We start from the raw sequence: 115,343 nt of genomic DNA on the forward strand, positions 1-115,343 counted from the left end.
AATTCGGTCTGTTTGCGTCGGGTAATATTTTGGCAGGTGCCGATAACCTGCTCCAGCCGCCCTCTCTCATCGTAACGACGCACGGCCGAGAGCCGCAACCAACGCTCCTCTCCGATGGGGGTGATAATTCGCGTCTCCGGTTCAAACAGACTCTCTTCACGCAAAAAGCGTTCAAATAGATCGGTTACCCACGGTAGATCATCAGGGTGGAGCCGCTCTAACCACTCATCCATCTCCCCCTTAAAACGCTGCTGCTCGATGCCGTAGTTATCGAGCGTGGTGGCGTCCCAGTGCATATAGCCGCTAATCACCTCCAGCTCCCAAATACCGATCCCAGCCGCTTCGGTAGCTAGCGCTTGGGAGAGCACCCGCTCACTGCTCTTTTGCGAGGTAATATCTTCGGTCAAAATAATCACGCCCCCCACCTCGGAGTCGGCATCAAACCAGGGCTGTACCGACCAGCGCAGCCACATTTGGGTACCGTCGTGACGGGTAAATAGCACCTCACTCGCCTCACTGCGCTGCCCCTGTAGCGCCAGCTTGTGTGCTTCCAACCAGTGGCTCTCCAGCTTTGGAAAGATATCGTAGTGCCGTTGTCCCACCAACCAACGCTTACCAAGATGGTAGTCATCGATCCAACGCTGACTGACCGCCAGATAGATCATGCGTCGGTCAAACATCGCCATCGCTACCGGTGCATGGTCGATAAAGCGTTTCATCTCCTCTAGTTGACGCCCTAGGCGGTGCAACATATCGCGACTCGCTTGCATATCGGAGATATCCCGCGCGACCAGAAAGATCCCCTCTAGCTGCCCGCCTGTCCCCATTAATGGCCCACCGGTGACCATCAATGAGCGGCGGCCAATGGCGGTCTCGAACTCCATCTCCAGCGTCACGACCTGATTGGCGTTAGCCACCTCTTCTGAGAAGGCATGGATACGGTGGGCCGATTTGAGCGGGAGTAGTAGATCAAAGTGTTCCCCTAACGCCTGCTGTTGCACCAAATTAAAATAGCGGCAGGCGTTATGGTTTAAAGTGACAAAGCGCCCCGCAGCATCGGTAGAGAAGATAACTAAGTCGGCCGCCTCAATGAGCGAATTGAGTCGCTCCAGCGCCACAGTACGCTCCATCTGCACCTGCATCTGCCGCAGGGTGACGGCAAACAGAATCGGCCACAACCCCATTAACAGGCCGATAGCCACCCTCTGCGACCACGGCAGCGCTGCCCAAGAGAGAGAGAAGAGAACCCAGAGCGCAACCAATAGATAGATCACCAGCAACAGCGGCAACCACCTATTTTGTGACCAGTGTCTCAGAAAAGAGTAAAAAAACATAGCTCATTGTAACAGAGCCACCCGAAAAAAAAACGCCCCACAAGAGGGGCGTTAAATTCAAAGTGAAGTATGATTCAATGGCGACAACAGTTAATTAGCAATGCTCTCTAACTGCTTCGCTTTAATGATTTGACCATCAAGCGCCGCGTCCTTGCCGCTGCGGCCGAAGGCGACCGACATGAGTGTCGAGTAGTAAACGACCGGTAGCTGAAATTTCGTGCCGTAGGTGGCATTAATCTGATCCTGATAGACCTCAACATTCATCTGACAGACCGGACAGGGGGTTACAATCATATCGGCACCACCATCATAGGCCGCTTCAATAATATCCCGCACTAGCGCCTGCGACTTCTCCGGCTCGGAGAACATTAACGCCCCCCCACAGCAAGAGACCTTCTTTTCGTAGTTCTCGACCGGTGAGGCACCGACCGTTTCGATAATTTTATCGAGATATTTCGGGTTCTCAAACGACTCGCCATCGATCCCAAACGGACGGTTGGTCTGGCAGCCGACATAACCGGCTATTTTAAGCCCATCAAGCGGCTTTTTGACCTTGCTCTTAATCTCGTCAAGACCGACATCTTCGAGCAGCACCTCGACCATGTGGCGCGACTTGGGCATTTCGCCCTCAATTTTGACCCCAATCTCGCCCAAGGCGCTCTCAATACCACTGCGAACGCGTTGACTCTCCTCAATTCGCTCCTTCGCCTCCCGCGTAGCTAGCCAACAGGCGGCACAGGTAGCGACAATATCTTGCGGCCCATGTGCCTGCTGCGAGAGGGCGATATTGCGTGCCGAGAGCGAAATGCGTGGCAGTTCGCCTCCGCCACCATAACCGATGGAGGCACCGCAGCAGTTCCAGTCGGGAATTTCATTAAGTTGAATATCGAGCTCTTGGCAGATCGTCTGAGTCGAGCGCAGATAGTTAATGGATGAGGCACCGCTTTGCGAGGAGCAGCCCGGGTAAAATGAGTATTCGTACTTTGCCATAGGTTATCTCCTGTTACTGGTGACCTTGCGCTTCAATCTCTTTTGCTTTGGCAATCATCTTTTTGATCCCGCTAGCATCTTTACATTTATGACCACCGAGGATCTCCATCGGGTTCATTCGCCCCGACTTTAGCATCCCGAGACCGACATCTTTCATCTTCATCGCCGTTTTGACCCCATCGCCAAAACCGTTCATAAAGTAGAGCGAGAGTCCTAGCTTTAGCTCGTTCACCCGTCCGGTCTGGGAGAGGTTATCCCAAAATAGCTGCGAAAACTTGGCGGTCGGCTGCTCTTTCGGCTCCAGACCGAGCCGTTTCGCGTAGCTAGCTAGTCCGTGCATAATGTGGGTAATCGGCAGCCCGCGCGGACAGCGGGCAATACAGTTGTAGCAGGAGGTACACATCCACATCGAACTGGAGCCTAACACCTCTTCACGCTTATTGGCGCGAATCATCATAAACAGCTCTTGCGGCGGGTGCTCCCAATGGTTCTGCATCGGGCAGGAGCCGGAGCAGACACCACACTGCATACACATCTTAACCCACTCGCCCTCCTCTACATTGGCTTCAACCTCTTTAAGAAAAGAGCTGCGATACTTTTCGATCATCGCCTGATTCATATTACTCATTTGCACATCTCCCGCTTAGAATTTGAACGGACTCATGCCGATTTCACCAATGGTCTTCTCCATATCGTTAATCAGCTGAGGGATTCGTTCAATATCGGTAATGGATACTTCAAAGGTCTGCACCCGCTCTTTCTCCAGATTGAGCTGGCTGAGAGTATCATCAATTTTGCTCATACGATAGTGGGCCATCTCGGAGCCTTTGACAAAGTGGCACTGATAGTTATCACCCTTTTGGCACCCCATGAGCATCACCCCATCATAACCGCTGTTGAGCGCATCGGTAATCCAGATCGTGTTCACCGAACCGAGACAGCGAATCGGAATGATACGGGCAAACGAGCTGTACTCTTGATGGGTCATACCGGCCATATCGAGCGCTGGATAGGCGTCGTTTTCGCACGCTAACACCAAAATCCGTGGCTTCTCCTCGAACTCATCGGGGATATCGACATTTTTAATCTGCTGACCGACGGTATCGACCGAGTAGTTCTCAAACGAGATCACTCGCACCGGACAGGCCCCCATACAGGTACCGCAGCGGCGGCAACGCGCCTCGTTATACTGCGGATACTTCTCCTCATCCTCATTAATCGCACCGAAGGGGCACTCAACAGTACAGCGCTTACACTGGGTACACCCCTCTCTACGGAAAGTAGGGAAGCTTAAATCGCCCGAACGGGGGTGAGCCGCTCGGCCTAGTGCCGCATTTTCACACGCCTGAATCGCTTTTAGCGTCGCGCCGGTAGCGTCCTCTATCGTCTGGGCAATATCCATCGGCCGTCGTAGTGGCCCTGAGGCATAGATCCCAGTACGGCGAGTCTCATACGGAAAGCAGATAAAGTGTGAGTCGTTAAAGCCGTGCTTAAGGTGGGGCAGATCGGAGCCTTGACGATAGTCTAAGTTCAAAATCGGTGCGGGCTGAATCGCGATCTCCGCTTCGAGCTGTTTGACTAGCGCCTCATCCTTCGCATCCTTAGCGTTACCGAGCTCCAGCTCCAGATAGGGGTTCGGGCCAGAGTTTGGCACCATGCCGGTGGCTAGCACCACAATATCGGCATGAATAGTGCTCTGTTCGTTAAGAATTTTATCGGTATAGTTGACCTCAAGCCCCTTACCCACCTTAACGCTACTCACTTCGCCTTTGGAGAAGGCCACTCCCGCCTCCTGACCTGAGCGGTAGAAATCTTCACCAGAGGCCCCTGGGGTACGCAGATCGTCAAAAATGACCGTCGCATCGCCACCTGCGGCTCTCACATAGTGCGCCTGTTTAATTGAGGTGGTGCAGCAGTGGCCGGAGCAGTAGGGGAGATGGCCCTCTTTATCGCTGCGCTGACCGGCACACTGGACAAAGACCACATTTGTCGCCTCAGAGCCGTCCGCCTTTTTGATAGCGCCATGATTGGCCTTCACCCTCTGCTCAAACTGTAGCTGATCTATCACATCAGCGTTATCGGGGCTAAACTCCGGCAGCAGGCTCATATCGTATGTTTTAAAACCGGTCGCCTGCACAATCGCACCGACGCTGAGGCTTTTCCCCCCCGCTAGCTCGACGCTAAAACGCCCCGGCGCACCCTCCGTTTTAGTAATCGCGCTACTGAGGTGGACGGTAATTTTATCACTCCCCTCAACAGCGGCGATCATCTCGCCAATGGTGTTATCGACCGGCCCTTGCAGACCGTTTTTAGCCGGCACCCGCTTATAGAGCTCGGCGGCAATACCACCGAGTCTGTCGCTCTTTTCGACCAGATCGACCTCATAGCCAGTTTTTGCCGCCTCCAGTGCAGAGGTGAGACCGGAGACACCGCCACCGACCACCATAATCCGCTTAGTCAGCTCCTGTTCGCCACTTGATGAAGGAACCTTCAGGAATTTAGCTTCAGCACAGGCCATGCGCACATAGTCGTCTGCCATCTCTTGAGTCGTCTCTTGCGCCTCATCGTTATTAGGACGAACCCAAATCACCCCTTCACGAATATTGGCCCGCGACAGGGTGACCCCCTCAAAACTAAACGCCTCAGTTTTAGCTCGGCGGGAGCAGCCGACGATCACAACTCGATTCACCCCGTCGTTATCGATGTCGTCTTGAATCATCTTCACGCCATCGGCGCTACAGAGAAATTCGTGATCTTTGCTAATGGCCGCTTTACCATCTCGTTTGGCGGTATTGACCAGTTGGTTGACATCAAGGCGCTCTTCAATGCCACACCCTTTACAGATATAGGCGCCAATTTTCTTTTCGTCTGCCATCGTTTATGCCTCCGCAGCTGAAACTTGATTGACGATCTGAATCGCACGCAGCGCGGCCGCCGTTGCATTTTGCGCCGCACGGTTAACATCCAGAGCGTCAGATGAGCAGCCCGCACCAAAGATAGCGCCGTTAGACTCATCTAAGTCGATAAAGTTGTGTTCGTTCACCACCGTCCCTTCGGGGAAGATGCCTGCCGGAACGGTTGACTCCATTCCTGTCGCCAGTACCACTAAATCGTGCTCGCTCGCATAGCGGTTATACCCCTCGGTATCGACCCCGTGGAGAATCACATTGCCGTTAGCGCCAGCGACGATGTTAGCGACCTTCGATTTCACAAAGCTAACATTCGGATCGGCCTTCACCTTTTGGTGAAAATCGTCGATACGGTCGATAGCACGAATATCGATGTAATAGACCGTTGATTGACACTCATCCCCAAGCTTTTCCGCCACATAGGTAGTCTGCTTTAGTGTCGCCATGCAGCAGATACGGGAGCAGTGCTTTAGATGGTTCTTATCCCGCGAACCGGCACACTGAATAAAGGCGATATTTTTAGGTGCCGCGCCATCAGAGGGGCGCTGAATCTTACCAGCGGTTGGGCCGAAAGGATCGAGCATACGCTCAAACTCAACATTGGTGATGACATTCTCGTAGCGATCATAGCCGTAGGGCTGAATTTTGGCCGCATCGTAGGGCTTCCAGCCGGTGGCCCAAATCACTGCGCCAACGCTAAGGGTTAGCGCCTGCTCGGCCATCTCAAGGTCGATCGCCTCAAATCGACACGCCTCTTTCGCCTTGGTCGCATCGTCGGTGCCAATTAGCGCCGGATCGAGAATGTAGCGCTGCGGATAGGCCATCGGCGAAGGGATATAGGCCCCTTTGCGCTTTTTCATCTGATAGTTAAACTCATCATCAAATTCGGCCTCAACCGCCTCACCACACGCGCCACAAGCGGTACAGTTTTCGTTGACATAGCGTGGAGAAACTTTGACATCGACACTGTAGTTGCCGCTCTCACCGCTAATGCCGGTCACTTCGGCCATCGTCATAAGGCGAATATTTTTATTCGCCTTCAAACGACGGTACTGAATCTCCAAGCCACACTGCGGATAGCAGAGTTTAGGAAAATATTTATAGAGTTGGCTAACTCGGCCACCGACAGACGGCGCCTTCTCCAGCAGCAGCACCTGCTTACCGCACTCTGCGGCTTCCAGTGCAGCGGTCAGGCCGCTAATGCCACCCCCAACAACCAGAATGGTTTCGTTGGTTGCGATTACCTCAGACATTGATTACCTCCAGTTAAGGTCAATCTAAAAAACAGGGTTGCGAACTTCGCCAATGACCACACTGTAGCCATGCACGGGTGGGGTCGGCGAAAGACGCCCTAACGCAAATCGGCTATTCTACCCCATATTCGCCGACTGCACGCGCCCAAACAGGCACAAAAGTCGCTGCGTTTTACGCTACTTGGCTCCAAAAAGCCAATACGCTCTGCTTATCGCGGTATAGATAAACCCTAATTGCCCCTCAAACGGCGCTACTGCTTGACACGCCTCCCCCTGCTGCCTACGATTCCCCCCGCTCTGTAACCGAAGGATCGAAACTTAAACCCGCCATGCAGATTGAAACCGTCTATCAACTCATTGCCACCGAACGCGAGGCAGTGGATGCCGAAATTAGCCGTCAACTCCACTCCGGCGTCGTGCTAGTCAACCAGATTGGCCGCTACATTATCAACAGCGGTGGCAAGCGATTGCGGCCGATGCTGATCCTTCTGGTCGCCAAGGCTTGGGACTATCAAGGGAGCGCCCACCACCGCCTAGGAGCGGTAATCGAGTTTATCCATACCGCCACTCTGCTGCATGACGATGTGGTTGATGGCTCCGATCTGCGCCGGGGTAACGATACCGCCAATCGGGTCTGGGGCAATGAGGCGGCGGTGTTGGTGGGCGATTTTCTCTACTCACGGGCGTTTCAGATGATGGTATCGCTGCAAAATATGCGGGTGATGGAGGTTTTGGCCGATACCACCAATACCATCGCTGAAGGGGAGGTACAGCAGCTACTCAATATCCACAATGCCGATATCGACGAAGAGAGCTATCTTAGGGTCATTCGCTCTAAAACGGCACAACTCTTTGCCGCCTCGGCGCAACTTGGGGCGATTATCTGCAACCGCAGTGCCGCTGAGGAGCAGGCGATGGCCCGTTTTGGAATGCATCTTGGCACCGCCTTTCAAATTGTCGATGATGCGCTCGACTATCGCGGCAACGCCGAGGAGCTAGGAAAAAATCTGGGCGATGATCTGGCTGAGGGCAAACCGACTCTGCCATTAATCCATATTCTACGCCACGGCACCCAGAGCGAAAAGCGGCTGGTCAGAGAGGTTATCGAACAAGGCGATCGCAACCGCATTGACGCCATCCTAGAGGCGATTGAGGCCAATCGTGCCATCGACTACACCCTAGAGGCCGCACGCAACGAGGCCGAATTAGCCCTACAACAGCTCACCCTCCTGCCCGACAACGATCTTAAAAGTGCACTCATCACCCTAACTCGCTACGCTGTGGATCGCACCTATTAGCTGATGACGCTCAAACTTCTCGCAACCGATCTTGATCGCACCCTACTCCCGAATGGCCGCTGGCCAGCCGATGAGGGGGCGATTGAGCAGTTTAACCAGCTCACCTGCCGCCACGATCTACGGCTCGTCTATGTGACCGGTCGCAATTTAGCACTGACGGAGAGCGCCATTGCTGAGTATGGCATTCGCTATCCCGATACCCTCTGCGGCGATGTCGGCACCACGATTTACCACTATCACGACGGCCACTGGCACGAAGATAGCCGCTGGCATAGCATCATCGAACAGCGCTCCCCCCGCTGGAGTGCGACCGACATCGCCGCCCAACTAAGCTCACTCAGCGAGTTAGAGCCCCAACCGAGTGAACAGTGCCACCGCTTTAAACAGAGCTACTATCTGCCCCCTACGGGGCGTGAGGCGCTAGTACAGCAGCTACGACAGAGGCTATCAGATCGTTTTGATGCCGTGTTAATCGACAGTTTTGATCCGGTTAACGACCTCGCCCTGCTCGATATTCAGCCCGCTAGCGCCACCAAAGAGAGTGCGCTACGCTTCGTCGCCACCCACTATGGCGTAGCCAACCAGCAGGTGGTCTATTGTGGCGATAGTGGTAACGATCTCCACCCTTTGAGCGCCGGCTTTTGCGGTGTCGTGGTCCGAAACGGCGATGCGCAGCTACGGCAGGCACTCAAACAGGTGCAACAGGAGCAACCTAAGTTGCAGCTCTACTTCGCCTGCGGTAACTATGGCGCGGGTAGTGGCTACTATACGAGCGGGGTGATTGAGGGGGCACGCCACTACCGACTCATCTAAATTCCCCACAAGATGTGACATCGGTCACACTTTTGCCCCCCCTTGGTGTTATACTGCCCGCTCTTTCCATTGACCCTGTAGGAGGCTACGAAACCATGGATAGCACATCAGGCATCTCAACTGCCTCATTAAAGATGAGCGCCGCCGACACTGCCCAACAGGTGCAGATGGCGATGTTAAGCAAAGGCAAGGATATGATTGAGCAAAATGGCCAGTCGGTCATGCAGCTCATTAACAGCGCATCCCAGCCCGCACCACAACCGGTAGGCAGTCTGGGCAACAACCTTAATGTTTACGCCTAGAACGCTCTAGCTCTAACCCGAGATCAAGGATGATCTCACCCTCAACTTAGCTCCCTAGCCCCTTCGCGCCACTCCTCTGTGCGCTCGTCCCAGATTCACTAAAAATAACTTCAGAAAGCACCCACAGCTGTCGATTAAAGGGGTAACCGCTACCCGTTAACCCAATCTTATCGCCATATAGCTGACTACAATCATGAGCCAAACTGACAATAACAGACTATCGTCCGTTCCCTCGACCGAGGGTGAGAGTGAGAGTGCTCTGCCTACCGAGATCGAATCGACCCCACTGCCCGACACAGCACCGGCCATCACCGCTCTACAAGAGGGACTAAGCCGCCACGATAAGGTGCTCTCGACCCTACAGCAACAGCTAGAGAACCAGATAACAGAGCGCGACTTTACCCCCTATATTAAGAGAGTCGAGCAGCTAGCGGCCCAAATTACCGCCCTCTCAGAGCTCTCCCCCCAACAGCTAGCGCCGCTACAGCAGCAGCTACAGCAGTTTGAAGCAGCGCTACAGCAGCAACAGCAGCAGACTCAGAGCGCCCTTAAAGCACGACAGCAAGATAGTGAACAGCAGCAGCAGGCCACCGAACAGAAGCTACAGCAGCAGCAGCAGGCGCTAGCGGCGTGTCAGCAGCAGCTACAGCAGATACAAGATCATCTGCAACAGCTAGAGAGCCAGCAGCAGCAGCTCGACCACCACCAAAAGCGGCTAGAGAGCGGCGAACAGCAACGCACGGCACAACAGCAGCAGCTCCAGACGCTACAGCAGCAGCTACAGCAGCTAACAGAGCAGCAGCAGCAGAACGATAACTCGCTAGCGCAGCTACAGCAGCAGCAACTAGAGTCGCTGCAACAGCTCATCTCGCCACTACAGCAGCAGCAGCAACAGCAGCAGCAGCAGTTAACGCTGCATGAAAACCGGCTCACCACCCTCAAACAGCAGCAGCAGCTACAGAGTGATGGGCTAGCAGACCAAATTCAGCAGCTATTAGATGAGAGCCAACAGCTACAACTGAACCAACAGAGTCAACGACAGCAGCTTGACGCCATCAATCGCCGTCTCGAACAGCAGCAGCAGCAGCTACAGCACCAGCATGAAGCGCTACTAGCGCATGAACAGCAAGAGGCGGTTACCCTAGCCCGTATCGATCAAAGTTTTACCCATCTAAATCAGAGTGTTACCGAGTTAGAGGGCTATCTAGGCGAGCTCACCGAGCAGCAGCAACAGCAGCACCACTCCCTAGAGCGCCTCGACCAGCAGCAGCTACGGCTGCAAAAAGCGTTGACTAGCTCCGATAACCGTGCCGATATCCGTCTCCACTACCAACAGAACAGTCTCGAAAAATTAGAACAGCGACAGCAGCACTCCAGCCTAGAGCAACACAGCTTTGAGAGAAAGACTCGCCACTGGCAAAAGAGCGCCGTGCTAAGCACACTCCTTATCGTAGTGGCGATTGTGATCGGGCTCGTTATCACCCACCAGCAGCAGCAGCGGGCACTACAGCAGGTAGATGAGCAGTATCAGCAGCAGATGGCGCTCTTAACCGCACTACAGCGCTCGGGGGAGCTATCGCGAGAGAACTTTAACGCTATCATCCGCCTACGCCAGCAGTTAACCGAGCAACAGGAGCCGACCGCCGATCCCCATATCAAACAGCAGCTAGCTCAGATAATCGCTAACATTGAGGCGCTACGGCTGAGTGATTACACGCTGCAAGAGCGCAACCAGAGGCTAACCGATGCCCTGTTAGGACTTGATCGCAAGCTGGTACGGGCACTGCCGCCACAAGCGCTGTACGATGAGTTATGGCTACAGCAGCAGCCTAGCAGCGGCTTCATGATTCAACTCCTTGCCGGTCAAGATCGCCAAAAAGTGGCGCAACAAGCGCAGACCATTAGCCGTATCAAGCCGTTGGCAATCTACCACCGCCCCGCCAAAGAGAGCGGTGCGAGTGGTTGGTATATCCTACTAGGGGGGCTCTACGATAGCTTCGCTCGCGCCGAGAGCGCGATTCTCGACCTACCCGCTGAGCTACAGCGCAACCAGCCTCTGGTGCGCTCTAACCGTTCGGTGTTAGCGGAGATGAATGGAGAGTAGCGGTTTGGGGCGAGGAGATCGCCTCAGGAGCCCCCCCCCACCCCGAATCGACCCCCCCCTCACTCTCGACCGGCGGTGTAAGTAGTAACGAATCGGCGCTAGCGAAGTCAGAGAGTGCCCCGTTGTAGCCGTCACTCGCAATGCCGCCACTAGAGAGCCTCTCTAACATTAGCTGACAGAGCGCCTCATCGGTTGTTATCGTCCCATCGGAGAGCAGCCGCTCCCCCAGTGCGAGCTCAAACAGCTCCTGCTCGCCAACGATCGGCTCCGGTGCGGGCCGCTCGGCCTGAATCTTCGCCATCGCCTCCAAAAACTGCTGTTCAAAGTCGCTATCTGAGAGTTCAAACGCCCTATTTTGCTCGGCCTGTTGCAGCGTTTGCTGCTGTGCCTGACGCATTTGCGTCACAAATTCGTCCGCTTCGGTCGCCGATAGTGGGCAGGTGCGGTAGGCAAAAGCGGCATCGGCGGCGGTAGTGGTCGAGCCATCGGCTAGCTGCACGACGCTCTGACCATGGACAGTCACCCCCTCGACAGGATGCGCTAACTCGCCATCGCTCACCAAGCCAATACGCGCTATCCCCCATTCGGCCAGCGATTTCACCTCCCCGGTTTCACTCACACCGTTGCTGTTACTATCTTGCCAAATGGCAAACTCACCCCACTGGCTATCCTGACTATCGAGCCAGCTATCTTGATTAGTATCAAAGGCGAGTTGCAGTGCCTCCATGTCGGTTTTGGTATCAGGGGCGTGGTCGGTGAAGACGAACTCTGAGCGATCGGTGATGGTTCTGTCAGCACCGATATCTAATACCAGCAGGCCATCTTCTGTGCCGACCCAAGCTGTGATCTCTTTGATACTATCGCCGTTATAGTCAAAACTACTCTCTGACTCACTCAGGCCAATGTAGTTAAATCCGTTGTTGTTGAGATCAATAACAACAGGAGCCGCACCATCATAATAAAACTCATACACAACGGCCGCACCAGGGTTACCTGCTTCGTCAACCTGACGAATATAAAAAGTGTTATCCCCGACACTAGCTGTGTAAGAGGAACTCCAATTAGCATTATCAGAGCTGTATTCTATAGTTGCTCCAGTCTCAGTTGCAGAGACTAAAACATTTCCACCTGAAACATCGATTGGAGATGTGAATCGAGCTACCAAATAATCACCATTATTATTACCAACCAATACAACATCACCATTATTATCAATAATAATTCCGGTCTTTTCTGTTCCAACTTCAGCGACATCAATTTTTCCTGTTCCGTCGCTAGAAAATGTAGTATCAATACTACCATCGCTATTCAAGCGAACAACATCAACCCCCGAAGTATTTCCTGTAAATACTATTTTACCACTACTATCAATTGCGATACCCCCTCCCCTATTCAAAACAGAGTTATTCATATAGACAGAAGCAATGCCATTTGTGCCAAAACTAGTATCAAGCACACCACTACTATCGAATTTTGCCACCCCCATATAAGATGAACCAGTAGACGACAAAAGATAAATATTGCCACTACTGTCTATAACTGAATCCTGATTATCATCCGTCCCACCACCATCCATATCGATATTAACAATACCATCCCCTCCTCCAAAGGTAGTATCAATTGAGCCATCAGCATTTAATCTAACAATATAGCTCTCTTGACTACCAGTTAAACCAAGTCCTGTATAAGTCCGGCCAATAACTATAATCTTATCATCACTTTGAATAGAAACATCAGAACTAAAATCGACATAACCAACGCCAGGACCATAAAGCTCACTTCCGACATCAATCACAGTCACACCTGAAGTTCCAAATGTCGTATCTAGTGTTCCATTTGTATTATACCTAGCAATAGCCATATTCTCATTTCGCGTACCACCATTCGTATCAACATCATCAGCATAAGCAATCATAATTATTTTACCATCGGATTGTATTCCAACGGCTTGAGCACTCTCGTTGTCATACGCTGTACCAAATTTATTCAAAACCACTCCATCTGTGTCAAAAGTCAGATCCAAAACACCTGAAGATGTTATTTTAGCTATTGATGCATCATAAAGATCAGCCCCTCCCCCATTCTGATTCGAAGGTAAATAGATATTATTAGCACTATCAATAGCCGCATCACCTCTCACGTAGTTTGTACCAAAGTCAACAACTATTTTTCCGGTGCCACCACCAAATGATGTATCAAGATTTCCTGACTGATCGAGTTTTATAGCTGACATACTGACATCCCAGGAACCATCATAAAATGAATTTCCACCTGATATAATATATCCACCTCCGGAGAGTGAAAATATAGATGCTTGAACTCCCTCTCCTGTTTTTGTCGTTGTATCTATTTCGACTACACCATTAGAACCAAAAGTAGTATCAAGTTGATAACTTATATCTACCACCGCAGGTGAAGTAGTATCAATCACCCATGCTGTAGTATTACTGCCAGCAGTAGAGATATTTCCAGAGCTATCAGTCTGTCTTACCTGTATCACTCCGATACCATAACTACCTTCACTTAACACAAAGGCAGAACCAGAACCACCAGACCAAGTTGAACCACTATCAGTGCTGTATTCCCAGGTCGCTCCGGCTTCAATTCCGGAAACATTGACGGTACCATCACGACTAATCCCATCACTACTACTGCTACCCAGATCATTGGCCAGAGCCAGTGTTGGCGTAACTGCCGAGTTATCAACAGTTACCACAAAAGCCTCCGTCATTGGAGCGATATACCCTTCTGCATTTGTTGCTTGGGCTCTAAAATTATAGGTAGTACCATCGCTTAAACCTGAAGTGGTATAACTCCAAGTTGTTCCTGTAACAACCGCATTGCCTAAAAATGTATAATTATCGTAAATAGATACCGTGGAACCGGCATCCACTGTTCCGGCAAGTTGCAATGTTGTATCATCACTCGTATCTCCGGATGTTAAGGCACCTGTTATTGTACCCGCATCATCGGTTATGGTATCCAGTGTAATCGCCGGAAGATCATTCGTTCCTACCACAGTAAAAACAGCATTAGCAGAAGCAGTCAAACTACCATCAGTTACCTGAATAGTAAAACTATCGGTCACCTCTTGCCCGTTCGTTAACGCTTGTGTATCTGGATCACTATCATCCAGAAGATAACTAACCGTATCGGTTGCAAGCGTTAAAGTTGCGGTACCATAAATACCCGGTTTGACATAAGTTAGCCCGCCATCAGCGCTGCTCCAACCATTACCCGTTAACCATGTGGTATCGTAACTAACGCTATCTCCTACATCTTCATCACTTTTGGTGAGTAGCACAGATGAGCTGTTAACCGCCTGAAAATTGGCATAGTTATCGTCAAAAGCAGTACCGTAGTTACCCCCCCATCCCTCAGCATCATCACCCTGTAATTCGATATAGATATAACGGAGATCTGCCCCATAATTAGCAAATTGTCGGTCAATATTTAGCCAGCTACTTGTAGTAGTGAGTAAGGTAGAATCATAACTATCGAGCACAGCACGGGAACTATTTTTTAATTCAATTATAACGCGGTAAGTGTCGCCACTATTATGATAGTCCTTCACCCAGGTACCGATGTCAATACTCGATTGACTATCCAAAAATCCGCTCGAGTACCCAGCAGCAAGCAGGTCTATCTCTTGACTTAATGTTCCAAGTTGATAAGAGGAGTTAAAGCTATAGGCTCCGGTATTAGAGTTTCCCCAGCGGCTTATCCAAGGGTCACCGCCTGTAACAGCTATCCAACCGCTTAAATCTCCTGTCTCCCCACCCGGGTTAGTAAGGAGAATTGATTCACCAGCTTCTACTAAGTAATTGGTAGGAACACTAGCTGTTAGCGTTGGGACATCATTGACATTGGTTACCGTTATATTAAACGACTGCTGAACCGGAGTAGTAATACCATCGCTCACCTGTAGCGTCACGGCATGATCGCCCACTTCGTTATTGGTCGGCGTGCCGGTTAAAGCGCCGGTACCGGCATCAAAACTTAACCATGCCGGCAGGGTCGGGGCGCTGTAGCTGAGCGTATCACCCGTATCAATATCAGTCGCAGCCAAGGTGTAGCTATAGGCACTATCTTCACTCACTACCACCGCATCGGTGCCGTTCCAACCGACTATCGGCACTGAAGTTATCGTTGGGGCGTCGTTGACATCACTCACCACAATTGCAGCACTCGCCTCTTGCGCTGAAAAAGCGGTAGTCCCTCCATTAGTAGTTACATCAGCGGTTCCTCCCGCCACACCACTGGTTTGATCCCAGCCTCTGAAGGTAAAGGCTGCCGTCTCGCCACTCACTCCATCGGGCTGATAACGCAGTTGGGCAGCCGAGTCGAGCAGCCGTGCCGAGGAGGCGGTCACAGCACCGACCGCGCTCCAGTTCGTACCATCAATGCTGTATTCCCAACTACCGTTACCTGTTGTCGCAGTGATCGCCATCCCTGACGCACCAACATCGGGATCGCTATAGCCCATATCGGTTAATATCGTGGCGACGGTAACAATCGAGGAGGGGGTATCTTCATCTGTCGTAGCAAAACTGTAGCCGTTGTTACCGGGCCAAGAGTAGGTCAAATTATCCACTACCCCTAAACGACTACCACTATTAGAGAACCATGGATAGAGCGTATCACCTTCATTAATATTGAGATTAGTTAATGTATTTGTTACGACATCTGCCGCCAAAGTGGTCACCGCGCCGCTACTGTCACTATTCCGTATTTCAAAGGAGACATTGTAGTTATTTGATTCAATTGGGGTAATTTGATAAATGAGTTTATACCAATTGCCTAGTATTAGCGCATCCCCCCCCCCCGTAGTCCAACTGAGCGAGGTTGACACCGTATCGTTATGATAATACCCCCCCCCACCATGAAACCCCATGCCTAAATTAAAACCATCTGGCCGACCAAAAGATGAGGCTGAATTAGCACTATTGACGGCAAAACCCATTCCACCATAGCCAGAGTTTCCAGAGATATAGGTATCCATTGAGAGGGTATAGGTCGTCCCACTCACCAAGGTTACCCCTGTATTTGAAGTCCAGACTTCAGAAGTACTGCCAGGAATCGAAATCCCCCCCGTGCCACTCACGCCTGCGGTACTACTCCAAGCCATATTGCCGGTGGTCGCGCCATTATTATTGAAGTTGTCGGTGAACTCAGCCTCTGTGTCAAAGCTATTAGCCACTGTCCCCCCTAGCCCCGTCAGCGCCGGTGCATCATTCACAGCCAACACCGTCGAAGCTAGCGTAACCCCCGCCGCTGAAACTTGGGATGTCGCATCATCAGTGGTGATATTAAAGAGCTGTCGAGTCGCCCCACTGGTGAAGGTCACTGCCGCCGAACTATCCACCGCATGAACCGTTAACCCCCCTGGTGAGCCGTTGTAATTGGCATTCGGTAAAAAGCGCAGCAGGGTACTGCCATCAAGCAACAACGCACTACTACCACTCACCGCGCTGCTACTCACCCCATACCAGTTAGCGCCACTATCGGTACTGTATTGCCAGAGCCCTTCGGTAGCGTCATTAGCGGCATCGGCGCTAATGGCAATACCGGCTAGGGTGTCGCCCTCAATATCGCTCATTAGACTACTAAATAGAGTAGCCACGCTGCTACCAGCAGGGGTCGCATCTTCATTCATCTCTATTACGCTCGGCGCACCGCTCCAAGTCGGGGCATCATTGAGCGCTGTTACGCCCATTGCATAGTGATAGCTACCCGATGAGTAGGCGCTACTCCCTCCCGTCGGCGTCGCTATCGTCGCAACGGTATGCGCTGTGCCGGCACTGCCATCCCAACCATAGAGGGTCATACTGCTACCGCTAGCGTTATTCGCTCCGGGCATAAAGCGGAGCCAGTCACTGCTATTGAGCAGATAGAGATCGCTGTCATTGACCAAACTAGCTAGCGCTAGCCAACTCCCATCACTCCCATTGGTTGAGTCGGTAGAGTATTGCCATTCACCCACTCCCGCACTGTCTTGGGTGTAGCTCGCAGCTAACCCGACACTGTCCCCATCAGGGTCGCTCAAGCCAAACTGGGTGACAAGAGCGCTAACCTGCACCCCCGTTGAGGCGTTATCTTCCGTCGTGGTACCACTTACCGTGGTGATACCATTCATTGACCAAGTTGCGCCATTCATAAGAGTCTGTGTCCGGCCAGCAGGCGTCGAATCAGCAGCGCTAGTGCCGCTCCCCTCGGTAAAGCCCCAGTGGGCAGCTAGATTCGTTTCATTGCCGGTTAAAGATTGTGACATTAGGGCACTCATGTCGCTCTCCGTCAGTAGCTGGCTCCATATCGACACCTCATCCATTTGACCGTTAAAAAACTCATCTTGGCTACTACCTATCAGTTTTTTGCCGCCCAATACCACGCTATCTAAATCATCGACAATACGCCCCCCTAGGGTGCCACTGCCGGCATGAACGCCGTTAATATAGAAGTTAACACTACTCCCTTGCATGGTATAGGCGACATGGCTCCAGCTATTTGCCGCCACAGAGGCGGTGGATGAGACACTCGTCCAGCCCAACGCTTGGGCATCAATCCCCACCTCTAAGGCACCACTACTATTGAGTCGGAATCCTAAATAGTCGGTTGAGCTATCAGTATTGGTCACACTCCCTCCAAAGGAGAGGATAGTGTAGGTGCCACTAATTAGTGCAGGATTGACCCATGCGGCGACCGTGTAGGCTGAGCCACTATCGATTTGGGCATAGGGGGAGGAGCCGCTAATGGCATAGTCATCGACACCATCGAGTTGCAGCGTATTGCCAGTGCCGGAGCTGAGTGGGGCGTCATTCACATTCGCCACGGCTGCGGTGGCAGCAGAGCTCACCGCTTCTGCTGTACCGTAGCTATCGATATAAGTTGCCGTGACCCGAATCAAGTTACCCACTTCAGCTTGAGTGAGAGTATAGCTGTTACCCGTTGCCAACACACTCCAAGAACCTCCCCCATTACTACTCATCTCCCAGTGATAGGTTCTGGCCGTTAAACCATCCTCGTCAGTAAGTGTGTCGGTAAAAGTTAGCGTCTCATCTTCGCTAGGAGCGCTATTACTAAGAGTGATAGCTCCCGTCGGTAGATCGTTAACATTGGTGACGGCGGTGGTTGCGCTTGAGGTTAGGCTCTCAAGACTACCTTGGCCATCAATGTAACTGACGGTGACGCTAATCGCTGCTCCAACTTCAGCTTGAGTCAATGTATAAGTTGACGCTGTTGCGCCAGTAATGACAGAGCCTCCAGCTAACCACTGGTAGCTGAATACACCTAAACCATCTTCATCGGCAAGAGCGCTGGTATCGGCGGTTAGCGTTTGATCTTCGGTGGCTGTGCCGGTAATGGCCACGGTGCCGGTGGGTAGATCATTCACATTCGCCACGGCTGCGGTAGCAAGCGAAGTGAGAGTTTCGGTGCTACCTTGGCCATCAATGTAACTGACGGTGACGCTAATCGCTGCGCCAACTTCAGCTTGAGTCAATGTGTAAGTTGAGGCTGTTGCACCAGTAATGGCAGTGCCTCCAGCTAACCACTGGTAGCTGAATACACCTAAACCATCTTCATCGGCAAGAGCGCTGGTATCAGCGATTAGCATTTGACCTTCGGTGGTTGTGCCGGTGATGGCCACGGTGCCGGTGGGTAGATCATTCACATTCGCCACGGCTGCGGTAGCAAGCGAAGTGAGAGTTTCGGTGCTACCTTGGCCATCAATGTAACTGACGGTGACGCTAATCGCTGCGCCAACTTCAGCTTGAGTCAATGTGTAAGTTGAGGCTGTTGCGCCAGTAATGGCAGTGCCTCCGGCTAACCACTGGTAACTGAATACACCTAAACCATCTTCATCGGCAAGAGCGCTGGTATCAACAGTTAGCGTTTGATCTTCGGTGGCTGTGCCGGTGATGGCCACGGTGCCGGTGGGTAGATCATTCACATTCGCCACGGCTGCGGTAGCAAGCGAAGTGAGAGTTTCGGTGCTACCTTGGCCATCAATGTAACTGACGGTGACGCTAATCGCTGCGCCAACTTCAGCTTGAGTCAATGTGTAAGTCGAGGCTGTTGCGCCAGTAATGGCAGTGCCTCCGGCTAACCACTGGTAGCTGAACTCGCCTAAACCATCTTCATCGGCAAGAGCGCTGGTATCAACAGTTAGCGTTTGATCTTCGGTGGCTGTGCCGGTGATGGCCACGGTGCCGGTGGGTAGATCATTCACATTCGCCACGGCTGCGGTAGCAAGCGAAGTGAGAGTTTCGGTGCTACCTTGGCCATCAATGTAACTGACGGTGACGCTAATCGCTGCGCCAACTTCAGCTTGAGTCAATGTGTAAGTTGAGGCTGTTGCACCAGTAATGGCAGTGCCTCCAGCTAACCACTGGTAGCTGAATACACCTAAACCATCTTCATCGGCAAGAGCGCTGGTATCAGCGATTAGCATTTGACCTTCGGTGGCTGTGCCGGTGATGGCCACGGTGCCGGTGGGTAGATCATTCACATTCGCCACGGCTGCGGTAGCAAGCGAAGTGAGAGTTTCGGTGCTACCTTGGCCATCAATGTAACTGACGGTGACGCTAATCGCTGCGCCAACTTCAGCTTGAGTCAATGTGTAAGTTGAGGCTGTTGCGCCAGTAATGGCAGTGCCTCCGGCTAACCACTGGTAGCTGAACTCGCCTAAACCATCTTCATCGGCAAGAGCGCTGGCATCGGCGGTTAGCGTTTGACCTTCGGTGGCGGTGCCGGTGATGGCCACGGTGCCGGTGGGTAGGTCATTCACATTCGCCACGGCTGCGGTAGCAAGCGAAGTGAGAGTTTCGGTGCTACCTTGGCCATCAATGTAACTGACGGTGACTCTAATCGCTGCTCCGACTTCGTTTTGGGTCAGTGTGTAAGTTGACGCTGTTGCGCCAGTAATGACAGAGCCTCCGGCTAACCACTGGTAGCTGAATACACCTAAACCATCTTCATCGGCAAGAGCGCTGGTATCAACAGTTAGCGTTTGATCTTCGGTGGCTGTGCCGGTGATGGCCACGGTGCCGGTGGGTAGATCATTCACATTCGCCACGGCTGCGGTAGCAAGCGAAGTGAGAGTTTCGGTGCTACCTTGGCCATCAATGTAACTGACGGTGACGCTAATCGCTGCGCCAACTTCAGCTTGAGTCAATGTGTAAGTTGAGGCTGTTGCGCCAGTAATGGCAGTGCCTCCGGCTAACCACTGGTAACTGAATACACCTAAACCATCTTCATCGGCAAGAGCGCTGGTATCAACAGTTAGCGTTTGATCTTCGGTGGCTGTGCCGGTGATGGCCACGGTGCCGGTGGGTAGATCATTCACATTCGCCACGGCTGCGGTAGCAAGCGAAGTGAGAGTTTCGGTGCTACCTTGGCCATCAATGTAACTGACGGTGACGCTAATCGCTGCGCCAACTTCAGCTTGAGTCAATGTGTAAGTCGAGGCTGTTGCGCCAGTAATGGCAGTGCCTCCGGCTAACCACTGGTAGCTGAACTCGCCTAAACCATCTTCATCGGCAAGAGCGCTGGTATCAACAGTTAGCGTTTGATCTTCGGTGGCTGTGCCGGTGATGGCCACGGTGCCGGTGGGTAGATCATTCACATTCGCCACGGCTGCGGTAGCAAGCGAAGTGAGAGTTTCGGTGCTACCTTGGCCATCAATGTAACTGACGGTGACGCTAATCGCTGCTCCAACTTCAGCTTGAGTCAATGTGTAAGTCGAGGCTGTTGCGCCAGTAATGGCAGTGCCTCCGGCTAACCACTGGTAACTGAATACACCTAAACCATCTTCATCGGCAAGAGCGCTGGTATCAACAGTTAGCGTTTGATCTTCGGTGGCTGTGCCGGTGATGGCCACGGTGCCGGTGGGTAGGTCATTCACATTCGCCACGGCTGCGGTAGCAAGCGAAGTGAGAGTTTCGGTGCTACCTTGGCCATCAATGTAACTGACGGTGACGCTAATCGCTGCGCCAACTTCAGCTTGGGTCAATGTGTAAGTTGACGCTGTTGCGCCAGTAATGACAGAGCCTCCAGCTAACCACTGGTAGCTGAATACACCTAAACCATCTTCATCGGCAAGAGCGCTGGTATCGGCGGTTAGCATTTGACCTTCGGTGACGGTGCCGGTGATGGCCACGGTGCCGGTGGGTAGGTCGTTAACATTGGTGACGGGGGCGGTGGCGGCACTGGTGAGGCTCTCAAGGGTGCCTTGGCCATCGGTATAGCTGACGGTGACGCTAATCGCTGCTCCAACTTCAGCTTGAGTCAATGTGTAAGTTGTTGCTGTTGCGCCAGCAATGGCAGTGCCTCCTGCTGACCACTGGTAGCTGAACTCGCCTAAACCATCTTCATCGGCAAGAGCGCTGGTATCAACAGTTAGCGTTTGATCTTCGGTGGCTGTGCCGCTGATGGCCACGGTGCCGGTGGGTAGATCGTTGACATTGGTGACGGCTACGGTAGCGGCACTGGTAAGGGTTTCGATCGTGCCTTGGCCATCGGTATAACTGACGGTGACGCTGATAGCTGCTCCGACTTCAGCTTGGGTTAATGTGTAAGTTGACGCTGTTGCGCCGGCAATGGCGGTGCCTCCGGCTAACCATTGGTAGCTGAACTCACCTAAACCATCTTCATCGGCAAAAGCGCTGGTGTCTGCGGTTAGTGTTTGATCTTCGGTGGCTGTGCCGGTGATGATCACGGTGCCGGTGGGTAAATCATTAACATTGGCCACTGCTATGGTGGCGAGTGAAGTGAGAGTTTCTGCGGTGCCTTGGCCATCAATGTAACTGACGGTGACGCTAATCGGTTGACCGACTTCAGCTTGGGTTAGGGTGTAAGTTGACGCCGTTGCGCCAGCAATGGCGGTGCCTCCAGCTAACCACTGATAGCTGAACTCGCCTAAACCATCTTCATCGGCAAGAGCGCTGGTATCGGCGGTTAGCGTTTGACCTTCGGTGGCGGTGCCGGTGATGATCACGCTGCCGATCGGTAAGTCGTTGACATTGGTGACGGCTGTGGTGGCGGCACTGGTAAGGGTTTCGATCGTGCCTTGACCATCGGTATAACTGACGGTGACGCTGATAGCTGCTCCGACTTCAGCTTGGGTTAATGTGTAAGTTGACGCTGTTGCGCCGGCAATGGCGGTGCCTCCGGCTAACCATTGGTAGCTGAACTCGCCTAGAGCATCTTCGTCGGCAATAGTGCTGGTATCGGCGGTTAGCGTTTGATCTTCGGTGGCTGTGCCGGTGATGATCACGCTGCCAGTCGGTAGATCGTTGACATTGGTGACGGCTGCAGTGGCGATTGAGGTTAGGCTATCAACATTTCCTTGGCCATCAATGTAACTGACGGTGACACTAATCGGTTGACCGACTTCGTTTTGAGTCAGGGTGTAAGTTGGGGCTGTCGCGCCGGTAATGGCAGTGCCTCCGGCTAACCACTGGTAGCTGAACTCACCTAAACCATCTTCATCGGCAAGAGCGCTGGTATCGGCGGTTAGCGTTTGACCTTCGGTGGCGGTGCCGGTGATGATCACGCTGCCGATCGGTAAGTCGTTGACATTGGTGACGGCTGTGGTGGCGGCACTGGTAAGGGTTTCGATCGTGCCTTGGCCATCGGTATAACTGACGGTGACACTAATCGGTTGACCAACTTCAGCTTGAGTCAATGTGTAAGTTGAGGCTGTTGCGCCGGTAATGGCAGTGCCTCCAGCTAACCACTGATAGCTGAACTCGCCTAAACCATCTTTATCGGCAAGAGTGCTGGTATCGGCGGTTAGGATTTGATCTTCGGTGGCTGTGCCGGTGATGGCCACGCTGCCGGTCGGTAGATCGTTGACATTGGTGACGGCTACGGTAGCGGCACTGGTGAGGCTCTCAAGGGTGCCTTGGCCATCGGTATAGCTGACGGTGACGCTAATCGCTGCTCCAACTTCAGCTTGAGTCAATGTGTAAGTTGAGGCTGTTGCGCCAGCAATGGCAGAGCCTCCGGCTAACCATTGGTAGCTGAACTCACCTAAACCATCTTCATCGGCAATAGTGCTGGTGTCGGCGGTGAGAGTTTGGTCTTCGGTGGCTGTGCCGGTGATGATCACGCTGCCAGTCGGTAGATCGTTGACATTGGTGACGGCTGCGGTAGTGGCACTGGTGAGGCTCTCAAGGGTGCCTTGGCCATCGGTATAGCTGACGGTGACACTAATCGCTGCTCCAACTTCAGCTTGAGTCAATGTGTAAGTTGAGGCTGTTGCGCCAGCAATGGCAGAGCCTCCGGCTAACCATTGGTAGCTGAACTCACCTAAACCATCTTCATCGGCAATAGTGCTGGTGTCGGCGGTGAGAGTTTGGTCTTCGGTGGCTGTGCCGGTGATGATCACGCTGCCAGTCGGTAGATCGTTGACATTGGTGACGGCTGCGGTAGTGGTACTGGTGAGGCTCTCAAGGGTGCCTTGGCCATCGGTATAGCTGACGGTGACACTAATCGCTGCTCCAACTTCAGCTTGAGTCAATGTGTAAGTTGAGGCTGTTGCGCCAGCAATGGCAGAGCCTCCGGCTAACCATTGGTAGCTGAACTCACCTAAACCATCTTCATCGGCAATAGTGCTGGTGTCGGCGGTGAGAGTTTGGTCTTCGGTGGCTGTGCCGGTGATGATCACGCTGCCAGTCGGTAGATCGTTGACATTGGTGACGGCTGCGGTAGCGGCACTGGTGAGGCTCTCAAGGGTGCCTTGGCCATCGGTATAGCTGACGGTGACACTAATCGCTGCTCCAACTTCAGCTTGAGTCAATGTGTAAGTTGAGGCTGTTGCGCCGGCAATGGCGGTGCCTCCAGCTAACCACTGATAGCTGAACTCGCCTAAACCATCTTCATCGGCAAGAGTGCTGGTATCGGCGGTTAGGATTTGATCTTCGGTGGCTGTACCGGTGATGGTCACGCTGCCGATCGGTAAGTCGTTGACATTGGTGACGGCTGTGGTGGCGACACTGGTAAGGGTTTCGATCGTGCCTTGGCCATCGGTATAACTGACGGTGACACTAATCGGTTGACCAACTTCAGCTTGAGTCAATGTGTAAGTTGAGGCTGTTGCGCCGGTAATGGCAGTGCCTCCAGCTAACCACTGATAGCTGAACTCGCCTAAACCATCTTCATCGGCAAGAGTGCTGGTATCGGCGGTTAGCGTTTGACCTTCGGTGGCGGTGCCGGTGATGATCACGCTGCCGATCGGTAAGTCGTTGACATTGGTGACGGCTGTGGTGGCGGCACTGGTAAGGGTTTCGATCGTGCCTTGACCATCGGTATAACTGACGGTGACGCTGATAGCTGCTCCGACTTCAGCTTGGGTTAATGTGTAAGTTGACGCTGTTGCGCCGGCAATGGCGGTGCCTCCGGCTAACCATTGGTAGCTGAACTCGCCTAGAGCATCTTCGTCGGCAATAGTGCTGGTATCGGCGGTTAGGATTTGATCTTCGGTGGCTGTACCGGTGATGGTCACGCTGCCGATCGGTAAGTCGTTGACATTGGTGACGGCTGTGGTGGCGGCACTGGTAAGGGTTTCGATCGTGCCTTGGCCATCGGTATAACTGACGGTGACACTAATCGGTTGACCAACTTCAGCTTGAGTCAATGTGTAAGTTGAGGCTGTTGCGCCGGTAATGGCAGTGCCTCCAGCTAACCACTGATAGCTGAACTCGCCTAAACCATCTTCATCGGCAAGAGTGCTGGTATCGGCGGTTAGGATTTGATCTTCGGTGGCTGTGCCGGTGATGGCCACGCTGCCGGTCGGTAGATCGTTGACATTGGTGACGGCTACGGTAGCGGCACTGGTGAGGCTCTCAAGGGTGCCTTGGCCATCGGTATAGCTGACGGTGACGCTAATCGCTGCGCCGACTTCGGCTTGGGTCAAGGTGTAAGTGGAACCTGTCGCACCGTCAATGGCACTGCCATCAGCTAACCATTGGTAGCTAAACTCACCTAAACCATCTTCATCTACGATAGCGCTAGTGTCAGCAGTGAGGGTCTCCCCTTGACTGGCTGTGCCGGTAATAACCACCTCGCCCTCAATTGGGTCGTTGCTGTTGGTGACGGGGGCTGTGGCGGCACTGGTGAGGCTCTCAAGAGTGCCTTGGCCATCGGTATAGCTGACGCTGACGCTAATCGCTGCGCCGACTTCGGCTTGAGTCAGGGTGTAGGTGGAACCTGTCGCACCGTCAATGGCACTGCCATCAGCTAACCATTGGTAGCTAAACTCACCTAAACCATCTTCATCGGCGATAGCGCTGGTGTCGGCGGTGAGGGTCTCCCCTTGGCTGGCGGTGCCGATAATAACCACCTCGCCCTCAATTGGGTCGTTGCTGTTGGTGACGGGGGCTGTGGCGGCACTGGTGAGGCTCTCAAGGGTGCCTTGGCCATCGGTATAGCTGACGCTGACGCTAATCGCTGCGCCGACTTCGGCTTGGGTCAGGGTGTAGCTTTCGCCGTTTGCGCCACTAATAACGCTGCCATCAGCTAACCATTGGTAGCTAAACTCACCTAAACCATCTTCATCTACGATAGCGCTGGTGTCGGCGGTGAGGGTCTCCCCTTGGCTGGCGGTGCCGGTAATAACCACTTCGCCCTCAATTGGGTCGTTGCTGTTGGTGACGGGGGCTGTGGCGGCACTGGTGAGGCTCTCAAGAGTGCCTTGGCCATCGGTATAGCTGACGGTGACGCTAATCGCTGCGCCGACTTCGTTTTGAGTCAATGTGTAATTTGACGCCGTTGCGCCAGTAATAGCACTGCCATCAGCTAACCACTGGTAGCTGAACTCGCCTAAACCATCTTCATCTACGATAGCGCTGGTGTCAGCGGTGAGGGTCTCCCCTTGGCTGGCGGTGCCGGTAATAACCACTTCGCCCTCAATTGGGTCGTTGCTGTTGGTGACGGGGGCGGTAGCGGCACTGGTGAGGCTCTCAAGGGTGCCTTGGCCATCGGTATAGCTGACGGTGACGCTAATCGCTGCGCCGACTTCGGCTTGGGTCAGGGTGTAGCTTTCGCCGTTTGCGCCACTAATAACGCTGCCATCAGCTAACCATTGGTAGCTAAACTCACCTAAACCATCTTCATCTACGATAGCGCTGGTGTCGGCGGTGAGGGTCTCCCCTTGGCTGGCTGTGCCGGTAATAACCACCTCGCCCTCAATTGGGTCGTTGCTGTTGGTGACGGGGGCTGTGGCGGCACTGGTGAGGCTCTCAAGGGTGCCTTGGCCATCGGTATAGCTGACGCTGACGCTAATCGCTGCGCCGACTTCGGCTTGAGTCAGGGTGTAAGTGGAACCTGTCGCACCGTCAATGGCACTGCCATCAGCTAACCATTGGTAGCTAAACTCACCTAAACCATCTTCATCGGCGATAGCGCTGGTGTCGGCGGTGAGGGTCTCCCCTTGGCTGGCGGTGCCGGTAATAACCACTTCGCCCTCAATTGGGTCGTTGCTGTTGGTGACGGGGGCTGTGGCGGCACTGGTGAGGCTCTCAAGAGTGCCTTGGCCATCGGTATAGCTGACGCTGACGCTAATCGCTGCGCCGACTTCGGCTTGGGTCAGGGTGTAAGTGGAACCTGTCGCACCGTCAATGGCACTGCCATCAGCTAACCATTGGTAGCTAAACTCACCTAAACCATCTTCATCTACGATAGCGCTGGTGTCGGCGGTGAGGGTCTCCCCTTGGCTGGCGGTGCCGGTAATAACCACTTCGCCCTCAATTGGGTCGTTGCTGTTGGTGACGGGGGCTGTGGCGGCACTGGTGAGGCTCTCAAGAGTGCCTTGGCCATCGGTATAGCTGACGGTGACGCTAATCGCTGCGCCGACTTCGGCTTGGGTCAGGGTGTAGCTTTCGCCGTTTGCGCCACTAATAACGCTGCCATCAGCTAACCATTGGTAGCTAAACTCACCTAAACCATCTTCATCTACGATAGCGCTGGTGTCGGCGGTGAGGGTCTCCCCTTGGCTGGCTGTGCCGGTAATAACCACCTCGCCCTCAATTGGGTCGTTGCTGTTGGTGACGGGGGCTGTGGCGGCACTGGTGAGGCTCTCAAGGGTGCCTTGGCCATCGGTATAGCTGACGCTGACGCTAATCGCTGCGCCGACTTCGGCTTGAGTCAGGGTGTGAGTGGAATCTGTCGCACCATCAATGGCACTGCCATCAGCTAACCATTGGTAGCTAAACTCACCTAAACCATCTTCATCGGCGATAGCGCTGGTGTCGGCGGTGAGGGTCTCCCCTTGGCTGGCGGTGCCGATAATAACCACATCGCCCTCAATTGGGTCGTTGCTGTTGGTGACGGGGGCGGTAGCGGCACTGGTGAGGCTCTCAAGGGTGCCTTGGCCATCGGTATAGCTGACGGTGACGCTAATCGTTTGGCCGACTTCGTTTTGAGTCAATGTGTAATTTGACGCTGTTGCGCCGGTAATAGCACTGCCATCAGCTAACCACTGGTAGCTGAACTCACCTAAACCATCTTCATCTACGATAGCGCTAGTGTCAGCGGTGAGGGTCTCCCCTTGGCTGGCTGTGCCGGTAATAACCACCTCGCCCTCAATTGGGTCGTTGCTGTTGGTGACGGGGGCTGTGGCGGCACTGGTGAGGCTCTCAAGAGTGCCTTGGCCATCGGTATAGCTGACGCTGACGCTAATCGCTGCGCCGACTTCGGCTTGAGTCAGGGTGTAGGTGGAACCTGTCGCACCGTCAATGGCACTGCCATCAGCTAACCATTGGTAGCTAAACTCACCTAAACCATCTTCATCGGCGATAGCGCTGGTGTCAGCAGTGAGGGTCTCCCCTTGGCTGGCGGTGCCATTGAGCAATAGCGCTCCTGTTGGTAACGAATTAACAGGCTCGGGCTCGGGCTCGGGCTCGGGCTCGGGCTCGGGTTCCGGCTCGGGTTCCGGCTCGGGTTCCGGCTCGGGCTCAGGTTCCGGCTCAGGTTCCGGCTCAGGTTCCGGCTCAGGTTCCGGCTCAGGTTCCGGCTCGGGTTCCGGCTCGGGTTCCGGCTCGGGTTCTGGCTCAGGTTCTGGCTCAGGTTCCGGCTCAGGCTCAGGCTCAGGTTCTGGCTCGGGCTCGGGTTCTGGCGTAGGCACAAATGGGGTTGTCGGTGTTGGCGGGGTTACTGTTGTTGTCGGCGTTATAGGCGATATCACCGGTAGTTCAAAATTGTTGTTGCTCGCTGTCAAGTCACTGTTTGAGGGCGTGGGGCTACTGTTCGTTGCGGGTGTTGGTGTTGTGGTCTCTGCAACCGCCACTGTTTCATCGTTGGTAGCTGTTGTGGTCGTATCGTTTTGAGCGGAAGTTACCGGTTCTTCCGTAGGCTCTGAGGTGGCTGGTGGTTCCGGTGTTGTCTCTGCTGCGACCTCGCTCTCTGCTGGCGGTGGGGGTTCTGCGGCGGCAGTTGTCTCTTCTGGCGGCACTTCGGTTGCGGCTGTTTCTGGTTCGGGGTCGGTTTCAGTTTCGGGCTCTTCTGCGGCTACTTCGTTCTCTGCTGGGGCCTCTTCTGCAACCACTTCGGTCTCTGCTGGGGCCTCTTCTGCAGCTACTTCGCTCTCTGCTGGGGCCTCTTCTGCGACCACTTCGCTCTCTGCTGGGGCCTCTTCTGCGACCACTTCGGTCTCTGCTGGGGCCTCTTCTGCAGCTACTTCGGTCTCTGCTGGGGCCTCTTCTGCGACCACTTCGCTCTCTGCTGGGGCCTCTTCTGCGACCACTTCGGTCTCTGCTGGGGCCTCTTCTGCAGCTACTTCGGTCTCTGCTGGGGCCTCTTCTGCAACCACTTCGCTCTCTGCTGGGGCCTCTTCTGCGACCACTTCGGTCTCTGCTGGGGCCTCTTCTGCGACCACTTCGCTCTCTGCTGGGGCCTCTTCTGCGACCACTTCGCTCTCTGCTGGGGCCTCTTCTGCGGCTACTTCGGTCTCTGCTGGGGGCTCTTCTGTTGCAATGGCTTCTTCTGGTGCGGCTTCGGTCGCTGCTGGCTCTTCTGTGGGAGGTGCGGTGGTTGTTGCTGTTTCAATCGGGGCCGATGGGGGCGCGTCTGTTTCTGTTATGGCCGCGGCACTCTCGGCGGGCGGGGTTGTCGCTGGGCTTTCAGTTGTTGGGGTGTTGGTTGTCGCGACCACGGGGGCGACGGGGTTCTGGCTGGCGATGAGGTTCTCTAGTTGGGGGGAGGAGGCTTCTAGGGTGGTGACGCTTTCGTCACCGCTGGCTAGGGCGGTTATCATCTGCTGTTCTGGGGTCGCGACGCCACTTTCGACGCTGGCGCTCACCGCGGCGATGGTGTCGGCTTCGGTGGTGGCGTTGGTTACCGCCGCTTGTAAGTCGCTGCCACTGGCTAGGGCTTCGGTTAGGGCTTGTTGAAAGGTGCTGTTGTTTGGTGATGCGGGGCGACTCTCTCCTAGTACGGTCTCTATGTTCTCTCCACTCGCTAGGGCATTGGCTAGTTGGCTCTCGGCACTCGGTTGGTTGACCGCTGCGGTGGTGGTGGTCACCGCTTCGGCGACTGCCGCCGCTTCGTTTAGGGCGCTTGCCGGTTCGGCTCCGCTGGCGAGGGCTTCGCTTAGCGCTTGTTGAAAGGCTGCGCCGCCACTCTGTTCTAGCTCGTTGAGTGCCTCTTCGGCGCTCTCGCCACCGCTGGCTAGGGCGGTTAGGAGTGGGTCGCCGTCGGTGAGGGTGCTCTGTTCGGCTGTCGTGGCTGCTGTTTCGGCCGCGATGGCCTGCGCCATTGCTTGTTGAAAGCTGTTACCCTCTTCTAATGCGGCAACTAGGGTATCGGTCAGGGCGCTCTCTTCTGGCAGGGCGCTGCTGTCTCCGCTGGCGAGGGCTTGTAGTTGTGGGTCGGCTTCGCCGCTATCACTGGCCATTTCGGCTTGCTGCTGCTGTTCTATGTTTGTCTCTGCGCTGTTAATCGCCTCGTCTATGCCGATGTCGCTCTCTGCCGAGAGCGATTGGCTCAGTTCGGTCGCCATTTGGGTTATCTGGTCTGGACTGAGGTCGGGAAATTGGGTCTGTAGCTGCTGTTGGAGATTTTCACCCGATGCTAGGGCCATCAGTAGTGCGTCGCTCGCTGAGAGTGGTTGCGCCGACCCACTATCGGCTTGGTCCATCTCGGCGGCGGCAGCCTCTGCCTCGGCAAGGGCGGCATCGATGTCGGCCCCTGAGCTAATCGCCTGTTGTAGCTGTTCGGTAAAGGTGCTGCTATCGGTCTCACCTTGGGCTTGTTGAAGCTGCTGTTCGACATCTTCGCCGCTTGCAAGGGCATCGAGTAGGCTCCCCTCGCGGCTCTCGCTCTCCACTTCGGCAAGTAACTGCTGCGCTAGCTGCTGTTCAGCAACCGCCTGTTGTAGTGCCTCTCCCGGAAGCTCCCCTTGCGAGAGCTGTTCGGCGATGCGGTTGATTAAGCTATCGCTGTCCAGAGTGGCATCGATGATCCCTTGCTGCTGTAGCGCCTCTATCACCTCCTCTAGCGCTTCGCCATTGGCTAGGGCGGTGAGGAGTTGTTGATTCGGATCTTGTTCGGCCTCTTCACTTTCGCCACTCTCATTGGCCTTATTAGCCACTTCCATAGCTGAAGTGGTAGCGGATGCGGATAGCTCCTCTTCTGTGGACGGGGGTTGTGGCTCTGTCGGAGTGCTGTTTTGCAGCAATACGCCCGCGCCACTATCGAGCGCGACAAATTGGCTTGTTTCGCCACCGCTCTGCACTATTTGCAGGGTGGGGGCGATATCGGCCTTAAAGTAATCCTCTATTCTGTACCGTTCGCCATTAGACCCATCGATCACCAGATGATCTTCTTCCCGATAGGTTTGGGTGGCATTGGCGGTCCACGCGGGTAGTTCAATTATCTCATTCATGACAACACCTGCTGCTTTAGTTTAAGTTAATTCAAGAATAATAGGATTTAATGAGAAGGCTACATTAATACACTATTAGGCCTACTCTGGGCACACTGTCGGTGTGGGGGCTAATAATTCAGCACCATCGCCTCCTCTCCTTCGTTCTCAATTAGCTGCACAAACGGCAAGAGATCGGCACTAGCTATATCGAATGGAGCATCAGCACGGCCACCCTCACCCGCGCCATGAGAGAGCCTCTCTAGCATTAGCTGACAGAGCGCCTCATCGGTCGTTATCATCCCATCGGAGAGCAGCCGCTCCCCCGGTGCGAGCTCAAACAGCTCCTGCTCGCCAACGATCGGCTCCGGTGCGGGCCGCTCGGTCTGAATCTTCGCCATCGCCTCCAAAAACTGCTGTTCAAAGTCGCTATCTGAGAGTTCAAACGCCCTATTTTGCTCGGCCTGTTGCAGCGTTTGCTGCTGTGCCTGACGCATTTGCGCCACAAATTCGTCCGCTTCGGTCGCCGATAGTGGGCAGGTGCGGTAGGCAAAAGCGGCATCGGCGGCGGTAGTGGTCGAGCCATCGGCTAGCTGCACGACGCTCTGGCCATGGACAGTCACCCCCTCGACAGGATGCGCTAACTCGCCATCACTCACCAAGCCAATACGCGCTATACCCCATTCGGCCAGCGATTTCACCTCTCCCGCTTCACTGATACCGTTACTGTTACCATCCTGCCAAATGGCAAATTCACTCCACTGGCTATCCTGATTATCAAGCCAGCCATCTTGATTGCTATCAAAGACCGTTTGTAGCGCCTCCATGTCGGTTTTGGCATCAGGTGCATGGTCGGTAAAGACGAATTCTGAGCGATCGGTTATTTGGCTATCGCTGCCAAGATCGAGTACCAGTAGGCCATCGGTTGAGCCCATCCAGGCGGTGAGTTCGCCGTAACCATCACCGTTGTAGTCAAAGGTAGTGGTCGAGGCGGACAGAGCGATATAGTCGAGACCGTCTTGGTTGAGGTCGATGGTGACGGGAGAGACATAGACATAAATCGTAGTGTTATAAGTACTACTAGAAGAACCATCTGTAACGGTCAAGCCAAAAGGATAGCTACCCGATGTAGTTGGCGTACCTGATAGCGTGACATACCCGCTGGAGCCGCCCGTTGGCAAAGATGCGCTTAACCCGGGAGGGATAGAGCCAGATGATATAGAGGGTGTCACACTACTATTACTGTCTATATCGTAAAAATGGATCGAGGAGGAGTAGTAACTATTTACCGTTGCCGCAGTTGCTAGCGCGCCGGAAAAAAGTGGCGTATCATTCTCCCCGGTAATCGTAATCGTAATCTGTCCGATATCTAAGGCACCATTTCTATCACTCACCGTATAGTTAAAACTGTCGGTTACGGTCTGCCCAGAGGCAAGAGAATCATAATTTATAGAATAATCAACTGTACCATCCGAATAAAGTGTTAAAATACCCCAATTACCCCCTATACCAGTTCCGGGCAGAACCTCTGCGCCATAGCTGTTCCCAACCCTAGTAACTGAGATAATATCTCCACTATTACTATCACTATCGTTACCAAGCACAGAAGCTAACGAGCCAACATAGTTTTCAGGTACCGTATAACTATCCGCAGTAGCAACGGGGGCACTATTAGAGCCAATGTCATTATACCCATTTATCGTGATAGTTACCGTCTGAGCCGTTCCATCGACAGAGTAGAGGGTAAAATGGTCAGATAGCGTCTGCCCACTACCTAAAGCATCTACCATTCTATGACTATTATTGAGCGTATAACTCCAGCTCCCACCACTCTCTACCGAATAAGTCCCATAGCCATAGTAACTGCTGTAGTTAGTGATCGCTTGAAAAGAGTTATCGGGATTGTCGGCATCGGTCGCAGTCGCTGTACCGTTAGTAAGGAAGGATGTATCTTCTGTCACACTACCTGAGAGGGTGCCACCAATGACAGCAGCATCGTTAGTACCCACTATCGTCACGGTTAGAACAGCACTATCACTAGCAGCAAGGGGACTACCGTTATCGGTGAAGGTATAGTTGAAGTAGTCAGTAAGCGTCTGACCACTATTGAGTGCATTGATTGCTGCCGTGGCATTATCTATCACATAGCTATAACTGCCATCACTATTGAGCGTTAAGTTACCATAACTTCCCGCCAGAGGAGCACCTACCGTTCCAGCTGTACCACTATTTTCGCTACTTCCCACACGCACGGCGGTGATACTGCTACTATCACCCTCGATATCGCTGTAGGTGACACTACCATTTACCGTGGTGATTCCGCTATTGCTAGAGGTTTCATAGATCGTGTTACTTGCATCATGAGCCACAGGCGCATCGTTAACCGCAACCATATTTATCGTTCGATCCGCTGTAACTACCCCCCCCTCACTATCGGTTAGTTGGTAGCGAATCGTCCGGCTGTTGCCGAGAGTACTGACGGTATCGGCGAAAACATTAGCAAACTGTAGTGATTGTAGTACTGTTTGGTAGTTAGCTAGCGTATCAGAGCCAGTCAGTGTCAACACCCTAGTGGCTGAATCGTAGCTTGCATGGATCGCCGTCGCGCCTAGCGTTACCGATAGCTCATCCCCACTCAGCCCACCGGCGACAATGGAAATTGTCGCCGAGGCGACCATCGGCGCACTGTCGGTATCGGTCAAGCGGAGAGTCGGTGCTACCGTAACGGCGGCACCGTTTTCAATAAACTCAACCACAGGAGTGAGCTGATAGTTACTTCCAACTAGAGCCGTTATTTGAGTAGGATCGCTCACCTGATTGAGATTAATCTGATACACCGCAGAGGGTAACAGCGTAGCGTCTCCTAGTGCTTGGCTCTGACTAAGCTGGCTATCCCAAGCGCGATAGGAGTACAGCTCGCCACTAAAGAAGGTTCCGCCAAAACCGTCCTGATTACCATCCACCGACGCGCCTAGCCGTTGAGTATCATCATTGTAGGCACCTGATGAGGTGAGAGTACCCATCAGTACTAGTTGACCATCAACATAGATCTCGGTACCCCGACTCCCCATCGTAAAGAGCACGCGATGGAGGTTACCATCAGTTAGGGTTAACCCGTTGGTAGTTAACTCCTCAACACCACTAGTACCTCCCCACACTCTTGAATAGAGATTACCATCCTCTTTAACCACTAAGTGGCGATCATGCGCTCCGGGGGCGGTTCGGTGCGTCCCCTCCTGTACCGAGAACAGCCCACCGCCACTGGTAGTACGAAACACAATTTCACGACTCATCTCACTATCCGGTTCGCTGCGTGACCACATTAAATCGGTATCGACATTATCAGACGAGGGGCCGAGTGTCAGACCAGAGAACCAGATCTGGGTCGAATCATTCACATTAGCCACATCGATGGTAAACGATTGGTCAACATCGACCGTACCATCACTCACCCGCAAAGTCACCGCGTGACTGCCGACATGCTCCTGCATCGGTAGCCCGCTTAAAACGCCACTGGCGGCATCAAAGCTGAGCCAGCTCGGCAGAGTCACCGCGCTATAGGTAAGAGGGTCGCTATCGATATCGGTTGCAGCTAGAGTGTAGCTATAGGGGCTATCTTCGTTAACGCTAGTTACTGCGCTAGAGGTGATGAGTGGCGCATCGTTCACCATCGTCACCGAGGTGGTTAACGCCGTCCCACTCACCGAGACTACCGAAGCGACACCATCAATAGTCGTATCAAAAGTTTGCCGAACAGCACCGCTACTAAAGAGAGTCGGTGCCGAGTTATCCACCGCATGAACCATCAGACTCCCCGGGGTACCGTGATAGTCGGCAACCGGCACAAAGCGCAACAGCGCCACACTATCCAACAATAGAGCAGCGCCCGTGCTAACCGCCACCCCACTTACCGCATGCCAAGTTATACCACTATCGGTCGAGTATTGCCAGCTCCCCTCGTTAATCAGATTAGCTGCATCGCTCACAATGGCAACTCCCGCTAAACTATCGCCATCGGCATCGTTAAATAGAGCGGCAAAGAGATCACCCACCGAAGCCCCCGCAGGCGCCAAGCTATCTTCAGCCACCGCTGCCAGCATAGCACCACCACTGAATGTCGGCGCAGCGTTAACCGCTACCGTCACCGCTATCCCGCCAACCGCATTGTAGGCAAAGTTACGCACCGCGCCGTTATAGGCACCGCTGCCATCCCCGACTGCTGCATCCACCGCCCAAGAGGGATCAACACCTGAGCTAGAGGCACCATTACCCACATAGGCTATCTCACCACTCCCTAAAGTGCGAATCGTCCATGAAGAGTTAGCACTACCGGTCGTCAACACCGGCGTAGCGCCGCTAGTGACCACATAATCTTGATCTCCATACCCCCCTGTAGGCGTCAACCCCTGAAGATCAAATAGACCAGTACTGAGGCTATTAATACCAGTAATCGCCCCTAGCGCCGACCCATCGCCACTACTAGTAGATAGGCCATCAATGAACTGAATAAGCAGTGTGTCGGTCGGCGAGGCAATCGAATCATAACCGGTAATAAATAGCTTACCGCCCGCTGAAACATAGTTACTAAGATGAGTAAACAGCCCCGCATCGCTGTGCATATTTCCACTACCGTCCCCTGATGCAGACCAATAGACCGCATCATAACCAGAGAGATCACTTAACAGATAGGGGGTTGTCGTTGTAGTGACATCATAGTTGCCATCCACCACCGTAACGCTATGACCATCGCCCTGTAGCACCGTAACAATATTGCTATCGGCTCCCATATAGTCGGACACGAACAAAAGAGTACTCGTACCACTACCACCCTTTGCCACTAGAGGGCCACCACTCCCCTGCGCCCCACTATTGCCATCAGAAAAGCGCCACTGTAGCTGATAATCGGCAGAGTCAGCCAAAGAGCCACTGTAACTATACGCCAACGATTGCAGCGTCTCATCCACCTGGGGTTTGGTTACCCCTGCTGCAAAAGTGATCTGTAGCGTTCCACCAGAATGGGTAGTGACTGTACCAATCGGAGTTGAGTTGAGTGATAACGATGCACCTTCGCTTAATGCTGAGAGATTACCACTAGTAGAGAAGATATCGTTCACATTCGCCCCCCCTGGCGACTGATAGTGATCGAACTGCCACCATAATCGTTCAAGATATCCAATTCGATATCGTTCACCACCACATCGCTGAACATAATAAGCGGCCCTTCGCCCTCGCTGTAGTGAATCGTCCCCCCCGCCGCCGAAGTTAGCGTGGGGGCATCATTCACCCCCAAAACAGCCGATGTCGCCGCCGAAGTTAAACTTTCTAGCCTCGCCCCGCCGTCGGTATAACTGACGGTGACGCTGATTGTTTGACCGACTTCATTTTGAGTCGGGGTATAAGTTAACCCTGTCGCGCCGACAACTTCTGTACCTTCAACAAACCATTGGTAGCTGAACTCGCCTAAACCATCCTCATCAGCGATGGTGCTAGTATCGACGGTGAGAGTTTGGTCTTCGGTGGCTGTGCCGATGATGATTACGCTACCAGTGGGTAAATCGTTGACATTGGTCATGGCTGCAGTGGCGGCACTGGTAAGTGTTTCGATCGTGCCTTGGCCATCGGTATAACTGACGGTGACGCTGATCGTTTGGCCGACTTCGTTTTGAGTCAGGGTGTAAGTTGGGGCTGTTGCGCCGGTAATGGCAGAGCCTCCGGCTAACCACTGGTAGCTGAACTCACCTAAACCATCTTCATCGGCGATAGTGCTGGTGTCGGCGGTTAGGATTTGATCTTCGGTGGCGGTGCCGGTGATGACCACACTGCCGCTGGGTAGATCGTTGACATTGGTGACGGCTACGGTAGCGGCACTGGTGAGGCTCTCAAGGGTGCCTTGGCCATCGGTATAACTGACGGTGACACTAATCGGTTGACCAACTTCAGCTTGAGTCAATGTGTAAGTTGAGGCTGTTGCGCCGGTAATGGCGGTGCCTCCGGCTAACCATTGGTAGCTGAACTCGCCTAAACCATCTTCATCGGCGATAGTGCTGGTGTCGGCGGTTAGGATTTGATCTTCGGTGGCTGTACCGGTGATGATCACGCTGCCAGTCGGTAGATCGTTGACATTGGTGACGGCTGCGGTAGTGGCACTGGTGAGGCTCTCAAGGGTGCCTTGGCCATCGGTATAACTGACGGTAACGCTAATCGCTGCTCCGACTTCAGCTTGGGTTAATGTGTAAGTTGAGGCTGTCGCGCCGGTAATGGCAGTGCCTCCGGCTAACCATTGGTAGCTGAACTCGCCTAAACCATCTTCATCGGCAAGAGCGCTGGTATCGGAGGTTAGCGTTTGATCTTCGGTGGCGGTGCCGATGATGATTACGCTACCAGTGGGTAAATCGTTGACATTGGTCACGGCTACAGTGGCGGCACTGGTAAGGGTTTCGATCGTGCCTTGGCCATCGGTATAACTGACGGTGACGCTGATCGTTTGGCCGACTTCGTTTTGAGTCAGGGTGTAAGTTGGGGCTGTTGCGCCGGTAATGGCAGAGCCTCCGGCTAACCATTGGTAGCTGAACTCGCCTAGAGCATCTTCGTCGGCAATAGTGCTGGTATCGGCGGTTAGTGTTTGATCTTCGGTGGCTGTGCCGGTGATGGTCACGCTGCCAGTCGGTAGATCGTTGACATTGGTGACGGCTGCAGTGGCGATTGAGGTTAGGCTATCAACATTTCCTTGGCCATCAATGTAACTGACGGTGACACTAATCGGTTGACCGACTTCGTTTTGAGTCAGGGTGTAAGTTGGGGCTGTCGCGCCGGTAATGGCAGAGCCTCCGGCTAACCATTGGTAGCTGAACTCACCTAAACCATCTTCATCGGCGATAGTGCTGGTGTCGGCGGTGAGAGTTTGGTCTTCGGTGGCTGTGCCGGTGATGGTCACGCTGCCAGTCGGTAGATCGTTGACATTGGTGACGGCTGCAGTGGCGATTGAGGTTAGGCTATCAACATTTCCTTGGCCATCAATGTAACTGACGGTGACACTAATCGGTTGACCGACTTCGTTTTGAGTCAGGGTGTAAGTTGGGGCTGTTGCGCCGGTAATGGCAGAGCCTCCGGCTAACCACTGGTAGCTGAACTCACCTAAACCATCTTCATCGGCGATAGTGCTGGTGTCGGCGGTTAGGATTTGATCTTCGGTGGCGGTGCCGGTGATGACCACACTGCCGCTGGGTAGATCGTTGACATTGGTGACGGCTACGGTAGCGGCACTGGTGAGGCTCTCAAGGGTGCCTTGGCCATCGGTATAACTGACGGTGACACTAATCGGTTGACCAACTTCAGCTTGAGTCAATGTGTAAGTTGAGGCTGTTGCGCCGGTAATGGCGGTGCCTCCGGCTAACCATTGGTAGCTGAACTCGCCTAAACCATCTTCATCGGCGATAGTGCTGGTGTCGGCGGTTAGGATTTGATCTTCGGTGGCTGTACCGGTGATGATCACGCTGCCAGTCGGTAGATCGTTGACATTGGTGACGGCTGCGGTAGTGGCACTGGTGAGGCTCTCAAGGGTGCCTTGGCCATCGGTATAACTGACGGTAACGCTAATCGCTGCTCCGACTTCAGCTTGGGTTAATGTGTAAGTTGAGGCTGTCGCGCCGGTAATGGCAGTGCCTCCGGCTAACCATTGGTAGCTGAACTCACCTAAACCATCTTCATCGGCGATAGTGCTGGTGTCGGCGGTGAGAGTTTGGTCTTCGGTGGCTGTGCCGGTGATGGTCACGCTGCCGATCGGTAAGTCGTTGACATTGGTGACGGCTGTGGTGGCGGCACTGGTAAGGGTTTCGATGGTGCCTTGGCCATCGGTATAACTGACGGTGACACTAATCGGTTGACCAACTTCAGCTTGAGTCAATGTGTAAGTTGAGGCTGTTGCGCCGGTAATGGCAGTGCCTCCAGCTAACCATTGGTAGCTGAACTCGCCTAAACCATCTTCATCGGCGATAGTGCTGGTGTCGGCGGTTAGGATTTGATCTTCGGTGGCGGTGCCGGTGATGACCACACTGCCGGTGGGTAGATCGTTGACATTGGTGACGGCTGCGGTAGTGGCACTGGTGAGGCTCTCAAGGGTGCCTTGGCCATCGGTATAACTGACGGTGACACTAATCGGTTGACCAACTTCAGCTTGAGTCAATGTGTAAGTTGAGGCTGTTGCGCCGGTAATGGCGGTGCCTCCGGCTAACCATTGGTAGCTGAACTCACCTAAACCATCTTCATCGGCAAGAGCGCTGGTATCGGCGGTTAGCGTTTGACCTTCGGTGGCGGTGCCGGTGATGGCCACGCTGCCGGTCGGTAGATCGTTGACATTGGTGACGGCTGCAGTGGCGATTGAGGTTAGGCTATCAACATTTCCTTGGCCATCAATGTAACTGACGGTGACATTAATCGGTTGACCGACTTCGTTTTGAGTCAGGGTGTAAGTTGGGGCTGTCGCGCCGGTAATGGCAGTGCCTCCGGCTAACCATTGGTAGCTGAACTCACCTAAACCATCTTCATCGGCGATAGTGCTGGTGTCGGCGGTTAGGATTTGATCTTCGGTGGCGGTGCCGGTGATGACCACACTGCCGGTGGGTAGATCGTTGACATTGGTGACGGCTGCGGTAGTGGCACTGGTGAGGCTCTCAAGGGTGCCTTGGCCATCGGTATAGCTGACGGTGACGCTAATCGCTGCTCCAACTTCAGCTTGAGTCAATGTGTAAGTTGACGCTGTTGCGCTGGTAATGGCAGTGCCTCCGGCTAACCATTGGTAGCTAAACTCGCCTAAACCATCTTCATCTACGATAGCGCTGGTGTCGGCGGTGAGGGTCTCCCCTTGGCTGGCGGTGCCATTGAGCAATAGTGCTCCTGTTGGTGGCGAATTAACAGGCTCAGGCTCAGGCTCAGGCTCGGGTTCGGGTTCGGGTTCGGGCTCGGGCTCGGGCTCGGGTTCGGGCTCAGGCTCAGGCGTAGGCACAAATGGGGTTGTGGGTGTTGGCGGGGTTACTGTTGTTGTCGGCGTTATAGGCGATATCACCGGTAGTTCAAAATTGTTGTTGCTCGCTGTCAAGTCACTGTTTGAGGGCGTGGGGCTACTGTTCGTTGCGGGTGTTGGTGTTGTGGTCTCTGCAACCGCCACTGTTTCATCGGTGATAGCTGTTGTGGTCGTATCGTTTTGAGCGGAAGTTACCGGTTCTTCCGTAGGCTCTGAGGTGGCTGGTGGTTCCGCCGGTGTTGTCTCTGCTGCGACCTCGCTCTCTGCTGGCGGTGGGGGTTCTGCGGCGGCAGTTGTCTCTTCTGGCGGCACTTCGGTTGCGGCTGTTTCTGGTTCGGGGTCGGTTTCAGTTTCGGGCTCTTCTGCGGCCACTTCGCTCTCTGCTGGGGCCTCTTCTGCGACCACTTCGCTCTCTGCCGGGGCCTCTTCTGTAGCTACTTCGGTCTCTGCTGGGGGCTCTTCTGTTGCAATGGCTTCTTCTGGTGCGGCTTCGGTCGCTGCTGGCTCTTCTGTGGGAGGTGCGGTGGTTGTTGCTGTTTCAATCGGGGCCGATTGGGGCGCGTCTGTTTCTGTTATGGCCGCGGCACTCTCGGCGGGCGGGGTTGTCGCTGGGCTTTCAGTTGTTGGGGTATTGGTTGTCGCGACCACGGGGGCGACGGGGTTCTGGCTGGCGATGAGGTTCTCTAGTTGGGGGGAGGAGGCTTCTAGGGTGGTGACGCTTTCGTCACCGCTGGCTAGGGCGGTTATCATCTGCTGTTCTGGGGTCGCGACGCCACTTTCGACGCTGGCGCTCACCGCGGCGATGGTGTCGGCTTCGGTGGTGGCGTTGGTTACCGCCGCTTGTAAGTCGCTGCCACTGGCTAGGGCTTCGGTTAGGGCTTGTTGAAAGGTGCTGTTGTTTGGTGATGCGGGGCGACTCTCTCCTAGTACGGTCTCTATGTTCTCTCCACTCGCTAGGGCATTGGCTAGTTGGCTCTCGGCACTCGGTTGGTTGACCGCTGCGGTGGTGGTGGTCACCGCTTCGGCGACTGCCGCCGCTTCGTTTAGGGCGCTTGCCGGTTCGGCTCCGCTGGCGAGGGCTTCGCTTAGCGCTTGTTGAAAGGCTGCGCCGCCACTCTGTTCTAGCTCGTTGAGTGCCTCTTCGGCGCTCTCGCCACCGCTGGCTAGGGCGGTTAGGAGTGGGTCGCCGTCGGTGAGGGTGCTCTGTTCGGCTGTCGTGGCTGCTGTTTCGGCCGCGATGGCCTGCGCCATTGCTTGTTGAAAGCTGTTACCCTCTTCTAATGCGGCAACTAGGGTATCGGTCAGGGCGCTCTCTTCTGGCAGGGCGCTGCTGTCTCCGCTGGCGAGGGCTTGTAGTTGTGGGTCGGCTTCGCCGCTATCACTGGCCATTTCGGCTTGCTGCTGCTGTTCTATGTTTGTCTCTGCGCTGTTAATCGCCTCGTCTATGCCGATGTCGCTCTCTGCCGAGAGCGATTGGCTCAGTTCGGTCGCCATTTGGGTTATCTGGTCTGGACTGAGGTCGGGAAATTGGGTCTGTAGCTGCTGTTGGAGATTTTCACCCGATGCTAGGGCCATCAGTAGTGCGTCGCTCGCTGAGAGTGGTTGCGCCGACCCACTATCGGCTTGGTCCATCTCGGCGGCGGCAGCCTCTGCCTCGGCAAGGGCGGCATCGATGTCGGCCCCTGAGCTAATCGCCTGTTGTAGCTGTTCGGTAAAGGTGCTGCTATCGGTCTCACCTTGGGCTTGTTGAAGCTGCTGTTCGACATCTTCGCCGCTTGCAAGGGCATCGAGTAGGCTCCCCTCGCGGCTCTCGCTCTCCACTTCGGCAAGTAACTGCTGCGCTAGCTGCTGTTCAGCAACCGCCTGTTGTAGTGCCTCTCCCGGAAGCTCCCCTTGCGAGAGCTGTTCGGCGATGCGGTTGATTAAGCTATCGCTGTCCAGAGTGGCATCGATGATCCCTTGCTGCTGTAGCGCCTCTATCACCTCCTCTAGCGCTTCGCCATTGGCTAGGGCGGTGAGGAGTTGCAGTTCACTCTCCTGTTCAAGCACTTCTGCATCTATGTCTGTGATGGCGTTGGCCGACGGTGGGGGCTCGTCGGTGACCGCCGCTGTGGCTGGAGGGGTAACATTTTGCAGCAGTATGCCCGCGCCACTATCGAGCGCGACAAATTGGCTTGTTTCGCCACCGCTTTGCACTATTTGCAGGGTCGGGGCGATATCGGCGTTAAAGTAGTTCTCTACGCTGTACCGTTCGCCATTAGGCCCTTCAATCACCAGATGGCCCTCTTCCCGATAGGTTTGGGTGGCATTGGCGGTCCACGCGGGTAGTTCAACGATATTGCTCATCTACGGTATCCTGCTATTCAATAGCTCAACAGTTCGGCATCAGCTCGATTAAGATTGGGTGAAGGTATAGGAAAGTATAGTATAGATTGGCTTGTTCAAGATGAGATGGGGTTCAAAAAATTTGGCGTGTTCATTGGCACCATTAAAACGCACCAAAGTGGTGCGGCTGCACCAAAAGTACCCATTTTTATCAATCTCTACTTGCCTAAAGTGGCCAGCTTGGGCTATTTTGGTGCTGGCACAGTTTGTGCTGGTAGCTTATGACCGAAACTCAACGGCCCTAGAGGGCCGATTTAGCCAAACCCCAGTCTAACCTGCAATGGAGGACCTAAATGTCAGCAGATAGCGCAATGAAGTTAATTAAAGATAGCGGTGCCAAATTCATCGACTTTCGTTTTACCGATACTCATGGTAAAGAGCAACATGTTACCGTCCCCATCAGTCAGGTTGATGAGGATACCTTTGCTGACGGTAAGATGTTTGACGGCTCCTCTATTCAGGGGTGGAAAGGGATTAACGAATCGGACATGATTTTAATGCCCGATCCGACAACTGCAGTGGTCGATCCCTTTGCCGAAGAGACGATGGTGAATATTACCTGCGATATCGTCGAGCCCTCAACCATGGAGGGGTATGACCGCGATCCCCGCTCTGTCGCCCGCCGCGCTGAAGAGTATCTAAAATCGACCGGCATCGGTGATAGGGCTCTATTTGGCCCCGAGCCGGAGTTTTTTATTCTCGACGATGTTCGTTGGGGTGCCGATATGAGCGGCTGCTTCGTTAAAATCGACTCTGAAGAGGCCGAATGGAACTCCGAGCGGGTCTATAACGATGGCAACATGGGCCACCGTCCGGGGGTTAAGGGGGGCTATTTTCCGGTTCCTCCGGTCGATTCGCTACACGACATTCGCGCGGCGATGTGTCTGGCGATGGAGGATATGGGCCTTGAGGTCGAGGTTCATCACCACGAAGTCGCGACCGCAGGTCAGTGCGAAATCGGTACTGGCGCTAATACATTGGTGCGTAAAGCCGATGAGGTGCAGTTATTAAAATATTGTGTTCACAATGTCGCCCACAGTTTTGGCAAAACCGCCACCTTTATGCCTAAGCCGCTAGTCGGTGATAATGGCTCTGGAATGCATGTCCACATGTCTATCGCTAAAGGGGGCGACAATGTCTTCGCTGGTAACGAGTATGGTGGGATGAGCGAGACAGCCCTCTACTATATCGGCGGCATTATTAAGCATGCTCGGGCGCTAAACGCCTTCGCTAATGCGTCAACTAACTCCTACAAGCGACTGGTTCCCGGCTTTGAAGCACCGGTTATGCTCGCCTACTCGGCGCGTAACCGCTCTGCCTCCATCCGTATTCCTTGGGTTAATAGCCCGAAAGCGCGTCGTATTGAGGTTCGCTTCGGCGATCCAACCGCTAACCCCTATCTCTGCTTCGCAGCCTATCTAATGGCCGGTCTGGATGGTATTCAGAACAAAATTCACCCCGGTGAGGCGATGGATAAAGATCTCTACGATCTACCGGCAGAGGAGGCAAAAGCGATTCCGACCGTCTGCCATAGCTTTGACCAAGCCTTAGAGGCGCTCAATGGCGATCGCAGCTTTCTGACCGCCGGTGGGGTCTTTAGCGACGATATGATTGACGCCTATATTAATCTTAAAATGGATGAGGTCACTCGGATACGAATGACTACCCATCCGATTGAGTTCGATATGTACTACTCGGTTTAGCTATATGCGACTGTCGTAACTACCGACGCCTACTGTTACGACACTCTCCTTACAAGCGCCTCTCACGGGGCGCTTTTTTTAGGGAAGCTGTTATGACCGAAAAAGAGGTAAAAAATAGCTGCCGCCAGGTACTCGATATTCTCCAGTCGGCGGTTTTACTATTCGATAACCGGTTGATGTTGCGCTATCTGAACACCACCGGCGAGATGGTGCTCGGCGTCAGTATGCGTCGGGTATCAGCTATGTCGGCGTTAGAGCTGCTGCAAGATAGTGACTTAGTTGCGCTAATGGAGCAGGCGCTACAGGAGGGTAACCCGATTGCCCGTCGCGGTATCACTCTACGGCGACTCCATGGTGGCGATATTACCGTCGATTTAATGGCGATTCCCACCTATGAGGTGAGCGATGCCCAAGAGTTGATTGTCGAAATAACCCAAATTGATCGCCGCCTGCGCATTACTCGCGAAGAGGGGCTGATGGCGATGAATCAGGCCACTCGGGTCTTAGTACGCGGGCTCGCCCACGAAATTAAAAATCCCCTCGGTGGCGTGAGGGGTGCCGCGCAGCTATTAGAGCGCGAGCTGCATGACGAGGAGCTAAAAGAGTACACCCAAGTGATTATTCGTGAGGCGGATCGGCTTCAGGAGCTTATTGATCAGATGCTCGGCCCTAAATCGCCGCCGGTACGACGAATGATCAGTATCCACGAAGCGCTAGAGCGGGTCAGGCAGATCGTTAAGGCCGATTTTCCCACCACACTAGAGATCATTCGCGACTACGATCCCAGCATTCCGGAGTTAATGGCCGATCTAGATCAGCTCATTCAGGCGCTAATGAATCTAGCCCGTAACGCTGCCCAAGCGGTCAACGGCAACGGCAGAGTCACCCTGCGTACCCGAGCGGTACACCAGTTCACCATCGGCAACCAGATCCATAAACTGGTAGCGAAGATCGATATTATCGATAACGGCCCCGGTATCGACAAAGATATTAGTGAGAGTATCTTTTTACCGATGATCTCCAGTAAACGGGAGGGCACCGGACTCGGCCTGCCGATTGCCCAGTCACTCATTAATCTCCACAACGGCCTGATTGAGTGGCAAAGCCGCGCGGGACACACCCAATTTACGGTGCTGTTGCCGATTATTACCACGCCTATATCGAGCAAAACAGGAGAGAGAGATGGATGCACAACTGTGGATTGTCGATGATGATCGCTCCATTCGTTGGGTGCTAGAGAAGGCGCTCAAACAGGCTGGCCTACGGGTCAAGAGCTTTGAGAGCGGCGAAGAGACGCTAGCCCTCCTCTCCCGACAGCAGCCCGATGCTATTATTAGCGATATTCGGATGCCGGGAATGAACGGCTTTGATCTGTTAGAGCAGATTAACCGGCAGTGGCCCGAGATTCCGGTGATTATTATGACCGCTCACTCTGATCTCGATAGTGCGGTCTCCTCCTATCAGGGGGGGGCTTTTGAGTATCTCCCCAAACCGTTTGATGTCGATGTGGCGGTCGAGCTCGCCAACCGCGCCATAGAGTTTCGCAAAGAGCAGCAACATACCCCCCTACCAGAGAGCTTCACTAGCGCCGAAATTATCGGTGAAGCCCCCTCCATGCAGGAGGTGTTTCGCGCTATCGGCCGTCTCTCCGGCTCCCATATCACAGTGCTGATTAATGGCGAATCGGGTACCGGCAAGGAGCTAGTCGCCCACGCCCTACACCGCCACAGCCCCCGCTCTAAACAGCCCTTTATCGCTATTAATACCGCCGCTATCCCCAAAGATCTGCTCGAATCAGAGCTGTTTGGCCATGAACGGGGAGCCTTTACCGGTGCTAACTCCACCCGTGAAGGTCGCTTTGAGCAGGCAGATGGCGGGACGCTATTTCTAGATGAGATTGGCGATATGCCGGCTGAGCTACAGACGCGACTTTTGCGAGTTCTCTCCGATGGCCAGTTCTATCGAGTCGGTGGACGCCAACCGCTGCGGGTCGATGTGCGCGTTATTGCCGCGACCCACCAAAATCTGGAGCAGCGGGTGCTAGAGGGGCGGTTTCGGGAAGATCTGTTCCACCGCCTCAATGTCATTCGCATCCATATCCCCTCCCTGCGCGAGCGGCGGGAGGATATTCCACTGTTAATTAAATACTTTATGCAGCAGGCTGCCGAAGAGCTCAAGGTCGATGCCAAGCGAGTCAACTCCGAAGTGCTGCACTACCTCTCTCGCCTCGACTGGCCGGGTAATGTGCGCCAGCTACAAAATAGCTGTCGCTGGCTGACGGTGATGTCGCCGGGGCAGGAGGTGCGACTCGACGATCTACCGCCGGAGTTGCGACAACAGCGACAGACTCAAACTGCCGTAACCGAGAGCACCGCCCTGATGCCAGCGCCTCGCCTAGCTAGCAAAGATAGCGATAATAGCTGGCTCCCACCGCTTAGGCGATGGGCACAGCAGCAGCTAGAGCGGGGCCATCACGATCTCCTTAACCTAGCCCTCCCCCAGTTCGAACGAACCTTAATTGAGGTCACGCTACAGCAAGTTGGCGGCCGAAGGCAGGAGGCGGCGCGGCTGCTCGGTTGGGGGCGAAATACCCTAACTCGAAAGATCAAAGAGCTGGGAATGGATTGATCCGCTACGATGGGTCTATAATGGCGCTCCTTTAACGACCACAAGCTTTTAACGACCACAGCCGACACCATTGCCCTCGACCGCCACCACCGATTGCCCCCCGCTGCTCGCCGATGCCGTGCGTCCGGCCGTCGTCGAGCTAATGCGCCAAGGGGTCGTGCTCGCCGCCAAACGACCCTCACAGTTTGAGCAGCTACAGCGCCACCTACCGCAAGTGCGCCACTATCTCGCCACTCTGTGGCTAGAGGTGGTGCTAGATGAGAGCGCCGGCATTGCGCTATTACAACAGCAACTCAGTAGTGAAGCAAAGGAGAGCCACCCCGAACTGATCCCCCCTCGCCCCCTAACTCTCTACGATACGCTGCTACTGCTGGTGCTACGACGCCACTTTCAGCAACGAGAAACGGCGGGGGAGGAGCAGATCACTATCGATATTGAGCAGATAGAGAGCCAGTTACTCCCCTTTCTCCCACTCACTAACAGCGCCCGCCAAGATCGGCGCAAATTGAGCGGCGCGTTAGAACGGCTGCGGGAGAGGAAGATTATCCAGCCACTGCGCAGTGAGTCGGGTCGTTACGAAATTACCGCCGTTATTCGCTATGTCGTTGGCGCTGAATTTCTGCAACAGCTACTGCTTGAGTATGAGCAGCTACTCCCCGCCTCCTCCGCCCCCCCCTCGCGCCTCTGAACTCGCCATGCAGAGCGATCTCTTCAGTCGTGACCAGATCCGCCTCGCCGAGCTATCGCTCTGTAACTGGGGCTCGTTTCATGGACTGCACCAGATTCGCATCGATCCGCAGGGGACACTCATTACCGGTGATAACGGCTCCGGTAAATCGACCCTCATTGATGGCCTCATGGCGCTGCTGCTACCGGCCGGTCAGACCAGTTTTAATATCGCCGCAGCTCAAGGTGATCGCCACGATCGCTCGCTAGTGACCTATATTCGCGGCAGCTACGGCACCGCCCACGACGGCTCCCGCACTCAGACCCTCTATAAACGGCCAGGGGCGGTAGTCACCGGCGTGAGCGCCCTCTATCGTCGCGATAACGGCAGCGTTATTACCTTAACGGCACTCTTCTGGTTTACCCAATCGAGCCACGCTTTAAGCGATTTAAAACGGCTCTATCTGGTCGCCGTCGAACCTCTCTCGCTACAGACACTGCTACAGCACTTTGGCGAAGGGGAGAGTCGCCAATTGAAACAGAGACTGCGCAATAGCCCCAATAGGCAGCTATTTGATACCTTTAGTGACTATCAAGAGTGCTACTGCCGCTACCTATCGCTCCATAATCGTAACGCCCCAGCGCTGCTCTCGCGGGCACTAGGGTTAAAAAAGATCGACAATCTGACCCAACTCATTCGCGATCTGGTGCTAGAGCCGAGTGGCGTCAGCCACGATGCACGCCAAGTGGTGGCCGAATTTGACGATCTGGTGCTTATCCACCGCCAGCTCGAAGATGCCCGCAATCAGCGCGATACGCTGCAGGAGCTACCGGCGCTGCACCACCACATTAGCAGCGCCGAGGAGCAGCTACAGCAGCTACAGGCCGAACGCCGCGCACTGAGCGTCTATCTTAGCGAGCAGGCACAGCGGCTGTGGCAACAACGCATCGACGATATCACCCTACAGCAGCAACGGCAGCAGCAGCAGATCGAACAGCAACAGCAGCAGGAGTCCGATCTTGCCGACAGAGTTGAGCAGCTTCACGCCGCCTTTTTAAGCCGTGGCAGTGAGCAGTTACAGCAGTTGCGGCTCGAACTCGACCACGCTAGCGCCGAACAGCAGCGCATCGCCCGCCAAGCCAAACGCTATCAGCAGCTCGCCGTGCAGCTAGAGCTTAACCCCGAGCTCGAACCGACACTATTTCAGCGCCAGCAGCAGGCGGCATTAGCGTCGATAACGGCCCTTGAGCAGCAGCGCCAGAGTCTGCTACAACAGCTCCCCGACACTCGGTTAGCCCTACAGCAGCAGCAGCGTGAACTCAGTCAGCTTGAAGAGCAGATAGAGAGCCTCACCTCTCGTCCCGACTCGAATATCGCCCTGCCCTATCAGCAGTTTCGGCAGCAGTTAGCCTCTGAATTGGCGCTAGAGCCACCGCAGCTCCCCTATCTCGGTGAGCTCATCGCGGTCGCCGAGGATCAATCGCTATGGCAGGGGGCGATCGAACGGGCTCTTCAGCCACTGGCCACGCGACTACTTCTCGAAAAGAGCCGCTACGAAGAGGCGATTCGCTGGCTCAATCAGCACCACAGCGGACTCCATATCACCCTACAGCGTGTCGATATGGAGACTCTGCCCACTGCCCCGCCCACTTGGCGAGCCGACGGTATCCTCTGCCGTCTGCGTTGGCGAGAGCACCGCTATACCCGCTGGCTACAGCACTTTTTGGGCGCTGTTGACTACCACTGTGTTAATGGGCCGAGCGAACTAGCATCGCTCCCCTTTTCGATCACCCCCTCTGGCCTCATTCAGCACGAAGCGGGTCAGCTAGAGAAGCGCGATCACTCGCCTATCGACGATCAGCGCACTTGGCAGCTCGGCTTTGAGACCCACGATCGCCTGCCACTGCTACAGCAGGATCGACAGCAGTTACACCAGCAGATAGCCGCGCTACAGCAGCAGTGTCAGGCGGCGGATCGGCTCCTACAACAGCAGGATGAGCGCCTGCTGCAGTGGCAGCAGCTACTCACCATCGAGTGGGACGATATCGATCTGCCGCGAATTGAGAGACGCTATCAGCAGCAACAGCTAGATCTGGAAAAGTTAGCCGCTGCCGAAGAGGGTGCCACCACCGCACGGCAGCAGTGGCAGGAGGCGAAGCAGCAGCTCAAACAGCAGCGGGAGGCGATCCGCCGCCACATCGCTCGTAGCGGCCTACTACAAGGCTCACTCGATGAGGCGGGTAAACATCAGCAGCGAGCCGCCACCGCCGCCGCCACCACCGATCCCCTCGATGCGGCTAGTCGAGAGGCCCTTATTGAGCGCATAGGCGAACTGACGCTACCGCAGTTAGATCAGATCCGCGATATTGAACAGCAGCAGCGGCACGAGCTAGAGCAGCGCGAAAATCGCGCCCGCAACCGCCTCCAGAGCTATAGCCGCCGAGCGGTGGCAGTCATGGTCACCTATCGGAAACAGTGGCCAACCATTGCCGCTAGCTGGGGCAGCGATCCTGAGGCGATTACCGACTATCTGCAACAGCTACAGCGGCTAGAGCAGGAGGGGCTACCTAAGCTGGTAGAGCAGTTTCGGCGGCGGCTCACTCTCCACACCACCCAATCGCTAGCTAACATTCGCTCCCGTATTGAGGCTGAACGGGAAGATATCGCCGATCGCATTAACACCATCAATCGGGTACTAGCCCGTACCGAATTTCGTCCCGGCACCCATCTGCGACTCGGCAGTGAGATCGAGGAGTATGACTTCGTGCGCCGCTTTAACCGCCAGCTAGAGCAGCTTCTAGCCCCTACCGAACCGGAAGATCAGGAGGCGCACTACCATCAGCTACAGAAGGTGGTGAGTCAACTCGACAAAGCGACCGCCAACCAGCCACCGACGCTAGAGAGTCTGCGTCTGCTCGATCCGCGTTATCAGCTCAGCTTCTATGCCGAAGAGATCGACACCGATGGCGTAGTTAAAGATCGACTCACCTCCTCTAGCGGTAAGTCGGGCGGTGAGAAGGAGTCGTTCGCCGGCACCATCGTCGCCGCTAGCCTCGCCTATGTTCTCACCCCCGATGGCGGCGAACAGCCTATCTACTGCACCGTTTTTCTCGATGAGGCCTTCTCTAACAGCGCCGAGGCGGTCAGTCGCCGAGTGCTGCGAGTCTTTCGGGAGTTAAAGCTCCATGTCAATCTGATTACCCCGTTCAAAAATCTCAATTTAGCGCGAGAGTCGGCCCGCTCGCTCATTATTGTCGAACGCGATAGCGCAACCCATGAGAGCCGCAGCTGTGAGGTGACGTGGGAGGAGATTGAAAAGAAGCCATAGTCACGACAGTTCAAAGCCTATTACCGAGACATCATCACGGCGCGACTCCTCACCGCGATAACGGTTCATCTCCTCAAATAGATAGCCTCCCACCCGCTCTATCGGCAGTGAACGACTCTGTAGCAGCAGCTCTTTAAACCGTTTTTTGCCCATCATGCGCCGTTTTTTACCGCCGACCTGATCTAAAATGCCATCACTGCTCATCACAAAGCGGCGTCCAGGGCGCTGTTCGAGACTGCGATTATTAAACAGCACTCCCATTGAGACGCCACGATAGCCGATACCGCACTTATCCCCCTTAACCTCCACCACTTCGTCGTGGTCACTATCGAGATAGAAGAGGGAGAAGCGGGCGCCGGCAAAGATTAGCTCGCTACCTTGATCGGGGATAAATAGCACCCCTAACTCAATGCCGTCATCCGACTCCCCCTCGGGTAGATCCTGTCCGAGTGACTGCTGCATATAGCGGTGCATATAGCCGATGAGTGAGGCGGGCGAGCCGGGGGGGGCCATGTCGATCGCATTTTCAAACGCGCCGTTAGCAATGAGGGTCATAAAAGCGCCCGGCACTCCATGGCCGGTACAGTCCCCTAACACAATGTAGCGCCCCTTAAGCCACTGTCGCATCCAGTAGATATCCCCCCCGACGACATCGCGCGGCTCCCAGAGAATAAAGTGTTTAGGCAGCAGTTTGCGCCGCTGCGCTTCGCGCGGCAGCACTGAACGCTGAATGCGGCTGGCGTATTGAATAGAGCCGGTTAAGATCTCCATCACCGAGCGCATCTGCTGTTCGCTCTCGGCTAGCTCTGCCGTTCTTTCAGCAACTCGATGCTCTAAAGTGTGGTTAAATTGGCGCAGTGCCTCCTTTTGGCGCTCAATATCGGCCGTTTTGAGCGCGACTAGCCGGTTAAGGCGGTAGTTGTTGTAGAGGATTAACAAAATCACCACCAACACCCCGAGCCCTATCTTGAACACTAGCTGGTAGTCGAGCTCCTCCCCCACCTTCAACCCAACCCAGCGGTAGCGAATGGTATCCATTTCGCTCTCTGGAATCGCCGCAATCGCCTTATTAAGCACCGAGAGCGCCTCGGGGGGGAGCTGCTGCGACAGTGCGATATGGAGTTGACGCCTCTTATCGAGCCGCAGCGCCACTTTTAGGTTATAGATCCCCTGCTGGTTCATAATGTAGCTCATCACTTCAAGATTGCCGATAAAGGCATCGATCGTGTTATCGAGTAGCTGCTTAACGCCGTTATGCGTCCCTTTGATCGGCATAACGATTATCTCAGGGTGGTTTTGCCTGATTAGGTGGTGTACCGAAATGCCATCGGGTACGCCAACCCGCAGCCCCTTCAGATCCGATAACTCGCTAATGAACTCAGCATCGTGGTGCATTACCACCCCATCGTTTAGCTCAATCGTGGTGGAGCTAAAGTCGAGAAACTGCTCCCGCTCAGGGGTTCGACTCACCGCAGCGAGCATATCGACCTGACCGGTTCGTGCCAACTCTACCGACTCAGGCCACCTCTCAGTGGGCACTAATTCAAAGCGAATACTGGAGATTTCACCTATTTTTTGCAAAATATCGGCCATCATCCCCTCGTAGCGCGGCCCCTCGTCGGTCGCGGTAATCGCCTCTATCGGTAACCAGTTAGGATCGACGGCAAAGCGCAGCAGCGGCTTGTCGATTAACCACTCTCGCTCCCGATCAGTCAGCTCTAGTGTCGCCGTTCCCCGCTCGATGGTACTCATCCAGTTTTGTGAGATCTGTCGCCGATCTACCGGTGAGATCGCCTTAATCGCTAATGAGATGATCTCCGCTAGCTCAGGGTAGTCGCTGCGGGTCGCCATGTGTAGACGGATCGGAGAGCGCCCCGGCACTAAATTATTGATCACAATTCCAGAGAGAAAGTGCTGTTCCATCGTGTAGGTAGTCGAGGGGTTATCATTAATAAACGCCTCCACCTGCCCCGATTTGACCTGTCGCAGCCCCTCCAGAATCGTCTCACTCTGCAACAGCTCAATTTGGGGATGGTGCTGTTGTAACCAGTCAACAATCGCATACCCTTTCACAACCGCGACTCTCTGCCCATAGAGCGACTCTAATGAGTGGATAGGCTCTCTGTCGCTACGGGTAAAGAAGTAGTCCGATAGCGAGAGGTAGGAGTGGGTAAAGTTAAACTTTTTTGCCCGCTCGGGTGAGAAGTAGATCGCCGGCAACATATCGATCTCCCCCTGTTCGAGGGCTATGAGCAGCTCATTCCAGCTTCTACCGGTCTGAATATCAAACTTAAAGCCGATCAGCCCCTCAAGTCGCCGTAGGTAGTCGTTAGCCAATCCTTGGTGCTCACCGCTTTCATTGACAAAATCGAACGGCGCCCAGTCGAGTTCACCGCCCACCCGAATCGTGGGGTGGCTCTCTATCCAGCGCTGCTGTTCAGCGCTTAAACCCGCCAGCCGGCTCTGCTTCCCTAGCCAGCGCTGACGGATCTCTCCCATTTCCACCATCGTCGTCGCCTGTAGCGCTTTAGAGAGGATTGAGTGGAGTTCGGGGTTATTTTTGCTAACGGCCAGATAGAGCTCGGCTGAGCTATCATCAGCTTGAAACTTAGCACGCGGCTCAAGATCGGCCATCATCATCTGATTGATAGCGTAGTCGAGGACAATGCGTGAGCCGATAGTCGCTTCAGCTCGGCCATAGAGCACCGCCTCCAGCGCCTCTTGGACATTATTGACCACAAGCCGCTGCACAAGCGGGTAGTTATCGAGCAAAATACGATCAATCCAAAAACCATCGACAACAGCCACTTTTTTGCCATTTAGCGAGTCAATATCGCTGATATCCCCCCTATCTTTACGGGCATAGATAACGGTTGGATTCTCGGCATAGCTGCCAACATAGTCGAGATAGGCCTGGCGCTGTTCGGTTTTGGCGATATTGAGCATGACATCAATATCACCCAAAAAGGCTTGATTGAGCAGCTCGTTCCACTCCCCCGAGACAAACGCTAGCCGCAGCCCCGCCTTCTCAGCTAGATGGCGCATTAGATCGATAGAGAGACCGCGCGGCTGGCCATTGTCGTTAAAGTTAAACGGTGGCCAGTTATTTTCGTTATGGACTCTAACCGGCGCGTGGTTAGCAAGCCACGCCTGCTCTGCTGCGGTCAACAGCAGCTCCCCCTCTGCCGGCAGGTAGCAGAGCTCAACCCGACCAATCGTCTCGCCATCGTAGTCGATAGCGGCTAGCTGCCGCTGTAGCGGCGCGACACACCCCTCGGAGGGGGGCTCACCGTAGGGGTAGTGCCAAAAGAGTGTCTCATCGACCGCATCGATAATCGCCACACTGTGAATCTGCGGCTTATCGGATAGATAGGGGGGGATTACCTGCCCCGGGCCATCACGATTCAGTTCAAACAGATAGCCGGCGACCATACTGGCGAGCGCCTCAGCCTGCTGCTGTCCGGCAGCCGCGACACCGCTTAGCAGTGGTAATAGTAGTAGTAGCGCCAGTCGCTGACACAAACTAGTCATCTAAGTTCAGGCCGGCATTAAGTCGGTCGAGAAAGGCATCCTCCACCTGCTGGGAGCAGATAAGGTAGCGGCTATTGCCCTCCGGCATCCCCTCTAGCGGCTTAACGCTTAGCCGCTCTCGTTCGGGGTGCTGCTGTAGCAGCTCATCGCTCTTCTCTCGGCTAATAAACATATAGTCAGCGCGTCGTTTCGCTATCATCGACATCATGGTGATATTGTCGGTACCGGTCTGACGCACCTTAACTCCCGACTCAACTAGACGAGTATCGATAAACTGCCCATAGGAGTAGGAGGTTTTGATTAGGGGGAGTAACGCCGTGTCGGCAAAGAGATCATCGACCGAGTGGATGGTACTAAAGCGGCCATTGCTACGATGAATCAGTATCGCCATCGGCCTATCCCGATAGAGTGGCTGACTATATTTAGCATACTGCTCCCGTTCGCTGTTTTTAAACCAGCCGACGGCGCAGAGAGCCGCTTGATTAGCTTTAATCTCGTGCAGATGGCGTTTGGAGGGCTTTTCGGTGAGCTGATAGGCGAGCCCCCCCCGCTCTAGCGCTACCATGAGCGGTGTCGCTACCCTGCCGCTGAGGGAGTCGCCCTCTTTGATGACAAAGGGGGGACGCGCCTCATAGACAATCTCTACCGATAGCGGCTCTGCCTGACTCGCTCCTATGAACCATAAAAAAGCGAATAGTAGGTATCTCATCGTGACTCCCTCACAGGGTTGATATAAAAATCTTAGGCGGGTTTAGCCTCAGGTCGCTGTAACAGCTTGTCGATATCGACCCCATCGATCTGATCGGGGTGGAGAAAACGACGCGCATAGTCGAGATAGGCACCGCTGGTTAAAAAGAGCTCAAATAGATCCGCATCAATGTGTTGATCGTTACGCATAAAACTCATAATGCGCAGCGACTCAGAGAGGGGTTTGGCCTTTTTGTAGGGCCTATCTGAGGCGGTCAGCGCCTCAAAGATATCGGCAATCGCCATGATCCGCGCCTGTACCGACATATCGGCCTTGGTCAATTGGCGCGGGTAGCCGGTACCTATCATCGTCTCGTGGTGGTTACAGGCGATATGGGGCACCTGACTTAAATTACGCGGAAAGGGGAGTTGATCGAGCATAATCACCGTTTGAATCATGTGCTCATTAATTTTATAGCGCTCTTCGCTATTGAGCGTCCCTTTCGGAATCGAAAGGTTGTAGAGCTCCCCGGTGTTATTGAGATATTTAGGCGCTTGCATCTTAAAGCCATAAGCCTCCATGCGATATGGCAGCTCACCTTTAGGATAGGGAAACAGATGCTCCTTTTTGTCGCTAATCAGCTTTTCGGTAGCCGGTAGCCGTTTTTTAACGACGCCCTGCAACCGAAACTCCTCATCTTGTGACAGCCCGAGCCGATCATCAAAGTAGCGCGTCCACTCGATAGCGGCAATCGCCCTAAGCCGTTCGACTCGTTCGGGCACCATAAACTCCCCGCCGACATTACACTCAGCGACAAAGGCAAAATCGTCCTGTAGCTGCTGCAACCGCTCACCTAACTGCTGCTCAAGCGCCCGCTTATCCCCCCCCTCAAGCTGCGCTTGTAGCGCCTCTAGCTGATAGTCGCGATGTTTAATCTCAAACCGCTGCCGAACTTCGTGAATACGGTTATAGATGGTCTCTAGCTTGGTCGCCTTATCCATCACATAGTCAGGGGTAGTTACCTTACCGCAGTCGTGCAGCCAGGCGCCAATCTCAAACTCGCGCCACTGCTCCTCGCTCATATCGAACTCAGCAAAGAGACCCTCTTCAGTTTCACACGCCGCTTGTGCTAGCAGTTTGCCTATCTCCGGTACCCGTTCGCAGTGGCCGCCAGTGTAGGGCGATTTGGCGTCAATCGCCGAGGCGGTCAGTTTGATAATCGAGTCGAGCAGCCGCTCCTGTGAGGTAACTAGCTCCTGATTTTGGTGGGCAACAGCGGCTTGGGAGGCGAGCGCACCGACCATCTCCACCATCTCTTCGGTAAAGGGAACGGTGCGCCCCCCGCTACTTTTACGGGCGTTAATTAGCTGTAAGACCCCAATCGTCTCCCCTCCGCGCGGCTTTAGCGGTACCGCCATGAGCGATAGCGTGCGATAGCCGTTATCGATATCAAACTGATGCTGCGCCTGATGGTCAAAATCGACGCTCTCGTAGCTATTGCCAACCCGAACCGTCCTCTCGGTCAGTACCGCATGGGCGACCATATTGAAGTAGTTAGGCTGCATGGTCACAGGATCACGCAGCGTAACCACCGGTAGCTGTACCGGTAGTTCGCTGGTGCCGCCACGATGCATATCGAGCGTATCGTAGGAGACAATCTGCGGTTCAAGGCGATTATCGAGGGTACGAATATAGAGCGTTGCCCCATCGGCATGGGTTAACTCTTTAGCGCCGGCGAGAATCATCTCGCTAAAACGGACTGAATTCTGCTCTAGCGAGAGCGAAATCCCTAGGCTCACTAGCCGCTCTAGTTTCGCCTGACTTATCTCTAGCGCCCGCGTGCGCTCTCGCACCTTCTCTTCTAGTAGATCGGCGTGTTTCTCCAGTTTAGCGTGCGTCTGCTCTAGCTCGACCTGCTGCGCCTGAATTTTGGCATTCGCCTCCTTTAACCCCTCCTCACTACGATCACTCATGTGCACTAGACGATTAGAGGTCTTATAGAGTTTTTTATACTCCTTCAGTAGCGCAGCGTAGGCGGGACGAAACGCACTCTCATTAAGTTCACTCTTTAGCAGCTCGTCACTATCACTAATCACCTGCTGCTCATCGGCAAAGGGTTCAAAGGCCATCGCTATCTGCTCGCGCGTATCCCGCTACCCATCTTTAACCACTAGGTTAAAGGTAGCGTGCTCTAAATCTTCGCCAAACTCCTCCCCCATCTCCTCCATGTTGTCATCATCCTCCCGATAGTACCAGTTGAGGGTCACTTGGCGACTCTCTGCCGCCTCATCGAGCATATCAAATAGGGTCATAATGATTTTAGCGCTGCTGCTATTAAAGTAGATGAGTTCAAAGTTAAAGGTAATCTCCCGTTCAAGCTGCGACTCCAGATAGTCGCGCAGCTTACCCATCGCCTCCTCATAGGTTTCAGAGATATCCTCAGGGTAGGACTCCCCTTTGAGTGAGAAGGTACCCTCGCTAAAACAAAAATCGATTTCAGGCGATCTTTCGGTTGCCTCAATGTAAATATTGTCCATTACTTTACCTTAGAAATGACAGACTTAAACAAAAGCTTTAAGACTTAAATAGCTATAGTCGCTATCTATCGGCTCAATATCGTAGATAAATGACTTTGCCCTCCGGGCAATATCGATAAAACCGACCCCAGCTCCTTTACTCCCCTCAGGAGTCTCACCGCGCAGGGCCTCTCTATAGAGCTGCTTTAACTCCGCGCCGGAGAGGGAGAGGATATGCTCCAAATTACCACTTAACTTCGGCGCTTCATCACTGCGAATCATATTTGAGCAGGTGACAAAGTACTCTCCCTCTAGCTCACCTATCATCGCTAGGCCGTAACGGCTATCGAGCATTAAAGCCGTCTTCTCTGTCGGTTCAACGCTATAGCGAATCACATTTTGTACCTGCTCGACAAAGAGGTGAAAGACCGTTCTAGCAACCTTCTTATCGACCTCATCCTGCTCTAGCTTACCACGCAGCTGATTACCGATAGAGGCGAGCAGATCTTCAGAAATAAAACCGCAGTAGCAGAAGATAACCCCCTCCCGCTGTAGCTGTTCTCGAAACTCTATCATTCTTCGGGCTAATCTCTCTTCGCTCATAACGCTCCCCTAACTCTCTTATTTTCTGATACATTAAGTTAAAAAAATATATAAAACACATGGTTACACCCCATATAGCCACCTTTCTCCCTCTCAAGTGGCGGCTATTATCGCACTACATGCGCACCTGTGGCAACTATTTAAACCATTGCTAAATCGTGCCAGCTTAGGCAAGATCGCCCCTCTAGCCCCCGCCCCGTCCCCTTCGATAACCACAGCGACAGGAGCAGTTACACATGTCATTCGACCTCGGTATTATCATGGATCCCATTGAGTCGATTAAGGTGGCCAAAGATAGCTCGCTAGCGATGCTGCTCGCGGCGCAGCAGCGTGGTTGGCGTCTCTACTACATGACACTGGATCAGCTATGGCAGGAGGAGGGGGTGAGCTATGGCCGTATGCGCCAGCTAGCGGTGAAGGACGACCCTAAGCAGTGGTATCGCTGGGGGGATACCCTCTCGCAGCCGCTATCGCGACTCGATCTTATTCTGATGCGAAAAGACCCACCGTTCGATCTGGAGTATCTCTACGCCTGCCACTTTCTACAACAGGCCCAGAGCGAAGGGACGCTCATCGTCAACCGCCCTCAGAGCCTGGCGATGGCCAACGAAAAGCTCTTTATCGGCCACTTCCCCCACTGCTGTGCGCCGACACTGGTGAGCCGCTGTGCGACTCACATTCGCACTTTTTTAGAGCAGCAGCAGGCGATTGTGGTCAAACCACTCGATAGCATGGGGGGGGCCTCCGTCTTTAAGCTCACCCCAGAAGATAGCAATGTGAGTGTCATTTTAGAGACCCTCACCCATCATGGTCGTCGGCAAATTATGGCCCAGCGCTATCTACCCGAGATTAGTCAAGGCGATAAACGGATTCTGTTAATTGATGGTGAACCTATCCCCTACGCCCTAGCTCGCATTCCGGCACCCGGGGAGCTACGAGGTAATCTCGCCGCAGGAGGGCGCGGCGAAGGGGTGCCGTTGACCGAACGGGACGCCTGGATCTGCGCCCAGCTCGCACCAACACTTAAAGAGATGGGGCTGATCTTTGTCGGTATCGATGTGATTGGCGACTATCTGACCGAAATTAATGTCACCAGCCCCACCTGTATTCGGGAGTTAGATCGCCAATTTCAGCTCAATATCGGCGGACAACTCATGGATGCGCTAGCCGCCAAATTGACGAGATAATGATCTCCTCCCCCTTCGGAGTCGCCTTAGCGACTGCTGCAACGCTGCACCTAGCCGCGATTTTAGGCATTAGCTTTGAGTTTGAGCGACCGGACGATTCGCAACAGCCACTGCGTTCGATTGAAGTGACGCTAGTTCACAGCCGCAGCGAAGAGCGCCCCGACACAGCTGACTATCTTGCCCAGACCAACCAGCGAGGGGGCGGCGATGTGCGCGAACCGGTGCGCCCCTCCTCCCCCCTGCCGACCCCTAGACCCGATCCACAAAGCGGCCAATCGTCGCGCACCCTCCCGCCTCAGCAGCCACAATCGCAGCCCTCCCCCCCGTTACAGAGGCTACTTAGCCGCCAGAATCGAGAGATTGAATCGCCCCCTCCCCCCACCGTGACGGCGTTAGAGCTGACCCAACCTCAACCCGATGCCGAGCAGATAGTATTCCGCTCACGCGAAATTGCCCGCCTAAGCGCCGAGATTCGTCAACAGCAGCAGCAGTATGCCCAGCAGCCGCGGCAGAGATATATTACCGCCAACACCCGTGAATATCTGTTTGCCACCTATGAAGATAGCTGGCGGCGCAAAGTTGAGCGAATCGGTAACCTGAACTACCCGAAAGAGGCGCTACAGCGCAAATTGAGCGGTACGCTACTCCTAGATGCCGTGATTCAAGCCGATGGCACCCTCCATAGCATCAAGATATTACGCTCCTCGGGCTCTAAAATCCTCGATGAGGGGGCTATCCATATTCTGCGGCTCGCCGCCCCCTTCGAACCCTTTTCGCCCCAAATGCGCCAGCAGATCGATCTGCTCCATATCACTCGCGCTTGGCAATTTCAGGACGAAAGTTTACAAACCTATTAATTTGCGGTGACAGAGAGCGTGTTGCTATATAATCTCCGTCTCGACATACGATTAACTTTCTAAAATACAGACTTTATGGCCCTCGAAACGCGATTTTTACGACAATTTGTGCCGTTAAACGAGTTAACGGAGGAGAATCTGCGCGATCTAGCTCAAAAGAGCGCCATTCAGACTATTGAGGCCGATACCCCGCTGTTTAAACGCGGTCAAAGTGATCGCAAATCGATCTATATCCTCTCCGGCCAAGTGCTACTATTGGCGGAAGATGGCGGCAAAGAGATCGTTACCGGTGGCACTAGCCGTACCCGCCTACCGATTGATCAACACACCCCCCGCAAAACCACCGCAATAGCCAAAACTGAAGTGCGCTATCTGGCGATCGATAGCGACTATCTCGATCTACTACTCAGTTGGGAGCAGAGCCAATCTAGCTACCAGGTCGAAGATATCGACAGCAACCATGAGGAGGATGACGACGACTGGATGGCCAACCTGCTACAGTCGGAGATATTCCACCGCATCCCTGCGAGCAATATTCAGATGGTCTTTATGCGAATGGAGCCGATTAACTATAGTGCCGGAGAGGTTGTGATCAATCAGGGCGATGAGGGGGACTACTACTACTATATTAAACGCGGTAGCTGTGAGGTGACCATTCGCGGCAAGAGCGGCAAAAATATCAAAGTCGCCGAGCTACAGGCAGGGCGCGGCTTTGGTGAGGAGGCGCTCATCTCCAATAACAAGCGCAACGCCACCGTCTCCATGAAAACCGATGGCATACTAATGCGACTAGGGAAGGAGGATTTTGCCGAGCTACTCAAAGATCCGGTACTGCATAAAATGGACTTTAATAGTGCCCGCCAACTGCTACAGCAAGGCAGCGCACAGCTCGTTGATGTGCGGTTAGAGAGCGAATACAAACAGTTTAACCTCAAGGGCAGTCTCAATATCCCGCTCTATCTGCTACGCCTAAAGACTAGCGAGCTCGACAATGGCAAGCAGATTATTACCCTCTGCGATAACGGCAAACGCAGCTCCTCGGCCGCTTTTTTGCTCAACGAACGGGGCTTTAACGCCAGCTATATCGATGGCGGCCTGCTGCGAATTAAAGAGATCATTCAACAGAGCCGTGCTCAGAGCTGAGAGTTTCGTAGGGGCGGGTTTGAAACCCGCCCCTACACGCCGTGGATTACCGGAAGTAGAATGGGTCGTCTCAAAAGCGCGGTTTGAATCACGCTTGGCAGGAGGGGCCTAACGATGAACAAGGCCAACATTCGTTAGGCTTGCGATTTCTATTATGCCCCCTCCAACCTACTGTAGATAGACCCACACCCCCTGTCCGGCGGTGATGGTGTTGAGTGAGCCACTGCTGCCGGCCACATCGGCAAAGCTCCAGCTGTTATTGATAAATGCGAACAGGCGCTGCGGTTGTAGAGCTTGGCTGCTGAATTGGGCGACAAAGTCGGTGACTGTGATATCACTACTGCCACTGCCAATCAGATTCCAGCCGGAAGTGAGGGAGCTGATATCGAGGCTCTGACTGCTACCGGTTAGGGTTAGATTAGCACTGCTGCCGGCGGCCACTTTAACCCATATACCACGATTACGCAGCTGGCTTAGTGGTAGTTGGCCTAGAGAGCCGTTATTGCTGCTGCGGTCGTAGAACTGCCAGCCGTTGTTGATGAAGGCAAACAGTCGCTCAATGGCGCTGTCGGTGAAGTGGTCGGCAACGGTGGTGCTATCGTCGGGGGTGGTGTGGAGGGCGATGAGGTTCCAGCCTGCGGTGAGGTTGAGGGTTTGGCTGTTAGGGGTGTTGGTATCGTTGGCGGTATCGGTGTTGGTATCGGTGTTGGTATCGTTGGCGGTATCGGTCGCGGTATCGGTCGAGGTCGATGAGCCGGTGTCGGTGGCAGTCTCTGTCGCTGTCTCGGTTGAGGTGGCGCTATCGGTCGATGAGTCTGAGTCGGTATCGGTCGAGGTAGCGGTATTGTTGTCGGTAGCGCTACTTGTCGGGGTAACGCAGGCGTTGGTCGCGCTACCGGCTGCGGCCTCCTCTAAGGTTGGTAGGTTCAGGAAAAGCCGTTGTGTTCGTCCTGGTTGTAGGCGTGTTGGTTCGTTTAAGGTGGCATATCCTGCTGCGGCTAGGGTGAGGGTGGTTTCAATGGCTTCTGTCGTGCCCGCTTGGGGGGTGACTTGTAGCATAAAGCGGCCTCGGTCACTGGTTTGGGTTTCGATACCATTGGCAGAGATGGTGATATTGGCCAGTGGGCTGCTGCGATCGTATGAGAATACGATGCCATCGATAATCGCATCGCTGCCGTTGGTGTTGTCAACGCGGAAGTTTTGTACTGGGCTGTGGTTAACCGCGCCGTAGTAGTCGATGGCGCTTATTTGCCAGTAGTAGGTGGTTAGGTCGTCGAGTGGGTAGTTGTCATCGATGGCGACAAATGTCTCTGTTAGCTCTTCAAGGGTGTATTGTGGATTGAGTAGTCTGCCGCTGCTATCGGTCTGTTCGGTTTGACTCAGGCGCAGGGTGTAGCTTAGGGGGTGGTCTTCGGGGTCGTTCGTTTCGCTCCAGCGGGCAATGAGTTGGCTCTTTTGGGTCGAGTCGTTGGTCGGATAGGTTAGTTGTGGTGCTTCTGGTGGTAGGTTGGCGGCTAGTTGGCGATAGACTAGGCCTCGCCATGGCGGTGCGAGCCGACCGTCAATATCGTTGACATAGTAGTAGAGTTCGTAGAGCCCCGCTTCGTTAAAGTGGTCTGGGGTAAGGGTAACCTCCCAGCGGCCGTTGTCGCTGTGATAGATCATGGGGTGACGCGGTAGGTCGAGGGTGACTTGTTCGGTGCTAGCACGGGTGTCAAGGCTGGTCGCTGGGGTTTTAAGCTCTATCCAGGCGGCTAGCACTTCGTTGTCGTGGTTCGCTTGGCTCCAGAGGGTGAGGGAGGGGGTCTCATCGTGGAGGTGTTGAGTGGGGGCGATGGCGGTGAGTTCTGCGGGGTTGTCTGCGCTGTTGGTGTCGTAGTTGGCTCCTACGCCAAGGTAGAGTTGTGCGGCAAGCTCTCCTTCGTTGCAGGCAAGGCTGAAGTCGTTGGTGCCGTAGCTATCACCGTTATCGTCGAAGAGTGGGTGTTGGACGCTGCGGTCGAACCAGATGTCGGTGCCGCTGCGGTTAAGGCGGTTGTCGGTGGTGGTGCGTTCGGTCTGTGCGGTGGCGCTGTCAAAGGCGTCGCGGTAGCTCTCGCCCCGTTGTAGCGCGGTGAAGAGGTGTTCGATGAAGAGTTCGCCCACTCGTATGCCGTCGTTCTCCATGGGGCCTTTGTGGCTCAGTTCGTTGCCGGCGGATGAGGTGATAATGAGTCGGCCGCCGTTGGTGAGTTGGTGGTTGTCGTATTGGGGGGCTTGGCTCATTTCGTCGATAAAGCTGCCGGAGTAGCAGGCACCGTAGATGAGGGTGCGGGGGTGTTTGATGGCGGTGGTGGTGAGTTGTTGCTCTAGTTGGCTTAGGTAGTCGTTTAGTTCTGTGGCGGTTAGGGTTTCGTTACCGAGGTAGAAGAGGTTGGGGTCGCCGTGATCGACCATGACCAGAAGCAGTGGTGCCGGGGCGCTGTTCATCGCGTCAGCGAGGCTGTTTAGTGCTTGTTGTATGGCTGCTTTCGAGGGGAGGCCATCAATAAAGGGTTGGCCTCTCTCATCTGTTTGTTGGGGGTCGTAGTTGAGGTAGTGGATATTCTCTGCTTCAAAACCGCGTTCGATGAGGGTGGCATAGACGCGGTTGGTGGTTTTGTTGTGGGATTGGAGTCCCTCTTCGTTGCCTATTTTGCCTTGAACGATGAGGGCGTAGCCAGCGCCTTGGCCGACGACGATTTCGGTCGTGGCGCGGCTTGCGGCTAGGAGGGGGGTGGCGGTGGAGTTCGCTTCGATGCGGTAGCGTCCGGCAATGCTAAATAGGTCGGCGCTGCCATCGGGGGTGCGTTGTAGGGTGGTGCTATCGAGGCTAAAGTGGCCTAGGGTGTCGTAGGTGTCGAGGTCGTAGTGGTGTTGTGCTAGTTCGGGGGTGGTGACGGTTAGGGTAATTGGGCGGCCAGCCATTGAGGCGTCGGTCACTGGTAGGCGGGTCAGTTTACCGCTGATGGAGAGGGTGCCGTTTTGTAGGATGGTACTGGCGCTGGCGGTTAGGGTCAGTTCGGTGTGGGCTTGGTTGGCCGATTTGGCAAATAGTATTGAGTCGTAGCTTTGGTTGTTTCCTTCGTCGGTAGCGCGGCTGGTGATGGTGTAGGTGTTGCCATCGACTAGGGTGACGCTGCTGCCAGAGATCCCCCAGCTCTGGCTGGTTGCTGAGTAGGTTAGTGGCAGCCATGCCGGTGAGGTTTGCCAATCGTAGCCGCCAAATTCACTTGCTCCCCAGTAGAGGGTATTGGGGGTGGTGATGTCGCTAATCTGTACGGCCACTTCTGTCACGCGGCTCTCTGCGTCTGAGGCGGTGACGGTAATGGCGGGTAGTAGGGCGGCGGTTTGGCCATCTGTGGGTGAGATGAGGGCCGTGGCGGGCGGTTGATGGTCGGTGACGGTGGTGAGGGTGAGGGTGGTCGTCGCTTCGGCGGTGTTACCTGAGCTGTCGCTGGCGTTAAAGGTGAGGGGGGTGGTGCCGCTGGCGAAGGTGGCGGGTGCGTTGTGGCTCACGCTTAGGGTGCCATCGTGGTTGTCGTCGGCGGTGGCGCTGCTGAGGAAGGTGCTGATGCGGTTGTCTGTGGCACTCAGTTCGGTTTGGTTAATGAGGGTGAGTTGGAGCGGTTCAGGGGGGTTGATTGTTGGTGGTAGGGTGTCGATTACATGGATGTGGCGGGTGGTGCTATTGGCGTTGCCGGCTCTATCTTCGACGGTATAGGTTAGGGTGTAACTGCCGAGCGCTGCGCTGTTAACGCTACCGATGAGGGTGATTAGGTCGGTGAGGTCGCCGTCAATTGTATCGTTTGCGCTTGCGCCGGGGTCGGTATAGCTCTCGCCGTAGGGGTGGGTTAGGTCTGTTTCACCATTTAGGGTGAGTGTGGGGGGGGTGAGGTCGGCGATGATAATGACGGCTTGGGCGCTGCCAGTATTCCCTTGGCTATCGGTTGCGCTGAAGGTGACGGTGGTGCTCCCTAGTGGGAGTTGGTTCGGGGCGTTGTGGCTGATTTGGGTCAAGTCGCCATCGATGTTGTCGCTAGCGGTGGCGCTATTGAGGAAGCTGGTAATGGCGCTGTGTGTGGCGGGGGTGCCGGTGGCATCGATAGCGGCCACGGTAATGTTCGCTGGCGGGGTAACTACGGGGGCGCTGCCATCTTGTACGGTGATAGAGCGGGTGACGGTTTGGGCGGCGTTACCGGCTGCATCGCTGACATTGTAGTTGAGGGTGTAGAGCCCTACTCGGCTGGTATCGACGCTGCCGCTGAGGGTGATGCGGTTGCTAATATCGCCATCGACATTGTCGCTCGCTGTCGCGCCCTGTTCGGTGTAGCTTTGGCCGATATTGAGGGTGAGGGCGCTGTTACCGTTCAGGGTGAGGATGGGTTTGGTCTGGTCGGTAACGGTAATTGTGGCTTGGGCACTGCCTCGATTCCCTTGACTATCGGTCGCGCTAAAGGTGACGACTGTCACGCCTAGTGGGAGTTGGTTCGGGGCGTTGTGGCTGATTTGGGTCAAGTCGCCATCGATGTTGTCGCTAGCGGTGGCGCTATTGAGGAAGCTGGTAATGGCGCTGTGTGTGGCGGGGGTGCCGGTGGCATTGCTAGCGGCCACGGTAATGTTCGCTGGCGGGGTAACTACGGGGGCGCTGCCATCTTGTACGGTGATAGAGCGGGTGACGGTTTGGGCGGCGTTACCGGCTGCGTCGCTGACATTGTAACTGAGGGTGTAGAGCCCTACTCGGCTGGTATCGACGCTGCCGCTGAGGGTGATGCGGTTGCTAATATCGCCATCGACATTGTCGCTCGCTGTCGCGCCCTGTTCGGTGTAGCTTTGGCCGATATTGAGGGTGAGGGCGCTGCTACCTGTCAGTGTGATAACCGGCCTGCTCTGGTCTGCCACGGTGACAATGGCCTGCGCCCGACCGGTATTATTACTACTGTCGGTTGCACTAAAGGTCACGACCGTGGCCCCTAACGGGAAGGTGGTCGGGGCGTTATGGCCAATACTGGTCAGTAGCCCGTCAACGGCATCGCTAGCGGTGGCGCTATTGAGGAAGCTGGTAATGGCGCTGTGTGTGGCGGGGGTGCCGGTGGCATCGATAGCGGCCACGGTAATGTTCGCTGGCGGGGTAACTACGGGGGCGCTGCCATCTTGTACGGTGATAGAGCGGGTGACGGTTTGGGCGGCGTTACCGGCTGCATCGCTGACATTGTAGTTGAGGGTGTAGAGCCCTACTCGGCTGGTATCGACGCTGCCGCTGAGGGTGATGCGGTTGCTAATATCGCCATCGACATTGTCGCTCGCTGTCGCGCCCTGTTCGGTGTAGCTTTGGCCGATATTGAGGGTGAGGGCGCTGTTACCGTTCAGGGTGAGGATGGGGTTGGTCTGGTCGGTAACGGTAATTGTGGCTTGGGCACTGCCTCGATTCCCTTGACTATCGGTCGCGCTAAAGGTGACGACTGTCACGCCTAGTGGGAGTTGGTTCGGGGCGTTGTGGCTGATTTGGGTCAAGTCGCCATCGATGTTGTCGCTAGCGGTGGCGCTATTGAGGAAGCTGGTAATGGCGCTGTGTGTGGCGGGGGTGCCGGTGGCATTGCTAGCGGCCACGGTAATGTTCGCTGGCGGGGTAACTACGGGGGCGCTGCCATCTTGTACGGTGATAGAGCGGGTGACGGTTTGGGCGGCGTTACCGGCTGCATCGCTGACATTGTAACTGAGGGTGTAGAGCCCTACTCGGCTGGTATCGACGCTGCCGCTGAGGGTGATGCGGTTGCTAATATCGCCATCGACATTGTCGCTCGCTGTCGCGCCCTGTTCGGTGTAGCTTTGGCCGATATTGAGGGTGAGGGCGCTGTTACCGTTCAGGGTGAGGATGGGTTTGGTCTGGTCGGTAACGGTAATTGTGGCTTGGGCACTGCCTCGATTCCCTTGACTATCGGTCGCGCTAAAGGTGACGACTGTCACGCCTAGTGGGAGTTGGTTCGGGGCGTTGTGGCTGATTTGGGTCAAGTCGCCATCGATGTTGTCGCTAGCGGTGGCGCTATTGAGGAAGCTGGTAATGGCGCTGTGTGTGGCGGGGGTGCCGGTGGCATTGCTAGCGGCCACGGTAATGTTCGCTGGCGGGGTAACTACGGGGGCGCTGCCATCTTGTACGGTGATAGAGCGGGTGACGGTTTGGGCGGCGTTACCGGCTGCGTCGCTGACATTGTAACTGAGGGTGTAGAGCCCTACTCGGCTGGTATCGACGCTGCCGCTGAGGGTGATGCGGTTGCTAATATCGCCATCGACATTGTCGCTCGCTGTCGCGCCCTGTTCGGTGTAGCTTTGGCCGATATTGAGGGTGAGGGCGCTGCTACCTGTCAGTGTGATAACCGGCCTGCTCTGGTCTGCCACGGTGACAATGGCCTGCGCCCGACCGGTATTATTACTACTGTCGGTTGCACTAAAGGTCACGACCGTGGCCCCTAACGGGAAGGTGGTCGGGGCGTTATGGCCAATACTGGTCAGTAGCCCGTCAACGGCATCGCTAGCGGTGGCGCTATTGAGGAAGCTGGTAATGGCGCTGTGTGTGGCGGGGGTGCCGGTGGCATCGATAGCGGCCACGGTAATGTTCGCTGGCGGGGTAACTACGGGGGCGCTGCCATCTTGTACGGTGATAGAGCGGGTGACGGTTTGGGCGGCGTTACCGGCTGCATCGCTGACATTGTAGTTGAGGGTGTAGAGCCCTACTCGGCTGGTATCGACGCTGCCGCTGAGGGTGATGCGGTTGCTAATATCGCCATCGACATTGTCGCTCGCTGTCGCGCCCTGTTCGGTGTAGCTTTGGCCGATATTGAGGGTGAGGGCGCTGTTACCGTTCAGGGTGAGGATGGGTTTGGTCTGGTCGGTAACGGTAATTGTGGCTTGGGCACTGCCTCGATTCCCTTGACTATCGGTCGCGCTAAAGGTGACGACTGTCACGCCTAGTGGGAGTTGGTTCGGGGCGTTGTGGCTGATTTGGGTCAAGTCGCCATCGATGTTGTCGCTAGCGGTGGCGCTATTGAGGAAGCTGGTAATGGCGCTGTGTGTGGCGGGGGTGCCGGTGGCATTGCTAGCGGCCACGGTAATGTTCGCTGGCGGGGTAACTACGGGGGCGCTGCCATCTTGTACGGTGATAGAGCGGGTGACGGTTTGGGCGGCGTTACCGGCTGCGTCGCTGACATTGTAACTGAGGGTGTAGAGCCCTACTCGGCTGGTATCGACGCTGCCGCTGAGGGTGATGCGGTTGCTAATATCGCCATCGACATTGTCGCTCGCTGTCGCGCCCTGTTCGGTGTAGCTTTGGCCGATATTGAGGGTGAGACTGCTATTGCCGTTAAGGTTGATTACCGGTTTGATTAGGTCGGTAACGGTGATGTTTGCTGTGGTAGTGCTGACATTGCCGACTGAGTCGGTGGCGCGGGCGGTGAGGGTGTAGGCATGGGTGTCTATGAGCGTTACAGAGCTCCCTGACAAGCCCCACTGTTGCAGTGATTCGTCATAGGCAAGTGGCAGCCATGTCTCAGTCACTATCCAATCGTAAGCGCCAAAAGCGAGACCCCAGTAGTAGGGGGTTGTGTCGGTAACATCGGTAATTTGTACCTCTACGGTCACGCTATCACCGCTTTCGTCGCTGGCGGTGACGATAATCGTCGGCAGGCGGTCGTAGCTCTGGCCATCTTGCGGCGAATCGAGGGTGATGGTGGGGGCTGTGGTGTCGTTTATGGTCATTATCACGCTATCGCTGTTGGTGCTACCGCTGTTGTCGGTCACGCTGAGGGTAAAGGTGAGTTGCGTAGGCGTAGCCACTGACGGTGCGCTAAAGCTGGCGTTTAGTGTATTGGCACTGTTTATGGTAACCGTTGGGCTACCGGCTGTTTGGCTCCATGCGATAGAGACAATAGTGCCATCGGGGTCGCTGGCGGTGCCGCTGAGGGTCACTGTGGTGCCCTCATCTACTTGGCGGTCACTGCCGGCGCTCACGCTCGGCAGGTCGTTACAGGCGAGTATCTCTTGTTCGGGGTTGGCGATTTCGGGGCAGTTGTCGGAGTTATCCCCTACCCCATCGCTATCGCGGTCACTGGTCTCGTTCGGGTCGTTATCGAAGGCATCGGCGTTATTGCCTACACCATCGCCATCGCTATCGAGCCACTCATTGGGGTCGTCGGGAAAAGCATCACAGGCATCTCCGGCGCTATCGCCGTCGCGGTTGGCTTGATTGGAGTTGCTTACGGTACGGCAGTTATCCTCGGCATCGCTTACCCCATCTTCGTCGCTATCCAAATTGCCAAAGTACTGTCCGGCACGCACCAACCGCACGCGATAACTATTATCGCCAGCAATTCAGGGGCAGCTCCATAACCGACTAACTTCATAAACTTACATTGGCAAAAAAATTATTTTTTCCAGCAAAAATAGCCCATATATCTCCAATTTTGAGAGGTAACCGCATGTCAACTGCACGAAAATCAGCTTCGAACCAATCCGTCCGGTCTAAAAAAAGAATCGGAATAAACGTAAATTACAGCGCAAAGATGTCGTCTATCAACTCCACCTGACCATCACACACTTCTTTCCTGCTCTCTTTGAGCAGATGAGAGAGCTGGATGAGTGCCGGACATCTACTAATTATGATTTGGCGGCTCTTATTACGGCCTGCATTGCCATGTTTCTCTTTAAAGCCGGTTCTCGTAATGAAATGAATAATCTGCGCGAAGAGAAACGCTTTCGCAAAAACTACCAGCGGTTGTTCAAAATGCCGCTACCTCATATGGATACCGTCGATAATGTCATGCGACAACTCACGGAGGATCAACTGCAAAAACTGACTCAATCCATGGTTAGGGCGCTGTTGAAAAAGAAGATATTCCACAATCAACGGCTGTTTGGTGAATGGTTTGTCATTGCGGTGGATGCGAGCGGGATTCATAGTTTTACAGAGTGTCCCCATGAACAGGCGCTGCACAAAGACTACAGCAGCGGTAAAAGTAGCTGGCATAACATGGTTTTAGAGGCCAAACTGATTACCGCTAACGGCTTCGCCATCTCCATTGCCACAGAGTGGCTGGAAAACCCCGAAGAGGGCAACTATGACAAACAGGATTGTGAGCGTAAGGCATTCAAACGCCTAGCAAAAAAGTTGAAATCGGCGTTTCCGCGTCTACCCATCTGTCTGGTTGCCGATGGACTCTATCCTTATCAGGGATTCTTCGAAATTTGCTCAGAGTATGGTTGGGGCTGGATAGTCACCTTCAAGGATGGCAATCTGCCATCTGTTTGGGAAGAGGTTAAATCCTTGTGCCAGTTAACATCCGGCAATCAACGAAAAATCATTCTACGGCAACAGGATAATGTCATTGAGCAAAACTATACATGGATTAACGATATTGACTATCATGGCGTGAAACTACACTGGCTGGAATGCATAGAGACAACCACCGACAAAGAGGGGCAGATAATTGAAAATCGGTTCGTTCACATTAGCTCCTATCCCATCAACTGGAATACGGCACCGGAATTGAGCCGTACCGGACGCTTACGCTGGAAAATAGAGAACGAAGGCTTTAATACCCAAAAAAATCATGGATATGCATTAGAGCACAAATTTTCACGGGTGAGTTATCTGGCGACCAAGAATTACTACCAGTGCTTGCAAATAGCTCACATCATCAATCAGTTACTGGTATTTAGCAAGACATTTCAAAGTGTTATGCAGGGGAAGATGACCTTAAAGCGCATCTGGGGAAAGATGATTGCCGTTATGACTGAACGAAAACTGTCGGTAACGAAATTAGCCCAACTCACCGGGCGCCCCTGCCAGATTCGACTCATCAATTAAAAGACGATGGAGATCCCCGCTCCGAAATTCGGGATAACCCTCATTACACACTGGAGACAAGCTCACTCAACACCGCTGTACAATTTGAAATAGTTGACTTTTCAACAAGGAAATGTTGAGAAGAGGGGGGGTATTGTCGCCAAGAAAGCAAGGCTATGTAGTGATGCTGGTTTGGCGGTGACTCTGAATTGCTGATTATCGCGATTGTCGTTGACATCGTCGCCATAGCTGAAGTAGAGTTGCCACGCATTGAAAGAGTTGAAAGCGTACGGCGACGAACTCCAGTAAACGCTGGTGCCATTATTGGGAAACAGGGTTTCGTTAATCGCCGGGCTGACACACGCCTCCTCCACCAGTGATGCCAGTTCGGTAATATTGGGCAGACGCCAGTCACTATAACCGGCAAAGCCGCCACTGCTGTTAAGCGTTTGCGGCCTTTGTAGCGCAGCATCCCAGGTCATTGAGGCGGCGCTACCACTGCCACAGTCACTGCCACTGAGCCCCACGGCGCACTGTTGCCACATCAACCCCGTCTGCAGGTCGGTGACAGTGCCATCGCCATTGGCGCTGTAGCGGCTATCGGGAGCGGTCGGTGTGATATCGTCAATACAGCTTTGGGCGACACTGTTTTGGATGACAAGTAGTAACAGCAGCGGGGAGAGGATGCGAAACATGACTATAGGCTCCAAGGGGTTGAAACAGGGGGGAGTTGTTCAGTTAAAGGGATTCCCGGGTGAATCAGGCGGGTATAGCGGCGCTTTAGTCCGCAGCGCAAATAGCCCGCCTCCACCACCAGCCGATAGCCGATACCCGCCTGCTCTAACAGATAGCGTATCGGCATTAGCTTAGGGTGCTCCGGCTCTAACGGTTCGGGCAAGCGAGTTAGCAGCGTTAGCGTGGCATTAAAAGGGGGGCGCGTCTCACTATCGAGCGACCTATGTAACCTATTAGCCAGCAGGCGGGCGTGGCGGTTAAAGAGTTGCAGCGTGTTACCAACCTGCATTAGCACCAAAAAACGCGGTGTTTGGCGGGCAACAAAGTGCCACTGCTGCTTAAGGGAGAGCGCCTTGCTCGCCTGCCAGCGAGGATAGAGCTTTGCCCCACGCTCATCATAAGCAAGCAGATAGCGTAACCACGGAAACCGCTGCCAAATGCGCTGCTGTAAATGGTAGCTATTAGCGTGACGGCAATGGCCTAAGTAGCTAGCCATCACCGACCGCAATGATTCGAGCTGAGCCAAATTAAACTGTAGCGGCTGCCTCGCTTCGAGCTGTTGCAGTTTTTCGCGCCAGTTTCCCACTACCCGCCGCCGCACTAAACGATAATTAGGACGAACAATATAGCCCAAAAAATCGGCCCCATCTCTTAGCGGTTTTGCCGTCGCTCCGTGCTTGAGTGCCAACCCTAGTCGCTGATGAACAAACTGCTCAATAACGACCTGCCACTCCAGAAGCTGTTGCCGGTCAGGATGAAGCAGCACAAAATCATCAACAAACCGCAGGTAGTAGCGGCATTTGAGCTGATGTTTAATGTATTGGTCTAGCTCATTCAGATAAACATTGGCAAAAAACTGGCTTGTCAGATTACCAATAGGCAACCCCCGTTCCTCACCCGCCTCACTCAGGCGTTTATGCTTAGGGACTTGTGCATACGCCGCCAGAGCGCCACGATAGTGGGCGTGATAGGCGGGATTCCCGGTTAATAGAGTGCGAGTTAACCAAAGTAGCTGTTGCCGTAACACTGGCTCATCTACCCGTCGTTGTAGCTGCCGCTCAACAAGCGCGTAGAGTCGCCGCCGATGGATGGTATTAAAAAAGTTGGCAATATCGAGCTGCAGAAACCAACCGCCCCCTTGCGCTTGCAGCGAACGCATAAAGTGCTGCAATCGTTCAACGGCTTTGTGCGTCCCCTTCTCTTTACGATTGGAGTAGAGGTCATATATCCATATCGGCTCATACAACCGCTCTAGCTGGGGCACCAGCAGATGGTGCACAACCCGGTCGGCAAAGGCTGCGGCATGAATCTCTCGCGCCTTAGGTTTTTTGACCACAAAACAGTAAGAGGTGGAGGGGGTATATTGCCACTGCTGACACTGCTGCTGTGTCGCTAGCAGATTATCGAATAGCTGCATATCGTAACGCTGGGCATCGCGACTGCCTCGCTTGCGGCGGCGACAGTTTTCATACGCTTGCCAAAACGCTTGCAACGAGAAGAGCTCGCACTCTGCCGGCATCACCATCGATACGCTCCGGCACGCACCAACCGCACGCGATAACTATTATTGCGATTGTTGTTGTTATCGTTGCCATTGTTGAAGTTGAGTTGCCACGCATTGTTAGAGTTGTTAGCGTTCGGCGACGAACTCCAGCTTGCCCCACCACTTAAAGGCGACACCCCCATCCTAAAGGTAGGTGATGCCACACAGTCTATACCCCAAAGGGTGGATGAGGCGCACAGTATCTCGGCACACCCGCCGGGTTTAATAGACCCCGCAGTTCTGACCGTGACCGCCAACCGTGACAGACTCATCACTGTTGACGACCATTTTGGGCAGCGTGCAGATGACGCAACCACCCTCCACTCTGTTTACCCACGCTCACAGCTAATTCGACGCAGCGCTGAAACTGGGCAAAATTTTGAAATGCTTTTAACGATTTGGCTAGCTGAATCATGACCTTTAACTCATCCACTTCCAAGCTTAACTGCTCAATGTGTTGCGGCTGCTGAGGTCTCTGGTTAGCCGCTAACACAATTTGACGACAGAGCGCCATCGCCTGACGGCGCATATCGGTGCCGATAGCATATTTATGGTAACGAGGAAAGCGAGCCACCGCCTGCTCTATCTCCAAAAGTAGCTGGTTAGCATCACGCCATATTGGCAATTTTAAATGATGTGCCATTATTTCACCCCAATAACCATGATTCTAGTAAAACATACCGCCATAACCGCTAAATAGCCAAATTACTGTCCGGCACGCACCAACCGCACGCGATAACTATTATTGCGATTGAAGTTGTCATCGTTGCCATTGATGAAGTTGAGTAGCCACGCATAGCCAGAGCCGTTAGCGTACGGCGACGAACTCCAGTAAGCGCTACCAACCGCATTAGGAAAATAGGCACTATCGATAGCAGGATTGACACGACCATAGTTAACAATGGAACGCAGCTCCTCTTTGGAGGGGACGCGCCAGTCACTATAGCCGCAAAAACTGGCGTTATTAGCACCATCCACCAGTGCATCCCAGTCGTCATAACGGGGGCCAAAAGTGCTGCCATCGCTTAAGCGTGCCGTTTTGCCCCCCCAGCGATAGGTATTGTCTTTATCGTGGATGCCACCATCGTCGGTTTTGACCTCCCACATCAGACCGGTGACATTATCTTTAACACAACTCCACTCAGTCGCACTGGCGGATAGCTCTTCGCCGGTGGCGCTGATTTTGGTAAAACTAAATCCGGCGTGGCCATTGCTATCATCATTAGTTGCAGGGTCAGCATCGCGACCGTGGGAGCAGTCCTGCTCGGTGACCGTTTCACCGATGCAGGTGGCGTTGTTGCCGGATGAGTAGTTACCCCCCCAAGTGATACCGGTATCGTTAAGGGGTTGAGTGAACCACTCAGCGTGGAGTGTAAAGGGAATGAGCAGCAGATAGAGCACGACGGCAGGCATGGTGTAGGTCTCTTTGGGTAATTAACAGGAGAGCGGCCATTCTACCTGTCATAGGCTTAATAAAACAACCCCTATATCTGCATGCCTACGCCGGAGCATGGGAAGCAGAAAAGCGCCTACCGTAGGTCGGATTAGCACGGTGTAACCCGATAACCGTACCAACCCGCCCTTCAGACCGCGCCAAACTAGGGGGGATGTCGGGTTTCGTAGGGGCGGGTTTGAAACCCGCCCCTACACGCCGTGGATTACCGGAAGTAGCATGGGTCGTCTCAAAAGCACGATTTGAATCACGCTTGGCAGGAGGGGCTGCAACGGTTACGACAAAAATCGTAAGGAGAGTTATGGTTGGCAAGTGATTAGCTTTAAGACTACAATCTAGCCTGCTATCTACTCAGTGCCATCTGAGTGGCTGAGTGCTACAGCGACAGCCTTACGATAGCCGTTATCAGACTCGAAGTAACTCTGGATTATTATCTTTAACAAAGTCAAATGGTTATGAAAAAACATCTCTATCTTCATCTCTACCTCTATCTTGGCCTGTTATGGGTCATACTCTCACCTATCCATGTGTTAGCGCTAACCTGTATGCCTACGATTGAATCCGACACTAATGCCTCACCCCCGGTTGCCTATCTTACGACTACCACCCACGCCTCAGGCGCAACAGATGAAACCGCGATACTGCTTCGAGCCGGACGAGATAACCCATACTTTAGCATTTCGATAGAAACGAGACCTTATAGTTCAGAGAGTGATCTCATCGACTTAACCGCGTTAGAGACCCGCCTCAAACAGGACTATCGGACTGACCACTCCACACGGGTGAACTCGATAGATGAGCTTGAGAGTCAGCACAACTGGCAGTGGCAAATTCTAGCAGGAGCCCAAATTAGGATTATCGATAACACCCGTGAAGAACTAATTACCTACGACCGGCAGACGAGTGATAGCCTAGGTGCCTTTGCCACTATCGATCCCTATCAGGCACTACCCCTACAACAGAGCTTGGAGTACTACCTACAGCAACTGATTCACTATGGCTATCCCGGCAGCCCCTACCCGCTCGATATTGATCTCTATGTCAGAACCCCAACCGGCTGGCAACGCGGTTCGAATGGCGTGCGCTTTATTGCCGTAGGTAACAGCGTTAACAGCGAACCGGCGACAATTCCGGGACTGCATGATCGCCCCATCCCGATAGAGCGAGGCTATTACGGCCTCGATGCGCAAGAAGCCTATGCGTTGAACACTAAACTCAACCATAACTGCTACCTAATCACCAGCCTCGAACAGGGGAGTCTAATGCAGCAAAATGTGGGCGGGGGGCTCTACGACTACGCCTTTGTCATGAAGCGGATAGCTCCGCCTAGTGACTATCTCCCCCCTTCAACGACCCACAGAGAGCTCCCCCTAAACGACAGTGGAGTGACCTGGGGAGCCGATACAACAACGGGTAACGAAACCCAATGCGGCAGTCATCATCGTAACCAAGATTGTAGCCATGGCCGAGATGCTGAAGTAAACGATAGTCGTGATGGAGCAGCTGGGTTTAGCTTTACCAAAATAGCCACCGATGGTAGTGAACTCGCGGCTAGCGCTACCGAATGGGCCTGTGTGCGCGATAATCATACCGGTCTGCTATGGCAAGTGATGCCGCATCGCGATAACAGATACCGCTGGGGCGGTCTAACGGCCCTAATCAAACAAGAGGGGGAGCACGGCACACGCTATCACGACTGGAATGAGCTCATTGAGGGAGCCCGAGAACAACAGCTCTGCGGCCAACGAGAGTGGCGCCTACCGAGTCGGGAAGAGCTTCGCTCCATTATCGACTATGGCCGCTCCAACCCAGCTATTGATAGCGACTACTTTCCCGATACCGTCTCTGATCTCTACTGGAGCGCCAATGCCGTAGCCAACCTAGCCGGTTCAGCTTGGGCGCTCGATATGTGGCATGGCTATGATGTTACCCGAGCCGTTGAAGAGAGCCATTCGGTACGCTTGGTACACGATAGTCGCTGGGGATTTGACTTCGAACCGGAAGGTTCTGGCAGTAGCTGCTCCGATACGCTGATTGCCATGGCACCCGATATACGCTACCAACCGCTGGATAACCACTTAGTGCTAGATAAACAGAACGATTTGATCTGGCAAGCGTGTCTTTTGGGAACCAGTGGTAGCAGTTGCAGCGAGGGCACCGCACAAACGCTTACTTGGGGGGAGGCGTTACAAGCGGTGGACGACAGCAACAGTAGCGGCAGCGGCGGCTATGACGACTGGCGACTCCCCTCGATTAAAGAGCTAGCGTCACTCATTGAACCGGCCTGTGAGATGCCGGCGATTAACCTAACTCTATTTCCCGGCAGTGATTTCGATCTACTCTGGTCCTCTACTCCCGCAGATAACGCCCCCGACTATAGTTGGGTTGTCGATTTTAGATATGGCGAGGTAGGCTACTACTTAGGAGATCGAAGTGACCGCCAAAAGGTACGGTTGGTCAGAAGCGCGACTGCGACAGAGACAGCAACCGATTCAGGTAGTGGTAGTGCGACAGGGACAGAGACCGACACCTCAATAATAATCACCACCACTGACACCGATACTAGTACGGGAATTGATACGGGTACGGCAACGGACAGCGATAGCAATACAGATACAGACACAGATACAGACACAGATACGGACACAGATACAGACACAGATACGGACACAGATACGGACACAGATACAGACACAGACACAGCGGCCAATACCGACACGACCGCCCCCCTCGGTACTCAAACTCTCTCACTAGCCGAAGGATGGAATCTTATCGCGCTACACACTACCCCTGATGATCTCACCACCGTTGCCGACCACTTTACCGATCCGGCTATTGAGCGAATCTTTGCCTTTATCGATAACAGCTGGGCTTTCTATGATCTCACGAGTAGGAGTGGCGCATTGGGCACTAAAACCCTCACTGAGCTGCGTAATCGGGGATTATGGGTAAAAATAGCCGTTGCTAGCCGTACCGAGATGAGACTCAGTGGCAGCAGCAGTCAGAGTCTGGATATCGCCACACTCAGCGCCGGTTGGAATCTGGTTGGAGCGGGTCGTAGCGATATCACCCTTACCGATTTTGTAGATCAATTCAGCCATCAAACTCTGCAACCACAACGACTCTTCGCCTTTAGCGATAATAGCTGGAGCTTTAGAGATGTCGCCAGTGGTAGTGGTACACTCACCACCCTTGCCGCCGGTCAAGGGGTGTGGATCTATATGGCCGAGTAGGGGCGGGTTTCAAACCCGCCTCTACTGACGGAGAGATGAACAAGGCCTTAGATCGTTAGGGTGTCGTCAAATAGAGATCTTGTTCAGCTATATCTTCTGTAACGGCATCTGTTTCGGTATTAAAACCGAATTTAGGAACGGCTTGTAGGCCGGAGGGAGAGTAGTCAGGATGTGCTGCGATCACCTGAACATAGGAGCTATCGATAGTGCTATTGTCAGCCCCTCCATATTGGCCCCACACATGCTTAAACTGGTAGAAACCATTACTCCCGCTCTGCGTTGTTCGAAGAGGTAACTCGCTACTAGCAACAATGTCAATATCGTGAACTTTTAACAGAGTAGAGGGGTCAGTTGTTATCGGAATTTGCAAAGCTCCGCTTACCTGATAGACAAAGGGAACATCAAGATCTTGATACCCTGTTGTCATACTATTCAAATTAGCCTGATTCGTCTCCTCTTGATCTTCGTTGTAGCGATCTTCTCTAGCATAGACCACTGAGCGAATAGTTAGAGAGAGCCCACTCTCTAGGTAGCGCAATCCATCCTCACTGCGCTCTAGTAGGCGTGTTATCAAACTAGGATCGGAGAGGGCTCGTACAACGCTATTCCAACTTAAAACGTAACCGTTCACTCTCCCCGCTAAATTTTACCCCTCACCCCAACCCTCTCCCGCCGGGAGAGGGAGATTAAGGAGGGAGAGTGAACGGTTACCTTAAAACAGGTAAATCATCTTGAGCATCCGACAGAGCGATAGTCATATTATTGGCGTCACCCATATCATCCTGCCAGCTAAACTGCCATGCACTGTTAGGTTGACTCTCATCAATCTGGTTACCGACTAAGCGCTTTTGCACAGTGGCATCATCACTCTTCCAGCGTATATCGAGCTCCCAGTAGTGACGCGGGGCGAATATTTCAGCATTAGCCGCTCTTTGGCGTATATAGAAAAACCCTTTCTCAACTTGGCCTAACTGTTCGAATAGTGTGCATTGCCAGTAAGATAATGCGTGGTAATCCTCTGCCGTAGTACCGCTTGGAGGATTGACCGGATAGAAGAGTCGATTGACCCGATCACCACAAGGATTCTCTATCTCCAGTGAAAGGCTGGCAGTATTCAGGGCAATAGAGAGTTGCATACCGTCACTTGAGCGTTCTGTAAAATCGATTAGGTTATCGCCATTTAAATCGTGTCCGACCTGAAGCTGGAGCTGATACTCCCCTGTGGGTGAATTATCTACCATCCATTCGGAATTGATAATTGAGTCAATGATTTCACTCTCTGTTAACAGATAGCCCCCTTCACTACCTATCGACTGCTTAACGCTATACCATCCCTCCTCTCCATTATCGGGTAGCGGTTTAATTCGCCACTGATAAGTGGCATTCGGATAGTCGGGTTCGAGCGGTTCAGCTAATGGCTCGCGATCAGCGATGATACGCTTCTGTTGTGGTTGGTAGGTAAGGCTAGCGAGTGCGGCAGGCGCGTGTAACTCAACTGTTGCATCGGCTACGACACTGCCACTATCACTATAGACATACCCCTGTATTATTGATGAGTGTGATTTTGGTGTGAGCGCGAGTTGATACTCCATTTCGCTATCTATCGCGACGACATTTAAACTCATGCTATTGCGGCGATAATCGGCATGAATCGCCTCAATTTGCAGATCGGGATCGGTCAGTGACAGGACAACATTATAGAAAGTGACTCGACCGCTACTATCGGTGCTTAAACGGATACCATTTGGCAAACTAACTAAGGCATCGGTAATAGGGGTTCTCTCTTGCTCATCAATGACTTGAATAACGATATCTCGCTGTACCGAAGCCACTCGTTTTAAGACGAAAGCATAGTCATATAGCCCCCCCTCTTGGCTATCTTGTGACATCAGTGCCGCTCCGTGACGAGATGTCATAATTAATTGATCTGTAGGCAGTTGTTGAGCAACGGCCCTTCTCTCTTCAGGGGTGAAGGCAAACATACCATCTTCTAAATTATGAATGGGAGAGCGATTTTCTCCTGGTACTGGATTAGGTTGATAACTGTTATCGAGCGCGGGATTAATAAAACGAACCCCATCTGAAATGCGTTGCCAGCCATTAGTAGAACGGGCATAAATATCGATCTCGGTAATATAGAGATTATTGCTAACACTAGCACCAAAGTCACAAAGCAGCGCTAAATACTCCTCCATTGTTCCTGAGATAAGTTGCGACTGATAGGGATCGATAGTGGCATAGCTACCAAGAAAACTAGCAGATAGCTGCTCATCTTGTAAAACCTGCTCACTACTCGAGTCGATAACTTGGAGGCGGGAGCCTGCAATTACCTGCCAAGACCACTGTTCGATACTATCCTGAGCATTAGGGTGATCACTATTAAAGTCGCTCTCTACACTGCTTGCAAGTCCATCTATATCGACAACCGCATCAATACTGCGGTAGGGGGAGATGCGGATCTTAATACTTCGTGAAGGGTTAGTGCGCCCTGAAGCGTGTAATAACACGGCCCCGTAACTATGGTTACCATTGTTAGGAACAGAGGTCGCGATAGAGCTATGTAGTGGGCGTGCTAGAGAATCCTCCTCTAAAACACTATCAACATTTAATGGTGTAATCTCATCGGCCTCTTCCTGCATGACGGCATAGAGTAGCCGTGCATTTTCGGTTATCGTGAGTTGAGTCGGTAGGTAGCCCTGCTTGCGCAGCTCGAAATCTCCCTCTTGGTTAAGCATCTCCTCGGTGAGCACAAAACCGCTGGTAGCGTCGGTAATTGTGCCGATTAAAGTCGAATTCTGGTAGAGTTCAACCCCCTGAATGAGTGCAGGAAAACCGATGTCATTAGGGAGACCATAGACATAGAGTGTTTTAGCTGGAGAGGATGAGGGGGGAGAATCATCGTTATGTGGAAGAGTAATCTGGCCGAGATCAAAGCGATTACTCTCATCTATGTTGACTTGGCTATAGAGCGTCCCTTGTTGATCTCTTATCTGCACAAAATAGCCGCTGGCCTCGGCCACACTCAGGCGATACTCCTGATCATTAAGCGCAATGGTGACCTCTCTTGGAGGAGCTGACTCATCGACACCACCGGTGCTATAGAGAGAAGCGGCAAGGCCATTACCTAAGTCAAATTCGGACTCATCTGTTGTGCCTATAGTTAATGGCTGAATCATATAGATCCAAAGGCCGTTATTGCTGTCAAAAGTCGTTAAGGAACCACTTTGGGTACTCATATCACGAAATTGCCATGAACTATTATCAAACGCAAATAGTCGTAGTGGCTGTTGAGAGTATTGGGAAAAGTAGCTGGTTAATGAGGCTAAATCAGTTACATTAGGCCCCAAACCCACTAAATTCCAACCCGGTTGTAAAGTGGTGCCATCTAAAGTGTATCCCTCACCAATGAGAGTGAGGTTGACTCCCTCTCGGTTCGATTTAATCCATACCCCTCTGTTTCTTAGATAGGAGAGAGACATCTCACCGAGAGAGCCGCTATCACTTATCATATCGTAAAATTGCCAGCCGCCATTAATAAAGGCAAAAATACGCTCAATCCCCTCTTGAGCGATATCTTTTACAAGCGGGTTGGTATCATCTTCTAAACCGTCGGAATAGAATGAAACCAAATTCCAGCCATTATTCAGTGTAATAATCTGTTCCGCTACCACGGTACGCGATAGAGTAAACAGTGATAAAATAATCAAAAACAAGATATTTCTTTTCATCATAGCTACAATCGTCCCATAAAAAATTAGGCTGAGCTTATACTCGGCGCGACCAGCTGAATAAAGCTTACTTCATTCATTTAAGTTATTAACATAAAACAATTATCATGTTTTGAACGCTCAAAAGTCCACCGCGAAGACTATAGCCAACTCGGTTCTGTTCATCGCTTGGGTTTTGTGCACAGCTAACCGCTGTAGCTTAAGAAAACCAAACACAGGGGGGGGGGGAGCCCTACTCAAATTTAACTTCCCTAAATATAGCCGTTCAGCTAGCGCTTGTCTAGCTAAATTGACAGCCATTAGCTTCTCCGGCTGAGCCATTCTCTCCTTCTCTCGATCCCGCCATACTCCGTACCGCCAGCATTATGACATTTTTAACTTATAAGCTATTGATATAAAAAATAGTTATCAATCTTTATAAAGATCAAAAATGTACAGCATAAAGTATCATTCGTGGAATAAGCGGCTTAAAAGCTGCATAATATCTAGTACAGGCGCCGGGATTCCTTGAGTGTTCGCCGGTTTTTTTGATCCCTTAAGCCCCACCATAGTCGCTTGCCGTCCTTAATTTTTTGGCGAAGTTAGTGTTAAATAGAGAGGTGTTAAATGTTAGCTGAAGAAGATATCTCCTTTATTAAAATCCACCTAGGTGGATGGTTAGCTGAGCAGTCACTCGGAAAACCACCAGTTGTCTATGAAATTGAACTACGAGAACGAATGGTGCGGGTTGAGGAGGCGCTAAAAAATCAGGGAGATGAGCTGAAATCCCAGCGCGAGCTCATTCGTGACCTCATGCTCCATATTGACAAGCGCTTTGAGCAGGTCGATAAGCGCTTTGAACAGAACGATAGACGCTTTGAAGAGATATTGGCGCAAATGGATAAGCGCTTTGAGCAGGTTGATAAACGCTTTGAGCAGGTTGATAAACGCTTTGAGCAGGTTGATAAACGCTTTGAGCAGGTTGATAAGCACTTTGAGCAGGTTGATAAACGCTTTGAGCAGGTTGATAAGCGCTTTGAGCAGATCGATAGGCGCTTTGAGCAGGTTGATAAGCGTTTAGAGCAGATAGCAGAAGAGAATAGACGGCGTTTTGAGCAAATCGATAAACGGCTCGATCAACAACATAATGAAATTATAGCGATTCATCTGGAGATTAAGCAGCAGATACGCTGGTTTTTTGCAACGACTGTCGCGGTGGGTAGCTTAGTGGTAGCGGCACTGCGGCTCTGGCCTATGTCGTAGAATTACGGTTACCGCGCCCTCCCCCCCCCGCGAAGATAATGGGAAGAGATAAAAAAACCGGCACCAAGGTGCCGGTTTTTAAGTTATGAGCAGAACTCAGGCTTTAGCCCTACTGCGCCTTAGGCAGGTCGATAGAGCGGAAGAGACCGCTATTGCCTAAGGTAGTGCGTACCTCTTCAGGGAAGGCGTCACCTGCAGTCATCACCTCAGCACGAACGATTTGGTTATCTACAACCTGAATCAGTAGTGCGGGTTGTGGATCGTGCGCTTCACCATTGGTGAAGTTAAACGGTCCGAAGGTGAGACGGCCTGCATCCACAGTGCCACCGCCATTAGTTGTAGCCGTTGCTAGCCCCGGCCCTTCAACAGAGACCGAGACCCCCTGACCATCAATGCGGCTGTAGTCGTCGATAGAGACCAAGTACATCCCATCTGCCACAACTCGTTCGCCACCCCCTGCATTATGGGTCGCCCAAGTGTGGTGTTCTGGTGCGAAGCGACTGTTCTGCTCGCTACCGCTACAGATGCAATCCCAATCCTGCACTTGGGTTCCCAAGGCACGACGGTTTGCGTAGTAAACATGGTAGGAGGCTGAGTTAGTAGTCGCAGGCCATGCCGGATAGTAACGGCTATGGAGATCCATATCGTGCCCATGCGTCCACTGCAGGGTAATGGTCATCGCGCCACTTTGAGGCGGAACCGCTGGCTGTACGGTAATGTCAGTAAAGTCAACCACCTGCTCGTTATAGTTACCGCCGATAGTCGCTTCAGTGAAGGTGTTATCCCCATCAGCCAGTTCGACATAGTCAGTAAAGCGCACCCGATAACGCAGGTAGTTATCAGCGACCGGTGTCAATGTCGGTACTAGAACCGTATTGTCACTTAGCGTGGTCGCTACTGTTGCTGCATCGCCGGTGACGGGACTTCCCATCGTCTGTGGCAGGGTGCTGATCGGCAGGTTATCGACCCCGCGACCGGAGCTGCGCAGGTACTCTAGCGTTAGAGATAGATCGTTAGGCAGGCGTAAATTGGCCGGTATATCGATGACCAGTTCGCCATCTATACGCGCTAATGTCTGCCCTGATACCGGCGTAATATGGGTAAAGAGTTGCGCCCAGTCAGCATCCAGACCCGCTTGGGCCAGTTCGATAACTTCGCTATCGGCCGGTTGGTCCATCTCAAAACTACCAGTTGCGGTCAGGAAGTTGGTTGAGGTGACCTGATAGGTGTAGGGGCCGTAGATGAGATCGGAGACATCAACGGTAGTGGTTGAGCCTTCCAATACAACTTGACGCTCAAATACCGGACGACCACTGTAGTCGTACAGTGATAGCATCACGGTTTCACCATAAGCACCTGTTGCGTTAAGGGTTATACCCAAATCACCTACGCTAGCGGCTTCATTGGTAATGTAGAGTGGCTGTGATAGAGCCGACTCGCCATTCATGTTAGTCGCTTGTACCTGCAACTCATTGTCGTAGTGGGTTAGTTGGTAATCGACATCGAAGAACCAGAGGCGGTTACCGGTCTCATCAGTGACCTCATAGAGGGCACGCGCCTGACGGGTATCGTTACGGCTCACCGGAATATCGATAATGTCGCCATTGAGGATAAATTGTAGCCCATTCGGCGCCTCATTGCCTGGACGAATCGCATCGTAGTTACCGGCACGACCATCGAAGCTGATTAAACCGCTCTCTTGATCCATCGAGTAGTTATCGATATGGACAATCGGTGCACCTACTGCCGCTTCAGTCGTGGTGTAGAGGTAGATATTACCTAAGTCCTGACGAGTACCGGCCGGGGCGACAATCTCTAGCTGCTCGGTGGTGATAAAGTTATTCTCACCGGCATTGTAGGTCGCATTCAGGCCATACCACTGTCCAGCGGTTAGGCTTGGAATGTTAAATTCACCTGCGGAGTCGGTGACTACGGTGCGGCGATTGCCGGCTAGGTCGCTCAGGATGACGGTTGCCCCGGCTGCGAGTGTGACTTCGCCGTCACCGGTGATTTGGCTGTCATTGTCGTGGTCGTAGTAAACGACGCCGGTAATGGAGCCAAAGGAGGGGAAGTAGCTACGAATCGCGGTTTGAGTCTCACCGAGTCCGGCACCGTTACGCGCTTGGACTCGAATTGAGTTGGTCCCTTCACGCAGGTCGATGGTGGTACGGAAAGTCGAGTCGGGGTTAAGCGCCAGAGGCCGCACCTGCCCATTCAGCACGATAGAGGCGGCATCGCGCACTCGACTCTCGGCTGTTCCTGCACCGTCAGCGTCGCCATAAGGAACGGGCACTAAAGTACCATCTACATCCTTATATTCGGTAATAGAGCCTTCAACGACAACAACGCCGCCCTCTTGGACACTGCCGACACTCGCTTCAATGAGTGGTACGACTTGGGAGTCCCACGCGACGGATGGTAGGGCTATGGTGACTTGCTGCGGAGCAGCGCTATAGACTAGTTCGGTTATCGTCTCATTCACTGCGGTATCGACTTCGCGCATGACCGTTAATGAGTCGGCATAGAGGCCGTAGTCGTTGCTACCGGCCACAGGGGTGACGACTAGGTCATATACGCCAACGGGTATCGCGCTAATCGTGATACTGCCCGTCTCATCGGTAGTATAGGCTGTGCCGTTAAGCTCTACCGTAGCACCAATCGCCGGGTTACTGCCCGCAGTGACAGTCACAGTCACATCGCGAGTCGGAATGCGATCCATATCGATATTGACATCGACAATATCTTCCAGCTCATCGGTAGTGGCAATATCGCGCTGGAACTTAGGTACCGGCTCTAGGGTGACATAGCGGAAGCCTGCTTTATCAGCATTGACCCGCAGATAGGAGGTGGTCATCTCCTCTACACTAACGGCACCATAATCCATCCGTAGCTCGCTAAACTGGTAGTAGCCGCCACGGTTAGAGCGGGTTGTCCGCTCCGGTACTCCTTCGCCAGGAATGACTGCCGCATCTTGTACCATGAGTAGTGCTGAGGGCTGCTGGGTAAAGGGAACTCTAAGATTCCCTGAGGCTTCAAACACAAACGGTACGCGGCTATCGTCGGTATCGCCATCACCATTTAGGTCACCGGCGACAATGGTATTCCCATTTGTGTCAGTGTAGCTCTCTTCGGCATAGATCACGGCCCGAACTTTGACCTCGACCCCCTCTGAACCAATGTCATCGATGTAACGCGGGCCAGTGTCAGCCGGGTTGGCGTCAGGGCCAATTGGAGCCGGCTCTAGCAGCGCTTTCATCAGCTCTGGATCTGAGAGTTTGGCCACTAGGTGGTTCCAGTTCAGGATGGGGGTCTTAACATTCGGATTGGTTAGGGCGATTGTCATACTATTACTAGGATTATCGCTATCATCAACCCACTGATACCCACCATTGCCATCGGGAATCAGGCGCCGAGTCTCGTAGTTGCCGTTACTAAAGTCTGGATCTGTCCAGCGAATATCGAGCTCCCAATAGACTGAAGGGGAGACGCTCTCCGGATTAGGTGTGCTGCCTGATACAGTACGGTTATAGACATAGAAGAAGCCCTTCTCCTGACTACCGCGAATATCGAACATGCAATCGCGTAAAGCGATACTCCCTTCGCCACCCTCTAGTGTCTCACTCACCGGATAGAAGAGGCGTGCTACACTATCGGTGGCACAACTACTGCCGCTGATGGTCGTAAAGCTAAGATACTCTGGATTGACGGCTACTTTTAGCTGACCATCCCCCGAGACCTCTTGGTAGTCACGCGTGCCGTTTTGGTCAATATCGTAGTCGATTTCGAGTTTTAGATCGTAGTTACCGACTAGATAGTAGTCGGCAGCGGCATCTTGCCCCTCATCTAGGTAGGTGAGTTTACGCACAATTTCATCATGCGTCAGGCGGTGGCCATCTTCAGCGCCTAAGGCCTCTTTCACGGTGACCCAAAGCGGCGCACCATTCTCATCGACATCGGTGATTAAAATTCTAGCAGCACCGCCGCTATCGGCAACCACGGCACCATCAAGCGTCTCTTGGTTGTCATCCACATGGACTTTTAGCATCCAGCGATAGTTAGCTTGTGGGTCTTGGTAGGTGATGAACTGTTTGTTCTCTTCGTCGTGATCCAGATTAGCCAATGCAGCTGGGGCGACTAAGCGCACCAATGCCTCGTTAACCGGGGTGTTGTCATCACCCTCCTCAACATAACCCCGAATCGTTGCGGTACGCGGTACTTCGTTTAACTCAATAGTGTAAGTATCGTTACTACTAATATCACCGACTAACAAACTAATAGTGTTGCGATAGTGGTCTGTTCGCAGAGCGTCAATTTGGATCGTTGGATCGCTAAAGGGCAGCGAGACATTGGCAAAGGTCACTTCGCCATTGATGTCGGTTAGCTGATGGACACCACCGGCCAGAGTCACTAGGGTATAGGGGAGTGGGTTGCCACTCTCTGCATTCACTACTTTGACTGTAATATCACGAAGCATTGGGGTAATCTGTTTTAGCACAAAAGCGTAGTCGTGCAGACCACCGCTACCGTCCTTAACCATTAAACTCCCATCTTCCATTGAGGTCATCACCCAGCGATCTAAGGGTAGCTGCCCCTTAACCGCACGGCTCTCTTGGGCGTTATAACCGTAGAGCGCCTCGGATAGGCTCTCTAGCGGTGAAGTGTGAACCGCGCTGCCGGGGGCAACCGCTGGGGTTGTGCCGGCACCCAGTTGCGGGTCGATAAACTTTACGCCACGAGAGATACGCTCCCAACCACCCGGACGACGGGCATAGACATCGATTTCGGTACGATAGGGGGCGTCAACATTGGTGGTACCAAATTCGGCCAAGAGCGATAGATACTCATTCATTGTGCCGGAGATGAGTTGGCTCTGATAGGGGTCGATGGTGGCGTAGCCGCCTAGTAATCCATTAGCCGTAGCCTCTTCAAGTGTCAGTTCAGCTTCAGTGGTGCTGTCCATAACTTTTACGCGGCTACCACCAATCACTTTCCAAGCCCAGCCACCGGCACCCTCATCGTTAGTAGCTAACGCCTGTAGTGTCTCTACCGAAGAGGCAATGGTCGGGTTATCTGCGACAAAATCGGCTGCGACAGCTGCCTCCAGTCCGGTAAGATCATTGACCGCATCAAGGGTGGTATAGGGGGTGACATTGACATTAATGCTGACATTGGGATTCTCACGACCGGCTTGGTGGAAAATAACCGAGCCAAACTGATTTCTGCCTAAGGTTGGCATAGTGACCGGACCGGCAGCATTTAAGACCCGCGCGGTTACATCATTATCGGTAATCTCTTCATTCGTTAGTAGCCGACTTTGCTCTGGCGCTTCACCATTCATGATGGAGTAGATAACCGGAGCAGGATCGTTACTCACCACCACCTCTGTAGTGACAAAGCCTTCACGGCGTAGCTCTAGTTTTTGACCAAAGATAGAGACATTATCTAAACTAAGGCGAAATCCTTCAACCGGGTCAAGAATTGTGCCCATCGACTGCTCGGTGCCATCGCCATTAATTAAAAAGACTTCGACATCTTGCAGTAGTGTTGGCGCACCGACTCCTGAGGGAATGCCATAAACAAACAGTACCGGCTCGGAGGTTGCAATCGATAGATCGCTGACATCAAAGCTCCCTTCGCTAGCACGAACTGCTGCGTAATTATTACCAAAACTATCGGTAATTTGTAGGTTATAGTCATTGGCCTTAGGTACGGTTACCGTAACGCTATCTTGTCCGGGAATGATGATGGTTAGCTGTTCGGTTTCAGTTTCTGAGGCGGTTCCCGAGGTATAGATAGTGGCTTCAAAGTCACCGAATAGAGGGATGACTGTTGAAGCGGTGCCATTTATGGTCGCGAATAGGGGTTCTGTGGCGTAAATCCAGACGCCCTTATCAGAATCAAGTTCGGTAAGGTTACCTTGTTCGGTTACAAAGTCATATAATTGCCATCCTCCATCAACATAGGCAAAGATTCGCTGTGGCTTAACATAACCATCTAGCGCATTAACCATTGAAGTGATATCAGTAATACCTTGACCAAGTCCAACCAAGTTCCATCCCAGCTGTAACGAGTTTGCATTAACATTACTGGACGGACCATCTAATGTAATTGAAACATTATCAGAGGCATTAACCCATGCGCCTTTATTTAAAATACTAGTGACTTTCCACCCACCTAGTTCACCAGAACCACTACTGAAATCATAAAATTTCCAACCACTATCATAAACAAAAATCCGTTCAACACCGTTTACTGCAAATGCCTCAGAGACTAACAAATCATCTGTAGAACCCTTAGAGTGAATCGAAACCAAATTCCACCCTTCTGTCAACTCCAACTGTTGGGATGCTGATGCATTATTGAAGTTGAGCGCAGAAAGAACTGCCAAAGCAACTGTAGAATACCGAAATTTCATATTTTTAAACCCCTAACTATAAATCCAAAATTTACCCAGCTCATAAAACAAGCGCAACAAGTGCGCTTGCTTACGGAGTTACGCTTACTCTGCTGGCGTCATTTCTAACGAATCACTATCATCACTTGTACCAGAGGCATTCACACCTCCGAATCCAGTGACTGGATCTTGATCAGCCACAAAAGTCACATAATAGTATGTATCGTTGATAGTTAGCTTATACGTAATTTCCTTATTAGCATAAAAACCGTTTACAGAAATGGTAAAGTCTCTTTCACCATCAGCATTATAATCAAAATGTGCTAGACCTGGGGCTGACAAATTTGTTCCAGTTTCATCCGCACAAAGTTGCAAAGTTCCCCCTTCTGGGAAATCATTTGTTGTTAACGTATCAATTTCTTCTTGCTGCTTTCCATCACACGGATCAGGAACGGCATCATCTGGATGGTTAGTAATCGTAACCACATAGTCGATGGCAGCCCCTTGTTCAAACTCCCCAGCCACATTAGCTGACGGCGTTGCCGACACGGTGAACTGATAATCACTGTAGTCATCCGTCGCACCACGAACAGTCTGAATAGTCACTGTCGCCTCGGTAGCACCGGCAGCAAAATTGATGGTAGAGGATTCAGGTTGGGTATAGTGGGTACCCGCTTGCGCTGTATCACCCGCTGCACCAAAAGTTAACACCCCTTGCCATGCAATAGGAAGTGCCTCATCAACACTAAAGGTTAGTGTTATGGCATCGCCTTCTTGAACCGAAACGGCATCGACAGGAACAAAACCGACATACTCTTCTACAAAATCATCGGAACCGATAGGCTCATCACCCCAAACATACTCACCCCAGTCATACCCCTCATCATCACCGATAAAGTCGGGATCATTGGGATCAAACGCAGCAATATTGCCGCTCTCATTTGGATAGTAGCGGTCAATGTGGGTATCAAACGCCGTAAAGTATGTAAGACCGTCTAAATTCCCAATCGTAGCGAAGTCATCAACCCCTTCAAGTTCAGCAATCAACGCCTCTGCATTTAATTTAGCTGACTGAGGAAGACTGGCTGGTAAGCGGCTATTAATACGAGCAACAGTAGTGCGAATATCATCAATAAGTTCATCTCGTAACGCAGCATCAATAGTTAGCTCTGGATCATTCACCAAATCACTAAACAGCTCAAGCACTTGGCTCAGATATTCCATATCCATACTATACTGATCGGCAGTGGGAATAGCGTCAACCAGAGTACCTTCGGCGTTAACAATCTTACCTATCTGACCATTAGCCTGTAGGCCTAGACCCATCATGAAGAGAAAATCCTCTTCGGCCTCGTCACCCAACTCAGTTACACGACTACCAGCCCCCCTATCGATAACTTTTACCAAAAAGTCTGCCGCATGGAGCACACGACTGTAGTCTGCTAGGTTATCCAGATTGAGTTCTGCCGGATCGATACAGACTTCAACCCCATCGCTAACGGAACAGGTTAAACCACCACCAAAACCGGTAATGACCGCTTTTAGTGACTCTTGATAGAGAGTGTCAAAGGTCTCATCGAAGGTGATATTCTCAAGATCAGCCAAGGTCTTATTTTTATCTTTAATGATGCGTGCAGCCACCATCTCTGTTTGTGGCGTGGCATTGGCCTTAACCTCATCACCAGCGGTTCGTATAATAGAGCGCATCTGCTTCAGCTTCGGCGTAGATCCATCCGCTATTGTTCCACCTTCTGCCTTCACCGTTAACGGGAATTTCGCTTTAGGGATACCGGCAGGGATCGTATATTTACCGTCATCATCAGTGGTAGCGGTATAGGTATGACCCAATCTATCAGTAATAGTCACCGTTGCACCACGAACCGGCTCGTCGATAATCACCCCTGCGACGGTTGCGCTATCTTGAACGGTAATCACCACCCGATCAGTCGCTGTAGCGCCTTTATCATCGGTAACCGTTACACTAAAGGTAAGATCTTCGTTAGCAGCTAAATTCGGTACCGTAAAACTAGGGGTTGCGGTATCTGCACCGGTTAAGGTGACCGTTGTACCACCAGCCTGAGTCCAAACATAGCTCGCAATCGTACCATCGCTATCTGTAGCAGTTGCTTCAAGATTAACCGTTGCCCCTTCCGCAACCGAACTATCATTACCGGCATCGACAGTCGGGTCACTATTCGTTGATGCAGCCGGCTTAACGGTAACAACCACCTCATCTCTCTTCTCGACGCCTTGGTCATCCTTAGTCACTAAAGTAAAAACCAACTGCTGTTGCGAAGTGATAGACGCAGTTTTAAAGGTAGCGTTTGCCGTATCCGCGTTTTCCAGTGTGACCGGTAGGCCACCTGCTTGCACCCACTGATAGGAGACAATATTACGAGTAGTATCGTTAATATTGGCCGCTAGAGTTGCTGTAGCACCTGCGGTGACCACTTGATCTGCACCAGCATCACCCGCTGTTGTGGTATCGGTGGCTGTGGCCGTCGTCGTTGCCGTATCGGTAGTGGTGGCAGTGGTCGTCGCCGTGCCGGTAGCCGTTGCCGTGCCGGTAGCCGTTGCCGTGCCGGTAGCCGTTGTCGTGCCGGTAGCCGTTGTCGTGCTGGTAGCCGTTGTCGTGCCGGTAGCCGTATTAGTACTGGTCGCTGTCGCGGTATCTGTTGCTGTAGAGGTTGATGGCGAGCTATCCTCATCATCACTACAAGCCGATAGCGTCAGCACAGCACTAATAGCTAGCGCTAAAAACTTTTGACGGTGTGGAAAATTATGGTGATTACTATTATTCATGTAACAAAATACTCCTGATTGCATCTATTGACCTATAAACCAGTGGCTAGTGTAGCCAATTTTTAAGTGATTGCCAATGACATTGGCGTGATATTAGCCCATCTAAACAAAACAAAGTGTGACCCACCTCACAAGTCGGACTCTCTTGCAAAAAAAAGAGCCCTAACCCCAATATCCTAAGATATTAGAGACTAAAAAACCTACTCCAAGTAGAGCCATATCCCCTGCCCCGCCTCAATACTACGCTGGGATCCCACTTGCCGCTCAAAATCAAAGAAGCTCCAATTTTGATTAAATCGAAATAATCTCTTTGGAGTCAAGCCGGTCGCTTCAACTCTAGTCGCTAACTGCTCGGTATCAAACGGCTGATCCACCCCAATTAAATTCCACCCTCGGTAGAGAGTCTGCCATAGCTGCGTCTCTGAATCGGCAGCGGTGCCACTAACTATCAGATCAAACGAACTGCGAGCCTTAATCCATATCCCTCTATAGGGCGGCAGACGCTCACTAGAGGTTAATAGCGGCTCAATAAAGTGCCAAGCGGGTTGGCCTTCACTGTTTGGCTGATAGAGAAAAATGCGCTCAACCTCTGACTCATTGAAGAGCTCTGCCACCGTACGCGGCTCATCAAGGTGGAGACTAATCAAATTCCACCCCGCAGCTAGAGAGATTAGCTGTGTTAACTGCGGCGTGCCGTAGTGAACACTCGCCGTAGCAGCCGAGTCGCTAAATAGGCCGATCTCAGCCCCATAGCCACAGCTCAACTCGCCATCAGAGAGCGACTCACACCCAGGGGCCTGCGTATCCTGCCAAATATGCACCGCGTCGCTTGCGGTCGTTAGGGTTACATCGGCAAGAAAACGGCTATAGCGAATCCCATAATGGTTAATCGCAACCGCCCCCTCACCGCTGATCTCATCTTCAAAGCGTCGGCTGCTATCAAATAGATTTCCATCACTAAAGTAACCAGAAGGGTACTTCGCAGCGTGAATAAAGTCATGAAACAGTTCGGATAAAGAGGTTTGGTAGTCCTGCCGCAGTCGATTATCGATAATCGACTCCCAGCCATCCTCGGTTGCAAAGCTCTCCAAAATCTGTCGCATAATATCCAGACCAAAGCGCCCCTCTAGGTAGAGAGCAAAAATGGCGGCACCATACTCTTTAGAACCATTAAAAGTATCCATATCGAGGTGGCACTGGCCATACCAACTATCGACAAAGCGGATATAGTCATCGCCCTCCGGGTAGAGCTGCTCCTCCATCGCCGTGGCCGTGGCCTCTAGGAACCAGAGATCGCTATCTAAAAAGTCGCCGCTATCTTTATAGGCAAACTGCACTAAGTGGAACAGTTCGTGCGCTAGCGTAATCTTTAGTAGCTCCCCCTCTAGCACCGGATTAAAGACCATAAAGCCGGTACCTTCACTATATTGATCAGCAAAGGCGGCATAGTAGGGTTCAATTCTGACAGTCCGCCCCGTTTGGGGATTTCTAGCGCCACGATTACCGATGTAGATATCGATATAGTAGCTCTCCGCCCCCACAGGGGCTCTCAAACCGAGGGAGGTGACATAGAAGTCGTGCACTCGGGCTAACTCCTCACTCAAACTCTCTGCCATAGCGATGGTAGCACTGTCATTGGCGTAGGTTTTGCCATAGATGACTCGGTAGGGGGGGGTGTAGCGGTAGATATTGTAGTTATCCGATTCGATAGGTGCGACAGTTAATGCCAGTGGCGCAGGGGAGTTGGTACTATCAAGTGTCGCCATGAGCACTCTGGCGGTTACCACCTCGGCGGCACTCGGCGCACTCTCCCCTCGTCGTTCGGCGAAGGTTCCCCCCGCACGATGCTCTAATAGTAGCGAGTCACCCTCCGCTACCGTTGAAGCGTTCGAAGCGGTCGCAATCAACAACAGCGGCAGTAAAATTGCCACCATAGAGTTCACCACCTGACGGCTATTCAAGAGTCACTACAACCTCTTTACCATGGAAGGTGATAGTCGCCACCTCTCCTACCGCACCGAAGGGGATCACCCTGAGGGTATTGGCATCCAATATCTCAACCTCAATCGCCTCCATACTGTATTGATAGCCCACTTGGGAGTTGCTATCATCGCCATCTTCTGGCGGCATATAGATAATCAAACTCTCCCCGCTTTGGGCGCCTATCGACTCCCCAGTTTGAGTCACCGTATAGAGCGGCTCCCCAGGATCACGGGTGGTAAAGCTCCAACTCAACCCCTGCTCAACATCATCCTGACGATAATCGACCTCAACCGAATAGCGCTCACCCCAGTTGAGCCGCTCCAGAGGAAAGAGAGCAAACTCACGGGCGGAAAATTGACCATTAGGATCGTTCGCGGCAGTTAGCAGTCGCACATTAGAGACCAACTCCCCTAGGGCATTATATAGCTCAAAGCGGGTAACTTCAGGATCTCCCCCGATTTCGGGGTTAAACTGAATAGAGACAGGGTAGCCAGAGACGCTATAGTCGGGGAGCGGATCGGGAGACTCTTCGAAAAAGACCGGCGGAATATCAACTGCATCCTCAACTGGCCACAGAACGATAGCGGGATTAGCTAACGCTACATTCGCCGTAGCCCCCTCATAAAGGGAGGCCTCTATCTGCATCGCGGAATCGGCACAGACATTCGGATAGTAAGAGCCAAAACCGCTAAAACTGTCACCTAAACAGAGCTCGGCTAAGGTCTGGTTACCCATTTTATAGGTATAGCCATTTAGCCCTGTGGTACTATTCGCCGCCGCGCCGATACCTACCTCATTGTGGGTAAATGTCAGAAAGCCAAAGCGGTGGTAAATAGCGCTCATGAGACTCTCAATCGAGCTCTCAATAGAGGAGTTGGCATAGGTATCCGACGACACATTTTCACTCACTGAGCGGCTGGGATAACCGGCATAGAGCGCTCTGTCAATCGGTGCCCTACCGGTAAAGCCAGGTAACCCCTCCTGCTCATAGTGCCCCGAGATAGCATGGGTCACAAGATAGTTTGAGTGGTTCACTGCCGCCGCCTCTAGCGCTTGATTGGAGGCAAAGGGTACCATCCCCACATCGCTACGAACACGGTTTAACAGACCTAAACCATCATCGACCGCAATATCGGTAGCTGTTGAGGTCTCGGTAGCTGTTGATGTCTCGGTAGCTGTTGATGTCTCGGTAGCTGTTGATGTCTCGGTGGCTGTTGAGGTCTCGGTGGCACTATCAGCCGCTGTCGCCGCAATGGTAACAAACACCCCAATATCGTTAATTGAACCATCACTCACCAATCGGACGATAATCGTCTCACCCGGAACAGTCAGAGTCTCACTCATCGCACCACTATAGAGACCATACTGCTGACCGGCACCATCCTCAATATAGACATAGTCGAAGCCGGCCTCCGTCGCCCCGTTAACGGTCACCGCCAACGCTTCGGCTCCCTCAATCGAGAGCTGCTGTTCAAGCGTGTCGTTCTCGCTATAGGGGCCACTATTCCAAGAGGTAAGATCGGTCGTGCCGGTATCAGTCGCAGTGGAGGTATCTATCCCACCACTATAGGGCTCCACTCTCACCGTTACGCCACTGTCGTTGACTGAGCCATCACTCGTTAGGGTAGCGACAATTGAGGCCCCTTGAACGATCAACGACTCCTCAATGGTACCTGAGAACACGGCCACCTCAACCCCATAACCATCCGTAATCGTCAGCTGATCAAACCCCTCTTCGGTAGCACCACTGACCGAGACTAACAGAGCGTTCGCCCCGACAACACCGAGCTCTTGGGTAAGGGTTGCACTATTCGGATAGGGACCACTGCTCCATTCGGTTACCCTCTGATGACTATTATCGGCAATGGTCACCGTCACGCCTGATGCGGTAGTGCTACCATCACTGGTTAACTCAGCTCTAATAGATGACCCACTCACTTCAAGCTGTCGGTCAATCTCCCCGCTCAATTGGGCAATTAACTCATCATTAGCGTCATAGAGTGAGACGAGATCCCTCTCAGCCTCTGTCTGCCCGACCAGCGTCACCGAAAGCGAGGTCGCGCCAGTTATCGAGAGCTGCTGACTCAACTGGGCATTATTGTTATAGGCTCCGCTACTCCAGCTCAGGATATCGTCGCTGCTAGCAATCGTAACCAACACACCGCTATCGGTGACAATGTCATCACTCACCAAGTCAACCGAGATAGATGAGCCTTGAACCACAAAGCTAGTGCTAATCTCACCGCTTAGTTGACGAACAAGATTCCCTTCAGCATCAGTAATAGACACAACATCGAAGTCAGCCTCGGTACGGCCACTCACTGTCACTGTTAGGGCTGAGGCCTCAGGAATACTCAACTCAACCGGATCAACAGCATCGTTATTGTCGTAGGGACCGCTATACCATTCGGTCAAGCTGCCGCCGCTATTCGCAGTCGCGCTAGTAATCGTGATATCGACCCCCGCGGCGGAGACACTGCTATCACTCACTAGCTGCGCCGTGAGGCTATTACCGTTCAAAAATAGCCGCTCAGAAAGTACCCCGGTGAGTTCAGCAATGCGCTCACCATCGCTATTGATGATATAGAGATAGTCGTAATTTTGCTCCACCTCACCGGTGATCGTGACCTCCAACTGCTCAGCATCCGGAATCGTCAACACCTGCTCTATCGTGGCGTTATCGGGATAGGGGCCGCTGCGCCAGTTTGCGCTCTCGGTGTCACTAATCGCCCCCGCAATACCGATTAGGGTGACCGTGACCCCAGCGGCGTTCACAGAACTATCCGCCGTGAGGGTCGCCGTAATCGTACCACTGGTAATCGTATAGGTTTGATTCATAAAACCACTTAACTCCCCAATCAGCTCGCCCGAACTATCACGCAGCGGCTCGCCATCGGCGTCAAACACCCTGATAAAATCGTACCCCTCCTCAGTCTCACCGACGATAGAGAGCTGATACTCGCTATACTCCAACGGCAGCGAGAGCCGTTCGCTCCAGTTAGCATTTTCGATATAGGCACCAGTCGTCCAGCTAACTCGGTTGGCTGCCTGAGTCGAGCCGGTCAGATCAAGCAGATAGCGCTGATCTAAAGTCGATTGAGGCTCCATCCCGCCATAGAGATCGTACCAACTGTAGTTCCAACTCGCATCCTCAATATTGACGCTAATCTCCCACTGACCAGAGGGGATACCCAATGGAAACTGGAGTTGCGCCTCCCAAGTGCCCTCTGTTACCGAGCCATCGACCAAGGTCGCTTCAGCAACAATCGGCTCAAGCCCGCCGCCGATTGCAGCCATGCTCTGCTCCCACTGTCGCTGCTGACTCTCATCCGCCTCAGCCGGTAGGTGGGGCCAAGCGGTCACCCCCACCCAGCTTATCTCGGCGGCGTTATCGCTAAGCTGTAGCCGTAGCATGACCTGGTGGCCGCTACTATTTAAATCTATCGTGGTAATAGACTCACCTGTCACAACATCGGGATAACCTATGGAGAGTAGCTGCGGCGATTCGGCATCGGCAACCTCACCGATGAGTTGTGATAGGTCGATAGTAATCGTTGCATCCCCTTGGGCGTCCACCACAAACTGACCCGACTGCGGTGGATAGTGGTCGATAAACAGCTCATACGAGTAGCTCCCAGCCGTTAAACCGCTGAAAGGGCCAACAGCGCCGGCAACGGAACTCCACGGAGTGTCAGCGACTAGCTGCCCATTGGCATTATAGATAGAGAACCACCCCTCACTCACGCTCTCATCCTCTGGCAGAACCACAACGAGTGCTACCTCGCCCTCACTCTCCCCTAAACCGCCACCTAGCTGCGGGTCGAGTTCAAGATAGATCGGAAAGCGGTCACTCCCTAGGCCGTTGCGGTTAGTCGCGATGAGCATCACCTCGGGTGAGGGTAGCTGTGCTGCCGTCAGTGGATAGCTAGTATCAAAATGCCACTCCGTCTCGCTCGTCTGCGAAACCGTTACGGCAACGGTAGCGACTGGGCGGTTATCGACATAGAGTTGCAGCGGCTGCACCGCTTCACCCGCGCCACCATCATAATCGAAGACGATACCGCGCAGCTGAAGCTGATTATCGCTATCTAGGGTAGCGCTCTCGGTAATCACGACCGGAACTAGGTCGATGTCGATATCCCCTAGCGCATCTAAGCCGCTATCGGTTAGGGTGATTTGACCGACACCGGTTATGGCCGGATCGATTAAATACCCCTCAGGAAGAGTAAATAGTCGCCCCTCAAACTGATAGGCGGCATTTAAAAAGTAGATCTCGTTTGCACGCAGCCCCGATAGCTGAAACTGGCCCTCACTATCGGTCTCTATCACGGTGGTCTCGCCATAGATATTGGAGACTACCACCTCAGCACCCGCCGCTACCCCACGGCTGCTGTCAGAACTATAGAGAAGTTCACCTCTCACCGTACGCAGCTGCGGCTGGTAGTGGCGAATAGCGACCGAAGATTCGGTAAAACCGGCCTGATTAACCGCCCAGAGCAGGATCTGGTTCTCCCCCTCGTCAAGATTTTGGGTGATGGAGACATTTGAGTTGCTATTGAGTGGAACCGAGAAGCTCTCGCCGTTAATCTCTAGCGCCACCGCATCGCGAATCCGAGTATCCCCACTCATGCCATAGGGGTAGGTGCTAACCTCGCCATTGGACTCTATATACTCCACTACCCGCCCCGTGACCAAAACGGTACCATTCGCTTGGACGGGGGAGACAGAAAACTCTTCGATCATCGGCGGTAACCCGACTCCACTCGTTATCGGGGCTAGAGTCATCAATACTGGGAGCTCGGCGGCGGTGGCGCTGCGCTGTAGCTGTAGGGTCTCAATCGCCATATCGAACCCACTGTCACTCGGTGGAATGGCGACAATTTCGTAGTTTCCTAGCGGTAGATCGGCCAGAGTTCTGCGGCCACTCTCATCGCTCACCCCCTGAGAAGCTCCATTTAGCCAAATCTCGGCCCCTGCGAGCGGCTGATCCCCAGCCGTGATGCTCACCACGACCGTTCTGGTCGGTCTGTTCTCTAATACTAGCTGCGGATGGGTGACGCTAGCGCTCTCGGGTCTAAATTTTGCCACCGCTTCAGGGAGTGTGGTGCGGTATCCCGCTTTAGCCGCATAGAGTCTTAATAGCGAGTGGGTAAGAGTCTGATTGGTATATCCCCCTAGGTTAATATCGATATTATTAAAGTGGTAGTTACCCTCACTATCGGTAGTGGCGATGCGCTCCGGCAAGGTATCGGCAGGCACGGCAGTACCAGCTTGTAGCGCGACCAACTCCTCTATCGTCGCGCTAAATGTGAAGCGGCGCTCATAGCGCTGCGACGACTCATTAGCCACCGCCCGCAGGACGATACCGACACCCGCACCATCAATATAGCGTTGATCGCTCTGATTTTGCCCCACCTCAGCAAACTGTACGAGCTGATTCACCAGCTTATGGTTCGAGAGTGCGGCCACTAGCACGCCCCAGTTTAGTACTGGGGTATGGCTCTGCGACTCACTCAGTGCAAGAGTTGCCTCGGAGGTAGGCTCGGTTTGCCAGCTAAAATCGCCCGCCGCTGTCGGTCGCAGATAGCTAGTCTCGTCGCCCCCACCACTTTGCCAGCTAATATCGAGCTGCCAGTAGGTCTGATCGCTCTCCTCCTCTCCCTCTTGCGGCTCAAGATAGAAGAAGCCGATCTCTCGCCCCCCTTTGAGCTGGGGGTTGCTGTCAAGAGGCACCGGTACCAATTTAGCCGGATTGAGCTGCACTACCGCCTCTAGCTGTTGCGATATCTCATCGTAGTCGGGTCTCTCATCACCGTTAAGATCATAACTAATCGCGAGCTCCAGAATGAAGCGCCCAGTATAGTAGGCCTCATCATATTGTGCCGTTGCCACGCTACGACCGAGAATGGTTATCTCTTTAAGCAGCTCGTTCGCGGTCAATATATGCTTATCGTCGCTGCCGAGTTGGGTAAGGGTGTTCCATTGGCTGCCCCCGTTATCACCGACTAACAGACGCCCAGCTGTCGCTGAGACCGTCTCCGCCGGACGGATTCGCCATTGATAGCTTGCGGCTGGATCGTCATCGACCTCAAATTGATTTAACTCATCGTTGTAGCGCAGCGTTGACATAAGCGCCGGAGAGAGCAGATGGACTTCGGCCCCTGCCAGCGGGTGACCGTTGCTATCAACTAGCTGGCCGGTGATCGTGGCGGTTGTACTCAGTTGTGGCAGGATGAGATTAACATTAACGGCTGCAGCGCTAGCTTGTAATAGGGTATCGACGGCGAGGCTCTGGCTAACCCGCTGATAGTCGCCATGCAGGGCTGAGATCGTTAGCGTGCTACTGTCGGAGGGGGGAACAATATCATCAAAAACCGCCCTACCCTCGCTATCGGTAAGAGCCACATACTGCTCTGCAATAGAGACCCTTGCCCCCTCTATCGGTTGACCTGAACGAGCAGTCACAGTCACTTCAACTCTCCGTTTTAGTGAGGTCAACTGCTTTAGTACAAAGGCGTAGTCATAGAGTCCGCCCGCTGTCTCGCCCTGTCTCATTAACGCCCCATCTTCGGCGGTGGTTAAGAGCCACTTTTGCGGGGAGACCTCCCTAGCGAGGGCATAACTCTCTTCATTGCTGTAGCCGTAGTGGGTGCCCACGCTATCACTCACGCCCGCGCCGCTATTATTGCCGAGCGCTGGATTGATAAATTTAACGCCCTCGGCAACGCGCTGCCAGCCGTCAGCGCCTCGAAGGTAGAGATCGATATCGGCCCGATCCCCAAAGTTCGATAGTAGAGCGTAGTACTGCTCCATCTTGCCACTTAAGAGCTGACTCTGGTAAGGAACAACAGTCGCGTAACTGCCTAAGGCGGCGGCGGTAGTATCGGCGGCGGCGAGGGTCTCGCCACTGGTCATATCTTTCACTTCGACTCGGGAGCCGGCCACCACGCTCCAGCTCCAATCGGGCCGCGCTGTCAGCGTCTCGGCATCAAGCTGGTGATCGCGAGCAAAGTCGGCCGCAGCCTCTTGAGCTAACTGGTCTATATTCCGAATCGTATCGGCAGAGCGGTAAGGGGTGACGAGCAGACGGATATCGCGACTAGGGTTACTACGACCGGCCCTATGCAGCAGTACCGCTTTATGCTGCCCACGGCCACGAGTCGGCACTGCGAGGGGGGCCGCTGCGTTAAATCGATAGAGGGGGCGATTGCTCTCTGACTCCTCCTGCTGCGGTAGCACTCCACGACTCAACAGCTCTCCCCCCTGCTGCACGGCAGGCTGCATCACCGCATAGAGAGAGGGGCTATTTGGAACGGGAACTTCAATGGTCACATAGCCCGGTTTACGCAGCTCGACACTCTCTCCTGGCACGGCGCTAATCGTTAATCCCGTCGCAGGGTCGGTAATGGTACCGATTAGACTACCGTCATAGTAAACATCAACCCCTTGAAGCAGTTGTGGCACACTAATGTTGCTATCTTCGGGCAGGCCATAACTGCGGACAACAACAGTCCGCGCCTCACCCGGCTGTTGCGGGATCGGCTCATCTAAGAGGAAAGTCGTGGTCTCGGTGATCGTGCTTGGCGCGTAGTCACCCCCGCTCGCATCGCTTAACTGTAGGGTGTAGCCGGTGGCATCGGCCACTGTTACGCGAGTCGTGGTGCCGTTAAAGATAATCTCTAGCGTTTTAGTGGCGCTTGTTGAGACGGCCCCCTCGCTATAGAGGGTCGCAGAGACGCCGTTTGAGAGCGGAATCTCAGTCACTACAGTGCTACCGCCCTCCAGTTGTACCGCTAGCGGGGTGGCCAGATAGATCCAGTGCCCCGCCCCCGGAGTGAGTAGGGCCAGCGTGCCATTTTGACTTAGTAGATCGTAAAAAGACCATGAGCCACCCCCAAAGGCAAACAGTCGTTGCGGATAGAGACCGGCACGCCGTAGCTCGGTAGCGAAGCTCTCTGTGGCCAAGGCCTCTGAACCGGTACCAATTAGATTCCAGCCCGATACCAGCGTATCGACCTGAAACGGTTGAGCCGCACCTGAGAGGGTCAGGGTAGCCGTCGCCTCTGAATCGATCTTCACCCAAACCCCTCTATTGACTAGGGAGTTAACCGGCTCATCTTTGAGTGCCCCTTGCCCAGTTACCGCATCGTAGAAGCTCCAGCTACCGTTGCCAAAGGCAAATATTCGGCTAATGCCATCCTGTTGCCGAAAAAAGTCGCTAACCTTGGTTGAACCATCGCTATCGGCCTGAGAGTGAAGCGTCACCAAATTCCATCCTGGATTGAGCGTTAGCGTCTGCGCTGCAGAGAGGGTGGATGAGGCAACAACCAGCCATAGAGCAAAGATAAAACGAAGAGAGTTGACCATAACCTTAGACTTCCGAGGGTGATAGATAGGGGTTGAGATTGCTGCTAAGGATAGACCATTTTTGGCGGTATGGCAAATAGGGTGAAAAACAGACCACCATTAAAAAACGCAATATAATCAATAGACTATGTAAGCAGCGCACAATTCAACCTAAGATTGTTTGCAAAAAATTATCCGCTTACCTTAACTCTCACAGGCGGCAGCGTCGCTCGGGGTAGCGCCACGACACTCGATAACTTCGCGGTGGTGCTGGCGAATGGTGGCAACTGCCACCCGCTCCCCCCAAGCTCTCGGCCAGTTCAGTGCGGTAGTCATGCACTCACAAGCAGCGCTACGGCGTGGGTGGCTATCCCCTCTTCGCGGCCGATAAAGCCCATCTTTTCGGTGGTGGTCGCCTTCACGCTCACCTGTGCTAGCTTTATATCGAGATCAGCGGCAACGGTTCGGCGCATAGCGTCGATATAGGGGGCTAGTTTAGGCTGCTGCGCGATGATAGTGATATCGCAATTGGCCACCCGCCACGACTGTTGCTGAAGTAGTGTCGCCACACGACGCAGCAGAATGCGGCTATCGATGTGGCGATATGCGGCGGCGCTGTCGGGAAAGTGTTGGCCAATATCGCCCAGTGCTGCCGCGCCTAACAGGGCATCCGCTAGCGCATGTAGCACCACATCGCCATCGGAGTGGGCCTCTAGCCCCTTCGGATAGTCGATAGCCACACCGCCTAATTTTAACGGTTTATCGGCCTCAAAGCGGTGGGCATCGTAGCCGTGCCCGATACGAAAGGGGGGGGGCTTCGCCGCTAGTCGCTGTTGTCGTTGCAAAATCGCTTCGGCACGGGGTAGATCTTGCGGCCAGGTGATTTTAAGATTCTCTTCGCTGCCGACGACCAGTTGCGGTTGCCCCCCTAGCCGCTCTATCGCTGAGGCCTCATCGGTCATCGCTAGCTTTTCGGCCTTAACCTGCTCTAACGCCTGCCGAAGTAGCCCATAGCGGAACATCTGCGGTGTTAGGGCACGCCAAATCTTATCGCGCGAGATCGTCTCGATCACACGCTGTTCACCCTCGATCCGTTTGAGAGTATCGGCAACGGCGACCCCTAGTAGCCCGCCGACCGGGTGGTGTTGCAACGTTTGCAGCAGCGTATTCAGATCGTCCGCACTCAAGCAGGGACGCGCTGCATCGTGAACTAGCACCCAATCCTCTAGTTCGGCTATCGACTGTAGCCGCGCTAGGCCATTGAGTACCGACTCACTCCGCTCGCTCCCCCCTTGAGCCTGCATCAATTTAGGGTCGGTCAGCGCCAAGTTAGGCCAGTGGTTATCGGCTGCCGACAGCACCACCACAATCCCGCTTATTAGCGGGTGATCTAAAAAGCGCTGTAGCGTCATCTCCAGCACCGTGCGACCGCACAGCGGCAGATACTGTTTCGGGGTCTCCCCCCCCATCCGTCTGCCGATACCGGCCGCCGGAATAATTGCCCAATAGCGCACTGACTGACTCATGGTGCTGTGTTTGATTCAATAATGTAGAGGTAGGCTTCACCCGGCTTGACCATGCCCAGTTCGGAGCGGGCTCGCTCCTCAATGGCATCTAGGCCGGTTTTTAGATCGATCACCTCGGCGGCAAGCGTCTCGTTGCGTAGCTGTAGCTCGCTATTTTGCTGTAGCTGGTGGCCAATGGCCGCCTCCAGCTCCCACAGACGCAATACCCCTCCGGGAGTGAACCAGAGGCGATATTGCATCCAAACCAGCGCTAGCAGCAGCAACAGCGGCAATAGCAGCCGTGGCAAGAGGGCGTTGCCGTTCGGTAGGAGGAGAAATTAGCGCTGAATATTATAGAACGCCTTCATGCCCGGATAGCTAGCTCGCTCCTGGAGTGAGTCGGCGATACGCAGTAGGCGGTTATATTTGGCGATTCGGTCTGAACGGGACATGGAGCCAGTTTTAATCTGACCGGCACCGGTGGCGACCGCTAGATCGGCAATGGTGGTATCTTCGGTCTCACCAGAGCGGTGCGAGACAACGGCGTTATAGTTGGCATCTTTGGCCATCTGAATCGCGGCTAAAGTCTCGGTTAGGGTGCCTATTTGGTTCACTTTAATCAGAATCGAGTTGGCAATCCCCTCATCGATACCGCGCTGCAAAATTCGGGTATTGGTGACAAAGAGATCATCGCCGACTAGCTGCACTTTGTTGGCCAGCTTTTCGGTCAGTTGTTTCCACCCCTCCCAGTCGCTCTCATCCATGCCATCTTCAATGGAGATAATCGGGTATTTATCGGCCCAACCGGAGAGGAGATCGGCAAACTCTTCGGCGCTTAAGCTGCGCTTTTCGGAGGCCAGCTCATACTTGCCGTTATGGTAAAATTCGCTACTTGCGACATCCATCGCCAGCATCACTTGGCTGCCGGCTTGGTAACCGGCCTGCTCAATCGCCTCTAAAATGACCTCAATCGCCGCTTCGTTAGAGGGGAGATCGGGGGCAAATCCGCCCTCATCGCCCACCGCAGTACTCATGCCCCGCCCCTGCAGCACCTTTTTCAGTGCATGAAAGATCTCCGCTCCACAGCGAATCGCCTCGGCAAAGGTGGCTATGCCGACCGGCATAATCATAAACTCCTGAAAATCGACACTATTATCGGCGTGCGCTCCGCCATTAATGATGTTCATCATCGGCACCGGCAGTGAAAACTCTTTCTGTCCCATCGCTAGATAGCGGTAGAGCGGCATCTCGTAGGCACTTGCGACCGCTTTAGCTGTCGCTAGTGAGACGGCTAAAATCGCATTCGCGCCCAAGTTGGCCTTATTTTCGGTACCATCGAGCTCCAACATGATTCGATCGATCGCCGCCTGTTCGTGACCATCCATGCCGATAATTTTGGGGGCGATGAGTTGATTCACATTCTCAACCGCCTTCAGGACTCCTTTACCGAGATAGCGCCCCTTATCGCCATCGCGCAGCTCAATCGCCTCCCGCGAACCGGTCGAGGCTCCGGAGGGAACCGCCGCTCGCCCCATGGCGCCAGAGGTTAAGATCACATCGGCCTCGACGGTCGGATTGCCGCGCGAGTCGATGATTTCTCGGGCACGAACATTAAGAATTTTGGTTTTAACATCGAATTGGTCGGTCATTGTTTAATCTCCTGTCACAGTGAATGAATTTAGTCGAAAGGTAAGGGTAGAGAGCGCCATTTTACCTGCTGAATGTTACAGTAGCGGTGTCGCCTTCACGGTGGCATCGACTCTTTGTAGCGTCTCTAACAGCGGCTCTAGCTGGTGCAGCGGCCACATATTCGGGCCATCGCTTAACGCTCGATCGGGGTCGGGGTGGGTCTCGATAAATAGTCCAGAGATGCCGGCCGCTACCGCTGCCCGAGCTAACAGCGGCACAAATTGGCGCTGCCCCCCCGATCGCTCCCCTAGCCCCCCCGGCTGCTGTACTGAGTGGGTGGCGTCAAAGATAACCGGAGCCCCCGTTTGGCGCATAATCTGTAACGAGCGCATATCGCTAATTAGGGTATGGTAACCGAAGCTCACTCCTCGTTCGCACACCATGATCTGTTCATTACCTACCTGTCGCATCTTTTCGACCACATGCACCATATCGTCTGGGGCGAGAAACTGCCCCTTTTTGATATTGACCGGCCTACCCTGCCGCGCTACCTGCTGCATAAAGTGGGTCTGGCGGCACAAAAAGGCGGGAGTTTGTAAAATATCGACCACATCGGCCACCTCATCGAGCGGGGTATTGTCATGCACATCGGTCAGCACCGGTAGGGCTAGTTCGGTGCGCACCCGTTGTAAAATGCGTAGCCCCGCCTCTATCCCCGGCCCGCGAAAGCTGTTGGCTGAGGTGCGATTGGCCTTATCGAATGAGGCCTTAAAGATAAACGGCAGCGCTAACCGAGTCGTTATCGCTTTCAGTTCGGTCGCTGTGGCCATGATGAGCGCCTCCGACTCAATCACGCAGGGGCCGGCAATGAGTAGCAGTGGCGCATCGAGCCCTATCTTAAAATCGAGTAGTCGCATCGCCATCTTAATCGCCCTTTAGACGGTTTAACCGCTGTGCGACGGCGGCATTGACAAAGCCGGTAAAGAGCGGATGGCCATCTCGTGGGGTAGAGGTAAATTCGGGGTGAAACTGGCAGGCGATAAACCATGGGTGTTGATCTAGCTCAATAATCTCCACGAGTGAGTTATCCTCTGAGAAGCCGGTAAATTTCAACCCTAACTCGGCAAACGGCTCTCGGTAGCGGTTGTTAAACTCAAAACGGTGGCGGTGGCGCTCCACAATCGTCTCTTTAGCGTAGATATCTCTTACGCGAGAGCCCTCTAGCAGATGACACTTCTGCCCCCCTAGCCGCATGGTGCCACCTAGGTCTGAGTCGCTATTACGACGCTCAATCTCCCCTTCGGTATTGCGCCATTCGGTAATCAGTGCGATAACCGGATCGGGGGTGTAGGGACGAAATTCGGTCGAGTGGGCATCTTTTAAGCCGGCAATGTGACGCGCAAACTCAATGACCGCCACCTGCATCCCTAGGCAGATCCCCAAATAGGGGATATGGTGCTCTCTAGCGTACTGTGCTGCGGCAATTTTGCCCTCGACCCCCCGCTCGCCAAAGCCGCCTGGCACCAAAATGGCATCCATCTCTCGTAGCATATCGGCGCCATTTTGCTCAATATCTTCTGAATCGATATAGACAATATGGACCGATTTACGGGTATGAATACCGGCGTGAATGAGCGATTCAGAGAGCGATTTATACGATTCGGTCAAATCCATATATTTACCGACCATGGCCACTGTCACCTCGCCATCGGGGTGAGTCTGCGCCTCGACTACCGCGTGCCACTCGCTCAAATCGGCCTCTTTGAGCTGTAGCGCTAGCTTCTCCACCACAATCTCATCGAGTCCTCGGTGATGGAGCTCGGCCGGAATTTTATAGATGGTATCGACATCGAGTACCGGAATCACCGCTCGCACATCGACACTGGTAAAGAGGGCAATTTTACGCCGCTCCTCTTCGGGAATATCTTTTTCGGCCCGGCAGAGCAGAATATCGGGCTGAATGCCGATAGAGCGTAGCTCTTTAACCGAGTGCTGCGTCGGTTTCGTCTTTAACTCGCCGGCGGTGGGAATATAGGGCAGCAGCGTTAGGTGCATAAAGAGGGTGTTTGTCGCACCGAGTTCGAGCTTCATCTGCCGAATCGACTCTAAAAAGGGGAGCGATTCGATATCTCCCACCGTGCCGCCAATTTCAACTAGCGCCACATCGTATCCCTCGGCACCGGCATGAATCGACTCTTTGATGGCGTTAGTGATATGGGGAATCACCTGGACGGTCGCCCCTAAATAGTCGCCGCGCCGCTCACGCCGAATCACCTGCTCATAGATGCGGCCGGTCGTAAAGTTGTTGCGTTGGGTCATGGTGGTGCGCAAAAAGCGCTCATAGTGGCCTAAATCGAGATCGGTCTCGGCACCATCGTCGGTCACAAACACCTCGCCGTGTTGAAACGGGCTCATGGTGCCCGGATCGACATTAATGTAGGGGTCTAGTTTGAGCATGGTTACCCTCAAGCCACGCGCCTCTAGCAACGCCGCAAGGGAGGCGGCGGCTATCCCCTTGCCGAGCGAGGAGACCACACCACCGGTTACAAAAATATATTTGGTCATTTAGCTGCCTTCATTCTGAAAACCAAAGAGGGAGGGGGATAAACGGTTACCGCTAAATAGCTATAGCGCTGCCATTGTGCGCAATTTATCCCCTTTTTGCAATCGGCATCTCGCCTCACACAGCTCTAGGTGAGCGTGACAGTTCGTGTTAACCTATGGCCCAATTTTGAGAGTGCCAGCTAGTCTTCAACCCCACACCGTGAACTATCAACCCACATGAGTCACAACGCCGCCACCATTCGTTTCACCACCTATGAGCACCCCCTCGGGGAGCGTATCCGTACCCTGTTGCGACTAGAACATCTGTTTCGTCAGGCCCATTTTTTTCATCGCGAATGCCGTAATGGCTGGGATAGCCGGATGCTGGTTGTCTCGCTATTTGAACTGCTCGATCTCTTTAGCCGTACCGATCTAAAAAGTGAAATTATGAAGGAGATTGATCGCTCCATCGCTAGCCTACAGCCGCTGATTGAAAACCCTAGGGTCGATACCACTCGGCTCAGTATGACCTTAAAACTGCTCAAGCGGATTAATGATAATCTGATTGAAACCCCGGGACAACTAGGCCAAGAGCTGCGTGATGATCCCTTTTTAACCTCGATTCGCCAACGAAGCACCATTCCCGGCGGCACATGCGATTTTGATCTGCCCGCCTACCACCAGTGGTTAGAGGGCGATCCAGCGCTACGACTGCGGCTACAGCAGGAGTGGCTAGAGACACTCACCCCTATTCGTCAGGCGATTGAGGGGCTGTTGCAGATGGTACGAGATAGCGCCACCCCGTGCGCTGTCACCGCCATCAATGGACAGTATCAGCAGCCGCTCGATACTCAACATGCCTATCAGATGATCCGTATCAAGCTGCCATGCTGTCGGGAGACGCTCTATCCTGAGATAAGCGGTAGCCGCCACCGAATCAATATCCGCTTTATGCAACTCAACCAGCTATCCCTCCCCGAACCGGTCAATCTTGATAGGCAGTTCGAGCTCTCACTCTGCCTGCTATGATCCGCTGCCCCCTCTGTCACCAACCGACAAAGTGGCAAGATAACCCCTCTCGCCCCTTCTGCAGCGAGCGCTGCCGTCTAATCGATTTAGGCGAGTGGTATAGCGAAAACCGTCGCATTGCCGGTAACACAGAGAGCGCTTGCCACGACGATAAATCGCCACTACAATCGGACCATTACTTCGAGTAATAGCTGTTTAAACGATATTTATAACTTCAACCCGCAACTACGCAGATGCGTACCAACCAACCATGGAGAGTCTAACTATGGCAGAGATTTTTTCTGATGAGTGGATGAATCAACTTAAAGATGCTTGGAATGCTGAACCGGAGGTGAAAGAGGCGCTGGCAAAAATTAACTTCTCTTCGATCATTTGCTGCGGCTTTAAGAACGAAGAGAACCCTAGAGGGGTGTTTGTGGTCGAAAATGGCGAGGCGGTTCGTGCCGGTGACTGGAGTGGCGAAGAGGCTAACTGGGATATGCGTGCCGATCGCGATAACTGGATGAAGTGGATTCAAAAACCGCTAGGAATGACCTCAATGGGGATGGCGGTCGCTACCGGTAAGCTCAAATTTGCCAAGGGCGACTTTAAGGCGATGATGAAAGATCCCGGCATGGCCAGCCCATTTGTCAAAAGCTTCGCTTTAATGGCCAAAATCGGCGGCGAATAGCCCCCTTTTTGCGGCCACAGTTTAGATAACGCCACCGCTAACGGTGGCGTTTTTTATCTGTTTAAGTTTTTCAGTCCAACTGACGATAACAGCAGTGACTCCCCCCTTAGCCCGATATGAGAGACCGATGCGTTATCTGATTCTATGTCTGCTACCCTTTTCGCTCACCCTGTCAGCAGCGGTGCAGCAGTTTGGCCATACTCTACAGAGCTCAGAGTGGCATAGCAGCGGTGATCGCAACCGCTGTGAGTTTCGGCAGGATATTCCCGGCTTTGGCAGCGCTATCTTCGCCCGTGAAGCGGGAGAGGAGATTCAGCTAGTCTTTAATACCCACCGCCCTTTTGCTCCAGAACATGCGTTAGAGCTCATCGCCCTCCCCCCCTCATGGAACCACCGCTATCTACCGCAACCGATCGAGACTATCGAGCCACAAGAGTTAAAAGAGGGGGCGTTGCAACTCGCCTCTCCTATCGCCCTAAAAGCGCTCAACGCCTTAGAGAGCGGGCTAAACCCCAGTCTGCGCCACCGTCCGGCCACCACCCATATCGATCTAGTCGAGGCGCGACTCTCGGCGATTAACCTCCAACCTGACTATAGCCACTTTCTCCTCTGCCTAGAGAACCTCTACCCCTATAAGTTCGAGTTTGTAGAGCTAAGTAAGATCTACTTCGCTAGCGGCAAGAGTAATCTGACTGCGGATGATAGGGCGCGACTCGATCAAATTATCACCTATGTTAAAGCCGATCCGAGCGTGCAAGCGATTGAGATTTTCGGCTATACCGATAGTCGCGGTTTTCGGCACAAAAACGCCCTCTTAGGAGAGGAGCGAGCTCAGGCGGTGCGCGACTATTTAGAGCAGCACGGCATCACCCACCTCACGGTCTATCAACACTCCTTTGGCGAGCGCAAGCCGTTCGCCTCTAACCAGAGTGCCACCGGTCGTTCACAGAACCGAGTCGTGGTGGCCAAGCTGTTAAAAGAGCTGCGCACCGAGCCGATTATCGAACAGCAGGAGCAGGGGGTACTCCCCGAATTTGAGATTATCAACCGCCCTAACGCTAGCCGTTTTGGCAGCGAAACCGACAGCAGCGGCGCAGAAGGGGGACTCGATAGCGACGGTAGCGGCGAAGAGTATAGCTACCCCCGATTTTAGCTCTCCACCAATTAGGGTATAATCCCTCTCAGTCTATCACCACTCACCCACACTAGCCGGCGATAACCCAAAATCAAGCGGTGTGGGGGGGTGCCTTTTTTGTTTTTAGCGGGAGCTTTGATTGTCACTATGTCGAGTATCAAAAAAGTCGTACTTGCCTACTCTGGGGGTCTGGATACCTCTATTATTCTCAAATGGTTAAAAGATGCGTATCAGTGTGAAATTGTCACCTTTACCGCCGATATCGGCCAAGGCGAGGAGGTCGAACCGGCGCGGCGCAAAGCCGAAAAGGCGGGGATTGAGGAGATCTATATCGAAGATCTGCGCGAAGAGTTCGCCCGCGACTTCGTCTTTCCGATGTTTCGCGCCAATGCCATCTATGAGGGCGAATATCTGCTCGGCACCTCCATCGCCCGCCCGCTAATCGCCAAACGCCTCATTGAGATCGCCAATCAGACCGGTGCCGATGCTATCGCCCACGGTGCCACAGGCAAGGGCAACGATCAGGTTCGATTTGAGTTAGGTGCCTATGCCCTTAATCCCGATATTAAAATTATCGCCCCTTGGCGAGAGTGGGATCTACTCTCAAGAGAGAGATTGATGGCCTATGCCGCCACCCATGGTATTGAGGTCGATTTTCAACAACAGGGCAAAAAATCGCCCTACTCCATGGATGCCAATCTGCTCCATATCTCCTACGAGGGCGATCTCCTCGAAGATCCATGGCATGAGCCGGAGGAGTCGATGTGGCGCTGGTCGATCTCCCCCGAAGCGGCTCCCGATGAGCCGCTCACCCTAGAGTTGACCTATCAACAGGGCGATATTGTTGCTATTAACGGTGAGGCGATGTCGCCGGCCACTGTCATGGAATTTTTAAACCGACACGCCGGCGCTCACGGTATCGGTCGAGCCGATATTGTCGAAAATCGCTATGTCGGCATGAAATCGCGCGGCTGTTATGAGACCCCAGCGGGCACCGTCATGCTCAAAGCCCACCGCGCTATCGAATCCCTAACGCTAGATCGCGAAGCGGCCCACCTAAAAGATGAGCTCATGCCTCGCTACGCGACACTTATCTATAACGGCTACTGGTGGAGCCCGGAGCGAGAGATGTTGCAACAGGCCATTGATGCGAGCCAAACCCATGTCAATGGCACCGTTAGGGTTAAACTCTATAAGGGCAATGTCATCATTAGCGGCCGAAGATCGGAACACGACTCGCTATTTAATGAGTCACTCTGCACCTTTGAGGAGGATGCCGGTGCCTATGATCACAAAGATGCCGCTGGATTTATCCGCCTTAACGCTCTGCGGCTGCGGGTAGGGGGGCAGCGCCGTTAACTCTCTCGGTAGCGATCAAAAGAGGTATTATCGTGACGCTCTCTGACCAACAGCGCTTTGTGGCTATCTTTATCCTCTTTATCGCCGCCGCCCACACCCTACCTCCCCTCTTCGGCTCCCTATCGCTCAACTATCTCCAACTTGTCGATAGCGCGACAGTGGCACAGATTATGGAGTCGAATCTCTTTCGGGGCGGAGTGCTGGCCATAGTGGTGTTCAATCTACTCTACTTCTACCAGCGCTTCGCCCACCCTCTCGGAGAGATTCTTCACACGCGACTCTCCCAGTCACAACAGCTCGAACGCCTCACCCGTCTGCGCCGTTTTTCGCTAGAGTTTTGGTTACTATTTATCCTCTCTAGCGCCCTACGCTCCTCGCTATTTATGGCCATTGGCGCCTCGCAGCAGGCCGAGCTCTTTTCGCTGGAGATATGCCTACAGATATCTACCATAGCCGTTATCGTCACCATTACCCTCGGCCTACCGATCTTTCTGCTACTTAGCGATCACCTCGGCAAACTGGCCCCCCAAATTTACAAAATCACCACCGTTATCTCCATCCAAAATAAGGGTCTGCTGCTCGGGGCGCTCATGCCGCTGCTGCTCACTCTGATGCTGCTGCTCTACTACTACTCCCGTACCCAATTTTTTGAGCTAGAGACGCTCGGGCTGATACTACTGTTAGGGCTACTAGCGCTGCTAGCCTCCTACACTTTTATTCGCAGCTTTCGCCTCTCCCTCTCCCCCCTCAAAGAGGTGATTGAGCATAAGTCACGCTCCTTTGAGGTCTTAGCCCGACAGCTACAGCCCCGTTCACTCGACGAGCTAGGGGTATTGACCTGGGAGTATCGCCGGCTGATGCAGTTCCACCACCAAGCACAGCAGCAGATTGTCGCCTCTGAGCGGGAGCTGACCAAAATTCTCGACAGTATTAGTGAGTTCTTTTTTGTGTTAGATCATCAAGGGTGCGTGACACAGATCACCAGCGCTGTCGAAGCGACACTCGGCTACCGCCCTGCTGAGCTACGACAGCAGCCCTTTACCTCGCTGCTCATCCATCCTGATAACTACTCGAAGCTACTACAGACACTAGCGCAGAGCGCCGATCAATCCCACCATAACTACCAGTGCCAGATGCGCCGCCGCGATGGCTCTAGCGTCTATCTAGCGATGACCGCCCGCCTAATCGGCGATGAGCGGCCCGAGACTCTGCTCGAAGGCTCGGCCCGCGATATTACCAATTTGGTTAAAGCCCAAGAGGCGCTACAGGAGGAGCAGCAGAAGGCGCTTATCACCCTCAACGCTATTAATGATGGCGTCGTCTCGCTTCGCTGCGACGGTACCATTGAGTATGCTAACCAAATTGCGCAACACCTCTCCGGCTCCACCCAATCGCTGCTTGATCGCCCCTTTACCGATACTTTTCACATCATGCAGCAGCAGAGTGGCAAACTGCTCTGTTTTGAGACTATTTTGGCTCATATCTTCAAACATGAGCAGGAGGAGGAGATTCGCTGCACACTAACCCCAAAAGAGAGCGAGGCGCTCATTCTCGATATCTCGGTCGGCACCCTCTACGATAGTGAGGCCAATATCCGCAGCGTCGTGCTGGTGCTACACGATGTCACCAATACCGTCGCCCTAGCACAAGAGCTCAGTTTTCAGGCCGCCCATGATCAACTGACCGGTCTGAAAAATCGGCGTGAATTTGAACAGCGGCTCGAAAAGATCATTACCGATGCCCACCAACATCAACACCACCATGCGCTACTCTATCTCGATTTAGATCAATTTAAAGTCGTCAACGATACCTGCGGCCACCAGGCCGGAGATGAGCTACTGAAACAGCTAACCTATCAACTGCAACCGACGATTCGTACCAGTGACACCCTCGCTAGACTCGGTGGCGACGAGTTCGGGATTATTTTACACCAGTGCTCTATAGAGAAGGCGCTCACCCTTGGCGATAAGATCCGCCAGATGGTAAGCGACTTCCGCTTCCACTGGGATAACAAAACCTTCGAAATTGGTGCCAGCATCGGCTTAGTCTCGATCGATTCGACCACCACCAATAGTCACGATTTAATGCGCTGTGCCGACTCCGCCTGCTATCAGGCCAAAGATTTAGGGCGTAACCGAGTCTATCTCTACCAAGAGGATGACACCTCCCTACAGCAGAAGCATGGCGAGATGAGCTGGGTGCACCGCATTAGCGCTGCGCTATCCGACAATCGGTTTATCCTCTATGCCCAAGAGATCCGCTCCCTGCGCTGTCAAGATGAACCGCCCCACTACGAAATTTTAGTCCGCATGTGCGAAACAGATGGCTCTACCACCCCACCCATGGCCTTTATTCCCGCCGCTGAGCGCTATAACATGATGGTTCGTATCGATCAGTGGATTATTAACCAGACCTTAACACAGTTAAGCGAAGTACTCGATGAAGAGGGTCGAACGCCGATTATCTGCTCCATCAACCTCTCCGGCCAGAGTTTAAGTGATGAGCAGCTACTCGACTATGTGACCGAAAAGCTGCAACACAGCGGCGTTCCGGCCAACAGCCTCTGCTTCGAGATCACCGAAACTTCAGCGATTACCCACCTAAGCAAGGCGATGGAGCTCTTTACCCATCTTAGAGAGATGGGGTGTAGCTTCTCGCTAGATGACTTTGGTAGCGGGCTAAGCTCCTTTGGCTACCTAAAGCAGCTCCCTATCGACTGCTTGAAGATCGATGGCAGTTTTATTCGCGATATTCTCGACGATCCGATTGATCGCCAGATGGTGGACTCGATTAATAAAATCGGTCATATTATGAACCTACACACCATTGCCGAATTTGTCGAAAATGATGCCAGTATCTCACTGCTAAAGGAGCTCGATATCGACTATGTGCAGGGCTATGGTGTCTCTAGGCCCGTCCCACTAGAGGAGGTACTAGCTCGCTACCGTCCCCCCTCCCCAACCCAACCAACCCCATAAAGAGTAGAACTGAAACGATGCAGGCAACGATTGAGTGGCAACAGAAGATGACCTTTCGGGCCA

Annotated in this window: 53 protein-coding genes and 1 pseudogene (2 of these 54 only partly in view); 24 read left to right on the forward strand and 30 right to left on the reverse strand. The window is 53.5% G+C overall.

Features of this window, described 5'->3' with window-relative positions:
* The 5 genes from D5085_18255 to D5085_18275 form a co-directional block, all read right to left on the reverse strand.
* A protein-coding gene (locus D5085_18255; protein ID QEP44906.1) for a PAS domain S-box protein crosses the window boundary here: on the reverse strand, window positions 1-1,334 show its 5' portion. 1,822 nt of this gene lie to the left of the window's left edge; 1,334 of the gene's 3,156 nt are visible here — the first part of the coding sequence; the start codon lies at window positions 1,332-1,334; the stop codon falls past the left edge of the window.
* 90 nt (window positions 1,335-1,424) lie between these two features.
* On the reverse strand, window positions 1,425-2,324 hold the full coding sequence (locus D5085_18260) for a heterodisulfide reductase (GenBank protein ID QEP44907.1): 900 nt from the start codon (window positions 2,322-2,324) through the stop codon (window positions 1,425-1,427).
* A gap of 13 nt (window positions 2,325-2,337) precedes the next feature.
* Window positions 2,338-2,952, reverse strand: a complete 615-nt coding sequence (locus tag D5085_18265) for a 4Fe-4S dicluster domain-containing protein (GenBank protein ID QEP44908.1) — start codon at window positions 2,950-2,952, stop codon at window positions 2,338-2,340.
* A gap of 15 nt (window positions 2,953-2,967) precedes the next feature.
* Window positions 2,968-5,199, reverse strand: a complete 2,232-nt coding sequence (locus tag D5085_18270) for a hydrogenase iron-sulfur subunit (protein QEP44909.1) — start codon at window positions 5,197-5,199, stop codon at window positions 2,968-2,970.
* 3 nt (window positions 5,200-5,202) lie between these two features.
* On the reverse strand, window positions 5,203-6,486 hold the full coding sequence (locus tag D5085_18275; GenBank protein QEP44910.1) for a CoB--CoM heterodisulfide reductase iron-sulfur subunit A family protein: 1,284 nt from the start codon (window positions 6,484-6,486) through the stop codon (window positions 5,203-5,205).
* A gap of 329 nt (window positions 6,487-6,815) precedes the next feature.
* Here D5085_18275 and D5085_18280 point away from each other — a divergent pair, with 329 nt between their 5' ends.
* The 4 genes from D5085_18280 to D5085_18295 all read left to right on the forward strand — a co-directional run bounded on the left by D5085_18280 (window position 6,816) and on the right by D5085_18295 (window position 11,003).
* Window positions 6,816-7,784, forward strand: coding sequence for an octaprenyl diphosphate synthase (locus tag D5085_18280; GenBank protein ID QEP44911.1), 969 nt, complete (start codon window positions 6,816-6,818; stop codon window positions 7,782-7,784).
* 3 nt (window positions 7,785-7,787) lie between these two features.
* Complete coding sequence (locus tag D5085_18285; protein ID QEP44912.1) at window positions 7,788-8,597, forward strand: HAD-IIB family hydrolase; 810 nt, start codon at window positions 7,788-7,790, stop codon at window positions 8,595-8,597.
* A 95-nt stretch (window positions 8,598-8,692) separates the two neighbouring features.
* Window positions 8,693-8,899 carry a putative motility protein gene (locus D5085_18290; GenBank protein QEP44913.1) on the forward strand — a complete coding sequence of 69 codons (207 nt, stop codon included), beginning with the start codon at window positions 8,693-8,695 and terminating at the stop codon, window positions 8,897-8,899.
* A gap of 193 nt (window positions 8,900-9,092) precedes the next feature.
* Window positions 9,093-11,003 (forward strand): hypothetical protein, encoded by a 1,911-nt coding sequence (locus D5085_18295; GenBank protein QEP44914.1) that lies wholly within the window; start codon window positions 9,093-9,095, stop codon window positions 11,001-11,003.
* Here D5085_18295 and D5085_18300 read toward each other — a convergent pair.
* Both D5085_18300 and D5085_18305 read right to left on the reverse strand, forming a co-directional pair.
* A complete protein-coding gene (locus tag D5085_18300; protein QEP44915.1) occupies window positions 10,966-30,882 on the reverse strand; it encodes a hypothetical protein in 19,917 nt (6,638 codons plus the stop codon). The two genes, D5085_18295 and D5085_18300, sit on opposite strands and share 38 nt — an antisense overlap.
* A 110-nt stretch (window positions 30,883-30,992) precedes the next feature.
* Complete coding sequence (locus D5085_18305) at window positions 30,993-35,975, reverse strand: hypothetical protein (GenBank protein ID QEP44916.1); 4,983 nt, start codon at window positions 35,973-35,975, stop codon at window positions 30,993-30,995.
* 3,783 nt (window positions 35,976-39,758) lie between these two features.
* Here D5085_18305 and D5085_18310 point away from each other — a divergent pair.
* From D5085_18310 to D5085_18335, 6 genes and pseudogenes are all read left to right on the forward strand, one after another.
* Window positions 39,759-39,863, forward strand: a pseudogene (locus tag D5085_18310) (endoglucanase).
* A gap of 2,695 nt (window positions 39,864-42,558) precedes the next feature.
* Window positions 42,559-43,968: a glutamate--ammonia ligase gene (locus D5085_18315; GenBank protein ID QEP44917.1), complete on the forward strand. Its 1,410-nt coding sequence runs from the start codon at window positions 42,559-42,561 to the stop codon at window positions 43,966-43,968.
* Window positions 43,969-44,060: 92 nt separating this feature from the next.
* The gene (locus D5085_18320) at window positions 44,061-45,179 is read left to right on the forward strand and encodes a PAS domain-containing sensor histidine kinase (GenBank protein QEP44918.1); all 1,119 of its coding nucleotides are present in this window, start codon (window positions 44,061-44,063) and stop codon (window positions 45,177-45,179) included.
* Window positions 45,151-46,596, forward strand: a complete 1,446-nt coding sequence (locus tag D5085_18325; protein ID QEP44919.1) for a nitrogen regulation protein NR(I) — start codon at window positions 45,151-45,153, stop codon at window positions 46,594-46,596. Before D5085_18320 ends, D5085_18325 begins: the two co-directional genes overlap by 29 nt.
* A gap of 70 nt (window positions 46,597-46,666) precedes the next feature.
* Window positions 46,667-47,284, forward strand: coding sequence for a DUF4194 domain-containing protein (locus D5085_18330; protein QEP44920.1), 618 nt, complete (start codon window positions 46,667-46,669; stop codon window positions 47,282-47,284).
* 7 nt (window positions 47,285-47,291) lie between these two features.
* Window positions 47,292-50,591: a hypothetical protein gene (locus tag D5085_18335; GenBank protein QEP45226.1), complete on the forward strand. Its 3,300-nt coding sequence runs from the start codon at window positions 47,292-47,294 to the stop codon at window positions 50,589-50,591.
* Here D5085_18335 and D5085_18340 read toward each other — a convergent pair whose 3' ends face one another.
* Genes D5085_18340 through D5085_18360 form a run of 5 tightly spaced genes read right to left on the reverse strand, consistent with a single transcriptional unit; the run spans window position 50,592 to window position 57,902 of the window.
* Window positions 50,592-54,122 carry a hypothetical protein gene (locus tag D5085_18340; GenBank protein ID QEP44921.1) on the reverse strand — a complete coding sequence of 1,177 codons (3,531 nt, stop codon included), beginning with the start codon at window positions 54,120-54,122 and terminating at the stop codon, window positions 50,592-50,594.
* Window positions 54,115-54,831 carry a hypothetical protein gene (locus D5085_18345; protein QEP44922.1) on the reverse strand — a complete coding sequence of 239 codons (717 nt, stop codon included), beginning with the start codon at window positions 54,829-54,831 and terminating at the stop codon, window positions 54,115-54,117. The genes D5085_18340 and D5085_18345 overlap by 8 nt, the downstream gene beginning before the upstream one ends.
* Before the next feature lie 32 nt (window positions 54,832-54,863).
* A complete protein-coding gene (locus D5085_18350) occupies window positions 54,864-56,939 on the reverse strand; it encodes a GAF domain-containing protein (protein ID QEP44923.1) in 2,076 nt (691 codons plus the stop codon).
* Between the two features lie 24 nt (window positions 56,940-56,963).
* Complete coding sequence (locus D5085_18355; GenBank protein QEP44924.1) at window positions 56,964-57,347, reverse strand: DUF1987 domain-containing protein; 384 nt, start codon at window positions 57,345-57,347, stop codon at window positions 56,964-56,966.
* A gap of 24 nt (window positions 57,348-57,371) precedes the next feature.
* On the reverse strand, window positions 57,372-57,902 hold the full coding sequence (locus D5085_18360; protein QEP44925.1) for a hypothetical protein: 531 nt from the start codon (window positions 57,900-57,902) through the stop codon (window positions 57,372-57,374).
* Between the two features lie 263 nt (window positions 57,903-58,165).
* Here D5085_18360 and D5085_18365 point away from each other — a divergent pair, with 263 nt between their 5' ends.
* From D5085_18365 to D5085_18375, 3 genes are all read left to right on the forward strand, one after another.
* Window positions 58,166-59,116 carry a glutathione synthase gene (locus tag D5085_18365; GenBank protein QEP44926.1) on the forward strand — a complete coding sequence of 317 codons (951 nt, stop codon included), beginning with the start codon at window positions 58,166-58,168 and terminating at the stop codon, window positions 59,114-59,116.
* Window positions 59,116-59,973: an energy transducer TonB gene (locus D5085_18370; protein ID QEP44927.1), complete on the forward strand. Its 858-nt coding sequence runs from the start codon at window positions 59,116-59,118 to the stop codon at window positions 59,971-59,973. Before D5085_18365 ends, D5085_18370 begins: the two co-directional genes overlap by 1 nt.
* A gap of 75 nt (window positions 59,974-60,048) precedes the next feature.
* Window positions 60,049-61,116, forward strand: a complete 1,068-nt coding sequence (locus tag D5085_18375; protein ID QEP44928.1) for a cyclic nucleotide-binding protein — start codon at window positions 60,049-60,051, stop codon at window positions 61,114-61,116.
* Window positions 61,117-61,284: 168 nt separating this feature from the next.
* On the opposite strand, the gene D5085_18380 is transcribed toward D5085_18375, so the two are convergent.
* Window positions 61,285-69,474, reverse strand: a complete 8,190-nt coding sequence (locus D5085_18380) for a DUF5011 domain-containing protein (GenBank protein QEP44929.1) — start codon at window positions 69,472-69,474, stop codon at window positions 61,285-61,287.
* A 274-nt stretch (window positions 69,475-69,748) separates the two neighbouring features.
* Between D5085_18380 and D5085_18385 the strand changes: the two genes are divergently transcribed.
* Entirely contained in the window at window positions 69,749-70,993 is a 1,245-nt protein-coding gene (locus D5085_18385; protein QEP44930.1) for a hypothetical protein, read from the forward strand.
* Between the two features lie 101 nt (window positions 70,994-71,094).
* On the opposite strand, the gene D5085_18390 is transcribed toward D5085_18385, so the two are convergent.
* The 5 genes from D5085_18390 to D5085_18410 all read right to left on the reverse strand — a co-directional run bounded on the left by D5085_18390 (window position 71,095) and on the right by D5085_18410 (window position 74,663).
* The gene (locus D5085_18390; protein ID QEP44931.1) at window positions 71,095-71,667 is read right to left on the reverse strand and encodes a DUF1566 domain-containing protein; all 573 of its coding nucleotides are present in this window, start codon (window positions 71,665-71,667) and stop codon (window positions 71,095-71,097) included.
* A 2-nt stretch (window positions 71,668-71,669) separates the two neighbouring features.
* Window positions 71,670-73,232, reverse strand: a complete 1,563-nt coding sequence (locus D5085_18395; protein QEP44932.1) for an RNA-directed DNA polymerase — start codon at window positions 73,230-73,232, stop codon at window positions 71,670-71,672.
* Window positions 73,226-73,522 carry a DUF1566 domain-containing protein gene (locus D5085_18400; GenBank protein QEP44933.1) on the reverse strand — a complete coding sequence of 99 codons (297 nt, stop codon included), beginning with the start codon at window positions 73,520-73,522 and terminating at the stop codon, window positions 73,226-73,228. Before D5085_18400 ends, D5085_18395 begins: the two co-directional genes overlap by 7 nt.
* Window positions 73,522-73,893, reverse strand: coding sequence for a four helix bundle protein (locus D5085_18405; GenBank protein ID QEP44934.1), 372 nt, complete (start codon window positions 73,891-73,893; stop codon window positions 73,522-73,524). Before D5085_18405 ends, D5085_18400 begins: the two co-directional genes overlap by 1 nt.
* Before the next feature lie 62 nt (window positions 73,894-73,955).
* Complete coding sequence (locus tag D5085_18410; GenBank protein ID QEP44935.1) at window positions 73,956-74,663, reverse strand: DUF1566 domain-containing protein; 708 nt, start codon at window positions 74,661-74,663, stop codon at window positions 73,956-73,958.
* A gap of 489 nt (window positions 74,664-75,152) precedes the next feature.
* On the opposite strand from D5085_18410, the gene D5085_18415 reads away from it, so the two are divergent.
* Window positions 75,153-77,936, forward strand: a complete 2,784-nt coding sequence (locus tag D5085_18415) for a DUF1566 domain-containing protein (GenBank protein ID QEP44936.1) — start codon at window positions 75,153-75,155, stop codon at window positions 77,934-77,936.
* A 55-nt stretch (window positions 77,937-77,991) separates the two neighbouring features.
* Here D5085_18415 and D5085_18420 read toward each other — a convergent pair whose 3' ends face one another.
* The 3 genes from D5085_18420 to D5085_18430 all read right to left on the reverse strand — a co-directional run bounded on the left by D5085_18420 (window position 77,992) and on the right by D5085_18430 (window position 81,985).
* Window positions 77,992-78,474, reverse strand: coding sequence for a hypothetical protein (locus D5085_18420; protein QEP44937.1), 483 nt, complete (start codon window positions 78,472-78,474; stop codon window positions 77,992-77,994).
* Window positions 78,475-78,643: 169 nt separating this feature from the next.
* Complete coding sequence (locus D5085_18425; GenBank protein QEP44938.1) at window positions 78,644-81,667, reverse strand: hypothetical protein; 3,024 nt, start codon at window positions 81,665-81,667, stop codon at window positions 78,644-78,646.
* Between the two features lie 117 nt (window positions 81,668-81,784).
* Window positions 81,785-81,985 (reverse strand): hypothetical protein, encoded by a 201-nt coding sequence (locus tag D5085_18430; GenBank protein ID QEP44939.1) that lies wholly within the window; start codon window positions 81,983-81,985, stop codon window positions 81,785-81,787.
* A 285-nt stretch (window positions 81,986-82,270) separates the two neighbouring features.
* Here D5085_18430 and D5085_18435 point away from each other — a divergent pair, with 285 nt between their 5' ends.
* A complete protein-coding gene (locus tag D5085_18435) occupies window positions 82,271-82,906 on the forward strand; it encodes a hypothetical protein (protein ID QEP44940.1) in 636 nt (211 codons plus the stop codon).
* A 109-nt stretch (window positions 82,907-83,015) separates the two neighbouring features.
* Here D5085_18435 and D5085_18440 read toward each other — a convergent pair whose 3' ends face one another.
* Together D5085_18440 and D5085_18445 are read right to left on the reverse strand one after the other, a co-directional pair.
* A complete protein-coding gene (locus D5085_18440; GenBank protein ID QEP44941.1) occupies window positions 83,016-89,219 on the reverse strand; it encodes a hypothetical protein in 6,204 nt (2,067 codons plus the stop codon).
* Between the two features lie 186 nt (window positions 89,220-89,405).
* Entirely contained in the window at window positions 89,406-91,751 is a 2,346-nt protein-coding gene (locus D5085_18445; protein ID QEP44942.1) for a hypothetical protein, read from the reverse strand.
* 33 nt (window positions 91,752-91,784) lie between these two features.
* On the opposite strand from D5085_18445, the gene D5085_18450 reads away from it, so the two are divergent.
* A complete protein-coding gene (locus tag D5085_18450; GenBank protein ID QEP45227.1) occupies window positions 91,785-91,991 on the forward strand; it encodes a hypothetical protein in 207 nt (68 codons plus the stop codon).
* 311 nt (window positions 91,992-92,302) lie between these two features.
* Here D5085_18450 and D5085_18455 read toward each other — a convergent pair whose 3' ends face one another.
* The 7 genes from D5085_18455 to D5085_18485 form a co-directional block, all read right to left on the reverse strand.
* Window positions 92,303-94,063: a hypothetical protein gene (locus D5085_18455; GenBank protein ID QEP44943.1), complete on the reverse strand. Its 1,761-nt coding sequence runs from the start codon at window positions 94,061-94,063 to the stop codon at window positions 92,303-92,305.
* Window positions 94,056-102,452 (reverse strand): hypothetical protein, encoded by an 8,397-nt coding sequence (locus D5085_18460; protein ID QEP44944.1) that lies wholly within the window; start codon window positions 102,450-102,452, stop codon window positions 94,056-94,058. The genes D5085_18455 and D5085_18460 overlap by 8 nt, the downstream gene beginning before the upstream one ends.
* A gap of 311 nt (window positions 102,453-102,763) precedes the next feature.
* Window positions 102,764-103,957 carry a 2-C-methyl-D-erythritol 4-phosphate cytidylyltransferase gene (locus tag D5085_18465; protein ID QEP44945.1) on the reverse strand — a complete coding sequence of 398 codons (1,194 nt, stop codon included), beginning with the start codon at window positions 103,955-103,957 and terminating at the stop codon, window positions 102,764-102,766.
* The gene (gene ftsB / locus D5085_18470; GenBank protein ID QEP45228.1) at window positions 103,954-104,235 is read right to left on the reverse strand and encodes a cell division protein FtsB; all 282 of its coding nucleotides are present in this window, start codon (window positions 104,233-104,235) and stop codon (window positions 103,954-103,956) included. Before ftsB ends, D5085_18465 begins: the two co-directional genes overlap by 4 nt.
* Before the next feature lie 39 nt (window positions 104,236-104,274).
* Window positions 104,275-105,585 carry a phosphopyruvate hydratase gene (locus D5085_18475; GenBank protein ID QEP44946.1) on the reverse strand — a complete coding sequence of 437 codons (1,311 nt, stop codon included), beginning with the start codon at window positions 105,583-105,585 and terminating at the stop codon, window positions 104,275-104,277.
* A 75-nt stretch (window positions 105,586-105,660) separates the two neighbouring features.
* Window positions 105,661-106,482: a 3-deoxy-8-phosphooctulonate synthase gene (locus D5085_18480; GenBank protein QEP45229.1), complete on the reverse strand. Its 822-nt coding sequence runs from the start codon at window positions 106,480-106,482 to the stop codon at window positions 105,661-105,663.
* Window positions 106,483-106,489: 7 nt separating this feature from the next.
* A complete protein-coding gene (locus D5085_18485) occupies window positions 106,490-108,130 on the reverse strand; it encodes a CTP synthase (protein QEP44947.1) in 1,641 nt (546 codons plus the stop codon).
* Window positions 108,131-108,346: 216 nt separating this feature from the next.
* Here D5085_18485 and zapD point away from each other — a divergent pair, with 216 nt between their 5' ends.
* The 7 genes from zapD to D5085_18520 all read left to right on the forward strand — a co-directional run.
* Window positions 108,347-109,138: a cell division protein ZapD gene (gene zapD, locus D5085_18490; protein QEP44948.1), complete on the forward strand. Its 792-nt coding sequence runs from the start codon at window positions 108,347-108,349 to the stop codon at window positions 109,136-109,138.
* Window positions 109,135-109,326, forward strand: coding sequence for a DNA gyrase inhibitor YacG (gene yacG, locus D5085_18495; protein QEP44949.1), 192 nt, complete (start codon window positions 109,135-109,137; stop codon window positions 109,324-109,326). The genes zapD and yacG overlap by 4 nt, the downstream gene beginning before the upstream one ends.
* Window positions 109,327-109,403: 77 nt before the next feature.
* Entirely contained in the window at window positions 109,404-109,808 is a 405-nt protein-coding gene (locus tag D5085_18500; GenBank protein QEP44950.1) for an SCP-2 sterol transfer family protein, read from the forward strand.
* 127 nt (window positions 109,809-109,935) lie between these two features.
* Window positions 109,936-110,961, forward strand: a complete 1,026-nt coding sequence (locus D5085_18505) for an OmpA family protein (protein QEP44951.1) — start codon at window positions 109,936-109,938, stop codon at window positions 110,959-110,961.
* Between the two features lie 129 nt (window positions 110,962-111,090).
* Window positions 111,091-112,302 carry an argininosuccinate synthase gene (locus tag D5085_18510; GenBank protein ID QEP44952.1) on the forward strand — a complete coding sequence of 404 codons (1,212 nt, stop codon included), beginning with the start codon at window positions 111,091-111,093 and terminating at the stop codon, window positions 112,300-112,302.
* 32 nt (window positions 112,303-112,334) lie between these two features.
* Window positions 112,335-115,280, forward strand: a complete 2,946-nt coding sequence (locus tag D5085_18515; protein ID QEP44953.1) for a bifunctional diguanylate cyclase/phosphodiesterase — start codon at window positions 112,335-112,337, stop codon at window positions 115,278-115,280.
* 17 nt (window positions 115,281-115,297) lie between these two features.
* Window positions 115,298-115,343, forward strand: the 5' portion of a protein-coding gene (locus tag D5085_18520; GenBank protein ID QEP44954.1) for an OsmC family peroxiredoxin. The gene runs 362 nt beyond the window's last position; the window shows 46 of its 408 coding nt (coding positions 1-46); its start codon is at window positions 115,298-115,300; its stop codon lies beyond the right edge, outside the window.

This window comes from Ectothiorhodospiraceae bacterium BW-2 (assembly GCA_008375315.1).
Classification (GTDB): domain Bacteria; phylum Pseudomonadota; class Gammaproteobacteria; order Thiohalomonadales; family Thiohalomonadaceae; genus BW-2.

What these genes read in the sequence shown, in the direction of transcription:
- D5085_18260 (QEP44907.1), bottom strand. Translation starts at nt 2,324, where the DNA reads ATGGCAAAGTACGAATACTCATTTTACCCGGGCTGCTCCTCGCAAAGC.
- D5085_18265 (QEP44908.1), bottom strand. Translation starts at nt 2,952, where the DNA reads ATGAGTAATATGAATCAGGCGATGATCGAAAAGTATCGCAGCTCTTTT.
- D5085_18270 (QEP44909.1), bottom strand. Translation starts at nt 5,199, where the DNA reads ATGGCAGACGAAAAGAAAATTGGCGCCTATATCTGTAAAGGGTGTGGC.
- D5085_18275 (QEP44910.1), bottom strand. Translation starts at nt 6,486, where the DNA reads ATGTCTGAGGTAATCGCAACCAACGAAACCATTCTGGTTGTTGGGGGT.
- D5085_18280 (QEP44911.1), top strand. Translation starts at nt 6,816, where the DNA reads ATGCAGATTGAAACCGTCTATCAACTCATTGCCACCGAACGCGAGGCA.
- D5085_18285 (QEP44912.1), top strand. Translation starts at nt 7,788, where the DNA reads ATGACGCTCAAACTTCTCGCAACCGATCTTGATCGCACCCTACTCCCG.
- D5085_18290 (QEP44913.1), top strand. Translation starts at nt 8,693, where the DNA reads ATGGATAGCACATCAGGCATCTCAACTGCCTCATTAAAGATGAGCGCC.
- D5085_18295 (QEP44914.1), top strand. Translation starts at nt 9,093, where the DNA reads ATGAGCCAAACTGACAATAACAGACTATCGTCCGTTCCCTCGACCGAG.
- D5085_18300 (QEP44915.1), bottom strand. Translation starts at nt 30,882, where the DNA reads ATGAATGAGATAATTGAACTACCCGCGTGGACCGCCAATGCCACCCAA.
- D5085_18315 (QEP44917.1), top strand. Translation starts at nt 42,559, where the DNA reads ATGTCAGCAGATAGCGCAATGAAGTTAATTAAAGATAGCGGTGCCAAA.
- D5085_18320 (QEP44918.1), top strand. Translation starts at nt 44,061, where the DNA reads ATGACCGAAAAAGAGGTAAAAAATAGCTGCCGCCAGGTACTCGATATT.
- D5085_18325 (QEP44919.1), top strand. Translation starts at nt 45,151, where the DNA reads ATGGATGCACAACTGTGGATTGTCGATGATGATCGCTCCATTCGTTGG.
- D5085_18335 (QEP45226.1), top strand. Translation starts at nt 47,292, where the DNA reads ATGCAGAGCGATCTCTTCAGTCGTGACCAGATCCGCCTCGCCGAGCTA.
- D5085_18340 (QEP44921.1), bottom strand. Translation starts at nt 54,122, where the DNA reads ATGACTAGTTTGTGTCAGCGACTGGCGCTACTACTACTATTACCACTG.
- D5085_18345 (QEP44922.1), bottom strand. Translation starts at nt 54,831, where the DNA reads ATGAGATACCTACTATTCGCTTTTTTATGGTTCATAGGAGCGAGTCAG.
- D5085_18350 (QEP44923.1), bottom strand. Translation starts at nt 56,939, where the DNA reads ATGGCCTTTGAACCCTTTGCCGATGAGCAGCAGGTGATTAGTGATAGT.
- D5085_18355 (QEP44924.1), bottom strand. Translation starts at nt 57,347, where the DNA reads ATGGACAATATTTACATTGAGGCAACCGAAAGATCGCCTGAAATCGAT.
- D5085_18360 (QEP44925.1), bottom strand. Translation starts at nt 57,902, where the DNA reads ATGATAGAGTTTCGAGAACAGCTACAGCGGGAGGGGGTTATCTTCTGC.
- D5085_18365 (QEP44926.1), top strand. Translation starts at nt 58,166, where the DNA reads ATGTCATTCGACCTCGGTATTATCATGGATCCCATTGAGTCGATTAAG.
- D5085_18370 (QEP44927.1), top strand. Translation starts at nt 59,116, where the DNA reads ATGATCTCCTCCCCCTTCGGAGTCGCCTTAGCGACTGCTGCAACGCTG.
- D5085_18375 (QEP44928.1), top strand. Translation starts at nt 60,049, where the DNA reads ATGGCCCTCGAAACGCGATTTTTACGACAATTTGTGCCGTTAAACGAG.
- D5085_18385 (QEP44930.1), top strand. Translation starts at nt 69,749, where the DNA reads ATGAGAGAGCTGGATGAGTGCCGGACATCTACTAATTATGATTTGGCG.
- D5085_18390 (QEP44931.1), bottom strand. Translation starts at nt 71,667, where the DNA reads ATGTTTCGCATCCTCTCCCCGCTGCTGTTACTACTTGTCATCCAAAAC.
- D5085_18395 (QEP44932.1), bottom strand. Translation starts at nt 73,232, where the DNA reads ATGGTGATGCCGGCAGAGTGCGAGCTCTTCTCGTTGCAAGCGTTTTGG.
- D5085_18400 (QEP44933.1), bottom strand. Translation starts at nt 73,522, where the DNA reads ATGAGTCTGTCACGGTTGGCGGTCACGGTCAGAACTGCGGGGTCTATT.
- D5085_18405 (QEP44934.1), bottom strand. Translation starts at nt 73,893, where the DNA reads ATGGCACATCATTTAAAATTGCCAATATGGCGTGATGCTAACCAGCTA.
- D5085_18410 (QEP44935.1), bottom strand. Translation starts at nt 74,663, where the DNA reads ATGCCTGCCGTCGTGCTCTATCTGCTGCTCATTCCCTTTACACTCCAC.
- D5085_18415 (QEP44936.1), top strand. Translation starts at nt 75,153, where the DNA reads ATGGTTATGAAAAAACATCTCTATCTTCATCTCTACCTCTATCTTGGC.
- D5085_18425 (QEP44938.1), bottom strand. Translation starts at nt 81,667, where the DNA reads ATGATGAAAAGAAATATCTTGTTTTTGATTATTTTATCACTGTTTACT.
- D5085_18430 (QEP44939.1), bottom strand. Translation starts at nt 81,985, where the DNA reads ATGGCTCAGCCGGAGAAGCTAATGGCTGTCAATTTAGCTAGACAAGCG.
- D5085_18435 (QEP44940.1), top strand. Translation starts at nt 82,271, where the DNA reads ATGTTAGCTGAAGAAGATATCTCCTTTATTAAAATCCACCTAGGTGGA.
- D5085_18460 (QEP44944.1), bottom strand. Translation starts at nt 102,452, where the DNA reads ATGGTCAACTCTCTTCGTTTTATCTTTGCTCTATGGCTGGTTGTTGCC.
- D5085_18465 (QEP44945.1), bottom strand. Translation starts at nt 103,957, where the DNA reads ATGAGTCAGTCAGTGCGCTATTGGGCAATTATTCCGGCGGCCGGTATC.
- D5085_18475 (QEP44946.1), bottom strand. Translation starts at nt 105,585, where the DNA reads ATGACCGACCAATTCGATGTTAAAACCAAAATTCTTAATGTTCGTGCC.
- D5085_18480 (QEP45229.1), bottom strand. Translation starts at nt 106,482, where the DNA reads ATGCGACTACTCGATTTTAAGATAGGGCTCGATGCGCCACTGCTACTC.
- D5085_18485 (QEP44947.1), bottom strand. Translation starts at nt 108,130, where the DNA reads ATGACCAAATATATTTTTGTAACCGGTGGTGTGGTCTCCTCGCTCGGC.
- zapD (QEP44948.1), top strand. Translation starts at nt 108,347, where the DNA reads ATGAGTCACAACGCCGCCACCATTCGTTTCACCACCTATGAGCACCCC.
- yacG (QEP44949.1), top strand. Translation starts at nt 109,135, where the DNA reads ATGATCCGCTGCCCCCTCTGTCACCAACCGACAAAGTGGCAAGATAAC.
- D5085_18500 (QEP44950.1), top strand. Translation starts at nt 109,404, where the DNA reads ATGGCAGAGATTTTTTCTGATGAGTGGATGAATCAACTTAAAGATGCT.
- D5085_18505 (QEP44951.1), top strand. Translation starts at nt 109,936, where the DNA reads ATGCGTTATCTGATTCTATGTCTGCTACCCTTTTCGCTCACCCTGTCA.
- D5085_18510 (QEP44952.1), top strand. Translation starts at nt 111,091, where the DNA reads ATGTCGAGTATCAAAAAAGTCGTACTTGCCTACTCTGGGGGTCTGGAT.